Below are 115,343 nucleotides of genomic sequence, written 5' to 3'. Positions count from 1 at the left end.
CCACCGGGCCTCCACGGGTTCCCCCAGGGGCCCCGTCACCCGGCACCGTATCCAGCGGCCGCCCGTGGCGCGAACCAATACCGCCGCGGTGCCCTCGCCCCCGTCAGCCAGCGGCAGCTGGGTGGCCGCCGCCCCGGGCCAGCCGCGGGCCACGCCGCGGGCCATGGCGGCCGCGGCCTCCTCCGCCGTGAGGCTGCCCTTGAAGGAGTCCGGCGCCACCAGCACCCGCGGGGGCACCGGGCCCGCGGCCCCGCCCAACCTTCCGGATTCGGATGCAGTTGCCTGGACCATGATCGATTCGGTTGCCTGCACCATGGTCCACCCTCCCCCGCCCGTGGCTGTCCCGGTCCCGCTGCCTTCCGGTGCCCGCCCCCGGCCGGGTCCCCGCCGCTTCCTGCCGCGCCGCCAAGACCCCCGGCCGCTGGTGCAGGGCCGTCGCGGCAGGGTGGGGCCGCCGCGGGTGGCACGGTCATCCTTGCCGCCTCCGCCCAGCGGCCGCGGGCCCTCCGCCCCCTTCCAGGGCCGTGGCGGGGGACGGGGCCCCGTCACCGCCGGGCTTCTCCGGGCCGTCGCCGTCCCCGGCGCCCCCTGCTCCGGGCTCCCCGCCGCGGTCAGCAGCGGACGCCCCATCCAGCCGGGGAGGAAGACCCTCCGGATCGGGGGACACGAACAAGGTGCGAGCGTACTCGTAGCGGACGAAGCCGGGCCGGGCGCCCTTGGGCTTGCGCACGTGGCGCGCTTCGGTGTAGTCCACGGCCACCCGGCCCGAGCTCCGGGCCCTGCTGTGGTAGGCCGCCACCCGCGCCGCCGCCTCCAGCGCCTCCGGCGACGGCTCCGCCTCGCGGTGGGCCAGCCGCAAAAGCACGTGGGAACCCGGCACCTGCCGGGCATGCAGCCAGATGTCCCAAGGGTTGGCGACCCGGGTGACAAGGGCGTCGTTCTGCCGGTTATTGCGTCCCGCCAGGATGAGCTCACCCCCCGGCCCGCGGTAGCGGAGGAACCCGGCCCCTCCGTCGCCGGCACGCCGGGCCCGGGAGAGCGGGACTCCCGTGGTCGCCGCGGCCGCAGGACCGGCCGGGCCCCGGTCCCGGCCGCGCCCGGGATCCGCACCCCGGGGGCTTGACCCCTTCGCTGCCGGGAGAGGCTGGGCGGCCAGGTTCGCAAAGGCCGGGGCGTAGCCCTGCTCCGCCAGTTCGGCGGCGATGGCCTCCAGGTCGCCGGCGGAGACGGCCTCGGCCAGGGCCTGTTCCACCGACTCCAGGTACGCCACCTCCTCCCGGGCGGCCTCCAGCAGGGCCGCCGCCTGTTCCCGGCCGCGCCGGGCCTTCTGGTACAGGCGGAAGTAGCGCTGGGCGTTCTCCTGAGGGCTCAGGGCCGGGTCCAGGGGAATGGTCACGGTGGCGCCCTGCGGGTCGTAGTAGTTGGGCAGGGTCACCTCCCTGGCGCCCCGGGGCACCTGGCTGGCGAAGGCCGTCAGGAGCTCACCGTAGATACGGTAGGGCTCGGCCTGCTCGGTGCGCTCGAAGTCTTCTTCCCGCGCCTCCAGGCGCCGCCGGGCGCGGCCCAGGGCCTCCCGCAGCAGCTGCTCCAGCTGCTGGCGCAGGCGCTGGCGGGTCAGGGCGTCCAGGCGCTCCCGGTAAAAGGTGTCACACAGGGGCCAGAGGGCGCCTTGCGGCCGTTCCAGCCGGCCCCCGGGCGGCGGGGTGACGGGGAAGGCGGTGAGGGCGATGGCGGCCCCGGCCGGGTCCCGCACCAGCACCGGGTCGAACCGGCCCTGCCGGGCCGCCTCAAGCCACCCCAGCACCACCCTGGCCAGGGTCTCCCCCCGCCCTGCCCCCTCCGGGACAGCGGTCGCCTCCGCGGGAAGGGGCTTGCCGGTGGCCGGGTCCAGCCCCGCCCGGTGGAGGGCCTCCTGCGCGAGTTCCCGGCCCAGCACCGGCACCTGCTCCAGCAGCCTGCGCCATGCGGGCCGGGACCCGCGGGAGCGGCCGGCGGCTGCCTCGGGGCCCGGTGCCGTGACGGCCTCCAGCCAGGTTCGGCCAAGGGAGCCGGCGTCCCCGTCGGGAAGAGGCGTGGGAGCCGGCGGCGGCTGGTACCGGCTCCCCGGCAGCAGGGAGCGCGAGGCGGAGTCGGGCGTGCGCCGCAGGGCATCGAGGATGCGGCCCTCGCCGTCCGTGAGCACCACGTTGGCCCGCCGCTCCAAAAGCTCGACGATCAGGTACCGGCGCCGGGCCGGTTCGTCCGGGCCGGGGGCAACAAAGGCCAGTTGAACCCAGCGGTCGAAGGCCGGCCCCTGGTGGGCCGCCACCAGGCGCAGCGACTCCAGGTGCTTGCGCAGGAGCATGCAAAAGGCCGGCGGCGCCGGCGGGTTGGCCGGCGGCCGGGCCGTCAGGTGCAGCCGTGGCAGGCTGGGATCGGCTCCGATCAGCAGGTGCACCTCCCGCCCGGCGTACAGCCGCAGCACCAGCAGGTGGGGTTCGGGCTGGTAGATCCGTTCCACCCGGGCGGGCAGCAAGCTGCTCAACTCCTGCAGGACGGCGGCCAGGACCAGGCCGTTCAAGGGTGTCCCTCCCGTGATTTCTGCTGTTGGACCCGATACCAGGTGCGGTTCAACCCGATGCCAGGTCGGAGTAGAGCCCCTTTCACCACTATAGCGCGGCGGCCTGCTACACCGGGGCGGTCCGCGGATGGCGCTGGTCGAAAACTCCGCCCGGCCCCGCGAAGGGATTTGCCCAGCGCCGTCGAAGTCATCCATGACTCGACCGACCGGTCGGTCGGCGCCAGGCCCCCGGCCTCCAGCCACCGCCGCGGCCGGTGGCTGGAGGCCGGCCTGGGGCCGGGGCGCTGCTACCGCCGGGCGGCGGCCGGAACGGGCGGCCGGACCACGATGGGAGGGGACGCGATGCCGAAGGTCTTTCGCCGGGTTGCGGTGCTGGGGGCCGGCACCATGGGCTCCCAGATTGCCGCCCACCTGGCCAACCAGGGCATTCCCGTCGACCTGTTCGACCTCAGCCGGGAACTGGTGGAGAAGGCCAGGCAGCGCCTGGCGGAGCTCAAGCCTTCGCCGATCTACACCCGGGACGTGCTGGACCTCATCTCGCCGGCCTCCTTCCAGGACGAGGGGGATCTGGCGCGCCTGCGCGACGCCGAATGGGTCGTCGAGGCAGTGCTTGAGCAACTGCCCGTCAAGCAGCAGCTGTGGCAGCGGGTGGCCCCCTTCCTGCGGCCGGGGGGCATCTACAGCACCAACACCTCGGGCCTGTCCATCCGGGCCATCGCCAGCGCGCTGCCGGAAGAGGCCCGGCGGCGGTTCCTGGGGACCCACTTCTTCAACCCGCCTCGTTACCTGCACCTGCTGGAGCTGATCCCGACCCCCGACACCGACCCGGCCGTGGTCGAAGCCATGCGCGATTTCGCCACGCGGATCCTGGGCAAGGGGGTCGTGCTGGCCAAGGACACGCCCAACTTCATCGCCAACCGCATCGGCTGCTACGGGCTCATGGTGACGGTCCGGGCGATGCAGGAGTTCGGCCTCGGCCCCGACGAGGTGGACGAGATCACCGGCGAGAACATGGGCCGGCCCAAGAGCGCCACCTTCCGCACCCTGGACGTGGTCGGCATCGACGTGATGAAGGACGTGGCGGACAACACCCGCGCCGCCGTGCAGGATCCGGAAGAACAGGCGGCCTTCACCCTGCCCGAGTTCATGCGCCAGCTGGTGGAACGGGGCTGGACGGGCGAGAAGGCCGGCCAGGGCTTCTACAAGCGGGTCAAGCAGCCCGACGGCAGGCGGGAGATCCTGGTGCTCGATCCTGCCACCATGGAATACCGGCCGCGCCGGCGGCTGAACGCGCCGTCCCTGCAGGCGGTGCGGGCCATCGAAGACCCGCTGCAGCGGATCAAGACCCTGCTGGCGGCGGACGACGTGGCGGGGCGCTTCGCCTGGGAGGTCACCCGGCGCAGCCTGGCCTACGCCGCCAACAAGCTGGGCGAGATCGCCGACGACGTGGCCAGCATCGACCGGGCCATCAAATGGGGCTTCGGCTGGAACGCGGGGCCCTTCGAGCTGTGGGACGCCCTGGGCGCGGCGGCGGTCCTGGAGCGCATGGAGCGGGACGGCGAGCGCCTGCCCGGCTGGCTTGTGGAGGCCATCAAGACCGGGCCGGGCCGGTTCTACGTGGAGAAGGACGGTCGCACGCTGGCCTTGGCGGCGGGCGGCGAGTACGTCCCGGTGGAGGCGGACCCGCGCGCCATCGACGTTCCCCTGCTCTTGAAGCGGAACCGGGTGGTCGACCGCAACACCGGGGCGACCCTGGTCGATCTGGGCGACGAGGTCCTGCTTCTGGACTTCCACGGGCCCAAGCAGGCCATCGGCCCCGACTTCATCCAGATGGTGGAGAAGGCGGTGGCCGAGGTGGAGGCCAACTGGCGCGGCCTGGTGATCTCCAGCCACGTCAAGCCCAACTTCTCGGTGGGCGCCAACCTCATGCTGATGCTGCTGGCGGCGCAGATGGGCGAGTGGGATGAGATCGACGCCATGGTGCGCCGGTTCCAGTACGCCAACATGAAGCTCAAGTACGCCGCCCGCCCGGTGGTGGTGGCGCCGTACGGCATCACCGTGGGCGGCGGCTGCGAGGTGGCCCTGCACGGCGCCCAGGTGGTGGCGTCGGCCGAGACCTACATCGGCCTGGTGGAGGTGGGCGCCGGGGTCATCCCGGGCGGCGGCGGCACCAAGGAGATGCTGCTGAGGGCCATCGAGAACGTGCCGGAGGTCTTCTCGGGCAAGTATGCCCAGACGCCCGGGCCGGCCACCACCGACGTGATGGGCCGGGTCAACCTGCAGGTGCTGGTCAACCGGGTCTTCGAGCTGATCGCCACGGCGCGGGTGGCCCTGTCGGCGGCCGAGGCGCGGCAGCTGGGGTTCTTCCGGAACACCGACCGCATCGTGGTGAACCCGGACCACCTGATCCACGAGGCCAAGCAGGCGGTGCTGGCCCTCGACGAGGCGGGCTACCGGCCGCCGGTGCGCCGGCGCATCCCCGTGGTGGGCGACAGCGGGCGGGCCCTGCTGGAGCTGGCGGCCATCAGCATGCACTGGAGCGGCTACGCCAGCGAGCACGATCTCAAGATCGCCCGCAAGCTGGCCCACGTGCTGGCCGGGGGTGACGTGCCGCCGGGCACCGAGGTGGACGAAGAGTACCTGCTGGACCTGGAGCGGGAAGCCTTCCTCAGCCTGGTGGGCGAGCCCAAGACCCAGGCGCGGATGCAGCACCTGCTCAAGACGGGCAAGCCCCTGCGCAACTGACACCACCCTCGGAAGCGAGGTGAGCGGCATGCGTGAAGCGGTGATCGTAGCCGGTGCCCGGACGGCCATCGGCCGCGCCCAGAAGGGCGCCCTGAAGGACATGCGGGCCGACGACCTGGCTGCCCTGGTGATCAAGGCGGCTCTGGAGAGGGCGCCGGGCATCGAGCCGGGCGAGATCGACGACGTCATCCTGGGCTGCGCCTTGCCCGAGGGCGAGCAGGGGCTCAACATCGCGCGCATTGCGGCCATCCGGGCGGGCCTGCCGACCAGCGTGCCGGGCTTCACCGTCAACCGGTTCTGCTCGTCGGGCCTCCAGGCCATCGCCATCGCGGCGGAGCGGGTGATGGTGGGAGGGGCCGACATCGTCATCGCCGGCGGCGTGGAGACCATGAGCCGGGTGCCCATGATGGGGCACAACCCCTCCCTGAACCCGGCGCTGGTGGCGGAGTATCCCCAGGTCTACATGGGCATGGGCCACACGGCGGAGGAGGTGGCCCGGCGCTTCGGCGTCAGCCGGGAGGACCAGGACCGCTGGGCCCTGGAGAGCCACCGCAAGGCTGCGGCCGCCATCGACGCGGGCCGCTTCAAGGAGGAGATCGTGCCCGTCACCGTGCGCCGGGTGCGGGTGGAACAGGGCAAGCGGCTGGAGGAGACCTTCACCTTCGACACGGACGAGTGCGTGCGCCGGGACACCACCCTGGAGCGCCTGGCCCAGCTCAAGCCGGCCTTCCGCCGGGACGGGTCGGTGACGGCGGGCAACTCCTCGCCCACCAACGACGGCGCGGCGGCGGTGATCGTCATGTCGGCCGACGAGGCCCGGCGCCGCGGGCTGCCGGTCAAGGCCATCTTCCGGAGCTTCGCCGTGGGCGGTGTGGATCCCGACATCATGGGCGTGGGTCCCGTGGTGGCCGTTCCCAAGGCCCTCAAGATGGCCGGGGTGCGGCTGCAGGACGTGGATCTCATCGAGCTCAACGAGGCCTTTGCCGCCCAGGTGATCCAGGTGGTGCGCCAGCTGGAGCTGGATCCCGCCCGGGTGAACGTCAACGGCGGCGCCATCGCCCTGGGCCATCCCCTGGGCTGCACGGGGGCGCGGCAGGTGGTCACCCTGATGCACGAGGCGCCCCGGCGCAAGGCCCGCTACGGCGTGGTGACCATGTGCATCGGCGGCGGCATGGGTGCGGCGGGCGTCTTCGAATTCGCCAGCTGACCCGGGGACCCCGGAGACCTTGGAACCGGCAAGAGCCTTGGGAGGGATGAGGAGCATGGCGGATGCGCAGCCCATGCCGGCGGGCGGCGAGGCCCGCGGGCGCAAGCCGCTGGGCGCGGGCTTCCTCGTGGAAGCCACGGCGCCGGGAGACATCTTCACGGCGGAGGACCTGAACGAGGAGCAGAAGATGATCGGCCAGGTGGCCCGGGACTTCGCATGGCAGGAAGTCCGGCCCCTGATCGACGAGCTGGAGCACGGGCACCACGAGCACTCGGTCGCCCTGCTGCGGCGGGCCGGCGAGCTGGGGCTGCTGGCCGTGGAGATCCCGGCCGCCTATGAGGGCCTGGGCCTCGACAAGGCGACGGCCACCCTGGTGGTGGAGAAGCTGGCGCCGGCGGGCTCCTTCGGCGTCACCTTCGGCGCCCACACGGGCATCGGCACGCTGCCCATCGTCTACTTCGGCAACCCGGAGCAGAAGCGCCGCTACCTGCCCAAGCTGGCGACCGGCGAGTGGATCGCCGCCTACGCCCTGACGGAGCCCGACGCGGGTTCCGACGCCCTGGGCGGCAAGACCCGGGCCGTGCTCTCGCCCGACGGCAAGCACTACATCCTGAACGGGCAGAAGCAGTGGATCACCAACTCCGGCTTCGCCGACGTGTTCGTCGTCTACGCCAAGGTCGACGGCGACAAGATGACCGCCTTCATCGTTGAGCGCAGCTTCCCCGGCGTGTCGGTGTCGGAGGAAGTGCGCAAGATGGGCATCAAGGGCTCGTCCACCCGGACCCTGTACCTCAACGACGTGCCCGTGCCGGTGGAGAACGTGCTCCATGAGGTGGGCAAGGGGCATCACATCGCCTTCAACATCCTCAACATCGGCCGCTGGAAGCTGGCCGCGGGCAACCTGGGCGCCTGCAAGGAACTGATCGCCCTGGCCACCCAGTACGCCCAGGGCCGCAAGCAGTTCGGCCAGCCCATCGCCAGCTTCCCCCTGATCCAGCAGAAGCTGGCCGCCATGGCCGCCCGGACCTACGCCCTGGAGGCCATGGTCTACCGCACCGCGGGCGCCTTCGACGCCAGCCTGAGCGAGATCGACCAGGATGCCCCCGATGCGGGCCGGCAGGCCATCACCGCCATCTCGGAGTACGCCGTGGAGGCGTCCATCAACAAGGTCTTCGGGTCGGAGACCCTGGACTTCGTGGTGGACGAGGCCGTGCAGATCCACGGCGGTTACGGCTACATGCAGGAATACGAGGTGGAGCGGGCCTACCGGGATGCGCGCATCAACCGCATCTTCGAGGGGACCAACGAGATCAACCGCCTGCTGATCCCCCGCGAGCTGATGCGGCGGACCATGAAGGGCCAGCTGCCCCTGATGCAGGCCCTGTCCCGGGTGCAGAAGGATCTGGCCGAGATGTCGCCCCTGGGACCGGCCGGCGAGGCGGCCTCAGGCCCCCTGGCGGAAGAACAGGCCCTCGTCGCCAACACCCGGCGCCTGGGCCTGATGGTGGCCGGCCTGGCGGTGCAGAAGTACATGCAGCAGCTGGAGCACGAGCAGGAGCTGCTGGCCGCCATCGCCGACCTCGCCATCGAGCTGTACGCCATGGAGAGCGCCGTGCTGCGGGCCCTCAAGGCCGGCGGCTCCGGCATGCACGCCGACCTGGCGCGGCTGTTCGTGGCCGGCAGCCTGGACCGGGTGGAGATCATCGCCCGCAACGCCCTGGCGGCCATCGAGAGCGGCGACACCCTCCAGGTCCAGCTGGGCATCGTGCGGCGCCTGCTGCGGCGGGAACCCGTGAACCAGGTGGCCCTGGGACGGCAGGTGGCCCGGGCGGTGCTGGAGGCCGGCGGCTACCCCCTGGCGGCCCGCTGAGAGCGGACCGGGCCGGCGGCGTCACCGGGCGCAGGGCGCGGGAGGCCGCACGCGGGCGCAGGCCCACCACCCCGGGGCCGGCCCCACCGGAGCGGCGCGAACGGCCTGCCCGCGGCCCCGGCGGTGCCCCGGTGGCGAGGAGGCCGTAGCGCCAGGACGGCGGTTTTGTGGCGAGCGGGCCGCCGGGGGCCGCCCGAGCCCCGGCGAGGGCGGCCCCCGGCGGCCCGCTCGCCACAAAACCGCCGTCCTGGCGCTACGGCCTCCTCGCCACCGGGGCACCGCCGGGGCCGCGGGCAGGCCGTTCGCGCCGCTCCGGTGGGGCCGGCCCCGGGGTGGTGGGCCTGCGCCCGCGTGCGGCCTCCCGCGCCCTGCGCCCGGTGACGCCGCCGGCCCGGTCCGCTCTCAGCGGGCCGCCAGGGGGTAGCCGCCGGCCTCCAGCACCGCCCGGGCCACCTGCCGTCCCAGGGCCACCTGGTTCACGGGTTCCCGGGGCAGCAGGCCCCGTGGCAGGCGGCCCGGGAGAGCATCTCCGTCAGGGGTCTCCAGACGCCCCCGGGGGCCGGTATCGCTTCTCGGCGCCCCGGTGGAGCGCCCGCCCTCCAGGGGGTTCCTCCCTGGGCGGCCGGCAGCCCGGCCTCGTCCAGATCTTCGCCCCGCGCCCACCCGGCTCCGCCGGGCATCCCGGCCACCGCACCGCCGCCGGGCACCGCCTGCCAGGGCAAGCCGGCGTGACCCGGGCCTGCACCCGGGACCGGATGACCCTCGCCGCCCGGCAGCTCGCCGGCGTGGTGCCCGGCGGTGCCGTCGTGGCGGGCCCCCCCGTCCTCCGCGGCGCGGGCCAGGTACTCGAGGATCTCGCTCAGGACCCCGGCTTCCACCCGGTGACGCAACACGGCGGGCGCGATCTCCAGGACATCGGCCCGCAGCACCTGCCGGCGCCCGGCCCGGGCTGCGTAAAGGGCGGCCCCGTGACGCCAGGCTTCCAGCGCCCGCAGGCTTTCCAGCCGGAACTGGACGTAGATCTCCGCCAAAAGCTCCAGCAGGGACTCGGGAAACTCCGGCCGCCGGGCGGCTGCTTCCCGCCAGCGCCGGTCCCAGGGGTCGTCCATCGCCCCGGCGCCGGCAGGCTCCCGCTCCCCTCGCTCCCCTGCCGCCAGGGACCGGGCTGCCGGGGGCGCCTCCTGCACGGCCGCGGCCGCCGCCTCCCCGGCGTCAAACGCCCCCCCGGCCGGACCGCGCCGCACCTCGGTCATGCCGGTTCCCAGAGCGTTCCATCGTCCCTCGCGTTCCGCGCCGGTGAGCCCGGTACCCAGCGGAGCAGCAGGATCGGGTGGGGGCGCGATCCCGGCGGCCCCGGAGGCCCCGTCCGGCTCCCGGCGCGGGCCGGTCCCCGCACCGGACGGCGCCGCGGGCCGCTCTCCCTCCAGCCGGGCGGTGGATTCCGCCTCCTGCCCCCTGGTACCCGGCCCGCCGTCCGCCTGCACCGCGGCCTCCTGCGCCCCGCCCGCGGCGGCCCCTTCGGGGAGCGCGGGGGCACCACGCCCCTCCTGCCCGGGCAGCACGGCGGGCCGCGCCTCGCGCCCCGGGAGCCCAGCCGGCCGGTTCGCCCCGGTACCCGCCCAGCCGGCCCGGGCCGCTTCGGCCAGCGCCCGGGTGCGGGCCTCGCCCAGGAGCAGGATGCGCTTGACCAGCCACGGCTCTCCCGGCCGCCGCACGTCCAGCACCAGGTCGAAGCGGTCGGACAGCTGGCGGCGGATCTCCTCCAGGGGACCCGGTTCCTCGTCGGGGTTCGACGCAGCCCAGACCGCCACCCGCACGGGGATCTCCACGGGCGGCAGCCCCGTCTCCTCGATCTGCAGGCGGCCGGGCTTGGTACCCATCACGTCCAGCAGGCAGTCGGCCAGTTCGGGCGCCACGTCGGCCAGGCGGTTGATCTCGTCCACCAGCACGATGCCCCGGTGGGCCTGGGCCAGGGTGCCGGGCAAAAGGGCCGCCTCGGGGCGGGCGGGGTCGGTGAGCCGTCCCAGGTCCAGGCTGCCCGTCACCGTCCCCACCTTGGCGGAGGGCGAGATCTCCCGGAAGGGCATGGGGATCCACTCGGTGCCGTGGGCGGCGATCCGGTCCGGGGTCCAGTGGGCGTGAAGCGGGCAGTGGGGGGCCTGAGGATCGCAGTTGTAAGGACAGCCGCGGATGCGCTCGATGCGCGGCAGGATCCGCCGGGCCGCGCGCAGGATGGTGGTCTTGCCCGTCCCCCGCACGCCCTCGGCGTGCAGGTGGAGGGGTTCGCCCCACAGCTGGGCGATGATGGACATCTCCACCGCTTCGAAGAGCTGGCGATTGCCCTCGTGCCGGATGAGGGACGCGTAATCCTGCATGCAGCCACACCCCCGCCCGCCGTGATCGGCATCCCCGAACGGCGGCTCGCCGGGACCTTCGTGCCCGGACGAACCCGCCCGGTCCGCCCGCCTCGCCGCCGGGCCACCGGGCGCCGAACACCCGCCCGGAGCCGGACGTGCGGCCTGCCTCCCCGCCCGGCCACCGGGCGTTGACCGCTCACCCAGGGCCGGCCGGACCGCCCGCCCGCCGGCCCGTCCCAGGGAGGCCCCGCCGTCCGGGTCCCCTTGGGCGGCAACGGCTGCGGGTTGCCCCGGTACGCAGCCTGCGGGGCCACCAGGCCGGAACGGCGGATGCCGGCGGCGCAGGTTAGTCTGGCCGCGCCCTCAAGAAAAAAACCACCGGACCGGAAGGCCCGGTGGTGGCCACGTTTTTCCGTTGTCCGGACGCCGCCCCGCGGCCCGGCGGCCGGTGGGCCCGGGTGCCGGGCCGCCCGGCCGGCAGGCCCCTAGCCGTAGGCCGCCAGGGGCCCGGAACGGCACTGGCAGCCCCGGCCGGTCCGGCCGGTCCCTACCCCGCCGCCCGCGCCTGGGCCTGCCGCCGGGCCGCGCGCTGGCGCAGGACGTACCAGAGGGGACTCGCCACGAAGATGGACGAGTAGGTGCCGAACAGGATGCCGAAGAACATGGCGCCCGCGAAGGCCCGGATCGTCTCGCCGCCGAAGGCGAAGACGGCGGCCAGGGCCATCAGGGTGGTGGTGCCGGTCAAGAGCGACCGGCGCAGCACCTGCCGGATCGACCGGTCGACCAGCTCCTCCAGGGGCTCCTTCCGCCGCAGCCGCAGGTTCTCGCGGATCCGGTCGAAGACCACCACGGTGTCGTTGATCGAGTAGCCGAACACCGTCAGGACGGCGGCGATGAAGGAGGAGTCGACCTGCCACTGCAGGAGGGCAAAGAGGCCGACCACCATGAACACGTCGTGCAGCATGGCCAGGATGGCTGCCACCGCGAACCAGAACTCGAAGCGCACCGTCATGTAGACGATCATCCCGACGGTGGCCAGCCCCAGGGCCAGCAGGCCCTTTTCCTTGATCTCGCGCCCGATCACCGGGCTGATGCTGTCGAACTGCTCTAGCTGGACCGGTGCCACCTGCGTGCCCAGGGCCTCCAGCACCTTCTGCTGGGTGGCCTGGTCCACGTGGGGGGTGCGGACCAGGGCGACCTTGCCGCCCTCCGCCAGCTGGACGATGGCGTCGTCCAGGCCCTGTTCCTCCAGCACCGACCGCACCGGGCCCGCTTCTACCGGCCGCTCGAAGCGCAGGGTCCAGGCCGCGCCGCCGGTGAACTCCACGTTGTAGTTCAGCCCGCGCACCGCCCAGGCGATCATGCCGGCGGCCAGCAAGAGCAGGCTCAGGGCAAAGGCCACGCCCCGGGTGCGCACGAAGGAGAAGCCCTTCACCGCGCCTCACCCCTCACGCCGAACAGCCGGGCGGGCTGCCGGAAGAGCTCCGAGTCCACCAGGTTCCGCAGGAAGAACCGCGTCAGGGTGATGGCGGTGAACATGCTGGCCACCACGCCGACGGCCAGGGTGACGGCAAAGCCGCGCACCGGTCCGGTTCCCAGGCCGTAGAGGACGGCGGCGGCGATCAGGGTGGTCAGGTTGGAGTCCAGGATGGCCGAGAAGGCGTTGCGGAAACCGGCTTCCAGGGCCGCCCGGATGGTCTTGCCGGCCCTGAGCTCGTCCTTGATGCGCTCGTAGATCAGCACGTTGGCGTCCACGGCCATGCCCAGCGACATGACGAACCCGGCGATGCCGGGCAGGGTCAGGGTGGCGTTGAGCCCGTAGAGGGCGCCGGCGGTGATCAGCATGTAGACGGCCAGCGCCACCACCGCCCAGAAGCCGGGGATCCGGTAGATCACCAGTATGAAGGCTGCCACCGCAGCCGCGCCGACGATCATCGCCTCGACGCTGCGCTGGAGGGAATCGCTGCCCAGGGTGGCCGACACGGTGCGGTTCTCCACCACCTGCAGGTCGACGGGCAGGGCGCCGTAGCGCAGGGCCACGGCCAGGCGCTGGGCCTCCTCGAAGGTGGGGATGCCGGTGATCTCCGCCCGGCCGTTGGTGATCACGGCCTCCACCGTGGGCGAGGAGATCACCTGCTCGTCCAGCACGATGAAGATGGGTTGGCGGTAGAACTTGCGGGTCGCCTCGGCGAACTTCTCCGTGCCCTCGGCGTTGAACTGCAGTTGCACCACGGGGCGGCCGGCCTGGTCGGCCGCCACCTGGATGCCCCCGGCCACCAGCTGGTCGCCGGTCACCACCACGCTGCCGTCGGGACCGAGGAATTCCAGGCGCGCCGTGCGCCCGATGGTCTCGATGGCCTTTTGGGGATCGTCCACGCCGGCCAGCTCCACCACGATGCGGTCCTCGCCCTGGCGCTGGATCACCGGTTCGGCCACCCCCAGGGCGTCCACCCGGTTGCGGATGATCTCCACCGCGTCGTCGATCTTCTCGCGGGTCACGGGGTTGCCGGGCTTGTCCACGCCCTGCAGCACCACCCGCACCCCGCCGGCCAGATCCAGGCCGCGGTTGATGCGGTTCTGCAGCTTGAACTCCAGCAGCGTCCACGCGGCGATACCGCCCAGGACCGCCAGGCTGGCGACCAGGGCCAGTACCGCCCGCCACCTGCGGCGCGCTCGCATGCGGCCGCCCCCTCCCTGCAACGACTTGGACCCGAAGCCGCCCCAAGGCGGCCCCGGCTCGCAGCCATACCCGCCGGCACAAAAAAGCGGCCCCGGCCGGGGTCTCCGGTGGCCGCGTCCCCCATGCGCCCCGCCCCGTCTCGCCGGGGCCCGGGTCCGGCTGGACGCCACCCCCGGGCCGCCTGCGGCCGGACCGGTCCGCCTTCGGGCCGGGCCTGGGTTCGGGCCGGGGCCCCAGGCGGGGCGCCCGCCCCGGGAACCCGGCGCGCCCAGGGTGGGACCCTCGCGGCGCTCCACGGGCGGCCGCTGCGGAAGGCGGCGGCCGGTGCCGGCGGCCGTCCCCCGCGAGCTGCCGCACGGCGGCCGGCGCCACCGCGGCCGGCGACGGCCGGCGGAAAAACCAGGGGCCGCAAAATCCGAAGCCGATTATAACACCGCACCCCGGCCCCTTGAAGCCGTGGTTTCCCAGGGGGTCCCCAGGGAACCTTGTGACCAGCGGAGGCCTCCCGGGGTCCACGCCCCCGGCAGGCCCTCGCCCCGCCGGCCGGCGCCCTCCTTCCAGGCGGCGCGCGCCGGCCCGGAGCCCGGCGCCGTCCCGGCGGAGAAGCTGCCACCAGGAGGATGGAACCATGAAGTCACCCGATCGGCCTGAAAGCCCCGCGCAGCAGGGCCCGGCCGGCGAGGCCCCCATCCCGAAGCCCGGCGCCCTGCGCCGGGAGCCCCACTTCCAGCAACCGGCCGTCCTGGCAAGCTTCCGCGACCCGGATGGCGCCCAGCGCGCGGCCGAGGCGCTGAAGGCCGCCGGCTACCGGCACGTGCAGATCGACCGGCTGCAGCCGGTCCGGGAAGAACGGGGAAACCAGTGGGACCAGCCCGTACCGGACACCCTGACGGGCGCCATGGACCGGGACCGGCGGGCCCTGGCCGCCATGTCCCCTACGGTCAGCGGCTGGTCGGACGATGAGCTGGTGGGGGACATGCCCTACCTGCTCACCGTACCCCTGGAGCCCGGACAAAGCCGGGACCAGGCGGCCGCCATCGTGCGGCAGCACGGCGGCCGGGTCTAGAGCAGGGCGCCTTGGGCCGGGCGCAGCCCGTCAAGCCCCGCTGGCCGCACGGGCCGGCACCGGCGCGGGCGGCTGCCGCAGGGCGGGGTGCACGAAGGAGAGGACCGCCGGTACCAGGAAGAGCACCGAGATCCCCCACATGGCGCCCGGCAGGGAGCCCAGGGCCTGCTCCAGCCAGCCCGCCAGCAGCGGGCTGGCCGTCATGCCCACGTAGATCAGGGCGTTGCGCGTGGCCTCGACCCGCCCCAGGTAGGCCGGGTCGGTGGCCTCCTGCACCCAGGCCACCTGGGGGGCCAGGAAGGCGGCGTTGCTCACGCCCATCAGGACGTAGGCCACCATGGCGACCTCGAAATCCCGGGTCCCCGCCAGGATCACCAGGGCCAGCCAGGCCCCCAGGTAGCCCGTGCCGATGATGACGCGGCGCGGCCAGACCTTGCCGCGCCGGGCCACCACGGCATTCCCGGCGATCATGCCGGCACCCATGGCGGCCAGCAGCACCCCCCAGCGCTCGGGAGGCACCTGGAGCAGGGCCGGCACGGCTTTCTGCATCAGGGCGTTGGCACCGTTGGCGCCCCAGGCGAAGCTGCCCATCAGCAGCAGCAGGGCCCACACCGTCCGGTTCTGGCGGTGGTAGCGCAGTCCCGCCACCACGTCCTGCCAGACGCCGGCCGCCCCCCGGGCCGGAGCCCGCCCGGCTCGGGCCCTCTCATCCAGGGCCAGGCCGGCCAGCTGCCACGCCGAGATGAGGTACGACAGGCTGTCCAGCCAGAAGGCCGGCGCCATGTACAGCACGGGATGAAGGGCGCGCCCCGCCGCAATCAGGGCCGTGGCGCCCACCGGCGCCAGGATGTCCACGAAGGAGCGGGTCGCCGAATGGTAGGCGTTGGCCTCCAAGAGCGCGTCGCGGCTGACCACCGCGGGCAACGTGCTGCGCCAGGCCGGGAAGAAGAAGGTGCTGGCCGTGCCCAGGGCCAGGGCGGCCAGATACACCTGCCACAGCTGGTCTGCAAAGGGCACCAGGAGCACCACGGCGGCGCGCACCAGGTCGCTGGCCACCATGACCCGCCGGCGCGGCCAGCGGTCGGCCAGGGCGCCCGCCAGCAAGCCGAAGACCGCCTGGGGCAAGTGCTGCATCATCAGCACGATGCCGATGGCCATGGGCTGGTGCGGAAAGCGGTCCAGCACCAGCGTGGCCAGGGCCACGGCGCTGAACCGGTCGCCCGCCCAGGACACGGCCATGGCCAGCCAGTAGCGGCGGTAGGCGTGGAACCGCTGGAGCATCTCAAAGAAACCGTACGACTTCACGCCATCTGGCGAATCCCCCGCTCGACCCAACGGACCGTCCTCCCCAATGTCTCTTGGTGCTGACCGCCATGGGATTCGGTGTCGGCAGTGACACTTCCTACCTGTTCAGGCCCCGATTTGGGGAGGGATCCCGCTGGCCTCCCGTCCCTGGCGGCACCCGCGCCGGGACCGGGCCGCCTCCGTCCTCGTCGGCGGGCCCGACCAGCAGCTGGCGGCGGTCGCCGTCCCTCCGGGTCCAGCGCCGCCGGTCGAAGTACTCCAGCAGCGGCAATGCCCACTTGCGGGTCACGCCCAGGGCATCCCGCGCCTCCGCCACGGTGAACGGGCCCACCCGCTGCTGCAGATCCGCCAGGCGGTTCCGGGCATCGGCAAGGGCCGCGGGCGTGAGCCAGAGTCCGGGCGCCACGCGCACCAGCCGGCCGCGGTGCTCCAGCAGGGCCAGCAGGGCCGCCACCTCTTGCTCCGGAAGCCCCGCGGCGGCCGCCGCGGCCTCCGGCCGGTCAGGCGGCGCCAGGTGCGCCTCGCGGTACACGGCCTCCAGGCGCTCCAGCCGGGCTTCTACGCCGGGGTCGCCACCGGGTCGCCAGCCGGGCCGGTGGAACCGGTCCTCGTCGAGGGCCAGGCGGCCCTCCGCCAGCCAGTGTTCCAGCAGCGCCTGGCCGGCAGCGGGATCGCCTCCGGCCTGCAGGGCGTGGAGCAGGGCATCCCGCCGCATGCCCCGGTCCAGGGGATGCTCCTGGTGATAGGCATGCAGCACCTCCGCCAGCCGGCCCGCCAGGCGGTCCAGGGCGGCCGGGTCGATCCAGACCCCCTGCCCCAGGGAGCGCGCCTCGCCGGCCCGCCGGGCGGCCTGCAGCCAGGCTTCCACCCGGGGTACCGGCTGGCCGGTTTCGCGGGCCAGGCCCGCCACCGTCACGGGGCGCCCGGCCCAGGCCAGCCGGGCGGCCAGGGCGCGGGCCGGTTCGTCCGCAAGAAAGGCGTCGAGCCAGCGGGCCGGGCGCTGGCGCCGGGTCCATGGCCGGCCGGTGTCGGCCACGATGCCGCCGCCCGCGGTGTGCGGGGGAGAGTAGGTGCGCAGGAGGAAGCGGTCGCCCGGGGCCACCACCAGGGGCGCCTCCAGCCGGATCGCCACCCAGCCTTCCTCGCCCGGCGCCCAGGGACGGGCGGGCTCCAGCAGGCGCACGCGGCCCAGGACCTCGGCTGCACCGGCGTGGACCCGTACCCGTTCCTGGTGGCGCAGGGGCCAGGGTGCCCGGGGCAGCCACCGGGCGCGCCCCGCCAGCCATGTGGTGGCGGCCAGCGTACCGGGTTGCAGGACCACCTGGCCGCGCTGCAGGTGGTGGTGGTCGACCCCGGCCAGGTTGACGGCCACCCGCTGCCCGGCGACCGCTCGTTCCACCGCCCGGCCGTGCACCTGCAGCTGGCGGATGCGCGCCTCCCGGCCGCCCGGTTCGATGACCACCCGCTGGCCGGCCTCCAAGGTGCCGGAGACCAGCGTGCCCGTGACCACCGTCCCGAAGCCGGTGACGGTGAAGACCCTGTCGATGGGAAGGCGCGGCAAGCCGCCGGCATCCCTAACGGGAACGCGGGCCGCCGCCTCCTCCAGCGCCGCCAGGAGCCGGTCCAGACCGGTGCCGGCCGGCGGTGCGACCCGCACCAGCGGCGCCCCCTCCAGGAACGTCCCCCGCAGGGCCGCCCGGATGTCCTCCTCCACCAGGTCGAGCCAGGCAGGGTCGTCCACGGTGTCAACCTTCGTCATGGCGATGAGCCCGTGGCGCACGCCCAGGAGTTCGAGGATGTCCAGGTGCTCGACGGTCTGGGGCATGACCCCCTCGTCGGCGGCCACCACCAGCAGCACCAGGTCCATGCCGTGCACGCCGGCCACCATGTTGTGGATGAAGCGCTCATGGCCGGGCACGTCGACGATGGCCGCAGGCCGGCCGCCGGGCAACCGGAAGGGCGCGAAGCCCAGATCGATGGAAATGCCGCGCCGCTTCTCCTCCTGGAGGCGGTCGGTGTCCACCCCGGTGAGGGCGCGGACCAGGGTGGTCTTGCCGTGGTCCACGTGGCCGGCCGTGCCGATGACGAAGGGCAACAGCCCGCCGGACGGCCCGGCGTGGGGTTCAGCGGTCGGGATCATGAATGCCATCCTTCCTCGCCAGGGCTGGTGTTTCGCGCACCGGTCTTCGTTGACACGGTGCGGCGCCGCCTCTATAATGCCAGTTGCGGTTGCACGCCGCCTTGTGTTTTTTGGAACCGCGGGCCGTAGCGCAGCTTGGTTAGCGCGCCACGTTCGGGACGTGGAGGTCGCCGGTTCAAATCCGGCCGGCCCGACCGCTCGACACGGCCGGACACGAGGCCAGGAGGCCGGACCCCGTCGGGGTCCGGCCTCCTGGCCTTCAGGCGCCCGGCCTGGTGGACCCGCCCGGTCCCCCCGGCCGTTCCCCTGCGGCCGCCTTGCGCCAGCGCCCACAAAAGAACGCCCGGAACGGGCCGCCCAGCGCCACCGTGCAGCCCACCGTCTATCCCTGGAGCCCGCTGCCCGGAAGGGCGGCACCGCCCGCTCCCACCTGCTCGCTCTCGCCGCCGCCCGCGGCGGCCGGTCCGGTGCCGGTCCGGGCCGCAGGCAAGCCTTCCGGTGCGGCAGGTCCTTCCGCGGAGCCTCCTCCGGCGCCCGCCCCCGCCGTCTCGGCATCCGCCGGCGCGCCGGATCCTGCCTGGCGGTCCCCCTGGGTGCCTTCCTCGGGGGAGAGGGCCGCGGCCTCCGGCGGAGCCCCGGCCGCAGCCGCGCCTGCAGGGGCATCCGCCGGGCCGGGCGCCTTCACCCGGGCCGGCGCCTCCGGTTCCGACGGGCGCGCGCTCAGCTCCCGGCGCGCCGCCTCCAGGGTGGGCACCAGGTTTTCGTACGTGCAGCGGCGGATGGCCTCGTCCAGCGGCAGCCACTGGGCGTCCCGCAGTTCCTCCCGCTGCACCCGGATGCCGTGGTTCAGCGCCCTCACGAGAAAGTAGTGGACCGTCTTGTCCACGTCCTCATCGCCGTCGCGGAAGCGATAGCGCACCGGCGGCAGGCGCGTCTCCAGGGCCCCGACGATTCCCGTTTCCTCCCGGATCTCCCGCAAGGCGGCCGCTTCCGGTGTCTCGCCCGCTTCGATGCCGCCCTTGGGCAAGGCCCAGTGACCGTAAGCGTCGAGGATCATGAGGACCTCTACGGCCGGCTCGGGCCGGCGGTCCCTTTCACCGGACGAACCCGGTCCGGGCGCATCCGGCCCCGGCGCTCCGCCGGCGCCTGCGGGGGCACCGGCACGCCGGTACACCACGCCGCCGGCGGCCTGCCGTTCGATCATCGCCCATCCCTCCCACCGGGCGGCTGGCCCGCCAAAGGATGGATATGCCTCATGCTATAATGGTAAACGAACCCGCCGGCTGGCAACCGCCGAGGTGAGCCCCGTGGAGGTTGGCAAGCGGATCCGGGATCTGCGCCGGCAACGCGGGATCAGCCTGCGCGACCTGGCACGCCGCTCCGGGGTGTCCAAGGCCTACCTGTCCCAGCTGGAGAACGACCCTGCCCGCAAGCCTTCCGTCGACGTGGTGCTGCGCATCGCCGCGGCCCTTGAGGTGGATCTGGCGGAACTGGTAGGACCCGCCACCGTTGGCGATGGCGCCGGTGAGCAGGCGCCCGGGGCTGGTGGACCCCCTCCGGGCGAAGCCGGCCCCCCGCCGCCATGGGAAGGGGCGGCCCGGGCAGAAGTGGCGGCGGCCGGGGATCGCACCCTGGCGCCGCTTTCCCCGGCTCCGGGTTCGTCCGGTGCTCCGCCCGCGACCGGATCCCGTGCGCCGCGGCCAGCCTCCGGGTTCGCGCCCGGCCCCCCGCAGGCCGGCCACAGGGTCCCGGAGCGAACGCCGACCCCGGAGGGAACTCCGAGGGCCCTGGATCAGCTTCCCTGGGCGCTGCGGGTCTTCTGGCAGGAACACCCCGAGGTGCCCGAGGAAGAAATCCGGTCCCTGGCCACCATCACCTGGAAAGGCAGGCGCCCCTTCACGCCCACGGACTACTGGGTCCTTCACCAGGTCCTGACGGGAATGACACGGGGACTCTAGGTGCGGCGGCCGCCGGCTCCCCCGCCGGAGGCCGCCCCAGCCCGTACCAGAGCCAGTCCAGGTCCCCGGCACAGCCCGCCTGCCAGAGCCCGACCGCTGCCGCCACGACCGCACGGGCCGTCGCCGTGGCGGCCACCGCGGGCTGGTCGGCGGTGACGCCCCCTTGGCCCGGCCCGTCCGACCGCAGGCCTCCGGCCTCCCGCAACGGACCAGCCGGGAGTCCGCCACCGGCCCGGGCAGGCGGTCCAGGCCTGCCGGGCTCTCCGATCCCGGATCCGCACGGGCCGGCTCCGGGCCCGGGCACCCCGCCTTCCTGCAGCAGCCGCGCCTCGCCGCGCCGGGCGCCCTCTTCCAGCAAGCGGGCCAGGGCCTGGACTAAAAGGGCCGTCACCGGCCAGCCGGCCGGCAGGCCCCCGGCGGCGGCCGCCTGCCGGCCCGCCGCGCGGCCCGCGGCCCGGGTTTCGACGGCCGCTTCCGCTTCGCAGGCCAGCCAGGGCAGGGCTTCCACCAGCACCTGCCGGAAGGCTGCCCAGCGCTCCCCGGCGGGAAGGCCCGGGGTCAGGTGGACCCGTGCCAGCTGGCGCCCCAGGCGGGCGGCCTGTTCCTCCAGAACGGCCCGCAGCAGGGAAGGCTTGTCCGGAAAGTGGGCGTACACCGTGCCCACGGCCACCCCGGCGGCCGCCGCCACCTGGCGCAGGCCCGTGGCGTGATAGCCCTGCTCCAGGAAGAGGCCGGCCGCCGCCCGCCGGATGCGGCCGGCGGCACCGGCCCCCGAAGAAGCGTCCCGATGCACCCGGGAGGAAATCCCCCGGACCCGGGCGCCGCCCTCTGCAGCCGCGCTCATGCCAGGGCTTCCACCGCCTGGCCCGCTTCCGCCAGGAGGGCCCGGGCGATGACCATGCGCTGGACCTCGGAGGTTCCCTCGTAGATCTGGGTGATCTTGGCGTCCCGCATCAGGCGCTCGACCTCGAAGTCCTGCAGATAGCCGTAGCCGCCGTGGATCTGGACCGCCTCGGTGGTCACCTTCATGGCCACCTCCGAGGCGAAGAGCTTCGCCATGGCGATCTCCTTGCTGGCCCGCCGGCCCGTGTGGACGCTCTGGTCGTAGAGCACGGCTGCCCGGTAGACCAGCAGCCGGGCCGCCTCCACCTGGGTCGCCATGTCGGCCAGCTTGAACTGGATGCCCTGGAAGCTGCCGATGGGACGTCCGAACTGGCGCCGCTGGCCGGCGTAGGCCACCGCCCGGTCCAGGGCCGCCTGGGCGATGCCCACCGCCTGGGCACCGATGCCCACCCGGCCGTTGTCCAGGGTGGCCAGGGCGATCTTGTACCCCTGCCCCTCGCGGCCGATCAGGTTCTCGGCGGGCACCCGGACCTGCTCCAGGATCACGTCGGTGGTGGCCGAGGCGCGGATGCCCATCTTCTTGAAAGGCTTGCCGAAGGAGAGGCCGGGCGTGCCCTTCTCCACCAGGAAGGCACTGATGCCCCGGGAGCCGGCCGCCGGGTCGGTGACGGCAAAGACCACGTACAGGTCGGCCACGCCGCCGTTGGAGATGAAGGTCTTGCGCCCGTTCAGCACGTAGTGCTCCCCGTCCCGGACCGCCGTGGTCTTGAGGGCGGCGGCGTCCGACCCCGCGTCGGGCTCCGTCAGGCAGAAGGCCCCCAGCCGTTCGGCCCGGGCCAGGACGGGCAGCCAGCGGGCCTTCATCGCCTCGCCGGCCCAGCGGTTGATCAGCTCGCCCACCAGGCTGTTGTGGACGTCCATCACCACGGCCGTCGCCGCACAGGCCCGCGCCACCTCCTCCAGGCAGATGGCGTGGGCCAGGGTGTCCATGCCCCCGCCCCCATAGGCCTCGGGGATCATCATGCCGAGATAGCCATGCTCCGCCAGCCGGCGCACGTTTTCCCACGGAAACTCGCCGGACTCGTCGTAGGCGGCGGCCCGGGGCGCCAGCTCCCGCTGGGCGAACTCCCGCACCGCCGCGCGGATCTCCTCATAGGTCGGATCCAGCAGAAAAGGAGGGCTCCCCATCTCCCTGCCTCCTCAGGTGCCGTGGAACCGAAGGGCGTCGGGTGTCGCTCCCGGAGGTGCCGGCCCCGGGCGGGCCGGTTCCTGGCGAAGGAATGCCAGCAGCCGTTCCGCGGCCTCCCCCGGGCTCAGCTGCCGCCCGGCCACGGCGCGGGCCAGCTCGTCCCAGCGGCCGCCGGCCTTGAGGCGCTCCCACAGCCGGGCCAGCACCTGCTGCCGCAGCGCTTCTTCCGCCTGCCAGCGATGGCGCAAAGCGCCCGCTGCCGTGCTTTCCAGGTGCTCCCGGTGCCGCCTTAGGGTCCGCACCAGCTCGTCCACACCCGTCCCGGCGGTCGCCGCCGCCTCCAGCACCGGCGGTTTCCACCCGGGATCCCGGGGCGCTCCCAGGTCCAGCATCTGGCGCAACTCCTGCACCGTGCGGGACGCGCCGGGCTGGTCCGCCTTGTTGACCACCAGGATGTCGCCCGCCTCCAGGATGCCGGCCTTGGCGGCCTGGACGTCGTCTCCCAGGCCGGGGGCCAGCACCACCACCACTGTGTGGGCATAGCGCATGATCTCCACTTCCGACTGGCCGGCTCCCACCGTCTCCACCAGCACCGTGTCCATGCCGGCGGCATCCAGCAGGTGGATGACGTCTCCCGTGGCCCGGGAGAGACCCCCCACCTGGCCCCGGGAGGCCAGGCTGCGGAAGAACACGCCGTCATCCACGGGCCCGTGGCTGAAGCGGATGCGGTCGCCCAGCAGGGCGCCGCCGGTGAAAGGGCTGGAGGGGTCAACCGCCACCAGCCCCACCCGCTGGCCGGTGTCCCGCAGGTGCCGCGCCAGGGCGGCGGCCAGGGTGCTCTTCCCCACCCCCGGCGCGCCCGTCAGCCCCACCACATGGGCCCGGCCCGTGTGGGGATAGATCCGCCGCAGCAGCTCGTCGGCGCCAGGGTGGCGGTTCTCGACCCAGGTGATGGCCCGGGCCAGGGCGCGCCGGTCCCCTGCCAGCACCCCCTCGGCCAGCTGGTCGGGCCGGGCGGCCCGGGTCACCGGGCCTCCCCCCGCCGGCGGGCCACGGCCTCCCGGGTGAAGGCCACGATCTCCTCGGTGCTGGAGCCCGGGCCGAAGACCCGCTCCACGCCGGCCTCCAGCAGCCGGGGCACGTCCTCGGCGGGGATCACCCCGCCCACCAGCACGATCACATCATCCCGCCCCACGTCCCGCAGGGCCTGGCAGACCCGGGGGATCAGGGTGTTGTGGGCGCCGGAGAGGATGCTCAGCGCCACCACATCCACGTCTTCCTCCAGCGCCGCCCGGGCGATCTGCGCCGGCGACTGGTGGAGGCCGGTGTAGATGACCTCCATCCCCGCGTCCCGGTACGCCCGGGCGATCACCTTGGCACCCCGGTCGTGGCGGTCCATGCCGGGCTTGGCCACCAGCACGCGGATGGGGCCGTGGGCGCCCGGCGCCTCGTTCACCGTCACCGGTGTGGTTTCCATGGCCTCTCCCGCCTCGCTCACGCTCAAAAGATCGCCCGGTCGCGATACTCACCGAAGACCTCTCGCAAGGTGTCGCACATCTCGCCCAGGGTGGCGTAGGCCCGGGCGCACTCCAGCAGGCGCGGCATCAGGTTCTCGCCGCTGCGCGCCGCCGCCTTGAGATCGCGCAGGGCCTGGCTGACCCGCCGGTTGTCCCGGGTGCGGCGGATGTCCCGCAGCCGCTGGACCTGCCGCTGCTGGACCTCGTCGGGCACCCGCAGGATCTCGGGCTGCTCTTCTTCCTCCAGGACGTACTTGTTGACCCCCACCACGGTGATCTCCCCGGACTCCACCTGCTGCTGGTAGCGGTAGGAGGCGTCCGCGATCTCCTTCTGGAAGAACCCGGCCTCGATGGCGGGGATCACGCCGCCCAGCTCGTCGATGCGGCGGAAGTAGTCCCGGGCCCGCCGCTCCATCTCGTCGGTCAGCCACTCCACGAAGTACGAGCCGCCCAGGGGATCGACGGTGCTGGTCACGCCGCTCTCCTCGGCGATGATCTGCTGGGTCCGCAGGGCGATGCGCACCGCCTTCTCCGTCGGCAGGGCCAGGGCCTCGTCGAAGGAGTTGGTGTGGAGCGACTGGGCGCCCCCCAGCACCGCGGCCAGTGCCTGCAGGGTAACCCGGACGATGTTGATCTCGGGCTGCTGGGCTGTCAGCGTGCACCCCGCCGTCTGGCAGTGGAACCGCATCTTCCAGGAGCGGGGGTCCTTGGCCCCGAAGCGCTCCCGCATCTCGACGGCCCAGATGCGCCGCGCCGCCCGCAGCTTGGCGATCTCCTCGAAGAAGTCGTTGTGCACGTTGAAGAAGAAGGAGAGCCGGGGCGCGAAGCGGTCCACGTCCAGCCCCGCCTCGATGCCCGCCCGCACGTACTCGAAGCCGTTGGCCAGGGTGAAGGCCAGCTCCTGCACCGCCGTCGACCCGGCCTCGCGGATGTGGTAGCCCGAGATGCTGACCGTGTTCCACTGGGGAACGTGGTCGGCGCAGAAGGCGAAGATGTCGGTGATGATGCGCATGGAGGGGCGCGGCGGGAAGATGTAGGTGTTCTGGGCGATGTATTCCTTGAGGATGTCGTTCTGGATGGTCCCCCGCAGCCGGTCGAAGGGCACCCCCTGCTTCTCGGCCGCCGCCAGGTACATGGCGAAGATCATCGCCGCCGGCCCGTTGATGGTCATCGACGTGGACACCTGGTCCAGGGGGATGCCGTCGAACAGCACCTCCATGTCCGCCAGGGTGTCCACGGCCACCCCCAGCTTGCCCACCTCGCCCTCGGACATGGGGTGGTCGGAGTCATACCCCAGCAGGGTGGGGAAGTCGAAGGCCACGCTCAGCCCCGTCTGGCCTTCCCTGAGCAGGTACTTGAACCGCCGGTTCGTCTGCTCGGCGGTGCCGAAGCCGGCAAACTGGCGCATGGTCCACAGCCGGCCGCGGTACATGGTGTCGTGGATGCCGCGGGTGGACGGCCACTGGCCCGGCACGCCCAGCCGCCGGGCGGCCGCCGCGCCGGGCACATCCTCGGGCCCGTAGCAGCGCTTGACCTCGATTCCCGACAGAGTCTCAAAACGCGGCCGCCGCTCCCGCCCCGGGGCCGCGGCCTCCGCCGGGGCGCCCGCTGCCGGTTCCTTCGCCATCCCGGTTCACCCCTCTCCCAGCCTCCGGGCTCCGGGACCGGGTGGATCCCCGATCCCGTCGCCTCTGCCGCCGCAACCCGGGCCGGACCGGGACGGTCCGCGCCCGGACCCCGCGCCGTGCAGGCCGGCCAGGCGGTGGCCGCCCGCACCGCCCCGCAGCCTTCCCGGCCATTTGCGGCCCAGGTCGTGCCGCCCCGCCCCCGCATGGTCCCCTTCGCTGCGGCCGGCGGGGCCAGCCGCCATCACCCTCCGCCAGAAGCTAAGCCAGCCAGCGGGCCACCTCGGGCGCATGATACGTGATGATGGCATCCGCTCCCGCCCGGCGCATGGCCGTCAAAGTCTCCAGCACCACGGCCCGCTCGTCGACCCAGCCCTGGGCCGCCGCCGCCTTGATCAGGCTGTACTCGCCACTGACATTGTACGCCACCACCGGGACCGGGAACTGCTGGCACACGGCGCGGATCACGTCCAGGTAGGCCAGGGCGGGCTTCACCATCACCAGGTCGGCCCCCTCCTCCAGGTCCAGGGCCACCTCCCGCAGGGCCTCCCGGACGTTGGCCGGGTCCATCTGGTGGGTCCGCCGGTCACCGAAGGCCGGTGCCGAGTGGGCCGCCTCGCGAAAAGGCCCGTAGAAGGCGGACGCATATTTGACGGCGTACGAAAGGATGGCCGTGTCCTGGAAGCCGTTCTCGTCCAGCACCCTGCGCACGGCCCCCACGCGACCGTCCATCATGTCCGACGGGGCGACCCAGTCGGCGCCCGCCCGGGCGTGGGACAGGGCGACCTGGGCCAGCTGCTCCAGGGTGGCGTCGTTGTCGATGCGGCCGTCGGGGGTCAGGATGCCGCAGTGGCCGTGGCTGGTGTACGCGCAGAGGCACACATCGGTGATGACCAGCAGGTCCGGCAAGGCCTCCTTGAGGGCGGCAACGGCCTGCTGCACTGCGCCGTCCGGGTCGGCGGCCTCGCTGCCGCGGTCATCCTTCTGCCGGGGGAGTCCGAACAGCAGCACCGCCCGGATCCCCAAATCATAGACCTCCCGGGCCCGCTCCACCGCCCGGTCCACGGAACGGTGCTCGACCCCCGGCATGGAAAGCACGGGTTCCACCACGTCCCTGCCGGGAACCACAAACATGGGGTAGATCAGCCGGTCGGCGGTGAGGTCCGTCTCGCGCACCAGGCTGCGGACCACGGGGGTGGCGCGCAGCCGACGCGGCCGGTGTACGGGGAACGCCATGGAAGTCACCTCGGATCCGCGTCCGGCCCCAGCCGGGCCGGTTCGTGTCCCGTCCCCGCCACAGCGGCCAGGGCCGGGCATCCCGCCGGGAGCCGGGATCTGGCCGGCCGGGACTCCGCCCCTTGGGCGTTTTAAGCCTTTCCGCCAGCCGTTTTCAGTTCGAGGAGCGCTGCCACGAGTCCTGCCGCCGTGTAGCGGCGCGGCACGCCGTCCACCGGCAGCCCCAGGGCGGCCGCCCGTTGGGCCGTGCGGGGGCCGATGCACACCACCCGGGGCCGGCCCGCCCCATCCCCTTGGCCATCACCGCGGAAGAACCGGCCCGGCCCCCCGGGGCCCGCTGCCCCGGCCAGCGCCTCGGCGGCGGAGGGGCTGGCCAGGGTCACCACGTCCACCTGCCGGTTCGCCAGCAGCTCCACCAGCACCGCCGCCTGATCATGCCGCAGCACCGTCCGGTAGACCACCGGAGCCCGCAGGTCGCCGCCGGCCGCCTCCACCGGCCGGGCGGCCGCCAGGGCGGCCCGGTCGCCCCGGGGCCAGACCACCCGCTGCCGCGGGGTGATGCGGCGGGCCAGTTCGTCCCACAACCGGGCGCCGGTGAACTCCGCCGGCATCAGATCGGGCCGGAGCCCCAAAGTCTCCCGCACGAAGCGGCGGGTTGCCTCCCCCACCACCGCCACCCGGGCACCCGCCAGGGCACGGGCATCCCGGCCCAGGGCGTCCAGCCGGCGGGCCAGAGCGGCGGCGCCGTTGCCGCTGGTCAGGACCCACCAGCTGCCTGAGGCAGACTCCAGCTCCCGGTCGAGCTCCCTCTCGCCGGCGGCGGGCTCCACGCCGATCAGGGGGATTTCCACCACCGTGGCCCCCAGCTGCCGCAAGAGCTCGGCCAGGCCCACGGCCTGTTCGGGAGCGCGGGTGACCGCCACCCGCCATCCGGCCAGCGGCGGGGCCGCCCAGCCGGCCACCGCGGCTGGCGCCCCGGTGCCGGAAGGCACCTCCCCGCTCCCCGCGCCGGCGACCGCGCCCGCCGCCCCGGATCCGGCGGGCCCGGGCAACGGCGGAGCCGCGGCGGCCGCCGCCCCACCCGGCCCACCCGGTGCCGGGGCCTCCCCGGGGGCAGGTCCGCCGCCGGGCGCGGCCAGCCGACCGGGCCAGGGCACGGGAATGAGGCCCACTCCCGCGGCAACCAGGGCTTCCATCTCCCCGCCCGGGAGACCGCCCCGAACCAGCCGGACCACCCGCAGCCCGGCGCGTGCCCACCGGGCCAGGCGCTGGGGAAGATGCTGGGGCGGCAGCCGGCCCGCCGCCTGCAGGTGTAAAGGAAGGGGCACGGAGGCGGAAACGGCCGCCGCCGGCGATGGCACCACCCACAGGGCGGCCGTGGGGGACCGCCACGCCTCGACCACCGCCTCCAGGCCGGGATCGGCCACCACCACCTCCGCCGCCTGCAGGATCCGGCTGGCCCGTACCGTCACCAGCCCGGGATCGCCCGGTCCCCCATCCACGATGTAGATCCAGCCCGGGGGCGCCCACAGGTCGGGGGCGCCGTCGTCCCCACCCCCTGCCATGGCGGAGGGCAGGACCGCCTCCTTTCCCTGCACCGGGCCCTGGTCCGGCGCAGGGGCCTGCACCCGCGGCCAGGCCGCCTCCGGGGGCACCCCGGCCCCGGCCGGCTCCCGGGACCCGGCGGGGCCGGCCGGATCCTTCCTGCGGTGCCCCTCATCCCCCGTCACCGTCACCGCCACCCGCTCCCCTTTCCCGGGGGGCCGGCCCCCCGGGGCCGCCCGCTCCGGCCGCCGGCCGCGACGCGGCCTCCACCATGACCCCCGCCTGGGCCAGGACGCCGGCAGCCCCCTTGGCCAGCAGCTGTTCCGCCAGGCGGCGCCCCGTGCCCTCCGGATCGGAAAGGGACCCTTCGCCGCGACCGGAGAGCCAGGGGCTTCCCGCGGGACCCGCCACCATGCCGTCGATGACGATCCGGCCGCCCTGCACCCGTGCCCAGGCCCCCAGGGGCACCCGGCACGTGCCTCCCAGTTCGGCCAGGAAGGCCCGTTCCGCCCGCACCGCCCGGCTGACCTCGGGCCGGTCGAGCACCTGGACCCGGCGGCGCACCGCCTCATCCCCGGCCCGGATCTCCACGGCCAGGGCCCCCTGGCCGGGGGCCGGCAGCAGTTCCAGGGGCGGCACCAGCGCGGAGATGCGCCCGGCGAAGCCCAGGCGGCGGAGACCGGCGGCGGCCAGCAGCAGGGCATCCCAGTGGCCTTCGTCCAGGCGGCGCAGGCGGGTATCCAGGTTGCCGCGGGCCGGCTCGACCGCCAGGTCCGGGCGGCGGGCCCGCAGCCAGGCTTGGCGGCGCAGGCTGCTGGTGCCCACGCGAGCGCCCGGCGGCAGGGCCGCCAGCAGGTCACGGGCCTCGCTGCCCGGCGGCTCCTCTCCGCCGGGACCCCTCACCGAGAGGCGGCCCGTCGCCGGCCGGGGGATCACCAGGGCGTCGGCCGGGTCTTCCCGCTGGGGAAAGGCCGCCAGCTCCAGGCCCTCGGGCAGCCGGGTGGGGACGTCCTTGGCGCTGTGCACGGCCAGGTCGATACGCCCCTCCAGCAGCGCCTCCTCCAGTTCCTTGACGAAAGCGCCGGGGCTGCTGAGGGCGTACAGGGGCCGCGACCGGTTGCGGTCGCCCAGCGTCGTCACGGGCACCAGCTCGACCCGGAGGCCGGGATGGTGGGTTTCCAGTTGCCGGGCCACCCATTGAGCCTGGATGCGTGCCAGGGCGCTGGCCCGGGTGCCGATGCGCAGGACCGCTGCTGTCAACCTCGTCCCTCCCCTCGCGGCTCCGGGCCGCCGGGCCGGGTCAGAACACGTGGCGTGCCGACCAGTGCGGCCCCACCACCAGGTAGTTCACCAGGATGACGGCAAAGCCCAGCAGGGACAGGTAAGCCAGCCGCCGGCCGCGCCAGCCGGCCCATGCCCGCAGGGCCAGGCAGGCGGCGTAGAACAGCCAGACGCCGGCGCTGGCAAGGACCTTCCCGTCACGGGCCCAGGGCCCCTCCCAGAGGCGGCCGGCCTGCAGGGTGCCGCTGGCCAGGGCCAGGGTGAGCAGGGCGAAGCCGCTGCCCACCAGCCACCAGCAGGCCCGGTCCATCTCCTCCAGGGCGGGCAGGTGGCGGTAGAGCCGGCTGAAGGCCTTGACCCGCAGCTGCCGCTCCTGGAGCAGGTACATGGCCGCCAGGGCCGAGGCCAGGCCGAAGGCTCCGTAGCTCAGAAGGGCGATGGTGGCGTGGAGCCAGACCCATGGACCGGCGCCAAGCAGCGGCGACCCGGCGGCGCCGGGTGCTGGCGCTGCCTGCACCTGCCCCGGAGCGGGCCCAGGCCCCGGTACCCCGGCGCCGGCTGCGGCACCGGCCGGCAGGCCGTCGGCGAGGCCGCCGCCGGGGAGCAGCGGGGCGCCCGCCGCCATCAGCACCAGCAACACCACCACGGGGGGCAGCATGAAGGCCCCCAGGGGTCGCAAGGGCAGCAGCGCCTCCAGCACGATGCCGTTGAGGATCCATGCCCAGCTCAGGAAGAACACCGATCCCTGGGGACTGGTGAAGGGGATGTGGCCGGTCGCCAGCGCCCCGCCCAGCAGCGCGGTGTGGGCGGACCAGGTCGCCCAGACAAGCCACCGGGCCGGGCCGTCCCGGGCAAAACCGGCCAGGACCCAGGCGTGCCAGGCCGCGGCCGCCAGGTAGCCCAAGGTGATGCCCACGTACCCCCACGCGAGCCAGCCCTGCACCCGGCCTCACCTGCCGCTCATGCCCGGCCGCTGCCGCTTTCCCCGGCCCGGCGGAGGGGCAGGGCCAGCACCGGGTCACCGGGCGCCGAACCGGCCGGGCCCGCGGCACCGGTGCCCCCTTCCGGTGCGGGCTCCGCGCCGTCTGCGGCGGCGGCCTGTCCCCGCCCGGCCCGGCGGCCCGCCGTGCCCTCCGGCCCGCCGGCAGCCGGCTCCGCCCCGGCCTGCCGCGCCGGCCGGCGTTCAGCGCGGCCGGGTTCGTCCAGGGCGAAGAGCTCGGTGAAAGCTTCGTCCAGGTAGACGGGGCCGCGCCCTCCGGCCACCGCCTCCTTCAGGCGCACCATGGGATCGTTCAGCAGCTTGTTGACGATCAGCCGGGTCAGGCCGTCGATGACCTGCCGGTCCCGCTCCGACAGGTGGGGAAGCTTGCGCAGGGCGCGGGCCAGCTCTTCCTGCCGCATGGCCTCGGCCTTGGCCCGCAAGGAGCGGATCAGAGGCACCACGTCCAGGCTGTGCAGCCACCCCTCAAAGCCCCGGACCTCTTCGTCGATCATGGCCTCGACCCGCGCCGCCTCCTCGCGCCGCAGCCGGAGGTTGGCTTCCACCACCGCCTGCAGGTCGTCGATGTCGTACAGGAACACCCCGTCCAACCGGCCCGCCGCCGGTTCGATGTCGCGGGGCACGGCGATATCCACAAGCAAGAGGGGCCGGCCCCGCCGGCGGCGCATGGCCTCCCGCACCATGGCGGCGGTGATCAGGGGCCGCCCGGCGCCGGTGGAACTGATCACCACGTCGCAGCGGTCCAGGGCCGCCGGTAGGTCGCCCAGGGACACCGCCTCACCGCCGTAAGCGGCGGCCAGTTGCCGGCCCCGCTCCAGGGTCCGGTTGGCCACCACCAGCCGGCAGCCACCCTCCTCGGCCAGGCTGCGGGCAGCCAGTTCCGCCGTCTCGCCGGCGCCCACCAGCAGCACCCGCCGCCCGTCCAGCTGGCCGAAGACCTTGCGGGCCAGTTCCACCGCCACGTAGCTGACGGACACCGCGTGCTGGCTGATGGCCGTCTCCGTCCGGGCCCGCTTCCCGACCGCCAGGGCCTGCTGGAAGAGACCGTGCAGCACCTTGCCACAGGTTCCCGCGGCGGCAGCCCCGTGGTAGGCTTCCCGTACCTGACCCAGGATCTGGCTCTCGCCCAGGACCATGGAGTCCAGGCCCGCCGCCACGCGGAACAGGTGTCGCGCCGCCGCGGCATCTTCCCGGGCATAGAGATAGGTCTCCAACCGGTCCGGGTCCATGCCGGCCCAGCGCGCCAGCACGTCCCGCACCTGGCGCCGGCCCTGGCCGTGGTGGGAGGCCGCCGCGTACACCTCCACCCGGTTGCAGGTGGAGAGCAGCACCACCTCGTCGACGGCCGGGCAGGCTGCCAGCTCCGCCAGGGCCGCCGGCAGGTCCTCCCCCGCCACCGCCAGGCGCTCCCGCACCGCGACCGGCGCCGTGCGGTGGTTCATGCCCAGCACCATCACGCCCATCAGGGTCGCCGCCCCTCATGCAAGCAGACGATGCCCGCCGACATGCGCCAGAAGCGGACGCCTTCCAGGCCGGCCGCCGCCATGAGGCGGGCCAGTTCCTCCGCCCCGGGAAACCCCTGCACCGACAGGGGCAGCCAGGCGTAGGGATCGGGACCCGGCCCCCGCCAGCGGCGGGCGGCCCACCGCCCCATGGCGGGGACCACCCGCTCGAAGTACCAGCGGAAGGGCACCCGGACCCAGGGCCAGGGACTGTGGGACAGCTCCAGGATCAGCACCCGGCCGCCGGGGCGGGTGACCCTGGCCATCTCGGCCAGGGCCCGGTCGAGGCCGGCCACGTTGCGCAAGGCGAAGCCCATGGTCACCAGGTCGAACTCGCCCGCCGCAAAGGGCATGTCCAGGGCGTCCCCCTGCACCAGCTCGACCCGGCCGGAGAGGCCCAGCGCCTCGAGCCGGTGCCGGGCAACGGCCAGCATGCCCGGGGAGAAATCCAGGCCGGTGACCCGGCCGGCAGGTCCCACCCGCCGGGCCAGCATGGCCGTGATCTCGCCGGTGCCGCAGGCCACGTCCAGGACCCGCGCCCCGTCCAGGGGCAGCTCCTCCAGCCGCCGGCGCAGCCGCCACTGCCAGTAGCGCCACTGCCCCAGGGTCATCAGCAGGTTCATCCGGTCGTAGCCGGGCGCAATGGTGTCGAAGAGCTCCCGGATGTACGTGGCCTTGTCGGCGCCCCGGCCCGGGGCCGGGCTCTGAGCCCCCATGCACGTCCCTTCCTCTTATCGCAGCGCCTCTTATCGCAGCGCCTCCCGGCGCCTCTTATCGCAGCGCCTCCCGCACCAGGTCGGCCACCTGCCAGGGCAGGGCGGCCACCCAGGCTCCCGCCGCCTCCAGGGCCTCGACCTTGCTCTGGTACGTGCCGCGGCCGCGCTCGATGATGGCCCCCGCGTGGCCCATGCGCTTGCCGGGCGGGGCATGCTTGCCCGCCAGGTAGGCCACCACGGGCTTGCTCATCCCCTTGATGTACTCCGCCGCTTCCTCTTCCGCGGTACCGCCGATCTCCCCCACCAGGACCACGGCCTCGGTCTCCCGGTCCTGCTCGAACATCTTGAGCACGTCGATGAAGGAGAGGCCCACCACCCGGTCGCCGCCCATGCCCACCACGGTGGACTGGCCGAAGCCGGCCTGGCTCAGCGACGCGGCGATCTCATAGGAAAGGGTACCACTGCGGGCCACGATGCCCACCCGGCCGGGGGTGTAGATCTGATTGGGCATGATCCCGATCTTGCTCTTCCCCGGCGAGATCACCCCGAAGGTGTTGGGGCCGATGATGGTCGCGCCCTTCAGCCGGGCCCGGGCCATGATCTCCATGGCATCGTGCAGGGGGACGTGCTCGGTGATGACCACCACCAGCTTGATCCCCGCCTCCAGGGCCTCCAGCACGGCGTCCTTGGTGAAGGGAGCGGGGACGAAGATGACGGAGGCCGTGGCCCCGTGCTTCTCCACCGCCGCTTCCACGGTGTCGTAGACGGGGACGCCCTTGACCTCCTGGCCCTCCTTGCCCGGCGAGACGCCCGCCACCACGCGGGTGCCGTACTCGATCATCTGGCCGGTGTGGAAACTGCCCTGGTGGCCCGTGATGCCCTGGACCACCACCCGGGTACGCTCATCGATCAGGATGGCCATTCACCGCTCCCCTCCCTGCCGGGCCAGCTCGACCGCCTTGCGGGCGGCCTCGCCCATGTCCCGGAAGGCCTCGATGCCGTGCTCGCGCAGGATCGCCACGCCCTTGTCCTCGTTGGTGCCCACCAGGCGCACCACCAGGGGCACGGGGATGCCCTGCTGCTGCTTGACGGTGACGATGGCGTTGGCCACGTCGTCGCAGCGGGTGATGCCGCCGAAGATGTTGACGAAGATGGCCTTGGGGTTGGTCGAAACCAGCACCGCCATGGCCTTCGCCATGGGCTCGACGGCCGCTCCGCCGCCCGCGTCCAGGAAGTTCATGGCCCGGCCGCCGTACTCGGCCAGCACGTCGATGGTGGCCATGGTGATCCCTGCGCCGTTGGCCATCACGGCGATGTCGCCGTCCAGCTCCACGTAGGACAGCCCGATCTCCCGCACCCGCTGCTCCAGTTCGGTGGCCTCGCTGACCTCGGGCAGGTCCTCATGGCGGAAGCGGCTGTCGTCGTCGATGTTCAGGCGCCCGTCGGCGGCAATCAGGCGGTCGCCGGAGATCACCAGGGGGTTGATCTCCACCAGCTCGGCGTCGTAGTCCCGGAAGATGCGGTAGAGGCGGGTGAGCAGGTCCGCGAACTGGCGGGCGACGGCACCCTCCAGGCCCAGCCGCCGGGCGATCCCCCGGGCGAAGTACGGGTAGAGGCCCAGGGTGATGTCCACCGGGCGCTTGACGATGTCCTTCTCGGGGACCTCCTCGATGTTCACGCCGCCGTGGACCGAGGCGATGACCAGCGGCAGCTTGCGGCCGGTGTCGACGGCGATGCCCAGGTACAGCTCCCGGTCGATGCGCAGCTTCTCCTCCACCAGCACCCGCTCGACCCGGTAGCCCCGCACCTCCTGCCCCAGCAGGTCCGCCGCCACCTGCCGGGCCTGGTCGGGCGTGTCGGCGAAGCGGATGCCGCCAGCCTTGCCCCGGCCCCCGGCCAGGACCTGGGACTTCACCGCCACCGGCCCGCCGACCTCGGCGGCCACCCGGGCGGCCTCCTCGGGCGTCGCCGCCACCCGGCCCCGGGGCGTGGGAATGCCCCGCTCCCGGAAGACCTCCTTGGCCATGTACTCGAAGAACTTCAACCGATCTCACCTCGCAGGGAGGTTGTTGGACGAACCGGCCGCCAGGCGCGCCCGGACGGCTTCCACCCGGGCGGCCGTCTCCCGGCCCACCTCGCCGGGATCCCGGGGGATCCGGGCCACCCCCGTGGCCACCGCGGCCTCCGCCACCGCGGCCGCCACTGCCGGTGCCACCCGCGGGTCCCCGGCTTCCGGGATGATGTAGCCCGCCGACAGGCGGTCCGGCTCCACCAGGGCGGCGATGGCCCGGGCCGCCGCCAGCTTCATCGCCTCGTTGATCTCCCGGGCCCGGACGTCCAGGGCACCCCGGAACACCCCGGGGAACGCCAGCACGTTGTTGATCTGGTTGGGGAAGTCCGAGCGGCCCGTGCAGACCACCTGCGCCCCCGCCGCCGCCGCCTCGTCCGGGAAGATCTCCGGCGTGGGGTTCGCCATGGCCATGACGATCGCCCCCGGCGCCATGCTGCGCACCATCTCCGGAGTGACGGCCCCCGCCCGGGAGAGGCCGATGAACACGTCGGCCCCAGCCAGCACGCTGGCCAGGTCGCCCCGCAGGCCTGCGGGGTTGCTGCGCTCGGCCACCCGCTGCTTGTACGGGTTCATCCCGTAGGGCCGGCCGGGATAGAGGGCCCCCCGGCTGTCACACAGCACCAGGTCCCGGGCGCCCATGTCCAGCAAAAGCTGGCTGGTGGCGATCCCCGCCGCCCCGGCCCCGTTCACCACGATGCGGACCCGGTCCAGTTGCTTCCCCACCACCCGCAGGGCGTTCAAGAGCGCGGCGGCGGTGACGATGGCCGTGCCGTGCTGGTCGTCGTGGAAGACGGGAATGTCCAGCTCCGCCCGCAGCCGGGCCTCGACCTCGAAGCAGCGGGGGGCTGCGATGTCTTCCAGGTTGATCCCGCCGAAGCTGGGAGCCAGGGCCGCCACCAGTTCCACCAGGCGGCCCACCTCCCGCGCCTGGACGCAGAGGGGCACCGCGTCCACCGCGGCGTAGAGCTTGAACAGGATCGCCTTGCCCTCCATCACGGGCAAGGCGGCCGCGGGGCCGATGTCCCCCAGCCCCAGCACGGCCGATCCGTCGGACACCACCGCCACCAGGTTGCCCCGTGCCGTCAGCTCGAAGGCCTCGTCGGGGTTGGCGGCGATGAGGCGGCAAGGCTCCGCCACCCCGGGCGTGTAGGCCAGGCTGAGATCCCGGCCATCCCGCAGGGGCACCTTGCTGGCGATCTCGATCTTCCCCCGGGCCTGGCGGTGCAGCGCCACCGCCTGGGCCCGCAGTCGCTCGTCATGATCGTGGGCAACCGGTCCGGCCAATGCCGTGCATCCCCTCTTGGCCGCCTGGCCCGTCCCGCCCGCCCGGCCACCGGGCTGCCCGGTCGCCGGCCCGCCCCGCTGCCGGGCCGCCGGGCCGGCGGGCTACAGTTCCAGCCTGGACAGGGTCTCCCGCACGTCCGCCGCCGAGCGGGCGAAGGCCTGGCGTTCTTCCTCGGTCAACTCGATCTCCAGGATCCTCTCGATGCCGCCGCCCCCCAGCACCACGGGCACGCCCATGAAGATCCCCGACTCGCCGTATTCTCCCTCGAGATAGGCCGAAACCGGCAGGACGCGCTTGCGGTCGCGAAGGATGGCCTCCACCATCTCGGCCATGGCGGCACCGGGGGCGAAGAAGGCCGAACCCGTCTTCAGCAGGCGCACGATCTCGGCACCGCCGTCCCGCGTCCGCTGCACCAGCTCGTCGATCTTCTCCTTGGGGAGCAGCTGGGTCACGGGGATGCCGCCCACGTGGGTATAGCGCGGCAGGGGCACCATGGAGTCGCCGTGGCCGCCCAGCACCAGGGCGTGGACGTCTTCGAAGGAGACGTTGAGCTCCCGGGCGATGAAGGTGCGGAAGCGGGCGGAATCCAGGATGCCCGACTGGCCCATCACCCGGTGCTTGGGGAAGCCGCTGACCTTGTAGGCCACGTAGCACATGACGTCCAGCGGGTTCGTCAGCACGATCAAGTAGGCGTCGGGCGAGTACCGGGCCACCTGGGCGGTGATGTCGCGGACGATGCCCGTGTTGATGTTCACCAGGTCGTCCCGGCTCATGCCCGGCTTGCGCGCAGCCCCGGCGGTGATCACCACCACGTCGGAGCCCGCCGTGTCGGCATAGTCGTTGGACCCGGTGAGGATGGTGTCAAAGGCTTCCACGGGGGCCGCCTGCATCAGGTCGAGGGCCTTCCCCTGCGGCATGCCCTCGACCACGTCCACCAGGACGATATCGGCCACCTGCTTGATGGCCAGCCAGTGGGCCAGAGCGGCGCCCGTGTTCCCGGCGCCGACGATGCTGACCTTGGGTCGCTTCAACCTAGCCTCCCCCTCTGCGACGGAACTGCGGGTGGAACCGGCCGGACCCGCCGCGGCTCAGCGGCCCCCGGCGCGGGCCGCCGGCCGGGCAGCGGGCCGTTGCATCCGCCGGGCGCTAGGCGCCGGCACCCGTACCGGGTGCCCGCGGGGCCGGTCGTGAACCCGGGGCCTGCAGGCGGCCCAGCTCCCGCTCCAGCTCGCCCAGCCGGCGCACCAGGCGCCAGACATAGGCGAAGAGCAGGCCGAACGCCACCGTGTAGGCCCAAAACAAATAAACCAGAAGTTGTTGATCCAGTTCCGGGGTGATGGGCGGCACCTTACCCCTCCTCCGTCCCGGCCCGGGCTTGCCGCACGCCATCGGCCAGGCGGGCAAGCCGCAGCCTCTGGTTGAGCAGCAGGAAGAACAGCAGGGTGAAGGCTGCCACCGCCGCCTGCAGGGCCAGGCGCATGGCCGGGTCCAGGTTCATGTCGCCGCCGCCCCGCAGGACGGGATGGATGGAGGTCCACCACACCGACGACATGTAGACGATGGGCACGTTGAGGAACCCGGCGATGCCCAGGACCGCCGAATACCGGCCCCGGGCGGCCGGATCGTCCACCGCCGCCCGGATGAGCAGGTAACCGGCGTAGAGGAACCAGAGGATCAGCGTGGTGGTGAGCTTGGGATCCCAGGTCCACCAGACGCCCCAGACGGCGCGCGCCCAGAGGGAGCCCATGATCAGGGTGATGGTGGTGAAGAGGACCCCCAGCTCGGCAGCCGACTCTGCCAGCCGGTCCCAGCGCCGCTGCGGGCCCCGCAGGTACGCGATGGAGGCCGCGAAGACGATGGCGAAGGCCAGGAAGCCGACCCAGGCCGCCGCCACGTGGAAATAGAAGATGCGCTGGACGTTGCCCATCACCCGTTCGGGCGGTGCGTAGCGAAACGCCATGTAGAGGGCCCCGACCAGCGCGCCGTAGGTTGTCACCGTCCAAGCTGCCGCCAGGCGTGACATGGCTCGCCTCCTAGCGGGCTACCACATAGTCGAACAGCAGGGCGCCGGCGACCAGGAACATGGTATCATACACCGCCAGCACCCGAAACCAAAGGGCCGCCTGTTCGGGGGCCCCGGACAGGGCGGCGCCGGCGACCTGCACCGACGCCAGCAGCACCGGTGCCGTCAGGGGGAACAACAGCACGGGCAGAAGCGCCTCCCGCCCCCGCACGGCGGCCGTCAAGGCGCCCAGCAGGGTGCCTACCGCCGCCAGCCCCGCCGTCCCCAGCCCCAGGACCAGGAGGAAGCCGTCCCAGCGCACCGGTCCCTGGAACCCCAGCCAGGCCATGACCACCGGTCCCAGCACGAGCTCCAGGGCCAGCAGTTGAACGCCCTGGGACACCACCCGGGCCAGGTAGAGGGCGCTGCGGTCGGCCGGTGCCAGCAGCAGGCCGTCCAGGGTGCCCCGGTCCGCGTCCCGGGCAAACCCCCGGCCGAAGAGAAGGACGGCGGCGAAGTAGAATGCCACCCAGACCAGACCCCCCATGAGGGGCGACAGGTCATGGCGGCCGGGATCCAGGGCGAAGGCCAAAGCCAGCCCCACCAGCAGGACGAAGGTGGCCAGGTTGGCCAGGCCCTCCCGCCGGCGCCATTCCTGGCGGAGATCAAGCTCCACCAGGGTCCTCAGGACGGTCCCCACCGGCGTCGGGGCCGGCTCGGGCGGCTGCGCCGCGCCCGCTGCCATCGGAGCCGGGGCCCCCGGCGGCAGCGGGCGCGGATCCGGCGCCGGCAGCCCCGCCGGCACGGACCGCGGTGGGCCCGCCTCGGGCCCGCCGCCGGAGCCGGAGCTGCTCGCCGCGGGTGCCCCCCCGGGAACCCGGCGCGCCGGCCGGCGAAACCAGGCCGCCGGCGGGGCCGCCAGCGGCCCGCCCCGGCGCATGGGCTGCCCACGCCAGCCAGGCCTCCAGGTCCGCCGTCCCGACGCCTGCCGCCGGGACGTCGTGACCGGACCCCCCCGCCAGCAGGAGCAGCCGGCCGGCCAGGCGCAGCGCCCGGTCCGGCTCGTGCAGGACGACCACGGCCGTCCCGCCGGCCGCCGCATGCTCCTCTACCAGGTTTTCCAGCAACCGGGCAGCACCGGCGTCCAGGCCGGTGAAGGGCTCGTCCCACAGCCACAGAAGCGGCCGGTGCATCATGGCCCGGGCCACTTCCAGCCGCTGGGCCAGCCCACGGGAGAGGTGCGCCGCCGGCCGGGCGGCGACGGCGTCCAGGTTAAGCCGGTCCAGGAGCTCCCGGGCCCGCTCCTCGGCCTCCTGGCGGGACAATCCGTAAAGGCGGCCGAAGAAGATCAGGTTCTCCCAGGCCGACAGCTCGGGAAAGGCCAGCGGACGATGCCCCACGTAGCCCACCCGGCGCCGCCAGGCGGGCTCCGCCGGCCGGGCGGGGGCACCGGCCACCCGCACCGTGCCCGCACTGGGCCAGAGCAGGCCGGCCACCACCTGCAGCAGGGTGGTCTTGCCGGCACCGTTGGGCCCCATGACGGCGCCCACTTCGCCCGGGCCGAGCCTCCAGTGAAGGGACCGGAAGACCACCTGGTCACCGTGGGCCCGTTCCAGGCCCGCCAGCTCCAGCACCGGTGCGCCGCGTCCGGGCCGGGAGCCGGGCGCCAGGTCACCGGCCGGTATGACCGGCCGGGGCGCCCCCTGCGTCACCGGACCGGCGCCTCCCCTCGAGGGGCTTCCGCCGCGACCGCCTCGCCGGCTCCCGGAAGGCGGGGGCCACCGGCCGTCCACGCCCGCCGGGTGGCCGCCACCGCCGCCTCCACCAGGCGCCGGCGCTCCTCCCGGTAGAGGGCCTCCGGCACCTCACCGGCGGCATGGGCCCGGTCCAGGTCGACGATGGCCTCGATCAAGAGCCGGCGGCGCAGCCACCAGCGGCGCGGGCCCCGCCGCCAGCGGGCGGCGCCCGCCAGCGCCAGGGCCACCACCGCTCCGGCGGCCATCGCGGCGGCGACCCCCGCCCCGCCGCCGGTACCGGCCCCGCCTGCAACGGTGGCCCCCCGGGCCCGCAAGTCACCCTGGCCCGGGAGGAGGTCGCTCCCCGGCGCGCTCCCCGGGCTGCCCGTTCCCGGTGCCGTCCCGCCACCCTCACCGGTCCCGGACTGGGGCGAGCCGCCCGCCTGCCCCGCGGCAACTCCCGGCGGCATGAGAAGGATCGTGTAGGTGCCCGCCTCCAACGGACCTGCCCGCCACACCGCCAGGTCGTTGCCCGGCATGCCCAGGTCCGTTCCCGGCACGGTGCCGGCGGGCTGCAGCCCGTTGCCGGCTGCCTCCAGCGTTCCGGCCACCGTCATCACCAGCAGCTGGTCCACGGCCGCGGGCAGGTCCACCACCAGCCGCCCCCGGCTGGCCCGGGTATCGGCAATGAAGGCATACGCGTAGTCGCGGCTTTCGCCCGGCGGGGGCGGCGACGCGTCCTCCAGCGTCTCCCCCGTCCAGCGGAGGCCTTCGGGCAGCGGCCGGGAAGGCTGGGCCAGCCGGAGCGACGGCAAGGTCAGGGCCCCGTCGGCACCGGCGCCCGGTCCCTCCTGGCCGGGCCAGCGGGCCAGCACCAGCACGGCCATGCCTTGGCCGGCGGGCTCGGGGTGGACCACCAGGGCGACCCGCTCCCAGGTCCCCGGCGTCACCGCTTCAGCCCCTGCCTCTTGCCCCCGGGGGGTGCCGGCCCCGGGACCAGCCGGCACCTGGCCGTCGCGCGGTGGGGCCCCTTCCGCCGCCGCGGCGGGGCGGGTTCCTCCTCCGGCCAGGGCCAAGGCAATCCCCAGCACGAAGACCACCACCAGCACGGTGGCGGTCCAGGCCTGCGTGCGGCGATCCCATGGCTTTCTTCCCGCCACCCCGGCGGAGGGGCGCTCCAGGCACCCCGGGCTGGGGTGCCGGCTGCCCCGGGCGGCGGCCGTCTCCTTACCAGATCTTCGCATTCCGCCGTTCCAGCCCCTAGCGTTCACGCCCTTGCCCGGGCCGTCCGGCCGGGACCGGTCCCGCCATGCGGACGGTCCCGGGCGCCTGATCACCGGGCCGCCTGGGTCCCCGCCGCCTCGTACTTGGACGGGCATTTCACCATCACCCGGTCGGCCACCAGGGTCGCGCCCTGCAGGCGCCCCTCCACCACCACGTCCACGCCGTCCTGAAGCAGGTCGGGCTTCACGCCCTTGTAGACCACGGGCAGGGTCCGGCCCGAATCCCCGGTCATGGCAAACCGGAGGGTCACCTGCTGCACGGCCCAGTCCACCGTTCCCGGTTCCACCTTGCCCTGGACCCGGACGAACCGGTCGCCCAGACCGGCAGCCTGGTCCAGGGCCTGGTCCACGGAGAGATAGTAGGTCTTGGCGCTCTGAAAACCCATCAAGGAGAGGTAGGCGATACCCGCCACCACCACCAGCACGGCCGCAGCCACCTTCACACGGATGGACAACGCCGTCACCGCCCTTGCAGGTCTAGGCACGGTCACCCGATTATAGGCGCAGCCGGGATGCCCGTACAACCGGGCGCGGGCCCGAGGCCCGCGCCTGCACCCTCGCCGGGGCGCAGCCGGCACCGGCCGGCCGCCGGCCGGTGTGCCCCGGGTGGCGGCCCGTCCTCCTACTCCTCCAGGTGCAGGGCATGCACCTCCACCTGCCGGCGGGTGCGGTAGACGTGGCTCAGGGCCAGAGCCTGGCCGTAGATGCGGTAGTAGACCCGCACCCGGACCGCACCGTCGACGGTGTAGGTCCCCGGACGCCGCCAGCGCACCGAGAACGCGGGGGCCGGGTCGTAGTCCACCTGCACCCGCTCCGTGAAAGGCGGATTCTGGATGTCCGCCTGCAGGCGAAACACGGCGGGCCGGCCGGTCACCCAGTCCTGGGGCCCCTCCAGGCGGAGGGTCACCCGGGGTGCCTGGGGTGCGGCGGCATTGAAAAGCCGCCACAAGGCCATTTCCTGGGCCGCCGCCAGCACGGCGTCGTCCACCATCCCCGGCACCGCCGCTCCTACGGCCCGCGCCACCGCCTCCGCCGCAGGGATCACCACCCGCCACCGGTGACGGATCAGCGCCCGGCCCGTGACGTCGTAGGAGACGGCCTCCACCTGATACGTACCCGCCCTGGGAAACCGGTGGGGCTGGCGGACGATGGCATGGGCGGGCAGGGGATCCACCCAGGACGAACCGTCGCCGAAGGACCAGCGCCACAGGACATGGCCCCGCTCCAGGGGCTTCCAGTGGGTGGTCTGGAAGGTGGGCAGGGTGACCTCGAAGGCGGGCATGCCGGCCGGCAGGTCCAGCACTCCCTGGCCGGGGAGCGGCGGGATCGCCGGGGACCGGTGGACGCGCCGCTCCCCGCGCCCGCCCGCCTCCGGGCCCCGCCGGGGAGCCCGCGGGAAGGGTGGGGCCGGGGGCGACCACCGCGGCCGTTCCACCGCCTCCGGGTCCAGGCCGGGACCGGCCAGCCAGGGATCGGCCGCGCCGCCGGCCGGTCCCGGATCCGGCCCGGTGCCCCCGGGCCCGGCCCATTCCGGCGCCGGCGGAAGAACCCGGCCCGCGGGGCTTCCCGGTCCCGCGGCGCCTTCGTCTTGCCAGCTGACCCTCCACGCCAGGGCGGGGGACGCCGCCCCTGCGTCGGGGTCGCCGGGCTCCGCGGGACCGCCCGGACCGGCAGCGCCGGGGCCGGACCCGGCGCCGAAACGCACCTGGGTGTAACCTGCGTCCCCGGGCACCCAGAAGACCCAAGCGTCCCCTTCCCGCTGCCCCTCCAGGAACAGCCACCGGCCGGAGGCGTCCCGGCCCGCCGCCCAGGCCACCTCCAGGCTCCCGCCGCCGGCGGCCCGCAGCTCCAGGCGCCAGTAGCCGCGCAGCAGGGGCAAGCCAGCCACCGCCCCCGCCGCCGCCGGGCCGCCTCCCGGCGCGGCCTGCAGGACCGGTGCCGCCAGCCCCGCGCCACGTGGAGGCCCACCGTCCCAGACCACCGGCGCGGCCTGGGCCACCCCCGCCACCACGAGGGCGACGGCCGCCGCCCCGGCAAGCCGGAGGGCCGCACCGTACCGCCTCCCCATCATGCCTTCCCCCTCACCGGTTCCGCCCCGGGCCCGCCGGGCCGGAGAGGCCACGCCCCGGACCGGCCGCCCGCTGGCATCGGGCCCGGCCGCGCGCCGGTCCCGCCGCTGGACGGGCCGCTCCCGGCCCGGCCTTGCCCGCGGCGGGCGGCCCCCGCCGCCACCGCCACCCCTCCCGCCCTGGTGGGTCCGGCCGGCGGGCATCCCCATCAACCATATTATGCCTCTGTCATCCATAATTTAGCAAGGCATATTACACCTGTTACGTTCAAAGCCCACCTGTGGAGCGGGGATCGGCGTACGGGATCGGTGGTCGCCGTGGCGGCGGTCCCCGGCCGCGGGCGCCCGTCGCCGCAGCGGGAGACGGGAGCGGGCGGGCCTTCACGTTAAAGAGGCCGGACCCGTCCTTTCCTGGTCTGATCTGGGGAAAGGCCGGCAGCGCAAGGCCCTCCGCTGAACAGGCCGGCCACCTCTGGGCATGCGGAAACAAGAAGGCCCCCGCGCCGCGGGCCGCGGGGGCGTAGGATCCGGGAGCGCTGCCTGGCCGCCGGCTCCGGCCGGGCGGCGAGGCCGCCCGCCGCGACCGGGGCATGCCAGGCACCCGCCCGGCAGAGGACTTGGACCTTGGCAGCGCAGCAGGGCTATTCCTCCAGGTGGCGGGCGATGAAGCCGGCCGCCGTCTCCGCCAGCTTCAGCTCCAGCGTCCCCGTGTCCCGCCCCTGTTCCCGGGAGGCGATGATCACCGCGCCCACGGGGTCGCCCCCGACTACGATGGGGGCGATCACCTCGCTGGCAAAGGGGCACGGCTTGTCCTCGTCGGCCCCGATGAGCGGCCCGGGGTGGCGGTGCCGGTCGGATGTGAAGTGCAGCACCTGGCGCTGTTCCATGGCCTGGTAGACCACGGAGCCGATGGGCTTGCCGGCGAACTCCCGCGGTGCGGCGCCGGCCACGGTCACCACCTGGTCCCGGTCCGTCACCATGGCGACCAGGCCCGAGGCGGCGGCCAGGGACTGGGCGATGCCGCTGACCATCTCCTCCAGGTCGGCGATGGCCGAGTACTTCTTGAGGATGACCTCGCCGCCCTTGTCAACAAAGATCTCCAGGGGATCACCGTCGCGGATGTTCATGCTCCGGCGGATCTCGATGGGAATCACGATCCGTCCCAGGTCGTCGATGCGCCGAACCACCCCAGTGGCCTTCATGGCGTCACCTCTTCTGCCGTGGTGTGGAAGAACCGGCCCGGCGCCCAGGCCGCGGTGCTTCCGTGGCAGCCCCATGGGCCAGGGCCAGCGGCCTGGGGCCCGCGCCACCTGGCGGCAACCGCCACGGAGCCCGGCACCGGAACGCCGGCCCGGTGCCACCGGGGCCGGCAACGAGGCGTGACCGGCCCGCCAGCATGCGGCCTTCGGGCCATGGGCACTGGTGGGGTTAGTATGCAGTCACGTCCTGGCCGCTTATTCGACAGGCCAGCCAGAGATGGGAGAAGCTGTCAGAAGGACAAAAACAGGGGAGGCGGCTTGACCGCCTCCCCCGGCGGGGTCACAAGCGCCTCGGCACCCGATCCGGATAGGGAACTTGTGACCCGCGCAGGCATACCTTGTCCCGCCGGGCGGCGCCCCACACAGCCACATCCTGCCATGGCCGGCGGTGGCCGGGATGCGGGCTGCCCGGCGGCTTCTACCGCCCCGGCGGCCCGAACCCGCCGTCGAGATAGGCCCGCACCAGGGCCTCGACCACCCGCACGCGGTCCAGCTTCTGAATCAGCACCCGCGCGCCGCGGTGGGCGGTGATGTACGCCGGCTCGCCGGTCACCAGGAAGTGGGCCAGCTGCCGCGCGGGGTCGTATCCCCGCTCCCCGAGGGCAGCCAGCACCTGGGCCAGCACCTGCCGCTCCTCCTCTTCCAGGGCGGTGCCGCCTCCCGGGGAAAGGAGGGGCAGGCGCCGGGTTCCCTCGCTGCCCACGGCGGGGATCCAGGCCGTCCCGGGCCCAGGGACAGGCGGCACCGCCGGCTCGCGGGCCGCCGCCTGCTCGTCCCCGGCAGCGGCCGGGCCACCGCCGCGCGGGTCACGGCCCCCGCCGGGGCCGGCGCAACCCGCCGGCCCCGGCGACGGCGCCGGGTGCCGGTTCACCGGTTCGTCCCCGGTGTCCCGCTTGTGTTCCATGACGGTACGCCTCCCGCCGGTGGCCGCGCCCGTGCCCGGCGCTAGAGCAGCATCTCGCCGGACTTGGGAAAGTAACCCGAGCCGATCAACGCCTCCATGATGCGGTGGACCTCCGCGAACATCGGCTCCACGTCGGGCTCCTCGCTGCAGTCCACCTGCCAGACGTACACGGCGTACGCCTCGTGCACTGCCACCCGGCCGTCGGGAAGCACCGAGATGACGAACTTCACCTCGGGGATGTTGTCGTGCTCGATGTGTTCGAACAGGATCTGCTTGATGGAGTTGGCCAGCGGCGGCACCTGCTCGGCCGACGGCACGTCGAACACGTAGCGGATCTCCACGTCGACGGTGAGGTCCGGCTGCCCCTCCTTGTGGGTGCAGTCGTCCTCTTCTGCATGATACAGGCCGCAACTGCCCCCGTAGACCGTCTCCGCCGTCAGCACCGAGTCCCAGGTGAAGCTGATCTCCGCCCGGACCCGGTGGGGCGGCTCGTCCCCTTCCGGGACGCACACGAACAGGCAGTGGCGGTCCATGGTCTGGGTCTCCACGTGGTGCTCGACGCGCCGGATCTCCAGGCCGGCGGCTTCCGCCGCGTCGAAGAGCACGTCGCACAGGTCTTCGTAACGCAACATCAGGCGGTGCCCCTTCCGGAGTGAACCACTCCCTAAGGCGTGGAGCGCCGGGACCTTTCGCCCCGGGCTCCGTCAGAGGAAAAGTATAATACTTTTGCCGGAAGGGGGGGCCGGTTTTGCCGCCCTTCCGCCGAGGAGGGTTGCTATGGCCACCCAGCCTGCGCCGGGGACGAGCCCCGGCGTCTACCTGGACAACGCCGCCACCACCCGGGCACGCCCCGAGGTGGTCGAGGCCATGGTCGACGCCCTGCAGAACCGCTTCGGCAACCCCGCCTCCCTGCACACGGCGGGGCTGGAGGCCGAGCGGCTGGTCAAGGAGGCCCGGGCGGTGCTGGCCCGTGCCCTGGACGTTCCGGCCGACGACCTCTACTTCACCTCCGGCGGCACCGAGGCCAACAACTGGGCTCTGCGGGGGATGCTGGCCGCCTACCCGCGGCGGGGGCGCCACCTGGTGACCACCGCCATCGAGCACTCGTCCATCCTGACCACGGCGCGCCGCCTGGAGGAGGAAGGCTACCGGCTCACCGTGGTGCCCGCCGACGGCCGGGGCCGGGTCGACCCCGAGCGGGTGGCCGCGGCCGTCGCGCCCGACACCGTGCTGGTCAGCGTCATGCTGGTCAACAACGAGATCGGGTCGATCCAGCCCATCGCCGACATCGTCCAGGCGGTGCGCCGGCGGCGCCCGGAGGTGCTGGTCCACGTGGACGCCGTGCAGGCCTTCGGCAAGATGCCGGTGCGCCCCCGGGCCTGGGGCGTGGACCTGCTGACGGTGAGCGCCCACAAGATCCACGGGCCCAAGGGCACCGGCGCCCTGTACGTACGCCGCGGCGTGCGCATCCAGCCCCTGCTGACGGGCGGCGAGCAGGAGGGCGGCCTGCGGCCCGGTACCCACAACGTGCCGGGCATCGCCGGCTTCGGCGTGGCGGCCCGGCTGATCCTGGCCGAGCAGCCCGAGCTGGGCCGCCGGCTGCAGGCGCTCAAGGAGCGGCTGGTGGAGCGGGTCCAGGCGGAGATCCCTGAGGTGTATGTCAACGGGCCCGACCCGGCGGAGGGTGCGCCCCACATCGTCAACCTCTCGGTGGTGGGGGCCCGGGGCGAGGTCCTGGTCCACGCCCTGGCCCAGCGGGGCGTGTACGTGTCCACCGGGTCGGCCTGTACCTCGCGGCGCACGGCCCCCAGCCACGTTCTGCAGGCCCTGGGGCTTCCGCCGGCCCGGCTGGATTCGGCTCTGCGGGTGAGCCTGGGCCGGGAGACCACCGAGGGCGACGTGGAGCGCTTCGTCGCGGCCCTGCGGGAGGCGGCCGCCGAGGTGCGGGCGGTGGCGTCGGTGCGCGCCCGCCACTAACCCGCCGCGAACCCGCCACTAACCGGCCGATTCGTCCCGGCCGGTCCGGAGGAGGCACACCTTGGATTCCGTCCTGCTTGTCCGCTATGGCGAGATCGGTCTAAAGGGGAAGAACCGGCCCCAGTTCGAGCAGGCCCTGGTCCGCCGGATCCGGCGGGCCCTGGCCGCCTGGCCCGGGGTCGCCGTCTACCGCACGCCGGGCAGGGTCTGGGTGGAGCCGCCGCCCGGCACCGATCCGGAACCCCTGCTGGAGAGCCTGCAACGGGTCTTCGGCATCGTGGCCGTGGCGCCGGCCGAGCGGGTGGACCTCCACCTGGAGGCCATCGCCGCGGCGGCCGCCCGGGCCCTGGAGGCCGCCCTGGCCGCCAGGGGCGGGGCCGGCGGGGTAGGCACCGGAGGCGCGCCGACCTTCAAGGTGGAAGCCCGGCGCTCCAACAAGCGGTTCCCCCTGACGTCGCTGGATCTGAACCGCGAGCTGGGCAGCCGGCTGCTGGCGGCCCGTCCTGAGCTCAAGGTCGACGTCCAGCGCCCCCAGATCACGGTTCACGTGGAGGTGCGCCACGACGGCGCTTATGTCTACGCCCGGTCCGTGCCGGGACCCGGCGGGCTGCCCGTCGGGGTGACGGGCCGGGCCTGCGCGCTGCTGTCGGGCGGGATCGACAGCCCCGTGGCCGTGTGGATGGCCATGAAGCGGGGCCTTGTTCCCATCTGCGTCCACTTCCACAGCCCGCCCTTCACCAGCGAGCGGGCCCGGGAAAAGGTGGTCGACCTCACCCGGGTGCTGGCGCGCTGGGGCGGACCGCTGCCCCTCTGGGTGGTGCACTTCACCGAGGTCCAGCGGGCGATCCAGCTGGAGTGCCCGCCGGAGCTCACCATCACCCTGATGCGGCGGATGATGTTCCGCCTGGCCGAGCGCATCGCGGCCCGGGAGCGGGCCCTGGCCCTGGTCACGGGCGAGAGCCTGGGACAGGTGGCCAGCCAGACCCTGGAAAGCATCCGCACCATCTCGGCGGTGGCGACCCTGCCCGTGCTGCGGCCGCTCATCGGCATGGACAAGGCGGAGATCGTCGAGCGGGCCAGGGCCATCGGCACCTACGACACCTCCGTGCTGCCGTACGAAGACTGCTGCACCCTCTTCGTTCCGGCCCACCCCGCCACCCGGCCGCGGCCCGAGCAGGCGGAGCAGGCCGAGGCGGTGCGGGACTGGGAACCGCTGCTGGCAGAGGCCCTGGAGCGCAGCGAGCGCCTGGTGGTCGAACCGGCCCAGGGGCCGTGAAGGCTCCGCCCGTAAAGAGGGGCGGGCCGGGGTCCACCCAGCGGTCCCCGGCCCGCCCCTTCCTTCTCCGGCCTGTACCCGCCGTCAGCCCGTACCGTTGGCGCTGGCCTGTCCCCCCGGGGCTCTCCCCTGGCGGCCCGCGTCGGGCTGGGCGCGGTGACGCCCCCGCCGGTTTCCCCGCCGGCGGCCGCGCCGCCGCCGGCGCCCCTCCCCCCGCTGGGGATGGGCCACGCCGTTGGCCCCGGCCGCCTCCATGCCCATGGCCGGGGTGCCGGCCGGCCGCCCACCCGCCGGCTGGCCCGCCGCCAGGCTGCTGGCGGCGGGCCGCACCGTGCCGTTGGTCCCGTGGGGTGCACCGGTGGCCGCCACCTCCCCGGCGGCGGGCCGCGCCGGTCCCGGCCGGAAGCCGCCCGGCCCTTCCACCGTCAGGCGCAACCCCTCTTCCAGGACACCGCCCAGGCCCAGGCGGTTGCCGTGGCGGTCGGTCACCACCAGCTTCCCCGCCACCGTGTCCTGGTAGACGGTCTCAGAATAACGGAGCAGTGCATGGCGCACGCTGGCGCCCGGATAGACGTCCACCGGATGGTTGTTGACAAATACCCGCACGGCCGACTTCACCACCTTCCCGCGGGCCTCGCGGCCCGTGCCGTGCCCTGTCGAAATTAACCTGAACCGGTTCCCCGCCGGTATATCCACCGGCGGGCCCCTTTTTGCCAGCCCCGTGCCCGTGCCGCGGGCCCCGCATGGCCACCCCGGGTCGCGTCCCGGGGTCGGGGCGGCATCCGGCCCGCCGCCGGCGGGAGCGCCGGCGCGGCGGCTGCGGGTCCGCCGGCCCAACGAGGAGCCTGTAACCCAATTGGTTCGTCAAGAAGGCCGCCGCGTCCTGCGCGTTAGGGCCGGAGCCCGGCCGGGGCGCGGCCCTCCTCGGGGCGGTCGTCGTGCCGGCGCCGGGGGACCCTGCCGGAGGACCCTGACCCCCGCCCTGAACCTGCTCCCTCAGACCGGCTTCCGCGCGGGCCGAGCCCCTTCCGCCAGGGCCCTGGCCGCCGCCTGGCGGACGGCCGCATCCGGGTCTTGCGCCCGGGCCCGTTCCAGGGCCTCCCGGGCGGCATCGCCCCCGATCCGGGCCAGGGCCCAGGCGGCCAGGGCGCGCAGGTCGGGCCGCGGATCCCCCAGGAGCACGCGGGCCAGAGCCGGAACCGCCGGCCGGGCCGCAGGACCCCGGTTGCCCAGGGCGACGATGGCGTTGCGCTGCCAGGCCTTGCGGCCCCGCCATGCCCCCGTCAGGGGCCGGTATCTCGCCTGAAACGCGGCGCGGCCCATGGCCAGAAGGTCCGGCAGAAGGGGAGCCGCCGGGTCCTCGGGGTCACCGGGCCGTGGCCGCAGGGCAGGATGGCCCGGCACGGCCCGGCGATTGAACGGGCACACCGCCTGGCATGCATCGCAACCGTACAGGCTCTGGCCGAGGGCAGCCCGTTCCTCCTCGTCCAGCATGCCCGGCTTCTGGCTCAAGAAGGAGATGCAGCGCCGGGGATCCAGCTGCCGCGGCGCAAGGAAGGCGCCCGTGGGGCAAGCCCGCAGGCAGAGGTCGCAGCCGGCGCAGGCATCGGCCAGGGGCTGGTCGGGGGGAAGTTCCACGTCGGTGACCAGCTCGCCCAGGAAGACCCAGGACCCGGCCCCGGGCACGATCAGGCACGCGTTCTTGCCAATCCAGCCGATCCCCGCCTGCCGGGCCCAGGCCCGGTCCACCAGCGGCCCGGTGTCCACCTGCACGGCCCACCGGCAGCCACCCGGCACCGTGGCTTCCAGCCAGCGGCCCAGCGCTTGGAGCCGCCGGGTCATGACGTGCTGGTACGAGCGGGTCCGGCCCGCCGCCGCCACATAGCCCCGCAGGGAGGGCGGCTCGCGGCGCCCACCCCGGTCGCCTGTGCCCTCCCGGGGTCCTTGCCCCTCCGCCGCCCGGCGCCGGGTGCGGGGAGGGTCGTAGGCCATGGCCACGGCCACCACCGAGCGGGCACCCGGCAACAGGCTGGAAGGGTCCGCTCGCCGGGCCGGGTCCGGATCTTCCCAGGGGGTGGCCATCCCCTGCGCCTGGCGCCGCCGCAGGAGCCACTCCAGATCCACCTGGGGGGCGGCGGCCGCCACGCCGGCCGCCACGAAACCCAGCCGGCGCGCCTCGGCCAGGAGGGCTCGCTTGAGGCCGGCCGGATCGGGACAAGCCATGGGCATCCCTCCCCTCGGGGCCCGGTCCCGGCGCGCCAGGGAGAACGCGCAAAAAGGCGGCCACCCGGCTGCCCGGGTCGCCGCCCGACCCCGTCTTTCCTTCATTGTACCGTCTACCGACCGGGGTGCCGACTCACCAGCTTGGACCGGTGGTGGGCGGGCCTCCCGCCCCTGCCAGCTGTTGTTCGGCCAGGGCGATCATCCGCCGGACCATCTGGCCGCCCAAGCGGCCGCCCAGGCGCCCGCCGATGGCGCCGCAATCCCGGGTCGTCATCTCCCCCCAGCCCACCTGGCGGATCCGGTCGGCCAGGCCGAGTTCCTCGGCCACCTCCCACTTCTGCCGGTCCAGGGCCGCGTCGTAGGCGTGGGGCGAGGCCGCGCCGGGCGGCAACAGGCCGATTTCCTGGGCGACTTCCATCTTCAAGCGGTCCAGCCCCGGCTGCGCGCCGGGAACCAGCAGGTCGCCGGCGCCGCGTCGTCTGGCCATGCAGGCACCACCTCGGGTTCGGTGTTCGGCCGCGAAAGACGGGCCATTTGTAGTGTGAGAAGGCCCGCCGGGCCGATACCCCCGATGCCTGGCGCCGGTGGGGCAGGCTGCCGTCCGGCAGGCGGCCGGCCCGCCGGGCGCCTGCCCGCTGACGCTTCAGTCAGCTCCCGGATCCCGCGCGCGAAAGGCGTACCACAGCGGGTCGAACGCCGCCACCCGGCGCCGCCAGCGACGCCGCGCCAGCATGGCTCGCCGCCGGCGAAGGACCGTCCAGGCCGCGGCCAGCAAGGCCAAGCCCCAGGCGTAGGGCCACGGCTGCCGCGCCTTGACCGCCCGGGCCGCCGCTTCCCAGGCCGTGAGCGGCTCGACCGCCGCGCCGCTGAGCAAGGGGATCCGGTCGACGACCTGGTCGCCCACGCGCACCACCAGGGTGCCGACCCGCGCGCCCTCGCCCACCGGCGCCTGCAAGGCCTGCTCCAGCTCCACCTGGCGCCGGACCGGCGGCGCCGGCTCGTCCCGAGGAACCAGCCACCGGACGCCGTAGGCGGCGACGGCCGCCACGCTGTCCTGCCGGCCGCCCCGTACCGGCACCTGCCCCACCCGCTCGCCGGCCTGCACCAGCGGCAGGGGCTCAAAGCGGGCAAAACCCCAGTCCATCAGGGCCGCCATGTCCCGGTACATCCCCGTGGGATGCGCCCCCAGCAGGACCCCGACCAGCTCGACGCCGCCGCGCTGCGCCGACGCCACCAGGGCTCCACGGGCGGCGCTGGTGTAGCCGTTCTTCACACCCGTGGCGCCGTCGTAGCGCCAGAGGAACCGGTTGTGGTTGTAAAGCACCCGCTCCGAGTTCTTTTCGGGCCAGGGCATCCGGTACTCCCTGGTTCCCACGACGCGCCGGAAGGTGGGATTGGCCAGGGCTACCCGGGCCAGGGTGGCCAGGTCCCGCGCCGAGGTGTAGTGGTCCCGGCTGGCGAGCCCGTGGGGATCGGCGAAGCGGGTGTGTTCCAGGCCCAGTTCCCGGGCGCGCTGGTTCATCCACTGGACGAAGGTCTCCACGGACCCGGCCAGGCCTTCGGCGATGGCCACCGCCGCGTCGTTGCCCGACTGGAGCATGAGCCCGTAGAGAAGCTCTTCCAGGGTCCGCTGCTCGCCTAGGGCCAGGTAGAGGCTGGACCCCTCGACGCCGAAGGCCCGCTGGCTGGTGGTGATGACCTGCTGCAGGTCCCCTCGCTCGATGGCCAGCAGGGCCGTCATGATCTTGGTCGTGCTGGCCATAGGCATGGTGGCGTCGGCGTTGCGCGCGTAGAGCACCTGCCCGGTGGCCGCGTCCACCAGGATGGCCGCCCGGGCGTCTTGGGATGGCGGCTGCTGGGGTGCGGACCCTTCCGCCCGGACCCGGGCCGCCGGGACCCCGGGGACCGCGCCCGCCAGGACCGCCAGCCCCAGGGCGACGGCAAGCAGCACGAACCCGCCGCGCCGCACCGCTTGTTGCCACGGCGCGCATCCCCCCGCCTGCCGGCGCCCTCCATGACCGCCCCTCCCCCACCGGCCTGCGGAGGGCCGCCGGTTGGTTGCAGCCGGCAACCTGCATGGCACCTCCTTGCTGCCGTACGCCGAAGACCGGTCTCCAGCCTTCGGGCGCCTGGTCCGGCGCCAGGCCACCAGCGGGCCTGGGCCGCAGCCCATCCGCTGCCCGGGCCGCGGCAAGTCCAGCGGCCCTGCCTTCCAGTCCGGCGGCGTCGCCGGCCCCTTGACGCGCCCGGCCGCCGCCCTGGCAGGGGACGCCCGGGCCACCGGCCCGCCGCCCGCCCGGACCCCACAGGGGCCCGGGCGACACGGTATATCCTTCAGGCTTTTGGCTAAGGACCGGGGCGGTTCCTCCCGCCGGCTCAAGACCCAGGGATGGTGAATCGTTCCACCGCCCCTGGCTTCGCAGGACCCCGCCCGGGTGTGGACGGCCCCTGGGGCCGGAGGCGGCGGGGCCCTGGGCTCGACGGAGGGGTGCGCGCCCGTCCGGTACGGGTGTCAGCCACGCCGGGCGGCGGCTGACGGAATGGAAGCGGGCGTCGCACCACCGGCAGGAGCGGGGTGGGGAGTCCGCATAGACTAAGGGATAACCAGGGCCACCTCGGTGGCGGCGCCCCGCGGGCCGGCCACCCCGCCAGGGCCGCCCGCTGGAGCCGCCGGCGGTGGCCGGGAACAGCGGGAGGTTGGCCTGATGGGCGCGCAGGGACAGCTGGCCATCTCCGTGGAGACCCACCCCTCGGAGTTCCAGCGGGTGCTGGAGCGGGAGCGGTTGGTCTATACCGTGTTCCGGTCGCGCCAGCGGTGGGTCTTTTTGACCGAATACGTGCCCCAGCCGGCGGCCCAGGCCGCGTCCCACTTCGTGCACCAGGTCCTCTTGCCGGAGATGCTGCTGGAGCACCTGGATTCCCGCTACGCGGCAGTCGACCCCGATGACCGGCTGCAGGTCTGGAAGCAGAGCCTCCCCCTGCTGGCCCAGCCGCCCCTGGCCCGCGGAACGGCGGCTCTGCTGCTGCCCGAACTGCTCCAGCACGGTCGCCTGAGCATTCTGGGCTGGCTACGCTTTCGCGGCGAGCGGTTCTTGCGCAGCCTGGTGGGCGAGCTGGCCCGGACAGGCTTGCAGCAGCTCTGGTTGGAGCGGGCCCTGGAGCAGTTCCTCGGCACCCTGCGCCCGGTAGAGGAGGGGCCCGAGGAGCTCTGGGTGGAAGGGCAGGGACGGGACCTGGTCATCCGGGAGCCCGGCGGGCCGCCCCTCTACCGCGAGTTTCTGGAGGGGCACCTGGACCCGCGGGTACCGCTGGAGCGGGAGGACCTGGCCGCCGGCCTGCTCAAGGCGCTAGGCCCCCGCCGCATCCGGCTCAGGGGGACCCGGCCCGAGCTGGCGGCCCGGCTGCGGGAGGCAGGCCTGGCCGTGGAACCCGGCGACGGTCCGGAGGAGGGCGCCTGAGGGCGCGGCCGGGCGGGAACCTCCGCTCGAGGCTCCCCATGCCCCTGGGGTTCGCCATGGCGCCGGGACCCCAGGCGTCGCCGGGCCCGCAGGTGCACCGGGGCGCAGTGGAGGGAAGCGGCCGGAAAGGGCGCGGGACGAAGCAACCGGCGGCGGGATACCCGCCGCCGGACCATGTGTACCCCGGTGCCGGTACCCAGGCCGCTTGGGTGTCGCGACCTAGGCCGCTTGATCCCGCCGGTTCCAAATCCAGGCCGCTCCTGCCAGGTATACCAGCCACTCGACCGGCCAGGAACCGGCGTCCACCTGTTCCCAGGCCACCTGCGCCGCCGCGGCCGCGGCCACCACGGCCACCAGGCGCAGGAGCTGGTGCCACCGCCGCCAGGTCCAGCGGCTCCGCCAGGACACCGGCCCGCCCCGCCGCGCTTGCCGCCAGCCCAGCGGCCAGCGCCCGCTTCGCGGGCCCGGCCGCGCAGCCCGCGGCCGCGCCGCGGGCGCCACCCCCCAGCCGTAGCGGGGATCCTTCCCCCCCGGCAACACCCGGAACCGGCGCCGCTGCTCCCGCTCGCACTCCGGGCAGTAGCGGGCCCCCCGGCGGTCGGCCTCGAAGGTGCGCCGGCAACGATAGCACTGGGCGAGATGCCTGGGGCCCATGCCGCTCCCCCCTGCCGCGGCCGCCCGGCCGCGGAGCCCGGCGGCCGGTGAGCCGTTCAACCTTCCGTCAACCTCAGTTTAACCGCCGCAGCCGCCGGATCCTGCCACTCGGTGTCGAACCCGGCGCGGGGCACGGCCGCCGAGGGCTGCACGGCCACGGACCGGCCGGCCTCCAGGTCCGGCAACGGCAGGCGGTCGCCCCGCCAGATGGCGATCAGGTCCGCCAGGACGGCGCTGGCGGTGGCATCGCCGCCGGCCCCGGGCCCGGCAAACCGCACCGTGCCCACCGGATCCGCCTCGATCAGGATCATATTCTCCACCCCGGCCGCCTGGAGCAGGGGGTCGTGGGGCGGCAACATCTGCGGCTCGACGGCCAGCCGGGGGGCCGGCCCCGTCCACTCGGCGGTGGCCACCAGGCGCCAGCGGGCAGCGCCGCCGCCCTGGCGGGCCGCCTCGCCCCCGCCCCCTCCCTCCTGCAGGGCACGGCGAAAGGCGGGGTCGTCCAGCCCGCGACGGGCCACGGCGGTCCAGGCCACGGGCTCGCCCGTCACCAGGGTCGCCAGGATGGCCAGCTTGCGGGCCGCGTCGCGCCCCGACAAGTCGTCGCTGGGATCGGCTTCCGCATAGCCGGCGGCCTGGGCGGCACGAACCGCGTCCTCCAGGGTGGCGCCCTGCTCCACCTGGGTGAGGACGAAATTGCAGGTGCCATTCAGGACCGCCCGCAGGCGGCGCACCCGGTTGGCCGCCAGGCACCTCAGCAGCGGGCGAATGATGGGCACCCCGCCGGCCACCGCCCCTTCGAAGGCCAGCTCCACCCCGTGCCGGCGGGCCACCGCCGACAGGGTCGCCAGGGATTCGGCCAGAAGGGCCTTGTTGGCGGTGATCACGTGGCGGCCGGCTTCCAGGGCCCGCAGGACGTACTGGCGGGCCGGTTCGACACCGCCGATGAGCTCGATCACCACGTCGACCTCAGGATCGCCCAGCAGCTGGTCGGCATCGGTGGTGAGCAGGCTGCGGTCGACGGCCGCCGGCCGCGGCTTGCCGGGGTGGCGTACCAGGATCCCCTTCAGCCGCGGCACGCCACCCAGCCGCGCCACCAGCCAGGGTGGCGGGTTGAGCAACCGGCGCGCCACCGCACTACCCACGGTGCCCAGACCCAGCAGCGCCACCACGGGACCCTTCACGGGCGCCCCTCCCCCACCGCCGCCACCGCCCCGGCCTGCGCGGGCGCGGCGGTAGCACCGGGTTCTTCCAGCCAGTCCATCACCCGGCGGGCCACCCCCGCGGGGTCCACGAGGAAGCTGTCGTGGCCCCAGGGAGCCTTCCAGACCTGCCATGTGACATTCTTGCCCGCCCGGCGCAGGGCCTGGACCAGCCGCCGCTGCTCGTCCACGGGGTAGAGCAGGTCCGAGGTGATGCTGAGCACATACATGCGGCCCTGGACCCGGGCCGCGGCGCCCTCCAGCCCGCCCCGGCCCCGGCCTACGTCGTGGAGATCCATGGCCCGGGTCAGGGTCACGTACGTGGCGGGATCGAACCGGCGCACCAGCTTTTCCCCCTGGTAGTGCAGGTAGCTTTCGATCTGGAACCGGAAGGCCTCGGCCGGGCCCGCCGGCGCGGTGGCGTACGAGCCCAGCCGCTGGGCGACCGGGTCGGCGCCCGCCGGGACCTCTTCCCGGCCAAAGCGCGCCTCCCACTCCTCGCGACCCCGGTAGGTGGTCATGGCCAGCATCCGGGCCAGGGCCAGCCCGCGGCGGGGCGGGCGGGCGGCGGGATAGTCGCCGCCCTGCCAGGCGGGGTCTGCGAAGATCGCCTGGCGCTGCACCTCGTTCCAGGCGATGGCATGGGGCGAGGCGGCCGGCGGCGCCGCCAGGACGGCCGCCGCTCCCACCCGCTCGGGGTAGGTGACGGCCCACTCCAGCGCCTGCATGCCGCCCAGGGAACCGCCCACCACCAGGGCGAGCCGCCCGATGCCCAGCGCATCCAGGAGCCGGCGCTGGGCATGGACCATGTCCCGCACGGTGATCACGGGAAACCGCCCGCCCCAGGGCCCGTGGCCGGCCTCCTCAGGACTGGCCGGGCCTGTGGACCCGTAACAGCCTCCCAGCACGTTGCTGCAAATGACAAACCAGCGGCGGGTGTCGATGGGCCGGCCCGGGCCCACCGCCGCCTCCCACCAGCCCGGGCGGTCGCCGGGATGGTGGGAGGCCACGTGGGCGTCGCCCGTCAGGGCGTGGCAGATCAGGATGGCGTTCTGGCGCTGGGGGTCCCAGCGACCCCAGGTCTCGTAGGCCAGTTCGGCCCGGGGCAGGTGGCCGCCCTGCTCCAGGGGCAAGGGCCCCACCTCGACAAGGCCGCGACAGGGGATCACCGCGTCCCCCTCCCTCCCGCGCCCGCTCCCCGAAGGGGTCCCGGATAAGAAACTACCCCTCCCGAGAGGGAAGGGCCGAAAAGATTTCCGGCGCCCTCTCATCTCTCAGGATCCGCACGGATCCTGCAGGAGTTGGCACCTTACCGGCCGTCCAGGCACGGCCGGCGGTTGCCGGGCTTCATCGGGCCAGTCCCTCCGCCACTCTGGATAAGAGAGCAGACGCGCTCTGTGATTGTTGAAAGTGATGCTATCATGCCGGCCCCTGCAGGTCAACGATCCCGGCCGCGACCCGGCCGGCCTTGCGCGCCGGCGCCCCTCACCATCGGGCATCGGCCGGGGAAGGCCCGATGGAGCGCGCCGGCCGCAGCCAGGCCGGTACATAGCTCCAGGCCGCCCGGAGCTGGCGCCGGTGCTGCGCCGCCCGGGGGTCATGCCGTTCCACCAGGGCCCAGAAGGCGGGACCGTGGTTGAGGTGGACGGTATGACAGAGTTCGTGGATCAGCACGTGTTCCACCAGTTCTGGCGGCAGGAAGAGCAGCTTCAGGCTGAGGCGCACGTGGCGCCCGGCGGAACAGCTGCCCCAGCGGGTCTTGGGGCAGCCGATGGACGAACCCGCCAGGCGAAAGCCCCGCTCCCGCGCCAGCCGTTCCAGCCAGGGCAGCAGGGTCGCCCGGGCCCGGGCGGCCAGCCACCCCCTGAGGGGAGGCCCCCAGGCGGCAGGACCCTGCTCCCCGGCCCGGGCCGGCAGGCGGACCTGCCCGGCCAGGGATGCGCCCGGGGGCGGCGGTTCCCCTGGATCGCCGGTGACCCCGCCGGCGAAGAGGGCCTGCTGCGGGGTCCGGCCGGCGGCGGGCTTGCCCCCTCCGCCGGCGGCGCCGCCCAGGGTGGGCCGGCCCGCCGGCGTCACGGCCCACACCTCCCCCAGAGCCCGCAGCCACAGCCAGGCCGGGGGAGCCAGGCCGGCGGCATCCTGGCGGAGCAAGGGATCGCCCGCCCCGCCGCCGGCGGCCCGGGCCTGCTGTTCCAGGCGCTGCCGGGCCCGCTGGATCCAGGCCGCATGCTGGGCCACCACCTGGGGCACCCGCTGCAGCCGGTACCCCGGCGGAACCACCACCACCAGGCCGTCGGCCGGCGAAAGCACCAGCCGCACCCGGCGCGCCCTGGAGCTGACCCGGACGGTGTAGGGGGGCAGGCCCTGCGATCCGGCCCCGCCCTGCCCCATGCCCCCCGGTGGCCGCAGCCCCCGATCCCCGTCCCTGGACCCCTCGCCCATGCGTCGCCCTCCTTCTCCTCGCGGGCGATGGCCGGCGGCAGGCTCCGTCGGGCTCCGTTGCCGCCCGGCCGCGCCGCGTGCCCGGGCGGGCAGGCGGACCCGCCCCCGGACGCCCTGGAAGTCCGCATCGCGGTCGCTCTGTCCTGGTTCGCCCGGCCGTTGCCCGCCCCCTTGTGGACAACCGCTGCCCGGCCCCGGCGGCCGCTGCGCATGGAGAGTCACCGGGCCGGCATACATTGGTTCCGTAAGGGCGCCCGGCCGCCGCCCCCCAACCGGCCGGGAAACGGCCCCTTGCGGGGAGGTGCCATCGTGTCCGACGGGGCTGCACCGGGGCCCGCCGCCCGCTCGGTGATCGCCCTGCTTGTGTCCGCCGCCCTGCTGGCCGGCGCCCTGGGCCTGCACCTGCGGTCGACCCGCCCCGGCGTGGCCGGCGTCACCGCACCGGGGCGGCCCGTGGCCGACCGGGTGATCCGGCTGTCCGAGTACGCCTACCAGCCGGCGGTCATCGAGGTCCGGCAGGGGACCCGGGTGCGCCTGACGCTGATCAACACGGGGCGGGAGGAACACGAGCTGGAGATCGACGGCTATGGCATCGAGGTGGCCGGCCTGCGGCCGGGAACCAGCGTCCGGCTGATCTTCAATGCCGATCTTCCAGGCCGTTTCGAGCTGGCCTGCCACATGCCCGGCCACTACGAGAAGGGGATGCGCGGCATCCTGGTGGTCCACCCGGCCGACGCCCAGCGCTGAGGCGCCGCGACACCCTGCTCCGGGCCCGGCGTGGTATGGTGTTGCCGGGAGGAAACGCCATGCCCGCAAAGGATGCCGTGAGAGGGGACGGGCCCCGGCCGCGCAGCCGGGTGCTGGCGGCCCTGCTGGCCGCCGGCGGGCAGCCGGTCTCGGGCGCGACCCTGGCGGAGGGCCTGGGCATCACCCGCGCCGCCCTCTGGAAGCACATCGAAGCTTTGCGCCGGGACGGCTGGCCTGTGGAAGGCCGCCCCCACCAGGGCTACACCCTGGATTCCGGGGCCGCCGGGCGGCTGGCAGCCCGCCGGTTCGTCCCCGAGCTGCTGGAGGCCCGCCGCGCGGGCGCGCGCCTGGGCCACACCGTCCACTGGCTCGCCGAGGTGGGGTCGACCAACGACGTGGCCCGCCGGCTGGCGGAGGCGGGCGCACCCGAGGGCACCGTGGTGGTGGCGGATCGCCAGGCGGCCGGGCGGGGGCGCCTGCGCCGGGCCTGGTGGAGCCCGCCCGGCGGCCTCTGGATGTCCCTGATCCTGCGCCCCGCCCTGCCCCCCGAGCACCTGCCCCTTTTGACGCTGGCCGCCGCGGCGGCAGTGGCCGAAGCGGCGGAGGGCCTGGCCGGCCGGCCGGTCCAGGTGAAGTGGCCCAACGACGTGCTGATCGACGACCGGAAGGTGGCCGGCATCCTGCTGGAGACGGTCAGCCACCCCCACGGTGCGGAGTACGTGGTGGCAGGCATCGGGGTCAACCTGGACGTGGAGGGCGAGCCGGTGCCCGCCGAGCTGGCCGGTCGCCTGACCTGGCTGGCCCGGGAGGCCGGCCGCCGGGTGACGCGGAACGAGCTGGCGGAGGCGATCCTCCAGCGGCTGGAGGAACGTTACGCCCAGCTGCACCAGGAAGGTCCCGGCCCGGTGCTGGCCGCTTGGCGCAGCCGTGCCGCCTGGCTGGGGGAGCCGGTGCGGGTGGCCCTGCCCACCGGTGAGGTGGCCGGCATCGCCCTGGACGTGGCACCCGACGGTTCCCTGGTGGTCGAACAGGCCGGCGGCCGGCGCCAGCGCATCCTGGCCGGCGACGTGCAGCGCCTGCGGCCCGCCGGGGCTCCTCCCGGGGCCGGGTCCCGGTGAGCGGCCCGGTGAACGTCGCCCTGCCCTGGCCTTCCCCCCTGGTGCCCGTGATCATCCTGCGGCGCCTCAACCGCTTTGCGGTGGAGGCGGTTCCGGCCAGCCCCGGCACCTCCGGCCCGGCGGGCGGCCGCGCCGGAACGGACCAGCCCCGGGGCAGGCCCTGCGGGCCGGGCCATGCCGCCGGCAGGACCGTTGCCGCAGCGGTTGGCGGGGCCGGCGACGGGGCCGCAGGCAAGGTCCTGCGGCTGCACCTGCCCAACTCCGGCCGCATGGCCGAGCTGCTGGTCCCCGGCACCCCCGGCCTGGCATGGATTCCCGCCGCGGCGCCGCAGCCGGAGCAGCAGGCGGGCGGCACCCCCGCCGCCTCCCGCCGGCAGGCCCGTGCCCCCCTGGGCCCGCCGCAGCCTCTGCCTGGCCCGGCCGCGGCCGCAGTACGGCAGCCCCCGCCCCCTTCCGGAACCGCGGGACGGGCGGGATCCGCTGCGGAGGGCGGCCGGCGGACGGCGGGCGATCTGCTGCTGGTGTCCTTTAACGGGCGGTGGGTGTCCGTCGACGCCCGGATGCCCAACCGGCTCTTCGCCGCCGCCCTCGACCGCCGCGCCCTGCTGCCCTTCGCCGCCTACCGCCGCTGGCAGACCGAGGTTCCCTGGGGCGCCGGCCGACTGGACTTTCGCCTGGAGGGGGCCGGAGAGCCCCTCCGGCCCTGCCTGGTGGAGACCAAGTCGTGCAACCTGGTGGAGGACGGCACGGCCCTTTTCCCCGACGCCCCCACCGCCCGCGGCGCCCGCCACCTGGAGGAGCTGGCCCAGGCGGTGCGCCAGGGCTGGCGGGCCGCCGTGGTCTGGTTCGTCCAGCGGGACGACGCTGCCCGCCTGGCACCCCACCGCCGGGCGGACCCCCACTTTGCCGCCGCCCTGGCCCGGGCCCGGGCGGCCGGGGTCGAGGCGTACGCTTACCGCTGCCGGGTGAGCCCCGCCGGGATCAGCCTTCTGGGCCCCATTCCGGTGGTGCCGGAATAGGGGGCGAGGCGGCGCAGGGGCCGGCTGGCCCGCGCAACCGGCGCTCGGCGTCCCGGCCGGCGCCCCTGGCGGGCGGGCACGGTGGCCGGCGGGCACGGCGGGCGGCACGTCAGGACCCGGCGTCGCCGCCTGCCTCGCCGGGCCCGACGATCCGGTCGGAGCGGCGTTCTTCCTTCAGGTAGGTGCCCTGGCGGTCCCAGAGGTCTTCCAGCTCCCGCAGGGCGGCCCGCACCTTCTCGGGCTGGGCCAGGGCGACGGCGGTGATGAGGGCGTTGATGACGCTGAGCGGCGCTACCAGCGAGTCGGCGAAGGAAGGGGACTCGGAGCGGGCGGGAAGCACGATGGCGGCGTCTTCCACCAGCGGCGAGACCACGCTGTCGGTGATGAGGACGGTGCGCGCTCCCCGCCGGGCGGCCAGGCGAAAGGCCTCGGCGGTGGCCCGGGCGTAGCGGGGAAAGGTGACGGCCACCACCACGTCGGCCGGACCGGCCGCCATCAGCTCCTCCAGGGCGGTCCCCGCGTGGGTCAGGGTGCGGGCATTACGCAGCATCAGCTGGAGGTAGTAGCCCAGGTAGTGGGCCAGCGCGGCAGCGCTGCGGTGGCCCACCACGTAGATGGCCCGGGCCCGCTGCAGGGCGCTGACGGCCTCGGCAAAGCGGTCCCGCGGCAGCGAGGCCAGGGTGGCGCGGATGTTGTCCATGTCGGTGCGGAGAACGGTGTCCAGGATGGTCTCCGCCCGCTCGCCGCGCTCCTCCGCCAGCACCAGGCGGTCGGCGGCGGACAGGCGGGCCCGAAGCTGGTCCTGCAGGTCCCGCTGCAGCTCGGGGTAGCCGCTGTAGCCCAGGGCGATGGCGAACCGCACCACCGTCGATTCGCTGACCCCTACCGCCGCCCCCAGGCGGGCGGCGGTCATGAAAGCCGCCCGGGGCTCGTTCTGCAGGATGAACTCGGCCAGCTGGCGCTGGGCCCGGCTTAACCGCCCCGCCCGCTTGCGCAGGCGCTCCGCGAAGCTTGCCATGACCGCCTCCCTGCGCGGCAAGGGCCGGCCGCGGCGGGCCGGCCCCACCCGACTTCCGCACGTTCTCCTTCCACGTTACACCGGCGTGGCGGGCTCGCGAAAGACGTCGACGGCCGCTTCCGCCGGCTCCGGCTGGGGCACGTGGTGGTAGTCGGTGGCGGGCACCCAGCCCCGGGCGATCAGCGCCTCGGCCAGGCGGTCGATGGCCACCATGTAGGCCGCCAGGCGCATGGGGACGGACTCTTCCACATGACAGCGGTAGACCGCCTTGAAGGCGCCGACCATGAGGCGCTCCAGCTGCCGCACCACCTGTTCTTCCGACCAGTAGTACTGCATCAGGTTCTGGACCCACTCGAAGTAGGAGACCGTGACGCCGCCGGCGTTGGCCAGGATGTCCGGCAGCACGAAGATGCCCCGCCGGTAGAGGATCTCGTCGGCCTCGGGAGTGGTGGGGCCGTTGGCCCCTTCGGCGATGATGCGCGCCTGGATGTGGGGCGCGTTCTCCTCGGTGATCACGTTCTCCAGGGCGGCGGGGACCAGCACGTCCACCGGCAGCCGGAACAGGGCCTCATTGTCGATGGGCTGGCCGCCGGGGAAGTCGCGCACCGTCCCGTTCTGGCGGCCGTAGGCAAAGAGCGCCTCGACGTCGAGCCCCGCCGGGTTGTAGACGCCGCCGTAGGCGTCCACCACCGCCACCACCCGGGTACCCGCGCGGTGCAGGTAGCGGGCCACCCAGCTGCCGACCTTGCCGAAGCCCTGGATGGCCGCGGTCATCTGCTGCATGTCCATGCCCAGGACCCGGGCGGCCTCCCGGATGGTAACCACCACGCCCCGCCCCGTCGCCTCGCCCCGGCCGCGGGAACCGCCCAAGACCAGCGGCTTGCCCGTGATCACCGCGGGGTTGGGGTGGCCGGTGATCCGGGAGAACTCGTCCAGCATCCAGCCCATCACCTGGTCCGACGTGTTGACGTCGGGTGCCGGGATGTCCCGGTCGGGACCGATGAACCCGGCCAGCGCGCGGATGTAGCCGCGGCTAAGTTCCTCCAGCTCCCGCCGGGAAAGCTCCCGCGGATCGCAGATCACGCCGCCCTTGGCCCCGCCGTAGGGGAGCCCCAGCAGGGCGCACTTGAAGGTCATCCAGATGGCCAGGGCCTTGACCTCGTCCAGGTCGACCCGGGGGTGGAAGCGGATGCCTCCCTTGGTGGGTCCCAGCACGTCGCAGTGCTGGGCACGATAGCCCTTGAAAAGCTTGAGCCGGCCGTTGTCCATCCGGACGGGAATGGACACCTCGATGACACGGGCCGGCTCTTTCAGCAACTCATATACGTCGGGCCCCAGCCCCAGCCGCTCGACCACGGCGGCCAGCTGCTTCTGGGCAGCCCTCAGAGGCGAGTGCTGTGCCTCCGGCATGGTGCGCTGTTCCCCCTCGCGGGCTCGTGCTGGCCACTCCGACCCGCTGCATACCGGTCAATGCGCGGTGAAGCGCGCGGAGCAAGTCTTCCGTCAGCATTATACGCCGCTGCAGGATCACCGTCATCGATCGCCAGCAGCCCGGAAGGGGCGTCCCGGGCCGTAGACCGCGCCTGTCACGGGCCTGGCGTCACTGCAGGGCGGCGGCGCCGCCGCCCTCGCTCCCCCGCCCCGGCACGGCGGCTTGTTCCAGCAGCCGGCTCAAGCTCTCCCATTCCGCCATGCGCGCCTCAAGCTCCCAGGCCAGGCTTTCCGCCCGGCGCGCCGCGGACGCCACCGCCGCGCCACCCCGGGCCAGGAAGGCCGGGTCCGAAAGCTTTTGCACCAGGCCGGCTTGCTCCTGCTCCAGCTGGGCAATCGCCTCTTCCAGCGACCGGACCTGCTGGGCCAGCCGGCGCAGCCGGTCGCGGGAGAGGTTGGCGGCCGGCGCGGGCCGGGACGGCCCGCCCCCGGCGGCTCCGCCGTGCGCTTGTCCTGCGGCGCCGGCGGCCGGCCCCCGGGGCGGCGGCTGGATCACGGTGGTACCGGCCTCCGGCCCGGCGGGTTCCGCCCGCTGGCTCAGGCGGGCCGCCAGCCAGCGGCTGAGAGGCCCCGGCGCCTGCTCGACCCGGCCGTCTTCCACCCACCAGATGGTCTCTACCAGCGGCTCCAGAAAGGCGCGATCGTGGCTTGTCACCACCAGCGTCCCGGGGTAGCGGGCCAGGGCCTCCTCCAGGACCTCGCGGGTCTCCAGGTCCAGGTGGTTGGTCGGCTCGTCCAGGATCAGCACGTTGGCCCGCAGGGCGGCCAGCCGGGCCAGGATGAGGCGGCTGCGCTCGCCGCCGCTCAAGGAACCGACCGGCTGGTGGACGGCCTCCCCGCGGAAGAGGAAGCGCGCCAGGGCGTGACGGGCCTCGGCCACGGTCATGCCCGTGGCCGCCACGTACTCCTCCAGGACCGTGCGCCGGGGGTCGGTCAGGCCCAGCAGCTGGTCGAGGTAGCCCACCCGGACGCCCTCGCCGCGTACCACCTGGCCCGACACGGGTTCCAGGTCGCCCGCCAGCAGCCGCAACAGGGTCGACTTCCCGGCCCCGTTGGGACCCAGCACCCCGATGCGCTGTCTCCGCCGCACCACGGCATGGAGATCGCGGAAGAGCCACGGGCCTTCCCCGTAGCGGTGGCCCGCCCCCTCCAGGCGGAACACCACCTCGTGGGAAGGGCTGCCCGCGTCCAGGCGGATGCGGGGCAGCGGCGGCGGTGGCGGGGGCGGTGGGGGCGCCTGCCGCTCCAGGCGGTCCAGCTTCCTTTCCCGGTCCTTCGCCTGGGTGGCCCGGTTGCCGGCCCGGTAGCGGGCCACGAAGTCCTCCAGGCGGCGGCGCTCCTCCTGGTAGGCGCGGTAGGCGGCAGCCGCCTGCTGGCGGCGCAGGCTGCGCTCCCGGCGGTAGGCGTCGTAGTTGCCGTCGTACAGCCCGAGCCGCCCGTCCACCAGCTCGGCGATGCGGTTGCAGGCCCGGGCCAGCAGGCCCCGGTCGTGGGACACCAGCACCACGGCCCCGGGGTACGTGGCCAGGTGGTCCTCCAGCCAGGCAGCCGCCGCCACGTCCAGGTGGTTGGTCGGCTCGTCCAGGAGCAGCAGGGGCGGGCGGGCCACCAGGACCCGGGCCAGGCCCAGGCGCACCCGCTGGCCGCCGCTGAGGGACGCCGGCGGGCGCTCGAACTCGTCCGGGTGGAAGCCGAGCCCCAGCAGGACCTGGCGCGCCCGGGCCTCCATGGCATAGCCGTCCTGCTGCTGGAACCGCTCCTGGAGCCGCCCGTACCGGTCCAGCAGCCCCTGGAGGGGTTCGCCCTGCGGGCCCGGCGCCGCCGCGGACGGCCGGGATGCGGTCCGGGCGATGCGATCTTCCAGTTCCGCCAGCTGGCGACGCAGGACCAGCAACTCGCCGAAGCCGTCCAGGACCGCTTCCAGCACGGTGCCCCCCTGGATCGCCGCAGGATCCTGGGGCAGGTAGCCCACGGCCAGGCCCTGGGCCCGGTGGACCCGGCCGCCGTCCGGCTCCAGCACCCCGGCCAGGATGCGCAGCAGCGTGGACTTGCCGGCGCCGTTGGGACCCACCAGTCCCAGGCGGTCGCCCGCCCGCACCCGCAAATCGACGCCCCGGAGGATCTCCCGCCCGCCCAGGCTGCGGGTCACGCCCTGGACGTCCAGCAGCACGGCCCCCGGATCCCACCCGCCCGCCACGGTCCTCACCTCCTCCCTTCTTGTACAGGCTGGCCGGCGGCCTGTCGAGGTCGGGGCAGGTTCTGCCATCGCCAGGAAATCCTGCCGCCGCCGGCGAACCCCGGTGGCGGAGACCACGTCCGAGGGGGATGCGCCATGGGGACCTTTCGCATCGAGGTGCCCGAGCGGTACAACTTCGCCCGCGACACCGTCGACCGCTGGGCGGAAGATCCCGAACGGCTGGCGATGCTGTGGGTAGACGACGAGGGCGGCGGCCATCCCTATACCTTCCGCCATTTCGCCGAGCGCTCCCGCCGGGTGGCGGGCCTTCTGCGCTCGCTGGGGATCGGCCCGGGCGACCGGGTGCTGGTGGTGCTGGGCCGGGAGGTCGCCTGGTGGGAGGTCATGCTGGGACTGATCCGGCTGGGTGCGATTCCCGCCCCGGGGACCACCCTGCTCACCGCCCGGGATCTGGCCTACCGGATCCAGCGCACGGAGGCGGCGGCCATCGTGGCCGATCCCGAGGTGGCGGAGCGGGTCGACACCGTCGCCAGCCAGTGCCCTTCCTTGCGGGTTCGCATCGTCACCGGCGGCCCGCGGCCCGGCTGGATCCCCTACGAGGAGGCCGTGGCCGCCGCCGGCCCCGACGAGGGGGAGGACACCGCCGCCAGCGACCCCATGCTGATCTACTTCACGTCGGGCACCACCGGCTATCCCAAGATGGTCCTGCACGAGCACAGCTATCCCCTGGGCCACCGGGTGACGGGCGAGCTCTGGTGCGGCCTGCGTCCCGGCGACCTGCACTGGAACGTCTCCGATACGGGCTGGGCCAAGGCCGCCTGGTCCAGCTTCTGCGGGCCGTGGGTGGCCGGGGCGCAGGTGCTGGTCGACCACAAGCCGGGCAAGTTCGATCCGCAGCGGACCCTGCGGCTCATCGAGCGCCACCGGCCGCAAAGCCTCTGCGCGCCGCCCACGGTGTACCGCCTGCTGGTGCTGGAACCCCTGGACCGCTATGACCTCTCCAGCCTGCGCTCCTGCGTCTCGGCGGGCGAGCCCCTGAACCCCGAGGTGATCCACATCTGGGAGAAGGCCACGGGCGTCACCATCCGGGACGGCTACGGCCAGACGGAGACGGTGTGCGTGGTGGCCAATTGGCCCGGTCTGCCGGTCAAGCCGGGCTCCATGGGCAAGCCCTCGCCCCATGCCGAGGTGGCCATCATCGACCAGGAGGGACGGGTGCTGCCGCCGGGGCAGGAGGGTGACATCGCCATCCGGGTCGAGCCCCACCGCCCGGTGGGGATCTTCCGCGAGTACTGGAAGGACCCCGAGGGCACGGCCGCCCGCCGCGTCGGTCCGTGGTACATCACCGGGGACCGCGGCATTATGGACGAGGACGGCTACTTCTGGTTCATCGGCCGGGCCGACGACGTGATCATCAGCGCCGGCTACCGCATCGGCCCCTTCGAGGTGGAAAGCGCCCTGGTGGAGCACCCTGCCGTGGCCGAGGCCGCCGTGGTGGCAAGCCCCGACCCCGTCCGCGGCAGCGTCGTCAAGGCCTTCGTGGTGCTGGCGCCGGGCTACGAGCCCAGCCCCGCCCTGGCCGCCGAGCTGCAGGAGCACGTGAAGAACACCACCGCACCCTACAAGTACCCGCGGGAGATCGAGTTCGTGCCCGACCTGCCCAAGACCATCTCCGGGAAGATCCGGCGGGTGGAGCTGCGGGAACGGGAAATGCAACGCAAGGCGGCCCAGGCGCCCGGCGCCGGCAGCGGCACGGGCGGGGCGCCGGGCCCGGCAGGCCCGGCGGGCGGACCGGGGGCCGCGGGCGGGGCGGCCCGAGGCTAGCCCCGCAGGACGCCGGCGCTCCAGAGCGGCCCGCCACCACCGGGTCCTGATGACGGACCGGCCGCAGGCGCAACCGGCGGGCGGCACGCCGTGCCCAGGCTGGCCAGGCCACCGGCGGGGCCGGGGCGGTGGCGCCTACACCGCCAGCGGCCCCGCCTGGCCGCGAAAGGCCTGCTTGTAACGGCCGAAGTCCCACTGGCGGAAGAACCGGGCCGCCGCCTCCCGGCCCGCCTGGTAGAGGCGGCGTCGCATGGCCAGGTCCAGGTCGAAGTCGGTGGTCCGCACCCCCAGGGTGGGCACGGCCACGGTGCGGGCCGCAGTGTGGGCGTTGGCCAGCTCCTCCCGCGCCTCCAGGGCCGTGCTGACCAGGGCGATCAGGTAGCCCACGGGCCCGTCGAAGGGGACGGCCTGGTCCACCGGGTCGGCCAGCCGGAAGCCGAAGGTGGGCCAGGGCGGCACACCTTCCACGTCGAAGAGCCAGACCGGGAAGTTGGCCACAAGGCCGCCGTCCACCACCAGGCTGGTCTCCGGGCCGTCCGGGCCCGGGTAGACCAGCGGGACGGGCTCGTAGAAGTACGGCAGTGCTGCGCTCATGCGCACCGCCCGGGCCACGGAGAACCCGGCGGGGTCCAGGCCGTAGTCCGGCAGGTCGCGGGGCAGCACTAGCAGGCGCCGCCGGGTGACATCGGCCGCCACCACCTGCAGCCGGTAGCGGAAGCGCGGATCGTCGCCGGCCAGGGCGGCGGGCAGCTCCAGATCGCCGAAGGTGCGGACGCCCTTGCGGGCCAGCAGCTCTTCCAGCCACGCCTCCAGGGCCCGGCCCTCGTAGAGCCCGTTCTCAAGCAGCAGGCTCAGCAGGGTGCCCGCCAGGGGCACCCGGTCCAGGGCATCCCGATCCCGGAACCGGCTGAAGTCGGTGGACTCCATCAGCTGGCGCATCTCGGCCGGCGTGTAGCCGGCCGCTCGCAGGGCGGCCACGATGGCGCCCCCCGAGGTGCCGCCCAGGTTGACCCAGCGGTAGCCCCGTTCTTCCGCCACTTCCAGGGCACCGACGAGGGCGATGACCCGGACGCCGCCCCCCGACAGCACCGCATCGGCGTTCATGACCTGCCTCCCTCCCCCTTGGCGGATCCCCTGGCCGGACTCGCCGGTCCCGGTCCCTGATCGGAGCCCCTGCGGGATCCTTTGCCGGACGCCCGCCCCGCGGCGGATCCGGCGCCGGCCAACCGCGCCGCCGCCGTGCCAGGATATGCAGGGCAGCGCCCCGCCGGTCCCCTGCCCGCTGCCGCCCCTGCCCGCCGGCCCCGCCGCCCCTGCCCCGTGACCCTGCCACCGCCCGGGTGAAGAGGCAGCAGGCCGGAGAAGCTACGGTCAGGAGGTGGGACCGTGGGCAGGGGCCGGTCGTTGGTGAACCGGCAGCACCCGGGTGGTGGCGTCGAAACCGGCCGGCGGGTGGGGCTGCGCGGTCACGGGGCGGAAGCCGCGCCCCGCACCAGGGGCATGACGGAAATCCGCTATGACGGCCCGGCCGGCTGGTGGGCCGTGGCCAACCTGGTCGAGCCCTCCCGGCCGGTGGGCGGGAAACGGCGGGACGTGCCTGCCACCCAAATCGACCCCACGTCCCGGCGGGCGCTCAAACTTTTGCGGCGCCACACCCGGCGGACCCTGGCCGCCATCGACACCCTGCTGGACCACGTCCGCGAGGTCCCGGGCGGCTACCGCCGCCTGAGCGGCCCCGCCCGGCGGGACCTGGAGCGGGCGCGGCGCCAGCTTGCCTATCACATCGGTCCCAGCGACGACATCGTTTACAGGCCCTTCCACTTCGGGCTGCTGCGGGGACTGGTGGTCTACGCCGAGGGCGTGGTGGACCCCCAGTTCGTTAGCCAGGCGGTGCTCGAGCCCCTGCAGCGCCTGGCCGCCGCCCGCTGGGCAGCGGTGGTGGCCCGGGCCGCCCAGCCCGGCGGCGCCGCCGGGAACCCCAGCGTAGCGCCCGCCGCCCCGGCCGGCGCAGAAGACTCCGGCCCCCCCGTCCGGGACATCGGCCTGGCGCGAGGGGATGGGCCTTCAAGCCGCCGCGGCGGACCGGGGCGGAGCCAGGGGCCGGGACGGGAGGGCGGGCCGGCATCCCGCCGTGGGCCGGCCCGGGATGGGCAGAAGAAGGGCCAAGCGGCCGGTCAGCGCCAACCTGCGCTGCCGCCCGAGCTAGCCGGCCGGCTTACCCGCGAGCTTCAGCAGGCGATCACCATTGCCACCCAGGTCCGGCGCACCCGGTCCTACCGCCAGGCGGCTCAGGCCGTGGTCGAGGGCAAGGCCGTCCTGGTGGTGGCGGGGGTGCCCGACATGCTGACCTTCGGCGCCGAGGGCTGGCCCAAGCGCCAGCCTGACGAGCCCGAATCGGAGCGCACCATCCGCGGGCCGCGGGAGGGGCTGGTGGAGACCCTTTCGGACAACCTGGCCCTGATCCGGCGGTTCATCCGGGACCCGTCCCTGCGGGTGCGGAAGATCAAGCTGGGCAAGGTCACCCGCACCCCGGTGGCCATGGTCTACATCGAGAACCTGGCGCCCCAGGCCACCGTGGACGAGGTGTGGGAGCGGCTGCAGAGCATCGACGCCGACGCCATCATCGAAAGCGGCACGGTGGAGGAGTACCTGACGGGCCGGAAGGGGTCCATCTTCCCGTTGGTGCACGCCACCGAACGCACCGACAAGGTGGCGGCCGCCCTGCTGGAGGGACGGGTGGTGGTCCTGGTGGACCGCAGCCCCTTTGCCCTCTTCGTGCCCACGTCCCTTGCCGAGCTCTACCAGAGCCCGGACGACTATTACGTCAACTTCTGGCAGGGCACCGCCGTGCGGCTCCTGCGCATCGTGGGCCTGTTCATCTCCCTGGCCCTGCCCGGGCTTTACATCACCCTGGTAGGGTTCCACCCCGAGCTGATCCCCACCAAGCTGGCCCTGGCCAGCGCCGGCATCCGCCAGGGCACGCCCATGCCGGCGGCCGTCGAACTGGTGGCCATGGAGCTGCTCTTCGAGCTCTTCCGGGAGGGCGGCCTGCGCCTGCCGGCCGCCGTCGGCCAGACGGTGGGCATCGCCGGCGGCGTGGTGCTGGGGACGGCCGCCGCCCAGGCCGGGTTCGTCTCGGGCATCGTGATCGTGGTGACGGCGGGGACCGCCATCGCCTCCTTTGCGATCCCCAACTACTTCCTTGGCCTGACCTGGCGCATTCTGAAGTTCGCCCTGATCGCCCTGAGCGCCACCTTCGGCCTGACGGGCCTGGTGGCCGGCATGCTGCTGGTGGCGGCCCACCTGGCCGCGGCGGAGTCCGCCGGCGCCCCCTACATGACGCCCTTCGGGCCCATGCGGCCCAAGCGGCTGCTGCGCATGGCGGTGCGGCCGCCCCACTGGGAAAAGGGTGCAGCGGCCCGGCCCTGAGGCGACGCGTTGGCGGCAGGCCGGGTCCTAGACGCCTGCGCAGGGAGGCGCGGTGGAAGCCATGGCCCAGAGGGAGGGGAATTCAGTGGTCGCCGGCCCCCGGGCGCCAAGGGTCGCCGGCACCGGGCCGGCCGCCCGCAGGAAGGTCGCCACAGCCTCCGCCGCGCCGGAGGCGACCCGCAGCACCGGCCGCGCGGGGGCCTGGCTCTCAGGCCGTGGCCTGGTGGCCCTGTTCTTCTTCACCCTGTTCCAGTTCCAGTTACTGGACGGCCCCATGTGGCTGGCGCGGGCGGCCGGCCGGTTCGGCTGGCTGGTGGAGCTGCTGGGCGCCCTGATGGGCCTGCCCCTGGTCCTCCTGATGGTCGACCTGGCCTCCCGCTTCCCCGGCCAGACCGTCTACCAGTACGCCCGCCGCCTGCTGGGACGGCCGGTGGCCTTTGTCACCAACGGTTTGATCCTGCTCTACGGCGTCATTTTCCTCGGCTACTTCTTACGCCAGTTCGTCATTGTGGTCCAAACCTACCTGCTACCGCGCACCCCCATCTGGGCGATCACGGCGCTGGTAACGAGTGGCATCGTCTTGGTGGTGAGCCTGGGACCCATGGCCCTGAACCGGCTTGCGCAGATGCTCTTCCTCCCCGTGGTGGCAGCCTCCGGGATCATGCTGGCCATCGCCATGCGCAACGTCGACCTGCTACTGCTTGCGCCCGTCTGGCCCATCCCCACCGCGGTGCTGGCCGCCGTGCCCACTACCGCTTTCTCACCTTTCATCCCGATCAAGCACCTGCCGGTCCAACTGGCCATGGTGCGGCGGCCCCAAGACCACCGGCGCTCCCTCGTACTGACCTACGTGGCCGTGGCCCTGTTTAAAGTCATCGCCACGGCGGCTACACTGGCCATCTTCAGCCACCGCGGGGTCGCCCTGATGGCCTGGCCGGGCCTGGAGGCCCTCCGGGTGGTCCAGGTGCCCCTGGCCCTGCTGGAGGAGCTGGGCCTGCCAGGCCTGGTGGTGTACCAGGTGGTGCTGTTTGTCTCCAGCGCGGTCTTTTTTGTTAGCGATTATGTCGGCCTGCCGGTCTGGCTCGGCCTCGGCCCGCGGGTCATGCCCTGGCTTTTGCCGGTGCTGGCGGCGGCCGCGGCGGCCGTGTGCCTGGCCCCGCAGGACGAAGCACAGCTGGATCTGTTGCGACGGGTGGTGATGTACGGGGGCCTTTACAGCGCCGTCTTCTACCCTGGGGTGCTCTGGCTGGTGGCCCGGTGGCGGCGGGTGGGGGCGGAGGCGGCCCCATGAAGGGAGCCAAGGCCCGGCTGCTGGCCCTTTTGCTGCTGGTGGCCGTGACGCTGACGGGCTGCTGGGACCTGGAGGAGATCGACCGGCGCACCGTGGTGCTGGGTCTGGCCTTTGACACCGACCGGGGCGGCGGCTTCCGCATGGTGGCCTCGGTGCCCGACCCGCGTGCCCTGGTACCTTCAGGCGGAACGGCCATCGGGCCCCAGGTGAAGGAACCGGCCTTCGTGGTGCTTCAGACCCGGGGCCGGACGGCGTCGGAGAACCTGGCCGCTCTGCGGGATGTGACCAGCCGGGATCTCTTTCTCGGTCAGATCCTGGTGATCGGGGTCTCCGAGCGCCTGGCGCGCCGGGGCGTCCTGTCCCTTCTGGAATTTCTCATGAACAACACGGACATTCCCCGGGCCGCCTGGTTCGTGGTGGCGCGGGGCGACCCGGCCCGGGTGCTGGCGGTCAAGCCGCCCCAACAGACCTTTCCCGAGTTCTATTTGGACGATGTCTTCCGCGCCCGGGGTAAGCCTACGGGGGCTCTGGCCATCCCCTACTGGCGGGTGTGGGTCGACACCCTGCTGCCCGGGCGGGATGCCCTGGTGCCCGTGGTGGCACCGGGACCCCAGGGGCAGATGCGGGTGGCCCAGGTGGCGGCTTTCCGCGATAGCCGAATGGTCGGCCTCCTGAGCGAGAAGGAGACCCACCTCCTGGCGTTGATCCGGGATGCGCGGAACACCTTCTGGGAGGTTGACCTGCCGGACGGGCGGCGGATCGCTCTGCGGCCCCTGGGTGCGAACACCCGCATCCTGCCCCTCTCACCGGGCCCCGGCGGCAGGCCCCGATTTCGCTTCGAGGCCTCGCTCAACATGGCGCTGGTCGAGGTCTACGGCGCCACGGGCAGCCCCCCTGAGCTCCTGCAACAGGCGGCCAGCCACGATCTCACCCTGGCCCTCACCCGGTTGGTCCGGCGGCTGCAGCAAATGGGCAGCGATCCCCTGGGCTTCGGCGAGCGCTGGCGCATTGCCCAGCCCCGGCTGTTTCAGGTCCGCGACTGGCACCAGCAGTGGCCGCAGGCGCAAGTCGACGTGCGGGTACGGGTCAACATCGGCCGCGGCGGCGCCTTCCACTGAATAATCTTTCCGTGCCGCCATGACGCCCCGTTCCCCTGGGCGGCCCTTTTCCTTGAAAGCGGGATGTGGTATGTGGTGTGCGGAAATGGTTCGACACACGAAGCATCATGAACCAAGACGTAGGAGCATGACCCAAGCGCACCCAAGGAGTTCGGGGAGGGGCCCGGGGTGAAGGATGAGCGGACCGGCACCGACGACCGGAGATGCTTGGGTTCGGAGCGGGTTCGTCCCGCTAGCAGCCTAGTCGGTCCCGACGAACCGGCGCCGTTGACGCGCCGCCAAGTGCGCGCCACGCTGTGGCGCGTCAACCTGCTGGCCGCCCTGACCTTTGCCGTCGTCACCATGTCCCGGCCGCTGTTCTCCGTCTTCGCCGTGCAGGAGCTGGGGGCCGGGGCCACCTGGCTGGGCGTCATCGCGGGCGCCTACGCTCTGGTGCCCCTCTTCCTCTCGCTCCCCGCGGGCGGGCTGGTGAGCCGCTGGGGCGAGCGGCCCCTGATGATGGCCGGTTCCGCCGGCCTGGCCGCCGGCCTGTGGATGGCCGCCGCCAGCCCGTCGCTGCCCTGGATGGTGGCCGCCTCCCTGGTGGCGGGCATGGCCCAGATGCTGATGGTGATCTGCACCCAGACCCTGGTGACCAGCCTAGGGGAGCCCCGGGAGCGGGAACAGCACCTGGCCTGGTTCACCACCGCCACCTCCGCCGGCCAGCTGGTGGGGCCGCTGGGCGGTGGTCTCCTGGCGGACCACGCCGGTTTCCGCGCCACCTTTGCCGTGGCCGGCCTCCTGTGCCTTTCCGGCCTTTTCCTGGCGCGCCGGGTCCACGTGCCGCCCACGCCGGGGGCGGCGCCGGACTGGCGGGCCCAGGCCGGCCGGGCGCGGGAGCTGCTGGCCCTGCCGGAGATGCGACTGGCCATCCTGGCCGCCTTCTCCCTGATCTTCTCCCTGGGCGTCAACCAGTCGTTCTACTCGGTGTACGTCACCCGGGTGCTGGGATTCAGCACCGCGACCCTGGGCATGCTGCTGGCCGTACGGGCCGTGATGGCCCTGGCCGTGCGGGCGTACATGGGGCCGCTGGTGACCCTGGCGGGCGGGCGCTTCCGGGTCCTGTTCCTGGCCATGACCGCGGGCGCCGTCGCCCTCGGCGTAACGCCGCTGCTGCGGGACGTGGCCTCCCTGACCCTGGCCGCCGCCCTGCTGGGCCTGGCCACGGGCCTGACCATGCCCCTCAGCATGCTGGCGGCGGCCAACTCGGTACCCGCCGCCGAGCGGGGCCTGGCCATGGGGGTGCGGCTGACGGGCAACCGGCTGGCGGAGCTGACCAGTCCCCTTCTGTTCGGCCCCCTGGCCGAATGGGTGGGGCTTGGACCCGCCTTCCACGGTGCCGGGCTCCTGCTGCTGGCAGCCGCCCTGCTTTCCCTGCGCTGGCGCCACGGGCTGGACGACGCCGACCGGCTGGCGGGAGAGGGCCGGCCCCCGCGGGCCGCCGGGGCCGGCCGCTTCGGCACCCCGGCGTTCCCGATGTGGCGCCGGCGGTCGAGCGCTCCCGTGCGCCAGCCGGGTGCCCACCGGGCCGGCGACTGAGGAGCCGGGCCCGTGGGAGGAGAGCCGGCCGGCAAAACCGAATTGCCTGGACGGGCGTCACCCTGCAGGTGACCCCACCCGGGCTTCCGGTGCCGGGTGCGAGGCGGCGGGCCCCCCTGCCGGTGGCCATCCTGGTGCGGCAACCCGCACCCCCCGGCCGCGGCCGCCCCGCGGTGCCGCGGCGGCCGGGCACCGGCCGGGGCCGCGGCGGCCGGCTGCGACGGCGGCCCGGCGACTCTCACCAGGCACCGCCATCCCGCCCCGGGCGCCGCCCGTGCCAGGGCTCAGCCGGTTCGTCCCCGGGGCAGGTCCATCTTCATGGCAGGAAGGGGATGTGGCATGACCCAGCCGAATCCCGCCGGTCTGGAAGATGTGGTGGCGGGCACTTCGGAGATCTGCTTCATCGACGGCAAGGAGGGGCGGCTCCTCTACCGCGGCTACGACGTCCGCGACCTGGCCGAGCACGCCTCCTTCGAAGAGGTGGTCTACCTCCTCTGGCACGGCCGGCTGCCCAACCGGGCCCAGCTGGACGCCTTTGTCCAGCAGCTGCGGTCGGTCCAGGCGCTGCCCGGCCAGGTGCTCGACCTGATCCAGCGCATCCCGCCGGCCACCCATCCCATGGCCGCCCTGCGCACGGCCGTCTCCTACCTGGGGACCCTGGACCCCGATCAGGAAGACCAGTCCCAGGAGGCGAACCTGCGCCGGGCCACGCGGCTGGTGGCCCAGTTCCCCACCCTGGTGGCGGCCATCGAGCGGGTACGGCAGGGCAAAGAACCGGTGGCGCCGCGGCGCGACCTGCCCCTGGCGGCCAACTTCCTGTACATGCTGCGGGGGGAGGAACCCAGCCCGCTGCACGCCGAGGTCATGAACGTGGCCCTGGTGCTCCACGCCGACCACGAGCTCAACGCCTCCACCTTCGCCGCCCGGGTGGTGGCCGCCACCCTGTCGGACATGTACTCGGCCATCACCGCCGCCGTCGGCGCCCTGAAGGGCCCGCTCCACGGCGGCGCCAACGAGCAGGTGATGCGCACCCTGCTGGCCATCGGTTCCCCCGACAAGGCGGAAGCTTGGGTCAAGGAGGCGCTGGCGGCCAAGAAGCGGATCATGGGCTTCGGCCACCGGGTGTACAAGACCGAAGACCCGCGGGCCACCATCCTGCGCCGGCTCTCCCGCAAGGTGGCCGAGGCGGCCGGCGACACCCGCTGGTTCGAGATCTCCCAGGCCGTGGAGAAGGTGGTGGCGGCGGAGAAGGGGCTCTACCCCAACGTCGACTTCTACAGCGCCTCCACCTACTACGTGATGGGCATCCCCTTCGAGCTGTACACGCCCATCTTCGCCGTCAGCCGCATCTCGGGCTGGACCGCCCACGTGCTGGAGCAGTTCGCCAACAACCGGCTGATCCGGCCCCGGGCCGAGTACACCGGGCCCACCCGCCGGGAGTGGGTGCCCCTGGACCAGCGCTAGCGCGGGCCCTCCCCGACCCCGGCGCGCGGGGGGCAGCGCAGTACGGCAAACAGCAAGGGCGGGCGGTGCCGGGAGGATTCGGCAACCGCCCGCCCTTTTCTTGCCTCAGGCCCCCTGCGCCGCAGCCGGTTCGGCCGCCGGGGACGAACCGGCCCCCGGGCCGCCCGGTCCCCCGGGCAGCAAGGCCACCTGGGGCACCCCCAGCTGGGGGTGGGGCACCACCAGCACGGAGCAGCCGTAGACCCGGCTCAGGATCTCGGGGCGCATGACCCGGGCCGGCTCGCCCGCCGCTGCCACCCGGCCGTCCTTCACCAGCACCAGGCGCTGGCAGTACAGGGCCGCCAGGTTCAGGTCATGCAGCACGGCCACCAGGGTAAGTCCCAGGTGCCGGCGCAGGCGATCCAGAAGATCCATGATCTCCACCTGGTGCCGCAGGTCCAGGTGGCTGGTGGGCTCGTCCAGCAGCAGGACCACCGGTTCCTGGGCCAGGGCCCGGGCCAGCAACGCCTTCTGCCGCTGGCCGGCGCTCAGGGTGGCCAGGGGGCGGCCCGCCAGGGCCTCGAGGCCCACCCACGCCAGAGCCCGGGTCACCGCCTCCCGGTCCCGCGCGCTTTCCCATGCCCAGAGGCCCTGCAGGTGGGGGGTCCGTCCCAGGGCCACGTACTCTTCCACCGTCAGCGACAGGGTCGAGCCGGCCTCCACCCCGGCCACCGCCAGGCGCCGCGCCCGCCGGTCCGGGCGCCAGGCGCCGAGGACCGTGCCGTCCAGCAGCACCTGCCCCGCCCAGGGTTTGAGGTACCCCGACAGGGTGCGCAGCAGCGTGGTCTTGCCCGAACCGTTGGGTCCGGCCACCCCCAGCCACTCGCCCCGCCGCACCTCCAGGGTCAGGCCGTCCAGCACGGGATCGGCGGCGTAGCCGACCCGGACCCCCCGCACCTCCAGGGCGAACCCCACGGCCCTGCACCTCCGTCCGGCGTCAATGGTCGCGGCCGGCCGCATGCCGGCGCAACAGCCAGAGAAACCACGGCGCACCCGCCAGGGCCGTCACCACCCCCACCGGCAGCTCGGCCGGCGCCACCGCGACCCGGGCCACCGTGTCGCAAAGGATCAGGACCGTGGCCCCGGCCAGAACCGCGCCCGGCAGCAGGCGCCTGTGGTCGGCGCCAACCAGCATCCGCACGCCATGGGGGACGATGAGCCCGACAAACCCGATGACACCGCTGACGCTGACGGCGGTGGCGGCCAGCAGGGCTCCGGCCGCCACCAGCCGGCGCTTCACGGCCTCCACGTCGATGCCCAGGTGGTGGGCCGGTTCCTCCCCCAGCCAGAGGGCGTTGAGGGCGCGCACCTGGGCCGTCAGGACGCCCAGCCCCGCCGCCATGGCCACGGCCAGCACCAGCACGTCCTGCCAGCCCGCGCCGGACAGGCTGCCCAGCAACCAGAAGACCAGGGGACGCAGGCGCTCGCCGCTGAGGAAGACCAGCAAGGAGACCAGGGCCCCCAGCAGGGAGGCCACCGCCACCCCCGCCAGCAGCAGGGTGCCCACCGCCAGGCGGCCCCCTACCCGGGCCAGCCGGCTCACCACCAGCACCGCCGCCACCGCGCCGGCGAAGGCCAAGGCCGGCACCAGGCCAAAGCCGGCGGCCCGGGACGCCGCCGCCGCCAGGCTCGCAAGCCCCCCGCCGCCCGCCGGCCAGGAGCCCACCGGACCGCCCCCTGATCCGCTGCCTGCGGCCAGCGCCAGGGCCAGGTGGGCTACCGCCGCCCCCAGCGCACCGCCGCTGGATACCCCCAGCACGTAGGGGTCCGCCATGGGGTTGCGGAAGAGGGTCTGGAAGGCGCTGCCCGCCGCCGCCAGCGAAGCGCCCACCATCCCCGCCAGGACCACCCGCGGCAAGCGGATCTGCAGCACGATGCGGTCTGCGGCCGTGCCGGCACCGGCTCCACCGTCGGGCCCGCCGGCCACCGCGCCGGCCAGCACCCCCAGCACCTGCCCGGGCGGAACATGGACGGCCCCCAGCCCGGTGGCCACCACCAGCGACACGACCAGGGCCAGCCCGAGGAGCCCCAGCACGGCGGCCCCCCGCCGGGCAGGCGAGGCCGGGGCCCCGGGGCTGGAGCTCGCGGCGGCAGGCGAAACCGGGCGCCGGTCGTCTTCCCTGCGGGGACCCGCCGTCCCAGGGTCCGGCGGCATCCCGCCCCTGCCCCGCCGCCGGGCTGCACCCGAGCCTGTCGCTTCCCCGGCCCGGCGCCGGTGGCGAGCGGCACCGGGGGACCCCCCGCCGGGGTCAAGGCGGGCAGGCCCGGCCCGGCCGGCGGCCTGGTCCGCTACCGGTGGGGCCGCAGCCGGTCCACCGGTCGCTGCCTCGCCGGCGCGCCCGCTGGCGGCCGGCCCGCCGGCAGCCGGTTCGTCCGCAGCCGGCCGGCCGGGCCGCGGGGTCTCCCAGGACGCTCCCGTCCCTCCCACAGGGTCTCCCCTCACTGGAACCGGTCGGGGTAGAACCAGCGGGCCAGCTGCTCCAGCCCCTCCACCAGGCGCGGCCCCGGCCGGCTGATCAGGTTGTCGTCGATCAGGTAGATCCGACCCTCCTTCACCGCGGTGATGCCCTCCCAGCCCGGGCGGCTGCCCTCCTTGAGCTGGTCGTAGGAGGACTTCAGCGTGGCGGGCACCACGATCACCTGGGGATCCTGCCGGACCACCTCTTCCAGGCTGATCTGCGGCCAGGCCTGGCCCGTGCCCTCGGCCACATTGACCCCGCCGGCCGCCACGATGACGTCGTGGATGAACCCGCCCGGCCCGACGGTCATGAGCGGATCGTTCCACACCTCGTAGAAGACCCGCACCCGTTCGGCCTGGGGGATCGCCGCCACCTCCTGGCGCACGGCGTCGATGCGGGCCTTCATGTCGGCCACCACCTGCCGGGCGCCCGCCTGGGCATCCACCAGCTCGCCGATGCGCTGGATGCGGTCCAGCACGTCGTCCAGGGTGGCGGGCTGGATCACGGCCACGGGAATCCCCAGCTCCTCCAGCTTCTTGACCTGCTCCTCGGTGCCCCCGATGGTCAGCGCCAGGTCAGGCTCCAGGGCGACGATCTGCTCGTAGTTGGTGTCCGTCAGGCCGCCCAGCTTGGGCAGGTCCTTGACCTCGGCGGGGTAGTCGCTGAAGGAGTCGACGCCCACCACCCGGTCCCCGGCGCCGATGGCGAAGAGGATCTCGGTGTTGCTGGGCGCCAGGGAGATGATGCGCTCGGGCCGGGCCTCCAGGGTGACCTGCCGCCCGGCGTCGTCGGTGAAGGTGTAAGGATAGGTCGTGGCAGCGGCCGCCTCGTGGCCCGCCCCTGCGCCGGACGAGCCGGCCTGGGTGCCGGCCTGCCCCTGCTCCGTCCCGGCGGGCGCCTGGCCGGCGCCGCCGCAACCGGCGGCCAGCAGGGCGAGGATCAGCAGGGTGGCCAGCAGGGCCAGGCTGCGGCGACCGGCTCCCCGGGGCCGGGTTCGACCCCAAATCCTATGCAGGAAGATGCGACTCATGGCCCGATCTCCTCTCCCGGAATGGGTTGCGGCATCCATAAAAAGGAAACCCCGGCCTTGGCGTCAGCAGGCCGGGGCTCAGGTTCCCCTCCACGGGTGCACCCGGTACGTACCTCCTTTCCGCCGAAGGCGTACGTACACGGTCCAGGCAGGTCTCCTGGCTCCCGGATCATGGCCGCCGCCCGGCCTTCCCGCACCCCCACCCGCTGGGCGGGGGATCCGCAGTGGCACGCGAGGGGCTGCGACTACCCGGTCACAGTGGCGGGACCGCGCCGGATTCGCACCGGACTTCCCTATTCTCCCCCGTCTCCGGGGGCACCTGGACCGTCACGCAGATTCGGTTGTCCGCAACCATTCTAGCAGGGCCTGGCAGGGGGAACAACGGAAGCCGGCACCGAGGCCGCCGCGCCGGGGGCGGCCTCGGCTCCCGGACGGCCCGCCTCCGGCGCCCGGCACCGGGGGCACCCGCCGCCGCCGTCGGGCGGGTGCCCGGGGACGCCCGTGCCGCCCCTGCCGGGCCTGCCCGGGAAGGCCCACACCCAGTTCCCAGTGCCGGTGTCACCCGGGCCGGGGGCACCATGCCGGCGGCTCCGGCCCACGGCCCCCTGCCACCCCGCCTCAGGTCCGGGCCCTCAGGTACTGGCGCGGCCAGGGCACCTCCACGCCCAGTTCCCTGGCGGCCCGCAGCGGCCAGTAGGGTTCCCGCAACAGTTGCCGGGCCAGCAGGACCACGTCGGCCTGGCCCGTGCGGATGATGTGGTCGGCCTGGGCAGGCTCGGTGATCAGCCCCACGGCCCCCGTGGCCACGCCCGCCCGCCGCCGCACCTCGGCGGCAAAGGCCGTCTGGTAGCCGGGGCCCTGGGGGATGGGCTCGGGCGGCACCACCACCCCGCCCGAGCTGCAGTCCACCAGGTCGACGCCGCGCTCCCGCAGCGCCCGGGCCACGGCCACGGTGTCCTCCAGGGTGATGCCGCCGGGGGCCCAGTCCACCGCCGAGAGCCGCACCCACAAGGGCCGGTCGGCCGGCCACGCGGACCGCACGGCCTCCACCACCTCCAGCAGCAGGCGCATGCGCCCGGCCAGATCGCCGCCGTAGCCGTCGGTGCGCCGGTTGCTGAGGGGCGAGAGGAACTGGTTGAGCAGGTACCCGTGGGCGGCGTGGATCTCGATCAGGTCGAACCCGGCCCGCTGGGCCCTGCGGGCGGCCGCCACGAAGGCGTCGACGATGCGCGGAACGTCCGCGGCGGCCAGCTCCTGGGGCACCGGCCAGCCCTCGGCGAAGGGGATGGCCGAGGGCGCCACCGCCGGTTCCGGTCCCACGCCCTGGTTGGGCGACCAGGCCTTGCGCCCGGCGTGGCCCAGCTGGATGCCCACCGGCACGCCGTGGGCATGGCAGAACTCGACGATCCGCGCCAGGGGTGCCACGTGGTCGTCCCGGTAAAGTCCGAGGTCGGCGTCGCTGATCCGCCCGCGGCTCTCCACCGCGGTGGCCTCCACCACGATGAGGCCGACCCCGCCCACGGCCCGGGAGCCGTAGTGCACGAAGTGCCAGTCGTTGGCCAGGGCATCGGGGCCGGCGCTGTACTGGCACATGGGCGACATGACGATGCGGTTCTTCAGGGTGAGCCCGCGGAAGGTGATGGGGTCGAACAAACCGGGCATGGCATTCACCTCGACGGCGCCATTATCCACCTGCCGGCCCCAGGCCTCAAGCCGGTGTCGCGGGGCTCCCGGGCCCTCCCCGTGGCGCGGGCAGGGATTCCTGCCGGCGGAAGGAAAACTAGGGTGTCGGAAGCGAGGTGGCGTCGTTGTCCGAACCAGGGGGTGCCTGGGGGACGACAGGCACTGCGCCGTACCGGCCCGCCGGGGCGCGGGGTGCGGGGATCGACCGGCCCGTCCTGCCGCCCGACCTCTATCGCCGCCGGCAGGAGGCCCTGCGTGCCGCCGCCGCCCAGGAGGGCCTGGACGCGGTGCTGGCCGTGGGGCGGGCGTTCTACGAGCGGGGCGCCCCGGTCGCCTTCCTGTGCGGCCACCTGGCGCCCGCGCCCACGGCGGCTTCCGCGCCGGGCTACGAGGGTTGGGGCCAGTCGCTGCTTCTGGTACCCTGCCGGGGGCCGGTGGTCCTGATCGCCGACGCGGCCCGCCCGGAGACGGTGGTGGCCGACCAGATCGAACTGACCGCCGCCCACCCGGCCGCCCTGGCCGGCTGGATCCGGCGCCTGGGGCTCGCCACGGGCCGGATCGGTGTGGCAGGATCGGATCTCTGGTCCTGGGCCGCCTTCCGGGCCGCAAGCCTGGCGGTCCCCGGAGCGGAGTGGGTGCCCGCCGACCCGCTGGTCAACCGGCCCCGCCGCCTGAAGGAACCGGAGGAGCAGGCCCTCCTGGCCCGTGCGGCCGAGGCCGCCGACGTGGGCCTGGCCGCTGCCCTGGAGGTTCTCCGGCCCGGACTCAGCGAGCAGCAGCTGGGCGCCGCCGGCACCGCCGCCGCCCTGGCGGCGGGGGCCGACTTCGTCCGCTACTTCCGCGTGCACACCGGCGCCTGGTCGCTGTTGAGCTTCCGCTGGCCCCAGGCCACGGACCGGCGGGTCCGGGCAGGCGAACCCGTCGCCCTGGACATCATCGGCGCCCGCGGCGGCTACCAGTTCGACGTGCTCCGGACTGCCCTGGTGGAGCCGGTTCCTCCGGAACTCGCGCGGCTGGCTGCGGCGGCGGAAGACTGCCTGGAAGCCGTTTTGGCCCGCTGCCGCCCGGGGGTGACCGTGGCCGAGCTGCTGGCTGCCGCGTCGGAGGCGGCGGCCCGCCACGGGCTCGGAGACGCCCTGGCACCGCTGCTGGGGCACGGCATCGGGCTGGAGACCGTGGAGGAACCGCTCCTGCTGCCCGGGGTCGACGACCGGCTGGAGGCCGGCATGGTGCTGTGCGTGGAGCCGGCCTTGCGGGTGCCCGGCCTGGGGGGTTACAGCATCGAAGAGATGATCGTGGTGGAAGAAGGGGGCCCGCGGATCCTGACGCGCACCCCGCGCCGGCCCGTGATCGGCGCAACCCCCTCGTAAGCTGGACAAGTAGAAAGGGTGACGGTTGTGGCGGCGACCATTCCTGCCCAGCTCCTGGAGGGCAAGCGCGCCCTGGTCTTCGGGGTGGCCAACAAGAACAGCATCGCCTGGGCCATCGCCCGGGTCCTGGACGCGGCCGGCGCCCAGCTGGCCATCGCCTACCAGAACGAGCGGCTGGGGGAGCGGGTCCAGAAGCTGGTCCCTGAGCTGCGCCGGGAACCGCTGCTGGTGGAGTGCGACGTCAGCTACGACGAGCAGATCGAGCGGGCCTTCGCCACCATCGCCGGCCGCTGGGACCGCCTGGACGTCCTGGTCCACAGCCTGGCCTACGCACCCAAGGAGGCCCTGGAGAATCCTTTCGTCGAAACGAGCCGGGACGACTTTCGCATCGCCCTGGATGTCAGCGCCTATTCCCTGGTGGCCCTGGCCCGGGCCGCCCGGCCGCTGATGACCGCCGGCGGGTCGATCCTGACCATGACCTACTACGGCGCGCAGAAGGCCGTGCCCAACTACAACGTGATGGGGGTGGCCAAGGCCGCCCTGGAGGCCTGCGTCCGCTACCTGGCGGCCGACCTGGGCCCCCAGGGCATCCGGGTCAACGCCATCTCCGCGGGACCCATCAACACCCTGGCCGCCCGGGGCGTCCGCAACCTGACGGACTTCATCAAGACCCATGCCGAGCGCTCGGCGCTCAAGCGCAATATCAGCCAGGAAGACGTCGCCCATGCGGCCCTGTTCCTGGCCAGCGACCTCTCGTCCAGCATCACGGGCGAGGTGCTCTTCGTCGACGCGGGTTACAACATGATGGGCGTGTAACCGGGGGGTACGGCAGCAGGGCCACCGGGGGATGCCTTGCAGCAAGGCACCCCCGGCGGCCCTCGGGCCCGCGCGGTACCTTCCAGCCCCAGACCTCTCGGCCGCGCACCGGCCGCCCGCACGCCTCCGGCACGGCGAAGCTGCAGCCCCGGCGCCGCCGGCCGTTACGGCGCTACCGCCAGCCCCCGCCGCGGCACGAGGGCCCCGCTTCCGGTAGGTTCTTGCCGCGGCGCTACGGCCCCCGTTTCGCCAGCCCCGGCGCCGCGGGCCTACTGCCCCGCTTCCGCCAGCCCCGCACCGGTCACCGCCCCGTCCCGCCCGGCGTCCCGCCGGAAGACCCGGCCCAGCCGCCGCAGGGCATCGTCCAGCAGGCTGTAGGCCACGGGGACCAGCACCAGGGTCACCAGCGTGGACATCAACAGGCCGTAGATCACCACCACCGCCAGGGGCCGTAACAGCTCGGACGACGGGCCCGGCAGGTAGGCGAAGGGCACCAGGCCCAGGTTGGTGGTCAGCATGGTCATCAGGATGGGGCGCAGGCGCACCGGGCCCGCCTGCAGCAACGCCTGGTCCCGGGGCATGCCGCGCCGCCGCAGCACGTTGGTGTAGTCCACCAGCACGATGGCGTTGTTCATCACCACGCCCACCAGCATCAGGAAGCCCAGCAGGGCGGTGACCCCGATGGGCAGGCGGTGCAGGGCCATGCCCGCCACCGCCCCCACCACGGTGGGAGGGAGGCTGAACAGGATCACCAGCGGGTGGAAGAAGGATTCGAACTGGGCCGCCATGATCAGATAGACCAGCAGCACGGCCAGCACGATGGACAGGCCCAGGGAGCGGAAGGTCTCGTTCATCCGCTCGGCCTCCCCGGCCACCGTCCAGGTCATGCCGCCGGGCCAGTCCATGGACGCCAGCTCCCGCTGCAGGGCGGCGGAGACTTCGCCCAGAGGCCGGCTGCCGTCCAGGTGGACCGCCACGATCACCTGCCGGCGGCCGTCCTGGCGGGTGATGGCCAGGGGGGCCCGTTCCACCGTCACCTGGGCCACGTCGCCCAGCCGCACCACGCCACCCAGGGCGGACCGCAGGGGGAGGTCGTCCAGGGCGCCGTACCGCCGCTGCCAGTCCTGGGGCAACAGCAGGCGCACGTCCCACTGGTCGGTGCCGGTCCGCACCCGGGCCACCGTCACGCCCCCCAGGGCCGCCCGGAGGGCCACCTCGACTTCCTGGACCGTCAGGCCGGCCCGCGCCAGGGCCTCCCGGTCGGGACGGACCACCACCTCCGGCCGGGTCTGGCGCAGGCTGTTGTCCGCCGCCGCCACGCCGGGCAGGCGGCGGGCCCGGTCCACCACCTGGTCGGCCATGGCGGCCAGCAGGTCAGGGTCGTCGCCCGCCACCTGCACCTCCAGCTGCTGCAGCCCCCCTGCCATGACCGACGACGCTACCGTGGCTTGGATTTCAGCCCCCGGAATGGCCTCCAGCTCGGGCTGCAGGGCCTGCAGCACCTGGAAGACCGAGCGGTCCCGCTGCTGGACCGGGACCAGCACCGCGGTGACGGCGGCCTCGTTGGCAGCGGCGGCGCCGGTGGTGAAGGCCCCCCCTGCGGCACCCACGGTGGTGACCACCCGGTCGGCTTCGGGCAGGGCCATCAGGAGCTCTTCCACCCGCCGCGCCACCGACGCCGTCTCTTCCAGCCGCGTGCCGGGCGGCGTGCGCACCGTCACCTGGATCTGCCCGCTGTCCGAGGGCGGCAGGAACTCGGACCCGAGCCAGGGCGCCGCCGCCAGGCTGGCCACGAAGCTCGCCAGGCCCGCCGCCATCACCAGCCCCCGCCGGCGCAGGCTGCCGGCCAGCAGCCGCCGGTAGCCCTGCTCCAGCCGCTCGATGGCCCGGTGGAACCCGGCCAGCAGCCCCGACGGCTGGTAGTGGCTCCCCAGCACCCGGGCCGCCAGCATGGGCACGAAGGTGACCGCGCCGAACAGGGCCGCCACGTGGGAGAAGATCACCGCCAGCGCCAGCGGCGTGAACAGCTCCGCCGCCAGCCCGCCGGTGAGCATCATCGGGAAGAACACGGCCCCCTGGGCGATGGCCGACGCCGTCACCGCCGCCGCGACCTCCGCCGTCCCCTCCTCGGCCCCCTGCAGGGGGGGCGTGCCCCGCATCCTGTAGCGGTGGATGCTCTCGATCACCACGATGGCGAAGTCGACCAGCGAGCCGATGCCGATCAAAAGGCCGCCCAGGGAGACGATGTTAAGGGTCTGGCCGGCGGCGGCCAGCATGGCGAAGGAGCCGACCACGGAGACGGGCAGCATCAGGCCCACCACCAGCGTGGTGCGCCAGTTGCCCAGGAACAGGTAGAGGACGGCCACCGCGATCAGGCCGCCCAGGACGCCGTGTTCGGCCACCGTCCGCACGGATTCCTGGATGAAGTCGCCCTGGTCCAGGATGGTGCGCAGCTCCACCCCCGGCGGCAACTGGGGTGCCAGCCGCTGCAGCGCCTGCTCCACGCCCCGGGAGACGGCCAGGGTGTTCCCGTCGGTGGCCTTCAGCACCTGGAGCTGCACCACGGGCTTGCCGTCCAGGTAAGCCAGCTGCGCCGGGTCCGCCAGTGCCTCCTCCACGGTGGCGATGTCGGCGATGCGCACCGCCGCCCCGGCGGGCGTGGTCACCACGGCCTCGGCCACGTCCCGGGCGCTGGTGTACTGGGCGTCGAGCCGCACCGAGAGGGCGGCGCTGCCGCGGTCGACGGAACCCGCCGTGGCCAGGGTCGCCCCGCCCCCCAGGGCCCGCGCCACCAGGGCGGGGCTCAGGCCGTACGCCTCAAGGCGCGCGGGATCGAGGATGACCCGCACCTCCCTGTGGCGCAGGCCCACCACGCCGACGGAGGCGACGCCGTCCACCTGCTCCAGCGCCGGCGCCACCCGGTCTTCCGCCAGGGCCTGGAGCTGCCCGGCCGGCAGGTCTCCCGTGACGCCCACGGTCACCACGGGCTCCGCCGACGGATCCAGGGTCAGCACCCGCGGGCTGCCGGCATCGTCCGGCAGAAGGCCCCGCACCGCGTCGATGCGCTTCTGGACTTCCAGCACCGTGAAGTCCAGGTCGGTGCCCCAGTTCAGCTCGAGGATGACCAGGGCCGAGCCGGGCTGGGCGATGGAGCGGACCCCCTTGACCCCGTTGATGGTGCTGACCGCCTGCTCGAGGGGCTCGACCACCCGGGCCTCCAGCTCGGCGGGCGAGGCGCCGGGGTAGGAGGTGGCCACCACCACCACGGGCAGCTCCAGCTGGGGCAGGAGGTCGACGGGCATGGCGGGCAGCAGGAAGGCGCCCAGCAGCACCAGGGCGATCACCAGCACCGTGACGAAGACCGGACGGTGGACGGAAAAGCGCGCGACGCTCACCGCGGACCGCCCTCTTCCACGATCCGGACCCGCTCGCCGCCGGCCAGGCCCGCCGCGCCCCGGGTGATCACCCGGTCCCCCGGCCGCAGCCCCTCCAGGACCAGGGCCTGCCGGGAGGTGACGGCGCCGTATCGCACTTCCCGGCGGGCGGCGCGATCGCCCTCGACCACGAAGACCACGCCCTGGCCCGGCTCGTCCCCCTCCTGAAGGGCGTCCACGGGGATCACCACGCCCCGCGCCCCACCTTGAGGCGTGAACCGCAGGGTGGCCGGCTGCCCCGAAACGGGCCATTCACGCCCGTCCTGGCCCAGGAGCTCCACGGTCACGGTGTAGGTTCCGGTGCGCGGGTCGGCCACCAGGGTCTTCTCGATCACCCGGCCCTGCCAGGCGGTCGACCCGGCCGTCACCTCCACGGTGCCGCCCACCTCCACGGCGCCGTACAAACCGGCCGGCACCTGCGCCTCGACCTGCGCGGGTCCCGGGTCCACCAGCACCACCAGGGGATCCACCCCCTGGGGCGACGCCAGGGCACCCACCTGGGCATGGATCGCCGCCACCACCCCGGCCACCGGGGCGGTCACCCGGGTCAGATCGAGCTGGTGGCGCGCCAGGGCCAGGGCCGCCTCGGCCTGCTCCACCTGGGCCCGGGCGGCCGCCGCCGGATCCCCTTGCCGCGCCAGGTCCCGGGCACGCCGGGCCGCATCGAGGCGCACCTGGGCCGCCTGCAGGTTGAACTCCGCCTGGCGCACCGCAGCCTGGGCCTCCGTAAGGGTAGCGGCCAGCGACTCGCAGCCCCCTTCCCCACCGGCTCCGGGTCCGCCCGTCCCGGTGCCGCCGGCCTGCGGGGCGCCGCCGGCCCAACCGGAGCTGCCGGTGCCGGCCAGCCCGCCGCCGGCCGCCGTGGCCGCCGGGCCGCTGCCGGCCGCACACCCCAGGGCCTGCCACTGGGCCTGCAAGGTTGCCAGCCTCTGCCGGGCACCGTCCAGCTGGACCCGGGCCCCTTCCCTTGCCAGCTCCGCCTGGCGCAGCTCGGCGTCGGCCTGCAGGATCTGGGCCTCCCGGGCCTGGGCGGCCTGCCGGGCGGCGGCCCGGGCGGCCGCCAGGGCCGCCTCCGCCTGATCGACCTGAGCCCGAGCCACGGTGGGATCGAGTTCGACCAGCAACTGCCCGGCCTTGACCCGGTCGCCCACCCTCACGTGGACGGCGGTGATGGCACCGGCCGCCTGGGGCCGCACGGCGACCTCGGAACGGGCCCGGACCCGGCCGGCCAGTTCCACCGGCTCTGCGACCGTGCCCTCAACCGCCGTGACCACCTCCACCGGCACCACGGTCTCCAGGCTGGCGCCGCTGCGCGCCGTCTCCTTGCCCCCTTCCCCGCCGCCGCAGGCCGCCAGGAGCAGGGTCCCAGCCACCAGCAGGGCGGTCAAGCGGGGCCACCCCGGCCCTCTCCGCTTCGGGGGGCGCCGCCCCCGGCGGGACATCCCCGTCCCGGGATGCCGCAACCAAGACGGCGGCCCGCCCGCTTCCCGGGTGCCGCGGCCGGGCGGCAGGGCGGCAGCCGCTGGCCGGCACCACGGGCGGACGACGCCGTGAAGGCCCGCAGGCGGTTCAGGGCGGTGCCCGGCGCGGGCGCGGTGTTCGGGATGCGCTTGAGGTTGAGGTCCGGTCTGGGATCCAGGTTGCGGCCCCGCCTCCGGCCCAGGCTGGGGCGCGGGGTGAAACTGGGGAAGCGCGTGGATCACGGCCCTCCGCTCTCCTTTCCCTTGGCCTGCGTACCTTCCGGGCCTTCAGAGGACGGCGGCGGACCCTGGCGGTTCGGGTCCGGCGGTGGGGGTGGCGGAACCGGACCCGGGCCGGCAGCGGGCAATGATCCGCCCGCCCGGCCGGCCGGCTCCTCCCTGAGGCCGGCTCCCGCCAGGTAGGTGTCGACGGCGGCCAGCAGGTGGGGCAGCAGTCCCGGCGGCGCCCCGCTGTGGTACCAGGCGGCCAGGCGGGCCAGGGCGATGCCCTCGATGTCCAGGGCCAGTTCTTCCGGCGGGCGGGAGTCTTGAAGCTCGCCCCGCGCCTGGCCGCGGGCACAGAGGTCGGTGACCAGGCGGTGGAGCAAGCGCGATGCCGGCTCGTTTGCCCCTCGGCGCAGGTTCTCGATGCACCAAAGCCAGATCACGTCCGGGTGGACCTGTTGCGTCCACTCCACCAGCCGGGACAGCAGGTGGTGCAGGGCGGCGCGCAGCGGCATCGCGCCCGCGGCCTCCAGCTCGCGGCGCAGCGCTTCCAGGCGGGGCGGCAGAGCCGCCAGGGCCAGGTCTTCCTTGGTGGCGAAGTAGTTGTAGAACGTGCCCTTGGCGACGCCGGCGGCGCTGGCGATCTGGTCCACCGTGGTGGCAGCGAAGCCCTTGCGCGCCAGAAGGCGCATCCCTTCTCGGATGAGGGCCTGGCGCACCGCCTCCCGCTGGGCCTGGCGCAGGTTCACCTCCCGGCCACCTCCGGCGGCTGTGATGACCATGGTCATAGTGTGACCGCGGTCACAACCATCGTGCCCAGCGTAGGCAGGGCAGGCACCCGTTGTCAAGGGCAGGCGGGCCGGGAGGCCAGCATGGCCAAGCTGCAGGGAAGGCCAGCGAGATGCCACGACGCGCGAGGCGGGTCCGGCCGGCAGGGTAGTGGGCCGCCGCACCGGGGGACCGGCGGGCCGGAGGGCCTGCGGCCAGGCGGGCCGGCGGGCCCCAGCACTCGAGGCGGGGGCGCGGGTGCGGGGCCGGGGCCTCCGGTTGGAGCTACCACCGCGCCCTCCAGGTCTTGCGGGTGGGCGCAGGACCCCGCGCCGCAGCCCGGTGCCCCTGGTCCTAGCGGTCCACTTCGCACAGGACGATGTCGATGCTGCCGATGATGGCCGTCATGTCGGCCACCAGATGGCCGCGGGCCAGGAGGGGGAGCAGCTGCAGGTGCACGAAGCAGGGTGAGCGCCAGTGGGCGCGATACGGCATGACGTCGCCCCCCGCCACCAGGTAGAGACCGATGACGCCCCGGGGCGATTCGATCTCGTGGTAGATCTCCCCCGTGGGGCGGAGAGCCCGGGGCAGCTTGGCCATCACCGGCCCCCCGGGCAGCCGGCGCAGGGCCTCCCGGGCCAGGCGCACGCTCTCCAGGATCTCCTGGATCCGGACCTGGTTGCGCGCCCACACGTCACCGCCTTCGGCCACCACGGGGCGAAAGCCCAGCTCCCGGTAGGGCACGCCCTGGTCCGAGGCCCGCAGGTCCCGCGGCACGCCGCAGCCCCGCAGCACAGGACCGCTGGCCTGCCAGGCCACCGCCTGCCGGGGCGCCAGGACGCCGATGCCCCGGGTGCGCCGGACGTACATCTCGTTGTCGAAGAGGAGCTGGACGTACTCCGGCCAGGCCTCCCTCTCCATGTGGTCGAGCCAGGCCAGGGCCCGCTCGACCCAACCGTCGGGGGCATCGTTGCGGAGCCCGCCGATGCGCATGAACTGGGGGAAGAGCCGGCCGCCCGAAAGCTCCTGGACCAGCATGTAGTACATCTCCCGGTCCCGCCAGGCGAACAAAAAGGGCGTCACCGCGCCCAGGTCCAGGCCCATGGTGCCCGCCCAGAGCACATGGCTGGCGATCCGCTCCATCTCGCACAGGGCCAGGCGCAGCCAGCGGGCCCGCTCGGGCACCTCCACGCCCAGCAGCCGCTCGATGGCCTCGCAGATCAGCCGCTCGTTGTGGAAGGGGGCGATGTAGTCGTTGCGGTCCGCAAAGGGGACGTTCATGGCGTAGGTGCGGTACTCGGCCTGCTTCTCCCAGTTGCGGTGCATGAAGCCGATGTCCGGTTCGGCATGGACGATGGTCTCACCCTCCAGGGTCAGCACCACCCGCAGCACACCGTGGGTGCTGGGGTGCTGGGGCCCCATGCTGAGGACCATGTGCTGGCCCTCGTCGTCCAGGTAGCGCAGCTCCACGCTGGCGTCGCCCCGCGGATCGGGCAGCGACGCCGTGTAGGCCGGGTCCCGCTCCAGCAGCGGGCTGCCCGCCCGGCCCGGCACCTTGTCCGCCATGGCGCCCCCGCCTCCTTTGCCGGGCCCCGGCCCGCCGCCCGCCTGGCAGCGCGGGCGGGCCGGCAGGTCCCACTGGGCCGGCTGGTTCCACCCCCCTAACCTGTCCTGACCTGCCACCCCTTATCCGCACCCGACCGGCCCGGGCGGATCCCGGCTCGCCTCCGGCCGCGCCGGCCGCCGCTCGGCCGCCGGCTGCGCTACACTGTTGTCCATGGACGAGCGGCACGGCGTGCCTTCCAACCAGCGTTCAGCGCGAGGCTCGCCCCAGGGCATCCAGGGCGCCGGGAACGTCCCGGCCGGGGGACCCCGGGAGGCGGGCGGCGTGGACGCGATCCCCCTGGGTCCCGTGGTGGAGGCCTCCTTCTACCGCCGGCCTGCGGCCGAGCTGGCACCGGCCCTTCTCGGCCTTGAGCTGGTGCACGAAACGCCGGAAGGCCTGGCCAGCGGCATCATCGTGGAGACCGAGGCCTACCAGGGACCGGAAGACCGGGGCGCCCACTCCTTCGGCGGCCGCCGCACGGCCCGCACGGAGGTGATGTTCGGCCCTGCCGGCCATGCCTACGTGTTTTCCATTTACGGCATGCACCACTGCTTCAACGTGGTGGCCGCCGAGCCCGGCAAGCCGCAGGCCGTCCTGGTGCGCGCCCTGGAACCCCGGCGCGGCCTGGCCCTCATGGCCCGCCGCCGCTGCGCCGGCGGGGACCGGCTCGCGCGGCCCGGCGTCCTCACGGGCGGACCCGGCCGGCTCTGCCAGGCATTGGGCATCACCCGCGGGCAGTACGGCCTGCCCCTCTTCGATCCGGCCTCCCCCCTGCGGATACACTACCCTCGCCCGCCCTTCACGGTGGCGGCCGTGGCGCGCGGGCCAAGGATCAACATCGACTACGCGGGCGAGTGGAAGGACGTGCCCTGGCGGTTCTGGGTGGCCGGCAACCCCCACGTGTCCCGCCCGTAGCCGGGTTCAAGGGGTCGGGCCCGGGGCCGGGGACATGGGGGGCCACCCTTCCGCCCGTCCCCGGCGGAGACGGGCCCGCGGGGGCGGGGCCGGCCTTTTCCTTCCGCCCCCACTTCTGTGATGGATCACCGCTCGGGGCTGTCATGGGGCGCCAGCCGTCGTATTCCCCGCCACACGCCCCAGAATGTTCTGGCGTGCGCGAACGGCATGGTGGCAGGAGTTTGGTTCGGCGCGGGGAACACGTCCATGGTTTGCGGCTTCGACATCCTTCGCGGAGCCGCGCGTCAGCATCAAAGCCTTCGACGGGGGGTTTTCTATGCGCGGGCGAGCCCGAGGCCGGACGCTAGGTCTGGCCCTCATGGTGGCGGGATCCCTCATCCTCTCCGCGTGCGGCGGGGGTGGAGGCGGCTCCCAGGACCAGGGTGGCAACGGCGGCGGCGGCGGCCAGGAAACCAAGGTGCGCGTCGGCCTGGTGTACGACGTGGGCGGCCGGGGCGACCAGTCGTTCAACGACATGGCCTACGCCGGCCTGGAAAAGGCGATCCAGGAGTTCGGCGACAAGGTCGAGGCCCAGGACGCCGAACCCGACGCCGGCGGCCAGAACCGGGAAGACCTGCTGCGGACTTTTGCAGACCAGGGCTATGACCTGGTGATCGGCGTCGGCTTCCTCTTCACCGATGCCATCACCGCCGTGGCGAAGGAATATCCGGAGGTCAAGTTCGCCATCGTCGACTCCTGCCCCGAGGAGCCCCTGGACAACGTGGCCTGCCTGACCTTCAAGGAACATGAAGGCTCCTTCCTGGTCGGCGCGGCCGCGGCCCTCAAGACCCAGACCGGCACCATCGGCTTCGTGGGCGGCATGAAGACGCCTCTGATCGAGCGGTTCGAGGCCGGCTACCGGGCCGGTGCCAAGTACATCAACCCGGACATCAAGGTCCTGTCCGACTACGCCGGCACCACCGGCGAAGCGTTCAACAATCCCACCAAGGGCCGCGAGCTGGCCCTGGCCCAGATCCAGCAGGGCGCCGACGTGATCTACCACGCGGCCGGCGGCACCGGCAAGGGCGTGTTCGAGGCCGTCAAGCAGCAGGGCAAGCTGGCCATCGGCGTCGACGCCGACCAGTCGCTGACGGCGCCGGACTACGCCGACGTGATCCTGACCTCCATGGTGAAGCGGGTCGACGTGGCCGTCTACGACGTCATCCGCTCCGTGGTGGAAGACAACTTCAAGGCCGGCCTCCACGCCTACGGCCTGAAGGAAGACGGCGTCGGCTACGCCGTCAACGACAAGAACCGCTCCCTGATCGAGGACATCACCGCCCAGCTGGACGAGCTCAAGGAGAAGATCATCAGCGGCGAGATTCAGGTGCCCGAGACGCCGGGCGACGTGTGAGCCGCGCGGCCGCTGCAGGCGTGCCGGGCACAGCGCGCTGCGGCCGGGGCAGGGAACCTCTGGCCGGATTCCACCGCAGGGGACGGCACGGGGCCGTCCCCTGCCCGTGCCCGGCGGCAGCGGCGCAGGGAGGTGCCGGTCGTGCCCGACGCGGAGTGGATGCTGGAGGTCCGCCACATCACCAAGCGCTTTCCGGGCCTGGTGGCCAACGACGACATCAGCTTTGCCGTCCGCCGCGGTGAGATCCACGCCATCGTAGGCGAAAACGGCGCCGGCAAGTCGACCCTGATGAAGATCCTGGCCGGGCTGTACGAGCCCGATGCCGGGGAGGTGCGCCTAGAGGGGCGGCCGGTACGCCTGCGCGGCCCGCGCCACGCGGCCCAGCTGGGCATCGGCATGGTCCACCAGCACTTCATGCTGGTGCCGCGCTTCACCGTGACGGAGAACGTGGTGCTCGGCAGCGAGCCGGGATCCGCGGCCCGGCTGGACCTGGCGGCCGCCCGGGCCCGGGTGGCCGAGCTCGCCCGCCGCTACCATCTGGACGTGGACCCCGATGCCCGGGTAGCCGGGCTTTCCGTGGGCCAGCAGCAGCGGGTGGAGATCCTCAAGGTGCTCTACCGGGGCGCCCAGCTGCTCATCCTTGACGAGCCCACGGCGGTGCTGGTGCCCCAGGAGGTGGAGGAGCTCTTCCGCCACCTCAGGGAGCTGCGCCAGCAGGGGAAGACGGTGCTCTTCATCAGCCACAAGCTGGACGAGGTGCTGGCCATCGCCGACCGCATCACGGTGCTGCGCCGCGGCCGGGTGATCGGGACGGTGGAGGCCCGGGAAGCCACCAAGCCCCATCTGGCCGAGATGATGGTGGGGCGCCCGGTGCTCTTCCACCTGGACCGGCCCGCGCCGCCGCCGCAGCAAGAACCGGCACCCCTCCTCTCCCTGCAGGACGTGACCTGCGTCGAGGGGTCGCGCACCGTGCTTGAGGACATCCGCATCACGGTGTACCCCGGCGAGATCTACGCCATCGCCGGGGTGGAGGGCAACGGCCAGGCGGAGCTGGTCCAGGTGGTCACCGGACTGCGCCCGGTGACCCGCGGGCGGGTCGAGATCTTCGGCCGGGACGCCTCGGGGTGGAGCGTGGCCCGGCGCCGGGCCGAGGGCGTGGCGGTGATTCCCGAAGACCGCCACCGCCAGGCGCTGGTCTTGCCCATGACCCTGTGGGAGAACGCCATGCTGGGCAGCCACCGCGACCGCACCTGGCGCCGCGGCTGGTTCTACCACCCCCGCTCCATCCGGGAGCGGGTCGCCCGGTACGTGGCCCGCTACGACGTGCGCACCCCTTCCCTCGACGTGCCCGCCGCCGCCCTCTCGGGGGGCAACCAGCAGAAGCTGATCCTGGCCCGGGAGCTGGAACGGCAGCCCCGGCTGATCGTGGCGGCCCAGCCCACCCGCGGCCTGGACGTGGGTGCCATCGAGTTCGTCTGGGGGCAGTTGCTGGCCGCCCGGGCCCGCGGGCTGGGGATCCTCTTGATCTCGGCGGACCTGGAGGAGATCCTGGCCCTCGCCGATCGGGTGGGCGTGCTGGTGCGGGGCCGGCTGGCGGGCGAGCTCTCCCGGGAAGAGGCCACGGCCGAGCGGCTGGGCCGGTTGATGCTGGCGGGGGGTGAGACGGCATGAAGGTAGCCCGCACGCTGCTCTACGCCGCAGTCCCCGTGGTGGCCCTGGTGCTGGCGGGGCTCATCGGGGCCGTGGTGGTGCTGCTGACGGGCGGCCATCCCCTGGAAGTCCTCCAGGTGATGCTGACCTACAACCTCTCCAGCGCCGACAGCATCGCCGGCGTCCTGTCGCGCATGACCCCCCTGATCCTGTCGGGCCTGGCCGTCGCCCTGAGCTTCCGCGCCGGCCTGTTCAACATCGGGGTGGAAGGCCAGTACCTCATCGCCGCCTTCACCGCCTCCCTGGCCGGCATCTACCTGGCGGGCCTGCCGGCGGTGCTGCACCTGCCCCTGACCGTCCTGGCGGGCGTGGCCGGCGGGGCCCTGTGGGCCTGGCTGCCTGCGGAGCTCAAGGTGCGGCGCGGGGTGCACGAGGTCATCAGCACCATCATGCTGAACTTCATCGCCACGTCGCTGCTGCTCTGGCTGATCGGGGACGTCTTCCGCGACCCCAGCCAGGCGGGCACCACGCGTGTCCGCATGCCCGAGATCGCCGCCACGGCCCGCATCCCGCGCATCCACGGGCTGGCCGAGGCGCTGGGCATCCACCTGCGCCCGTCGGTGGCTCTGGACTGGTTCTTCCCCGTGGCCCTGGCCATGGCCCTGGTGGTCTACCTGCTGCTCTGGCGGACCCCCCTGGGCTTCGAATTGCGGTCCGTGGGACTCAACCCCGAGGCCGCCCGGGCGGCCGGGATCCCCGTGCCCGCCGTGCAGCGCCGGGCCCTCCTGCTCAGCGGCGCGCTGGCCGGCCTGGTCGGCATGTCGGACCTGCTGGGCTACTTCGGTTACCTGGACATCGATTTCCCGCGCGGTTACGGCTTCACGGGGATCGCCGTCGCCCTTTTGGGCGCGAACCACCCTGCGGGCATCGTGCTGGCGTCGTTCCTCTTCGCGTTCCTGCAGCGGGGCGGCCTGGGCGTGCAGGCCCTGGCCGACGTGCCGCGCGAGGTCATCACGGTGATGGAAGGCGTCATCATCCTGACCATGCTGATCACCTCGGCCGTGGCGGGCCGCTGGCTGCGCCGCTGGGAGCGGGCTCGCATCCTGGCCGGCCAGGAACGGGGCGCCACCGGCGCGGGAGGAACGGGCTCCCTGGCCGCCGGCCCGCAGGCGGGGCGGCCCGGCGAAGCCCGGCCGCGTTCCGGCGGGGAGGCCCAGGCGGCCGCCGCCACGGGAGAGGAGGGACACCATGCCGGCGCCTGACGCGTCGTCCCCGGCCCTGCTGGTGGCTCTGGTGGCCCTCATCGCCGCCACCCTGCGCCTGGCCCTGCCCGTGCTGATCACCAGCGTGGGCGCCACCTTCACCGAGCTGGGCGGCGTGGTGAACATCGGCCTCGAGGGCATGATGCTGTTCGGAGCCTTCTGCTCCGCCTGGGTGGGCATCACCGCCGGGCCGCTGGCCGGCATCGTGGCGGGCGCCCTGGCGGGCGCCGCCCTGGCCGTGGTGCACGCCGTGGCCGCCGTCCGCTTCCGCATCGACCACATCGTCAGCGGCGTGGCGATCAACCTGCTGGCCGCGGGCCTGGTGCGCATCGGCAGCTACCGGGCCTTCGGCACGGCCACCACGTCCCCCCGGGTCGAAGGGCTGCCGGCGCTGCCCGTACCCTACCTGGGGGACATCTCGCCGCTGGTCCCGGCGGGCCTGCTGTTGATCCTGCTGGTGTGGTACGTCCAGCAACGGACCCCCTTCGGCCTGCGCCTGAGGGCGTGCGGCGAGAACCCCCTGGCGGCCGACACCCTGGGGGTCAACGTGGAGGCCATGCGCATCACCGGCGTGGTGCTGAGCGGCCTGTTCGCCGGGCTGGCCGGATCCTATCTGGTGGTCGAGCTCAACCACGTGTACGTGGAGGGGATGACCCAGGGCCGGGGTTTCGTCGCCCTGGCCGCCATGATCTTCGGTAACTGGTCCCCGGTGGGCGCCGCCCTGGCCTCCCTTTTGTTCGGCGCCGCCGAGGCGCTCTCTATCCAGGCCAACGTGGCCATTCCCTACCAGTTCCTCGAGATGGTGCCCTACGTGGTGACCCTGCTGGTGCTGGCCGGGGTGATGCGGCGGTCGACCCCGCCGGCGGCGGTGGGAACCCACTACAGCCGCGGCGAGGAGTAGGCCGGCCGCCGGCCCGGGCGGGCCGGCTCCCGTGCGATGCCTGCGGGGGCGCCGTCAAGGCGGGGCCCGCGGGCCGGCAGGATGCGCCACCGCCCTCGAAACCGGGGCACAACCGAGAACGATGCGCGCGAAGGGGACCGCCGCCGGCGGCCCCCTTCGCGCGAGACAGGGGGAGTACCCTGGGGGGTGGACCATCGCAGCCGATGGGCCCGGCCGGGACGACCGGCCCCGGCCGCTTACCGATAACCTTCGCAGGACCGCCGGGCAATGAGGGGGTCGCCGCCCCGAAAGGGTCCGGTTCCTGTGCTATACTCATAGCTTGCCGGAATTTTCGGGAGCCGGGAGAACGGGAAAGGATGGAGCCCCCTTGGGCAAGCGCATGACCTTCCTCCTTCGCCTCATCCGCCCCCACTGGCACCGCTATGCCCTGGGTGTGGGTGCCCTGCTGGCCACCGACGTCCTGCAGCTGGTGATTCCCCGGCTGGTGGGCGGCTTCACCGACGCCCTGGACCGCGGCGCCCTGGACATGGCGGGCGTCCTGCGCTACGCCGGGCTCATCGTCGGCCTGGCCATCGGCGTGGGAATCTTTCGCTATTTCTGGCGGATCTACGTGTTCGGGACCTCGTGGCGGATCGAGCGCGAGCTGCGGGAGCGCCTGTTCGGCCACCTGCTGGGCCTCTCCGCCAACTACTTCAATCATCACAAGACGGGCGACCTCATGGCCCACGCCACCAACGACCTGCAGGCGGTGCGCATGGCCGTGGGCCCCGGCGTGCTGATGCTCGCCGACTCGCTCATGATGAGCACCGGCACCCTGGCGGTGATGCTGCTGACCATCGACTGGCGGCTGACCCTGCTGGGCCTGGCCCCCCTGCCCCTGCTGGCCCTGTCTTCCTGGGGGCTGGGCCGGGCGATCCATGCCCGGTTCCGCCGCGTCCAGGACATCTTCAGCGACCTCACCGACCGGGTGCAGGAGAACCTCTCGGGCATCCGCGTGGTGAAAGCCTTCTCCCGCACCCAGGCGGAAGAACAGGCCTTCGAGCGGGTCAACCGGCGCTACCTGGAGGCCAACCTGCACCTCCACCGGGTGGATGCCGCCTTCGACCCCCTGATCGACTTCCTGGCCGGCCTGGGCTTCGTCATCGTGGTGGGTTACGGCGGGTCGCTGGTGCTGGACGGGATCATCAGCCTGGGCGACTTCGTCGCCTTCATCAGCTACCTGGGCATGCTGGTGTGGCCCATGCTGGCGGTGGGCTGGGTGGTCAACCTGCTGGAGCGCGGCGCCGCCTCCATGGAGCGGATCGATGCCATCCTGGCCGAGCGGCCCGAGATCACCGACGCTCCCCGGCCGGCCCCCGTGGAGCGCCTGGCCGGCCGCATCGAGATCCGCGGCCTCACCTTCCGCTACCGCCCCGAGCTGCCCCCGGCCCTGCAGGACCTGACGGTGACGGTCGAGCCCGGCCGCACCCTGGCTCTGATCGGGCGCACGGGCTCCGGCAAGACCACCCTGGCCAACCTGCTGGTCCGGGTCTACGACCCGCCCGCCGGCACGGTGTTCATCGACGGCGTCGACGTGCGCCAGATCCCGCTGGAGGTGCTGCGCCGGGACATCGGTTACGTGCCCCAGGATCACTTCCTTTTCTCGAAGACCATCGCGGAGAACATCGCCTTCGCCCCCGGCCAGTGGTCCCGGGAGGCCGTGGTGGCGGCGGCCCGCGACGCCCAGGTGGAAGAGGACATCCGCGGTTTTCCCCGGGGCTTCGACACGCCGGTGGGCGAGCGCGGGGTCACCCTCTCCGGCGGCCAGCGCCAGCGGATCAGCATCGCCCGGGCGCTGCTCAAGGACCCGCCGATCCTGATCCTGGACGACTGCCTCTCCGCCGTGGACAGCCAGACGGAGAGCCGCATCCTGCAGCGGCTGCGGGAGATCATGGCCCGCCGCACCACCATCCTGATCTCCCACCGGGTCTCGACGGTCCAGCACGCCGACGAGATCCTGGTGCTGGACGGCGGGCGGGTCATCGAACGGGGCACCCATCAGGAGCTGCTGGCCCGCCGCGGCGAGTACTACCGGCTCTACCGCCGCCAGCGGCTGGAGGAACAGATCGCCGCGGAGTGACGGCACCCGCCCCGGCGGCCTGCCGGCGCCTGGACCTGCGGCCGGTGCCGGGGCCAAAGCCGCGGGCAGGAGCCCGCCGCGGAGGGCATGGCAGCGAGAGAGGAGCCTTTGCGGCATCATGGAGGACTACCGGGAAGACGAGCATCTCGGCAAGATCTACGACGGTCGCCTGATGCGGCGCCTGCTGGGTTATGCGCGGCCGCACCTGGGGTGGATCCTGGTCAGCATCGGCCTGCTCCTTCTGGTGACGGCCGCCGACCTGGCGGGTCCGTTGCTCATCCGTACGGCCATCGACCACCACCTGCGGGCGGCCGACCGGCCGCGCATCGCCCTGGCCCCCGCGGCCCTGGAGCAGCTGCCCGAGGGCCTGCAGCGCGAGGCCGTGGCCTTCGAGGGCCGGTTCTTCCTGCGGGAAGACCGCCTGCCGGACGGCTTCCTGGGCCCCGCCCAGCGCGCCGCCGGCCGATACCAGGTCCTGGAGGCCCAGGGCGGCCAGCACTACCTGGTCCAGGTCGGGGACGAACCGGTCACCGCACCGCCCGCCCGCCTCCAGGTAGCGGAGGCCGGCGGCCAGACGGTGATCCTCGCCCCCGCGGGGGCGGGAGACGGTCCAGGCGCGGCGCCCCGGGCCCTGCCGGCGCGGCTGCTCAGCCGGACGGAGCTGCACCAGTTCCGCCAGCCCGAACGGGCCGCCGTGGCCCGCATCGCCGGGCTCTACCTGGCGCTGGCGGCCACGGCCTTCCTGCTGGCCTACACCCAGGGCTACCTGCTGCACCGGACGGCCCAGCGGATCGTGGCCGAGATCCGCCGCCAGGTCTTCGGCCACCTGCAGCGGATGCACCTGGGCTACTTCGACCGCAACCCCGTGGGGCGGCTCGTCACCCGGGTCACCAACGACGTGGAGACCCTCAACGAGATGTACACCAGCGTGGTGGTCAACCTCTTCCGCGACCTGTTCGTGCTCTTGGGCATCGCCGGCATCATGCTGGCCTACAACGCCCGCCTGGCCCTGACCGCCTTTGCCGTGCTGCCCCTGGTGGTGGTGGCGGCGGCCGTGTTCCGCACCCAGGCGCGGGCGGCCTACCGCCAGGTGCGGGTGCGGCTGGCCCGGATCAACGCCTTCCTGTCCGAGAACATCTCGGGGATGCGGATCATCCAGGTCTTCCGCCGGGAGCGGGAGCAGTTCGCCGAGTTCGACCAGATCAACCGGTCCTACTTCCAGGCCACCATGCGCCAGGTCACCATCTTCGCCGTGTTCCGCCCGGTGATCGACTTCCTGTCGTCCCTGGCCCTGGCCCTGGTGGTGGCCTACGGCGGCGCCCAGGTGCTGGGCCGGCAGCTGGAGCTGGGCGTCCTGGTGGCCTTCATCCAGTACGTGCAGCGGTTCTTCCGGCCCATCACCGAGCTGGCCGAGAAGTTCAACATCCTCCAGTCCGCCATGGCCTCGGCGGAGCGCATCTTCGGGGTCCTGGACACGCCGCCGGCGGTGGTCGACCCCGCCCGTCCCCGGGTGCCGGCCCGGGTGCGGGGAGCCGTGGAGTTCGATCACGTCTGGTTCGCCTACCGGGACGAGGAGTGGGTGCTGCAGGACGTGTCCTTCCGGGTCGAACCCGGCGAGACGGTGGCCTTCGTCGGCCACACGGGCGCCGGCAAGACGTCGATCCTCAGCCTGATGGCCCGCTTCTACGACGTCCAGCGGGGCGCCGTGCGGGTGGACGGCATCGATGTGCGGGAATGGCCCCAGGAGGAGCTGCGCCGCCACATCGCCGTGGTCCAGCAGGACGTGTTCCTGTTCACCGGCACCATCCGCGACAACATCCGCCTCTGGAACCCGGCCATCTCCGACGCCGCCGTGGAGCGGGCCGCCCGGCTCACCCGGGCCGACGAGTTCATCCGGCGCCTGCCGCGGGGCTACGACGAGCCCGTGACGGAGCGGGGTTCGACCCTGTCGGCGGGCCAGCGCCAGCTGCTGGCCTTCGCCCGCGCCCTGGCGTACGATCCCACCATCCTGGTGCTGGACGAGGCCACGGCCAACATCGACACGGAGACGGAGCAGCTGATCCAGGAGGCGCTGCGGCAGCTGACCCGGGGCCGGACCACGCTGATCGTCGCCCACCGGCTCTCCACCATCCAGCACGCGGACCGCATCATCGTGCTGCACCGGGGACGCATCCGGGAGGTGGGCACCCACCGGGAGCTGCTGGCCCGGGGTGGCCTCTACCACCGCCTCTGGCTGCTGCAGCACGGCGAGCAGGAAGAACTGGCCGCCGGGGCCGAAGGGCGGGCCCGGCGCGACGCCTGACGGCAAGGAGGGTTGCCCGTGGATCACCCTGTGGAGTACCGGCAGGACGACCTGCCCGCCCACCTTGGAGGCATGCCCCCCGCCCAGCCACCGCTGCGGGTGGCGGTGATCGGCGATTCGGGCGCCATCCCGGCGGACCTCCACCGGGCGGCGGTGGAGGCGGGGGCCGCCCTGGCCCGCCTGGGGGCGGTGGTGCTGAGCGGAGGGCGCGACGGGGTGATGGCCGCCGTGTCCCGGGGCGCCTGGGAAGCCGGGGGCCTGACGGTGGGCATCCTGCCGGGTGACGACCCCCGGGAGGGGAACGCCTGGCTGGCCGTTCCCCTGACCACGGGGCTCGGCATGGAGTGGCGGAGCCTGGTGCTGGTCCACAGCGCCGACGCCGTCCTCATGATGGGCGGCGGCAACGGCACCCTGGGCGAGCTGTCCGCTTCCTATCTTAACGGGCGTCCCGTGGTGGTCCTGGCCGGGACCGGCGGCTGGTCCGACCGGATCCGGACGGTGCTCACCGACGGCCGGTTCCTCGACCACCGCCGCACCATCCCGCTGGAGTTCGCCGCCACGCCGGAAGAGGCGGCCCGGCGCGCCGTGCAGCTGGCACGCCGGTTCCGCCAGCGGTACTTCCCCGGACCGGCCCGGTGGCGCGGCCTGGGCGAGGCCGGCGGCGGAGCGGGCGACGTGGTGGCGCCGGCCTGAGCACCCCGCCGGAGCATCCGGGCGGGGCCGCCTGCAGCGCCCGCGCCACCGCCCCCCTCGCCCCTTATCCCCTGCGCCGCGGCTCCGCCCCCGGCCCGCGTCCAGGACGGCCCGGCTGCTCCGGCCCGCGGGCGGGCCCTGGCCGCGCCCCCCTCGGCGGCAGCGGGGCGCCAAGGTTCCCCCACGGCGCGGGAGGGCTCCGGCCGGGACCCGGCTCCGGCTCCCTCACCGCCGGCGGAACTCGAAGGTACGCCGCATGGGGTTGTAGACAGGCCGCATGTGGGCGTAAAGTCCGGGCAGGGGCTGGGGTTCCGACATGGGCAGGACGGCACCGGCCAAAAGCAGCCGGCCCAGTTCTTCCATCCCGACCTGCCGCAGCTCGGGTCCCCCTTCCCAGAGGAAGTAGCGCCGTTCCCGGTCCTGCACGATGGTGACGTCGTTGCGGTGGAGGAACCGGTACACGGCGTAGTAGCGAGCGCGGAAAAAGGCGTCTTCCTCCGGCTCGGGCGGCAGGTACATGGCGCACCCCCAGGCGAAGAGTTTGTGCAGGATGGATTCGACCATGGCGGTGGATTCCGACCCCTCCAGGTTGTGACCCTGCGCCCAGGCGCTCGGGTTTCCGCAGGAAGGTTCGATTCCGGCAAGGCAGGTCCTGCCGCGGCCGGCCGCCTGGCGCCGGCCGCCTCCGGGCCAAGGGCCCGGGTGGCCCGGGTGGCCGGCCGCGGGGATCGCCGGGTGGGAGGGACCCTTTCATGGGCAAGAACGGCAGCCAGGCATCCCGTCCCGCGGCAGAAGGCGACTTGCGGTATACGGTGGTTTCCACCCCCGTGGGCCTTGCCCGGGTGGTCTGGTCCCCGCGGGGCTTGCGGGCCCTGGAGCTGGAGGAACCCGGCCGCCCGGCCCGCGGCGGCGGCCGTACCGGCGGGCCCGTCCAGGAACCCTCCCCGGCCGGGCAACCGGCGCCCGGACCGGCCGGTGGCAGGCCCTGCGGGGCGGCCAGGCCCGTTCCGCGCACCGATTCGGCGCGAGGCCGGTGGGCGGCCGGTGCCCGGCGGGACGACAGCCGCCGTCCCTACTGGCAAGCCTTGCTGGATGCGTGGTTTGCCGGCAAGCCCGTCCCGGTGACCCTCGATCTGGAGGGCGCGGGACTTTCTACCTTCACCCGGAAGGTCCTGGAGGAGGTGCACCGAATTCCCCGGGGGCAGGTCCGTACCTACGGCGAGATCGCCCGGGCCGTGGGGCGCCCCGGCGCCGCGCGGGCCGTGGGCAACGCCGTGGCCGCCAACCCCATCGCCCTGCTCGTCCCGTGTCACCGGGTGGTGGGCGCTGGGGGCCGGCTGGGGCAGTACTCGGGCGGAGGGCCTGCCGTGAAGGAACGCCTTCTGCGCCTGGAGGGTGCCTGGCCCCCGGAAGGCACCCCGGGGGCAGGGCGCCCGCCCCGGGGAGAGGCCGGTCACCTGGCGGGACGGGGAGAGGGGCCCCGTGAGGGGACGGGCGCCGGAGGGGCGAGCCTCCTGCAGGCCCCCGTCCCCGCCGGCGGGAGGAGCGCCGGGTGAGGGCACCGGGCATCCCCACCTGGGTGTCCCCGGCCTCGGCATGTCCCACCCCCGGGCTGCATCCCCGGACCGTCCCCGCCCAGGGGATCCCGGGCCTGGGCATCCACGCCCTGGCGGTACCGGCCTTCTGGGCCGGCAGCGCCTTGCCGGATCTGTTGCGGCTCCTGGCCGTGTTCGTCCTGGCGGTGGTGGCGTGGGGCTATCTGGTTGAGCCCCGCTGGCTCAGGGTCCGCGCCTACCGCCTCTCCCTGGGCGCCGACGCCCGCGGCGGGCGGCCGGTACCCCTTCCGATCCCCCGGCCCCCAAAGCGGCCGGTAGGGTCCCGCAGCACACGGGCCGCTGGCCCGGCGGCCAAGGGCGCCCCTCCATCCCCTGCCGCCCGGGAGGGCGTCACCGCATCGCCCGCCACCCTGCGGGCCGCGGCAGCGCGGCCGTCCCGGCTGCGCCTCGCCCACCTGACGGACCTCCATGCACCGGTGTACCGGGTGTCCGAGGCGGCGCTCCTCCGCTGGATCGAGGCGTGGCAACCCGATGCCGTGGTCTTCACCGGCGACCTGGCCGAGGGCAAGGGGCTCCCTGCCCGGCGGGGGGTCGAGCTCCTGCGGCGGCTGGCGCGGCGGTGGCCCGTGTACCTGGTCCCCGGCAACCACGACCACCTGTACGGGTGGAGCCGCCTGCGCCGTGAGCTGGAGGGGACGGGCGTCCACCTCCTGGTCAACCAGGGAGCCCGCCTGGAACAGGGGCCGGTCGGGATCTATCTGGCGGGGGTGGACGACCCCCATACCGGCCGGGACGACCTGGGGGCCGCTCTGGCCGGGGCGCCGCCGGGATGGCCCGTGGTCCTGCTGGCCCACGCGCCGGCCGGGGGCATCCGCCGGGCCGCCGCCGGCCTCGGCGCCGGGCTGGTCCTGGCGGGCCACACCCACGGCGGCCAGGTTCGCCTGCCGTTGCTGGGCGCCCTGTGGATTCCCGGGCAGGGCTGGTTCCCCACCTACGACCGGGGCTGGTTCCAGGTTGGCGGCACCTGGTGGTTCATCGCCGCGGGCCTGGGCACCCCCCGTCCCTGGATCCGGCTGCTCTGCCGGCCCGAGCTGGTGCTGCTGGAACTGGTGCTGGGCGAAGAGGGGCGGTGAGGAGCCGGCGATGGGCCCCGCTCCGCCCCACCGCCGGCCCCCCGGCGCGCCAGGCGCAGCCCGGCACCGCCCGGCCGGCCCGCCGGGCCGCTAGCCGGCGTGCCATGCCGCATCGAAGAAGGCCCGTTCCAGCTCCATGGCCGTGCGGTAGAGGGGGGCCACCCCCGCCGGGCCGCCCGCCTCACCGTGCCACCGGTTGAGAACTCCCTCCAGCTGCGCGGCCAGCGCCGCAAAATCCGGGCTGCCGTAGGTTTCCACCCATTCCCGGTACGGGTTGCCGGGTGCGACCCGGTCCAGGAGGGACCGGCCGAGGAAGGCATAGAGCCGCATGCAGGGGGTCATGGCCGCCGCGATGGCCCCCACGCCCCGGGACCAGGCCACGTCCAGCAGGAAACCGGTGTAGGCCCTGGTGGCGAGGGAGGGTTCGGGATGGAGGCCGGCTCCCCAGCGGGCGGCGTAGCCGTGGTGCAGCCGCAGCTCCTGCAGCACGCCCTCCAGCAAGCGGTGAAAGGTCGCCATGGTCTCCCGGTCCGGCGCCTTGGCGATGGCCAGGGCATAGGCGCGGGCAAAGGACTCCAGGTAGGTCGCGTCCTGGCCCACGTACCAGATGAATTTGCTGCGGGGCAGGTCGCCCCGGGCGATGCCCTGGACGAAGGGATGGTCCAGGCAGGCGGCCGCCAGGTCCTGGTTCTGGCGCCAGAGCTCGGCCGCCAGGCCTGCGGGCTCGCCGGCACCCTGCTCCACGCCGGCGCGCTCTTGCTGGCGGCCTGATGGCGGGCCCGACGGCGGCCGGTCCGGCCCCCCTCCGGGCCCCTGCCCTTTCCCTTCCTGCCCGCTGCGCCCGTTCATCAAAGCCCATCCCCCCTGTGACAAGCTCCCGTCCCTACGGCAAGCTCCCTTGCAGCCCGCGGGCGGCCATCAAGGCCGCCACACCGGCTCCCAGCAGCAGGACGGCGTACCCCGCTTCCCGCCACCCTGCCGGCAGGGTGCGATAGTACGTGCGGTGGCGGCTGCCGTCGAAGCCCCGGGCCTGGAGGGCCACGGCCACCACCTCGGCCGTGCGGATGGCGTGGACCAGCAGGGCCAGGCTATACCGATAGAGGGCCCGCAGGCGCCCGGCGGGACCCCGCTCCAGCAGGCCCCGTACCCGGAAGGCCTGGCGCACCCGGCCGAGCTCTTCCTGAAACAGCGGCACGAAGCGCAGGGCCGCCAGGAGGCCGTAAGCCCAGCGGGGGCTCAACCGCCACTGCTGGACCAGGCCCAGCACCAGGTCGCTGAGGCCGGTGGTACGGGCGTAGAGCACGCCCAGGGCACCCAGGGTGAGCAGGCGCAGGCCCACCACCAGCCCGTGTTCCAGCCCCTCGGCCGTGAACCGGTACCAGAGCACCTGCCCCACCACGTGCTCGCCTCGACCGAAGGCGCCCAGGGTCCAGATGCGGGTGGCGGCCACCAGGACGAAGGGCGCCATGGACACCAGCCAGCGCCGGAGTCCCAGCCCGCCCAGGATCCAGCCCAGCAGCAAGGGCACCGCCAGCAGCAGGGCCAGCGCCGCCGGCTCGCCCGTCGCCAGCACCAGGGCGGCAGCAGCCAGGTGGGCCGCCAGCTTCCACGCCGGATGAACCCGGGCCAGCCAGGACCGCCCACCCGCCCCGGGCAGCCCGCCCGGGGTCCCTGCGCCGGCCTCCCCCGGCCCGGGTTCCGGCGACCCCGCCGGCCCGGGTTCCGGTGACCGCGCCGGTGGCATCCGCCGGCCCCGGTGGGGCGGATCCGGCCGATCCGCCCGGGACGGGCCGGAGCCCGCCACGCGCGGCCCGTAACAGGCCGGAACCCGCCCCGGGGGCGCCACCGCGCCGCCGGGAACCGTCCCCGGGCCCGCCAGGCCCCTCAGCCCGGCGGCGGCGGCCGCCGCAGGATCGCCCGCCAGGCCTGCCGGCGGGCCGTCATAGACGAGCCGGCCCTGGCCGAAGACCAGCACCCGGGTCGCCACGGCCAGCGCCAGCTCCAGGTCGTGGGTGGCCATGACCAGGGTGGTTCCCTGCCGGTACAGTTCCACGAGTTCCCCTACGAGGGCGGCCGCCGTGCGGGCGTCCTGGCCGAAGGTGGGTTCGTCCAGGAAAAGCAGCGGCCGCGGCACCACCAGCATGCTGGCCACGCTGAGGCGCCGCTTCTGGCCCTGGGAGAGGGTGTAGGGATGAACGGCCTCCAGCCCCTCCAGCCCGAAGCGCTGGACCAGGGCCTTCACCCGGGCTGCCAGCTCCGCCTCCGGCACGCCTGCGAGCCGCCCGGCCAGGGCGATCTCGTCGTGCACGGTGTCCGTGACGAACTGGTGCTCGGGGTTCTGGAACACGAAGCCGATCCGGGACGTCTCGCCGCGCCGCCCGTTGAGGGCCGGCCCGTGGACGACCCGGCCGGCGGCGGGCGGGTGCAGGCCCGCGGCCACCTGCAGGAAGGTCGACTTGCCGCTGCCGTTGGCGCCCAGTACGGCCACCCACTCCCCCGGCCGGAGGGTCAGGCTGACCCCCGACCAGACGGTGCGCGAGCCGTGGGCTGCAGTGACGCCCTCCATCCGCACCAGGGGCAGGGCGGTGCGGTCCGGGCACGCGGCGGGCCCCTTCCCCGCCCCGGGGAAGCCGGCCGCCGCCCCCGCGGAGCCTTGGCCAGAGCCTGGGGAGGCTGCGCCGTCCAGACCGGAAGGCACCGCCGCCTGCGGTGCGGCGGTGGGGGCGTCCAGGGACTGCTCGCCCGCGCCGGTCCGCTGCGTTCCCGCCGGCGCCGGGCTCGACGCCCGGCCGGAGGCGGCACCGGGCAGGGCGGCGGGCGGCTCGGCAGGCGGGGCGGACCGGCGGAACGCCTCCACCAGGGGTGCCCAGAAGGGGCCCCAGGAGCGGGGCCGCCAGATGCCGAAGGCGTCCAGGGCGGCCCGCTGCTCGGCCAGGACCCGGTCCGGAGGGCCGTCGGCCAGGAGGGTGCCCGAGGGGCCGAGCAGTACCACGCGGTCGACCCAGTCCACCACCCCGTCCAGGTTGTGCTCGACCACCAGGACGGTGACCTGCCGCCCCAGGCCGTAGAGGTTTTCCAGCACCAGGGCCCGCCCTGCCGGATCCAGCTGGGCCGTGGGCTCATCCAGGATGAGCATGTCCGGCTCCACCGCCAGCACCGCCGCCAGGGCCAGGCGCTGCTTCTGCCCGCCCGAGAGGGCGTGGATCGGATGCCCGAAGGGAACGTCGAGGCCCGTGGCCGCCAGCGCCCGGGCCACCCGGGCCGGCATGGCCGCCGGTGGCACGCACCGGTTCTCGAGGCCGAACGCCACCTCTTCGTCCACGGTGAACAGGCAGAACTGGGCCTCGGGGTCCTGGAAGAGCACGCCGGCCTGCCGCGCCGGTTCCAGGACCCCCTTCACCTCGGCCTCCACCACGGTCGGGATCAATCCGGCCAGGGCCAGCGCCAGGGTGCTCTTGCCGGAGCCGCTGGGGCCCAGCAGCAGCACCCGTTGCCCGGCGGGTATGGACAGGCTCACGCCCCGCACGGCCGGGTCGCGCCGGTCCGGGTAGCGGATGGTCAGATCGCGGCAGGCTGCCGCCGCCCGCGACGGCGCCGGCAGCCCCTGGCCCGGGGACACCGGGTTCGGGGTCGAGCCGCCGGCCGCCCCAGGGGTGGCCGCCGGGGGGTTGGCCGCCGGGCCCGCCGGGGCGCCCGGCCGCACCGCATGCCGCCCCATCTCAGCCCGCCAGCCCTGCGCCCCGGTCCCGCCGGTTCCTCACCACGGCAAAGCCGTTGAGGGCCCCGGTGCGGGCCAGGCCGTCGACCAGCACCTTGGTGAAGACACCGGCCACCACGGCGCCGCTGAGCAGCCGCACGGCCACGGCGCCCGCCAGCACGCCGGGCTGCATGCCGGTGAAGTACCCCGTGACGGCGTCCAGCGGGATGCTGGCGACGGCGGCCAGGGCGCCGGACAGCGCCAGCACCGGCAGGTCGAACCGCCGGTAGCGGAGCAGGGCGAAGGCCGCCTCGGCCCCCAGCCCCTGCAGCCCACCGTACAGCAGCACCCAGAGCACGTCCGGGCTGCCCAGGACCAGCTCGCCCGCGGCCGCCGCCAGCTCCGCCACGAAGGCCACCCCTGGCTTCTGGATGATGTAGGCGGCCAGGGTGCTGGCGACGAACCAGATACCGTAGGTGGTTTCGGCCAGGACGGGATGGACGGCCTGGGCCACCGACCACAGGGTCCAGGCGTTGATGAACACCACGGAACAGGCGGCCGCGATGAACGTGAGGATCACGATCTCGCGGAACTGCAGGTGACGGGACGAACCGGCCATGGCGAGCCCCCCTTGCGGTTCCGGGACGGAACCGGGGGCTCGCGGGGCCGGCGAGGCGCACCCCCCGGCCGGGACGGCAGGGAGAACCTGCCCGTTCCGGTCCGGCGGGAGGCAGAGGAAAGAAAACCCACCCCCGGCTGGAGGTGGGTCGCGTGAAGCCGCCCCAGGCGGTCATGCGGTACCTTCCTCACGCCGGTATGACCCGGATCGAGTCCGAAGGGTAGCGCGGTGCCGCGTCCCGGCTCCCGGCGCTTCTCAGCCCGTGAGGGCACCCCCGGTACCGACTTCCCGATGATCTTGTTCACCCTGATCATGGGCCCGGGCACGGCGGGCGTCAACGGCGGCCAGGCTCCGGGCCGGGCCGGGAAGTGGGGGCGGGCGGTCTAAGCGCGGCCCCGGCCCTCCGGGCCCGTGTGCCTTGGCCCGTGTCCTCGCGGCCGTGGCCCTCCCGGGCGGTGCCGGCGGTGCGTGCCACCCGCCGCCGGGGACGCCGCCCGGGCCCTGCCCCGGCCACCGGGCTCTCGCGGCCCGGCCGCCGCCGGCCGCCCGCGCCCTCAGACGGCCGTGATCCCCCCGTCGATGGCCAGGACCTGGCCCGTGATGTAGGACCCGGCCTCGGACGCGAACAGAAGCACCGCGCCCTGCAGGTCCCGCTCGCCGCCCAGCCGCCGCAAGGGAACGGACTGCTCGATCAGGGGCCGGTACTGGGCCAGGATGCCCCGGGTCATCTTGGTCGGGAAGAACCCGGGCGCGATGCAGTTCACCGTGATGCCGTATTCCGCCAGCTTGGCCGCCAGGTCGCGGGTGAAGTTGATCACCCCGGCCTTGGAGGTGTTGTAGGGCAGGGTCTGCATCACCCGCGGGTCGCTGCCCCGCAGGCCTGCCACCGAGGCGACGTTGATGATCCGGCCTCCCCGCCCCCGGTCCACCATCACCCGGGCCGCCTCGCGGCTCATGTAGAAGGTGCCGTGCAGGTTCGTCCGGATCACCTTGTCCCAGGCTTCCAGGGGGATCTCGAACAGGGGGGCGCCCCAGGTGGCCCCCGCGTTGTTGACCAGGATGTCCAGGCCGCCCAGGGCTTCGACCACCTGGTTGACGGTGGCCACCACCTGGTCGTAGTCGGTCACGTCGCAGCGCAGGGCCAGGCACCGGATCCCCTGGGAGCGCAGCTGTTCCTCCGCTTCGCGCAGGCCCTCCTCCTTGCGGGCCGTGATCGCCACGGCCGCCCCGGCCTCCCCCAGACCCTGGGCGATCTGAAGGCCCAGACCGCGGCTGCCTCCGGTGACCAGGGCCACTTTCCCGTCCAGCCGGAAACGATCGAGAACGCCCACGTGACGGCCGCCTCCTTCCACCCGGCCGGGCGGCCGGAGACGGGCCGCCACCCGGCCGGCGCCGGGCATGCAGGTATTTCCTTCTCGGCAGCGAAGCCAACTCCTACCGCCAGGCGGCCCGCCCGCCGGAAGGCGGCGGTTCGGGCGGGTCCTGCTGCGCGAAGCGCCACCGGGGTGATGCTCGTGTACGATTTCCGGCCGACCCCCGAGCAGGAAGTCGTCCTGGAACGCACCCGCGCCATCATGGACGAGCACGTCTACGCGGCCGAGGCCGAGTTCTTCCGGACCGGCACGCTGCCCGAAGAGCGCATGAAGGCCATCCAGCAGGCGGTGAAGGAAGCGGGGCTCTGGGCCCCCCACATGCCCAGGGAGGCCGGCGGCCTGGGCATGGGCATGGTGACCCTGGCGCTGATGAACGAGATCCTGGGGCGGAGCCCCCTGGCGCCGCGGGCCTTCGGAACCAGCGCCCCGGACACCGGCAACCAGGAGATCCTCTGGATGTTCGGCACGCCCGAGCAGAAGGAACGGTTCCTCCGGCCCAACCTGGCCGGCGAGATCTACAGCTGTTTCGCCATGACCGAGCCCGAGGTGTCGGGTTCCGATCCCACCACCATCCGGACCCGGGCGGTGCGCGACGGCGACCACTGGGTGATCAACGGCCACAAGTGGTTCATCACCAACGCCTCCCGGTCGGCCTTTGCCATCGTCATGGCCGTCACCGACCCCGGCGCGCCGCCCCACCAGCGGGCCACCATGATCATCGTGCCGACGGACACGCCGGGCTTCCGCATCGTCCGCCAGATCCCCGTGATGGACGACGGGGGTGGCCTGGGCACCCATGACGAGATCGTCCTCGAGGACTGCCGCGTACCCGTGGCGAACACCCTGGGGCCCGTGGGCGAGGGCTTCCGCATCGCCCAGGCCCGCCTGGGCCCCGGGCGGATCACCCATGCCATGCGCTGGATCGGCGTGATGAACCGCAGCTTCGAGCTGATGGTGCGGCGGGCCCTGACCCGGGAGACCCGCGGCCAGAAGCTGGCGGAGTTCCAGACCATCCAGAACTTCGTGGCCGACTCCTACGCCGAGATCCAGGCGGCACGCCTCTTGACCCTGTATGCGGCCTGGCGCGTGGATCAGGGGCTCGATGCCCGCAAGGAGATCTCGCTGATCAAGTTCTTCGGGGCCCAGGTACTCCACCGCGTGGTGGACCGCGCCCTGCAGGTGCACGGAGCCCTGGGCTACTCCCGGGACACGCCCCTGGAGCTGTTCTACCGCGAGGCGCGGGCGGCCCGCATCTACGACGGCCCCGATGAGGTCCACCGGGTGGTGGTGGCCCGGCGGATCTTCAAGGAATTGGGAGGCCAGCCATGAGCCAGCCGGAAAGCCGGCGCCTGGCCGGTCCGGGTGGGGATGGGTTCCCGCCCGGCACCATTCCCGTGCGGCCGGGAGAGGAACTGGACCTGGATGCGGTGACGGCGTTCCTGGAGCGGGAGGTGCCCGCGTTTCCGGGACCTCCTGTGGAAGCGAGGCAGTTCCCCGCCGGGGCGTCCAATCTGACCTACTGGTTGCGGGCCGGGGATTGGCAGGCCGTGCTGCGCCGGCCGCCCTTCGGCCCCCTGCCGCCCCGGGCCCACGACATGGTGCGGGAGGCCACCATCCTGCGCCACCTGCACCCCGTCTTCCCCCTGGCGCCGCGGCCGCTGGCCGTCTGTCCCGACCCCTCCGTGCTGGGGGCGCCTTTTTACGTGATGGAATACCGGCCCGGCGTGGTGGTCGACGACCGGTTCCCCGGCGGCCGGACCCCGCCTCCCGAAACCTGCCGGCGCATCGCCCAGCGGGTGGTGGACACCCTGGCCGATCTCCACGCCGTGGACTACCGCCAGGCGGGGCTGGCAGGGTTGGGACGGCCGGAGGGGTTCGTCCGCCGGCAACTGGAGGGCTGGGCCGGCCGCTGGCGGCGGGTGGAGACGGAACCCATCCCCGCCCTGGAGCGCCTGCTGCCCTGGCTGGAGGAACGGGTTCCCGAGCCGGTGGGCACCTCCCTGATCCACAACGACTTCAAGTTGAACAACATGATCCTCGACCCGTCCCTGGACCGGGTGGTGGCGGTGCTGGACTGGGAGATGGCCACGGTGGGGGATCCCCTTTTCGACCTGGGGGTCAGCCTGAGCTACTGGGTCCACCCCGACGATCCCGAGGTCCTGCGCAACGGCCTGCCTGCGGTGACCACCTGTCCGGGCTTTCTGCGGCGGGGCGAGTTCGTCCACCGGTACGCCCTGCGCACCGGCCGCGACGTGAGCGGCATCGGCTGGTATCTGGTCTTCGCCTACTTCAAGCTGGCCGTCATCCTTCAGCAGATCTACTACCGGTGGAGGGCAGGGCAGACCCGGGACCCCCGCTTCGCCGGCTTCGGGTCCATGGCCCGCGGCCTCATCGAGCTGGCGGCGGAGGCGGCCGGCCGCGGGGCGGGCGCGGGGTTGCTTTGAGTCGAGTCCCGGCCCCTCCGTCCAGGCTGTCCCGGGGGCGCTCTCGGCAAGGGCCGGAAATGAGACTGTTGACCGGGGGGAGAAGGCATGGCAACGGCAGCAACCACGGAGGGCCGCCCGCTCACCGCGGCGGAGCTCTTCTTGCCCAACCTGCGCGGGTGGCGTCAGGTGCTCCTGCAGTGTACCGCGGCCATGGACGACCGGCAGCTCCACTGGGTGCCGCCGGGCGGGGTCAACTCCGCCGCCTGGTGCGTCCGCCATCTGGCCCAGTCCGAGGACTGGTTCGTCAACGCGGTGATCCTTCAGAAGAACATGCAGCCCCGGCGGTCGCGGGAGCTGGCCACCCGGGAGGCCCTCTTCGGCTATCTGCAGGCGGTGTGGGCCCACACCGACGCCCGGATGGCCGAGTGGGACCTGGACTACCTGCTGCAGCCGCGCACCATGCCGCCGGGCTTCCGGGGCACCCCGCCGGAACACCTGACCGTGCTGTGGGTCGTCAACCAGATGATCCAGCATTTCGCCTACCACGCCGGCCAGGTGCGCATGCTGGCCCGGCTCATGGGCGTGGAGCCGGGCGGCCTGGGGTGAGGGTGAGGGGCCGGCCGGGTCACCCCGGCGCGGTCCTGACGGGCCCGGGGCGGTCCTGGCGGGGAGCGCCCGCTACGACAGCGGGGGTGGCGGCCCGGCGCCGGGCAGCCGGCCCTCCCGGCCACCGGGGTCCGGGCCCGGCCTCTGGTCGCCGGTGGCGGGCCCCGGGACGATCACCCGCTGGCTGTGCAGCAGCCTCCACCAGTGGCGGTACAGTTCTTCCGCCCGCGAGCCGTCCATGGGGCGGAAGCGGATGCGGTCGCCCGGCCGCGCCTGGGCCAGCAGCGGCAGGTCCGGGGTGACCACCACTCCCAGCTTGGGGTAGCCCCCCACGGTGGCCCTGCCCGCCAGCAGCACGATGGGCTGCCCGCTGGGCGGTACCTGGATGGCACCCAGGGGCTGGCCTTCGGAGAGGACCTCCCCGGGAGGCCGGGGCACGGGGGGTCCCTCCAGCCGGATGCCCATGCGGTCCGACGCGGCGGTGACCGTATACTCGCTTTCCCAGAACACCTTCCAGGCCTCCGGCGGGAAGAACCCGGCCTGGGGGCCGGGCACCACCCGGGCCACAAAGGCGTCGGGGACGAAGGTCCACCGCACCCGCCGGCCGGCCAGGGTTTCCAGAGGCACCGCCGGCCGGCCCAGAGGAAGGCGGTCGCCCGCCTTAAGGGGCAGGCCGGGCCGTCCGGGCAGCCCGCCCAAGCGCCCCAGGGGATCCGACGAGCGGCTGCCGGCCACCGGTTCCACCGCAATGCCGCCCGCCACGCACAGCATGGCCCGGCACCCCCGGGTACCGCCACGGAAGGCCAGCACGTTACCGCGTTCCACCAGGACCACCTGGCCGGTGGGCAGCGGCCGGCCGTCGAGGGTGGGGCCCAGGTCGGCCCCGGTGAGGGCGATGGCCGCCGGCGCGTGGAACCGGATGGACGGGCCCAGCAGGGTGATTTCGAGAGCCGCCGCGCCGGGCTCGTTGCCCACCAGGCGATTGCCCAGGATCAGGGCGGCCACGTCGGCGGCCCCCTGCACCGGTACGCCCAGGTGCTGCAGGCCGGGCCGTCCCAGGTCCTGGATGGTGGTGTACAGGCCGGGGTTCAGGATCTCCATCATGCGCCGTCGTCCCGTTCCTCGTGCGGGACCTCCCGCGGAACCCACTGGGGCCGGTAGGTGCCGAGGGCCACGGCCCGCTCGATGCGGCGGTATTCTTCGGCGTCCACGGGCACGAACCGGACGAAGTGGCCCGGCCTGAGCAGGGCCGGGGGCGAGGCGGCCGGGTCAAACAGCCGCACCGGCGTGCGGCCGATCAGGTTCCACCCGCCCGGGCTCTCCACGGGGTAG

The 115,343-nt window shown here is 73.9% G+C and carries 92 protein-coding genes, 1 tRNA gene and 3 riboswitches (2 of these 96 only partly in view); of the genes, 33 read left to right on the top strand and 60 right to left on the bottom strand.

The window, feature by feature from the left end; genetic code table 11:
* Together THESUDRAFT_RS06255 and THESUDRAFT_RS06250 are read right to left on the bottom strand one after the other, a co-directional pair.
* A protein-coding gene (locus THESUDRAFT_RS06255; RefSeq protein WP_006903909.1) for a glycerate kinase crosses the window boundary here: on the bottom strand, positions 1-315 show its 5' end (the start). It extends 936 nt beyond the left edge of the window; only the first 315 of its 1,251 coding nucleotides appear in the window; its start codon is at positions 313-315; its stop codon lies off the left edge, out of view.
* A 154-nt stretch (positions 316-469) separates the two neighbouring features.
* Entirely contained in the window at positions 470-2,560 is a 2,091-nt protein-coding gene (locus THESUDRAFT_RS06250) for an Rqc2 family fibronectin-binding protein (RefSeq protein WP_006903908.1), read from the bottom strand.
* Between the two features lie 342 nt (positions 2,561-2,902).
* Between THESUDRAFT_RS06250 and THESUDRAFT_RS06245 the strand changes: the two genes are divergently transcribed.
* The 3 genes from THESUDRAFT_RS06245 to THESUDRAFT_RS06235 are packed head-to-tail and all read left to right on the top strand — an operon-like array spanning position 2,903 to position 8,382.
* Entirely contained in the window at positions 2,903-5,305 is a 2,403-nt protein-coding gene (locus THESUDRAFT_RS06245; protein WP_006903907.1) for a 3-hydroxyacyl-CoA dehydrogenase/enoyl-CoA hydratase family protein, read from the top strand.
* Between the two features lie 28 nt (positions 5,306-5,333).
* Entirely contained in the window at positions 5,334-6,512 is a 1,179-nt protein-coding gene (locus THESUDRAFT_RS06240) for a thiolase family protein (RefSeq protein WP_006903906.1), read from the top strand.
* Positions 6,513-6,567: 55 nt separating this feature from the next.
* Complete coding sequence (locus THESUDRAFT_RS06235; RefSeq protein ID WP_006903905.1) at positions 6,568-8,382, top strand: acyl-CoA dehydrogenase family protein; 1,815 nt, start codon at positions 6,568-6,570, stop codon at positions 8,380-8,382.
* A 476-nt stretch (positions 8,383-8,858) separates the two neighbouring features.
* Here THESUDRAFT_RS06235 and THESUDRAFT_RS13710 read toward each other — a convergent pair whose 3' ends face one another.
* The 3 genes from THESUDRAFT_RS13710 to secD form a co-directional block, all read right to left on the bottom strand.
* A complete protein-coding gene (locus tag THESUDRAFT_RS13710; protein WP_006903904.1) occupies positions 8,859-10,757 on the bottom strand; it encodes a hypothetical protein in 1,899 nt (632 codons plus the stop codon).
* Between the two features lie 529 nt (positions 10,758-11,286).
* Positions 11,287-12,174: a protein translocase subunit SecF gene (secF, locus tag THESUDRAFT_RS06225; RefSeq protein ID WP_006903903.1), complete on the bottom strand. Its 888-nt coding sequence runs from the start codon at positions 12,172-12,174 to the stop codon at positions 11,287-11,289.
* Positions 12,171-13,418 (bottom strand): protein translocase subunit SecD, encoded by a 1,248-nt coding sequence (gene secD, locus THESUDRAFT_RS06220; RefSeq protein WP_006903902.1) that lies wholly within the window; start codon positions 13,416-13,418, stop codon positions 12,171-12,173. The genes secF and secD overlap by 4 nt, the downstream gene beginning before the upstream one ends.
* A 629-nt stretch (positions 13,419-14,047) precedes the next feature.
* On the opposite strand from secD, the gene THESUDRAFT_RS06215 reads away from it, so the two are divergent.
* Positions 14,048-14,485, top strand: a complete 438-nt coding sequence (locus THESUDRAFT_RS06215; RefSeq protein WP_006903901.1) for a hypothetical protein — start codon at positions 14,048-14,050, stop codon at positions 14,483-14,485.
* Positions 14,486-14,515: 30 nt separating this feature from the next.
* Here the strand turns inward: THESUDRAFT_RS06215 and THESUDRAFT_RS06210 are convergent, their stop codons facing one another.
* The gene (locus tag THESUDRAFT_RS06210) at positions 14,516-15,790 is read right to left on the bottom strand and encodes an MFS transporter (RefSeq protein ID WP_242823263.1); all 1,275 of its coding nucleotides are present in this window, start codon (positions 15,788-15,790) and stop codon (positions 14,516-14,518) included.
* A 97-nt stretch (positions 15,791-15,887) separates the two neighbouring features.
* On the bottom strand, positions 15,888-17,930 hold the full coding sequence (selB, locus tag THESUDRAFT_RS06205) for a selenocysteine-specific translation elongation factor (RefSeq protein ID WP_006903898.1): 2,043 nt from the start codon (positions 17,928-17,930) through the stop codon (positions 15,888-15,890).
* Between the two features lie 119 nt (positions 17,931-18,049).
* On the opposite strand from selB, the gene THESUDRAFT_RS06200 reads away from it, so the two are divergent.
* Positions 18,050-18,124, top strand: a tRNA-Pro gene (locus THESUDRAFT_RS06200).
* A gap of 188 nt (positions 18,125-18,312) precedes the next feature.
* On the opposite strand, the gene THESUDRAFT_RS14970 is transcribed toward THESUDRAFT_RS06200, so the two are convergent.
* On the bottom strand, positions 18,313-19,134 hold the full coding sequence (locus THESUDRAFT_RS14970) for an NUDIX hydrolase (RefSeq protein ID WP_006903897.1): 822 nt from the start codon (positions 19,132-19,134) through the stop codon (positions 18,313-18,315).
* A gap of 103 nt (positions 19,135-19,237) precedes the next feature.
* On the opposite strand from THESUDRAFT_RS14970, the gene THESUDRAFT_RS12250 reads away from it, so the two are divergent.
* Positions 19,238-19,888 (top strand): helix-turn-helix domain-containing protein, encoded by a 651-nt coding sequence (locus THESUDRAFT_RS12250; RefSeq protein ID WP_006903896.1) that lies wholly within the window; start codon positions 19,238-19,240, stop codon positions 19,886-19,888.
* On the opposite strand, the gene THESUDRAFT_RS12245 is transcribed toward THESUDRAFT_RS12250, so the two are convergent.
* The 25 genes from THESUDRAFT_RS12245 to THESUDRAFT_RS06065 form a co-directional block, all read right to left on the bottom strand.
* On the bottom strand, positions 19,827-20,732 hold the full coding sequence (locus THESUDRAFT_RS12245) for a TetR/AcrR family transcriptional regulator (protein ID WP_006903895.1): 906 nt from the start codon (positions 20,730-20,732) through the stop codon (positions 19,827-19,829). The two genes, THESUDRAFT_RS12250 and THESUDRAFT_RS12245, sit on opposite strands and share 62 nt — an antisense overlap.
* Positions 20,729-21,919 carry an acyl-CoA dehydrogenase gene (locus THESUDRAFT_RS06180; RefSeq protein WP_006903893.1) on the bottom strand — a complete coding sequence of 397 codons (1,191 nt, stop codon included), beginning with the start codon at positions 21,917-21,919 and terminating at the stop codon, positions 20,729-20,731. Before THESUDRAFT_RS06180 ends, THESUDRAFT_RS12245 begins: the two co-directional genes overlap by 4 nt.
* Positions 21,920-21,931: 12 nt before the next feature.
* Entirely contained in the window at positions 21,932-22,948 is a 1,017-nt protein-coding gene (gene meaB / locus THESUDRAFT_RS06175) for a methylmalonyl Co-A mutase-associated GTPase MeaB (protein ID WP_006903892.1), read from the bottom strand.
* The gene (locus tag THESUDRAFT_RS06170; RefSeq protein WP_006903891.1) at positions 22,945-23,397 is read right to left on the bottom strand and encodes a cobalamin B12-binding domain-containing protein; all 453 of its coding nucleotides are present in this window, start codon (positions 23,395-23,397) and stop codon (positions 22,945-22,947) included. The genes meaB and THESUDRAFT_RS06170 overlap by 4 nt, the downstream gene beginning before the upstream one ends.
* A 23-nt stretch (positions 23,398-23,420) precedes the next feature.
* Positions 23,421-25,064 carry an acyl-CoA mutase large subunit family protein gene (locus THESUDRAFT_RS06165; protein WP_006903890.1) on the bottom strand — a complete coding sequence of 548 codons (1,644 nt, stop codon included), beginning with the start codon at positions 25,062-25,064 and terminating at the stop codon, positions 23,421-23,423.
* A gap of 259 nt (positions 25,065-25,323) precedes the next feature.
* On the bottom strand, positions 25,324-26,298 hold the full coding sequence (hemB, locus tag THESUDRAFT_RS06160; RefSeq protein WP_006903889.1) for a porphobilinogen synthase: 975 nt from the start codon (positions 26,296-26,298) through the stop codon (positions 25,324-25,326).
* 131 nt (positions 26,299-26,429) lie between these two features.
* Positions 26,430-28,034, bottom strand: a complete 1,605-nt coding sequence (locus THESUDRAFT_RS14965; protein WP_006903888.1) for a uroporphyrinogen-III synthase — start codon at positions 28,032-28,034, stop codon at positions 26,430-26,432.
* Positions 28,015-29,103: a hydroxymethylbilane synthase gene (gene hemC, locus THESUDRAFT_RS06150; protein WP_006903887.1), complete on the bottom strand. Its 1,089-nt coding sequence runs from the start codon at positions 29,101-29,103 to the stop codon at positions 28,015-28,017. The genes THESUDRAFT_RS14965 and hemC overlap by 20 nt, the downstream gene beginning before the upstream one ends.
* A gap of 40 nt (positions 29,104-29,143) precedes the next feature.
* Complete coding sequence (locus THESUDRAFT_RS06145) at positions 29,144-30,067, bottom strand: cytochrome C assembly family protein (RefSeq protein WP_006903886.1); 924 nt, start codon at positions 30,065-30,067, stop codon at positions 29,144-29,146.
* A gap of 17 nt (positions 30,068-30,084) precedes the next feature.
* Complete coding sequence (gene hemA / locus THESUDRAFT_RS06140; RefSeq protein WP_006903885.1) at positions 30,085-31,587, bottom strand: glutamyl-tRNA reductase; 1,503 nt, start codon at positions 31,585-31,587, stop codon at positions 30,085-30,087.
* Positions 31,587-32,342 (bottom strand): class I SAM-dependent methyltransferase, encoded by a 756-nt coding sequence (locus THESUDRAFT_RS06135; RefSeq protein WP_006903884.1) that lies wholly within the window; start codon positions 32,340-32,342, stop codon positions 31,587-31,589. The genes hemA and THESUDRAFT_RS06135 overlap by 1 nt, the downstream gene beginning before the upstream one ends.
* A 55-nt stretch (positions 32,343-32,397) precedes the next feature.
* Positions 32,398-33,264, bottom strand: a complete 867-nt coding sequence (gene sucD / locus THESUDRAFT_RS06130; protein WP_006903883.1) for a succinate--CoA ligase subunit alpha — start codon at positions 33,262-33,264, stop codon at positions 32,398-32,400.
* Positions 33,265-34,386, bottom strand: a complete 1,122-nt coding sequence (sucC, locus tag THESUDRAFT_RS06125) for an ADP-forming succinate--CoA ligase subunit beta (protein WP_006903882.1) — start codon at positions 34,384-34,386, stop codon at positions 33,265-33,267. It lies immediately after the preceding gene.
* A gap of 6 nt (positions 34,387-34,392) precedes the next feature.
* Positions 34,393-35,697, bottom strand: a complete 1,305-nt coding sequence (locus THESUDRAFT_RS06120; protein WP_006903881.1) for an NAD(P)-dependent malic enzyme — start codon at positions 35,695-35,697, stop codon at positions 34,393-34,395.
* Between the two features lie 102 nt (positions 35,698-35,799).
* Positions 35,800-36,729: a malate dehydrogenase gene (mdh, locus tag THESUDRAFT_RS06115; protein WP_006903880.1), complete on the bottom strand. Its 930-nt coding sequence runs from the start codon at positions 36,727-36,729 to the stop codon at positions 35,800-35,802.
* Between the two features lie 115 nt (positions 36,730-36,844).
* The gene (locus tag THESUDRAFT_RS06110; protein ID WP_006903879.1) at positions 36,845-37,045 is read right to left on the bottom strand and encodes a CcmD family protein; all 201 of its coding nucleotides are present in this window, start codon (positions 37,043-37,045) and stop codon (positions 36,845-36,847) included.
* Between the two features lies 1 nt (position 37,046).
* Entirely contained in the window at positions 37,047-37,721 is a 675-nt protein-coding gene (locus THESUDRAFT_RS06105; protein ID WP_006903878.1) for a cytochrome c biogenesis protein, read from the bottom strand.
* A gap of 10 nt (positions 37,722-37,731) precedes the next feature.
* Positions 37,732-38,376, bottom strand: coding sequence for a heme exporter protein CcmB (locus THESUDRAFT_RS13705; protein WP_006903877.1), 645 nt, complete (start codon positions 38,374-38,376; stop codon positions 37,732-37,734).
* A complete protein-coding gene (gene ccmA / locus THESUDRAFT_RS12240) occupies positions 38,366-39,412 on the bottom strand; it encodes a heme ABC exporter ATP-binding protein CcmA (RefSeq protein WP_006903876.1) in 1,047 nt (348 codons plus the stop codon). The genes THESUDRAFT_RS13705 and ccmA overlap by 11 nt, the downstream gene beginning before the upstream one ends.
* Positions 39,409-40,680: a hypothetical protein gene (locus tag THESUDRAFT_RS06090; RefSeq protein WP_156821736.1), complete on the bottom strand. Its 1,272-nt coding sequence runs from the start codon at positions 40,678-40,680 to the stop codon at positions 39,409-39,411. The genes ccmA and THESUDRAFT_RS06090 overlap by 4 nt, the downstream gene beginning before the upstream one ends.
* A gap of 89 nt (positions 40,681-40,769) precedes the next feature.
* On the bottom strand, positions 40,770-41,183 hold the full coding sequence (locus tag THESUDRAFT_RS06085) for a cytochrome c maturation protein CcmE (protein ID WP_242823262.1): 414 nt from the start codon (positions 41,181-41,183) through the stop codon (positions 40,770-40,772).
* A gap of 158 nt (positions 41,184-41,341) precedes the next feature.
* On the bottom strand, positions 41,342-42,790 hold the full coding sequence (locus THESUDRAFT_RS06080) for a PKD domain-containing protein (RefSeq protein ID WP_006903873.1): 1,449 nt from the start codon (positions 42,788-42,790) through the stop codon (positions 41,342-41,344).
* 638 nt (positions 42,791-43,428) lie between these two features.
* Positions 43,429-43,989 carry a stage V sporulation T C-terminal domain-containing protein gene (locus THESUDRAFT_RS06075; RefSeq protein WP_006903872.1) on the bottom strand — a complete coding sequence of 187 codons (561 nt, stop codon included), beginning with the start codon at positions 43,987-43,989 and terminating at the stop codon, positions 43,429-43,431.
* Between the two features lie 475 nt (positions 43,990-44,464).
* Complete coding sequence (locus THESUDRAFT_RS14380) at positions 44,465-44,950, bottom strand: IreB family regulatory phosphoprotein (RefSeq protein WP_006903871.1); 486 nt, start codon at positions 44,948-44,950, stop codon at positions 44,465-44,467.
* A gap of 41 nt (positions 44,951-44,991) precedes the next feature.
* Entirely contained in the window at positions 44,992-45,582 is a 591-nt protein-coding gene (locus THESUDRAFT_RS06065; RefSeq protein WP_006903870.1) for a hypothetical protein, read from the bottom strand.
* 145 nt (positions 45,583-45,727) lie between these two features.
* On the opposite strand from THESUDRAFT_RS06065, the gene THESUDRAFT_RS06060 reads away from it, so the two are divergent.
* Positions 45,728-46,927, top strand: a complete 1,200-nt coding sequence (locus tag THESUDRAFT_RS06060) for a cysteine desulfurase family protein (RefSeq protein ID WP_006903869.1) — start codon at positions 45,728-45,730, stop codon at positions 46,925-46,927.
* 61 nt (positions 46,928-46,988) lie between these two features.
* Entirely contained in the window at positions 46,989-48,203 is a 1,215-nt protein-coding gene (gene thiI / locus THESUDRAFT_RS06055) for a tRNA uracil 4-sulfurtransferase ThiI (protein WP_006903868.1), read from the top strand.
* A gap of 84 nt (positions 48,204-48,287) precedes the next feature.
* Here thiI and THESUDRAFT_RS06050 read toward each other — a convergent pair whose 3' ends face one another.
* The 4 genes from THESUDRAFT_RS06050 to THESUDRAFT_RS06035 form a co-directional block, all read right to left on the bottom strand.
* The gene (locus tag THESUDRAFT_RS06050; RefSeq protein WP_242823261.1) at positions 48,288-48,824 is read right to left on the bottom strand and encodes a hypothetical protein; all 537 of its coding nucleotides are present in this window, start codon (positions 48,822-48,824) and stop codon (positions 48,288-48,290) included.
* A 375-nt stretch (positions 48,825-49,199) separates the two neighbouring features.
* On the bottom strand, positions 49,200-50,426 hold the full coding sequence (gene queG, locus THESUDRAFT_RS06045) for a tRNA epoxyqueuosine(34) reductase QueG (protein WP_006903866.1): 1,227 nt from the start codon (positions 50,424-50,426) through the stop codon (positions 49,200-49,202).
* Between the two features lie 133 nt (positions 50,427-50,559).
* Positions 50,560-50,913 (bottom strand): alpha/beta-type small acid-soluble spore protein, encoded by a 354-nt coding sequence (locus tag THESUDRAFT_RS06040; protein ID WP_006903865.1) that lies wholly within the window; start codon positions 50,911-50,913, stop codon positions 50,560-50,562.
* A 156-nt stretch (positions 50,914-51,069) separates the two neighbouring features.
* The gene (locus THESUDRAFT_RS06035; RefSeq protein ID WP_242823260.1) at positions 51,070-52,377 is read right to left on the bottom strand and encodes a D-alanyl-D-alanine carboxypeptidase family protein; all 1,308 of its coding nucleotides are present in this window, start codon (positions 52,375-52,377) and stop codon (positions 51,070-51,072) included.
* 754 nt (positions 52,378-53,131) lie between these two features.
* Here THESUDRAFT_RS06035 and THESUDRAFT_RS06030 point away from each other — a divergent pair.
* A complete protein-coding gene (locus THESUDRAFT_RS06030; RefSeq protein ID WP_006903863.1) occupies positions 53,132-53,884 on the top strand; it encodes a hypothetical protein in 753 nt (250 codons plus the stop codon).
* Positions 53,885-54,103: 219 nt separating this feature from the next.
* On the opposite strand, the gene THESUDRAFT_RS06025 is transcribed toward THESUDRAFT_RS06030, so the two are convergent.
* The 4 genes from THESUDRAFT_RS06025 to THESUDRAFT_RS06010 form a co-directional block, all read right to left on the bottom strand.
* Positions 54,104-54,538, bottom strand: coding sequence for a hypothetical protein (locus THESUDRAFT_RS06025; RefSeq protein WP_006903862.1), 435 nt, complete (start codon positions 54,536-54,538; stop codon positions 54,104-54,106).
* Between the two features lie 56 nt (positions 54,539-54,594).
* Entirely contained in the window at positions 54,595-55,722 is a 1,128-nt protein-coding gene (locus THESUDRAFT_RS06020) for a homoserine dehydrogenase (protein ID WP_006903861.1), read from the bottom strand.
* Positions 55,719-56,909 (bottom strand): homoserine O-acetyltransferase MetX, encoded by a 1,191-nt coding sequence (gene metX, locus THESUDRAFT_RS06015; protein ID WP_006903860.1) that lies wholly within the window; start codon positions 56,907-56,909, stop codon positions 55,719-55,721. The genes THESUDRAFT_RS06020 and metX overlap by 4 nt, the downstream gene beginning before the upstream one ends.
* A gap of 95 nt (positions 56,910-57,004) precedes the next feature.
* A riboswitch (SAM riboswitch) is annotated at positions 57,005-57,123 on the bottom strand.
* Positions 57,124-57,225: 102 nt separating this feature from the next.
* The gene (locus THESUDRAFT_RS06010) at positions 57,226-58,182 is read right to left on the bottom strand and encodes a YgjP family zinc-dependent metalloprotease (protein ID WP_006903859.1); all 957 of its coding nucleotides are present in this window, start codon (positions 58,180-58,182) and stop codon (positions 57,226-57,228) included.
* A 309-nt stretch (positions 58,183-58,491) separates the two neighbouring features.
* Between THESUDRAFT_RS06010 and THESUDRAFT_RS06005 the strand changes: the two genes are divergently transcribed.
* Genes THESUDRAFT_RS06005 through sfsA form a run of 3 tightly spaced genes read left to right on the top strand, consistent with a single transcriptional unit; the run spans position 58,492 to position 61,066 of the window.
* Entirely contained in the window at positions 58,492-58,929 is a 438-nt protein-coding gene (locus THESUDRAFT_RS06005) for a cupredoxin domain-containing protein (RefSeq protein ID WP_006903858.1), read from the top strand.
* A gap of 59 nt (positions 58,930-58,988) precedes the next feature.
* On the top strand, positions 58,989-60,047 hold the full coding sequence (locus tag THESUDRAFT_RS06000; protein WP_006903857.1) for a biotin--[acetyl-CoA-carboxylase] ligase: 1,059 nt from the start codon (positions 58,989-58,991) through the stop codon (positions 60,045-60,047).
* Between the two features lie 8 nt (positions 60,048-60,055).
* Positions 60,056-61,066 (top strand): DNA/RNA nuclease SfsA, encoded by a 1,011-nt coding sequence (gene sfsA / locus THESUDRAFT_RS14375; protein WP_242823259.1) that lies wholly within the window; start codon positions 60,056-60,058, stop codon positions 61,064-61,066.
* 109 nt (positions 61,067-61,175) lie between these two features.
* Here sfsA and THESUDRAFT_RS05990 read toward each other — a convergent pair whose 3' ends face one another.
* The 3 genes from THESUDRAFT_RS05990 to THESUDRAFT_RS05980 all read right to left on the bottom strand — a co-directional run bounded on the left by THESUDRAFT_RS05990 (position 61,176) and on the right by THESUDRAFT_RS05980 (position 65,772).
* The gene (locus THESUDRAFT_RS05990) at positions 61,176-62,084 is read right to left on the bottom strand and encodes a MurR/RpiR family transcriptional regulator (RefSeq protein ID WP_006903855.1); all 909 of its coding nucleotides are present in this window, start codon (positions 62,082-62,084) and stop codon (positions 61,176-61,178) included.
* A 75-nt stretch (positions 62,085-62,159) separates the two neighbouring features.
* Positions 62,160-63,494 (bottom strand): Glu/Leu/Phe/Val family dehydrogenase, encoded by a 1,335-nt coding sequence (locus THESUDRAFT_RS05985; RefSeq protein WP_006903854.1) that lies wholly within the window; start codon positions 63,492-63,494, stop codon positions 62,160-62,162.
* Positions 63,495-63,684: 190 nt separating this feature from the next.
* Positions 63,685-65,772: an ABC-F family ATP-binding cassette domain-containing protein gene (locus THESUDRAFT_RS05980; RefSeq protein ID WP_006903853.1), complete on the bottom strand. Its 2,088-nt coding sequence runs from the start codon at positions 65,770-65,772 to the stop codon at positions 63,685-63,687.
* 135 nt (positions 65,773-65,907) lie between these two features.
* Between THESUDRAFT_RS05980 and THESUDRAFT_RS05975 the strand changes: the two genes are divergently transcribed.
* The gene (locus THESUDRAFT_RS05975; RefSeq protein ID WP_006903852.1) at positions 65,908-67,596 is read left to right on the top strand and encodes an acetate--CoA ligase; all 1,689 of its coding nucleotides are present in this window, start codon (positions 65,908-65,910) and stop codon (positions 67,594-67,596) included.
* Between the two features lie 135 nt (positions 67,597-67,731).
* On the opposite strand, the gene THESUDRAFT_RS05970 is transcribed toward THESUDRAFT_RS05975, so the two are convergent.
* Positions 67,732-68,700, bottom strand: coding sequence for a patatin-like phospholipase family protein (locus tag THESUDRAFT_RS05970; protein ID WP_006903851.1), 969 nt, complete (start codon positions 68,698-68,700; stop codon positions 67,732-67,734).
* A 282-nt stretch (positions 68,701-68,982) separates the two neighbouring features.
* On the opposite strand from THESUDRAFT_RS05970, the gene THESUDRAFT_RS05965 reads away from it, so the two are divergent.
* From THESUDRAFT_RS05965 to THESUDRAFT_RS05945, 5 genes are all read left to right on the top strand, one after another.
* Positions 68,983-71,025 (top strand): spore germination protein, encoded by a 2,043-nt coding sequence (locus THESUDRAFT_RS05965; RefSeq protein WP_006903850.1) that lies wholly within the window; start codon positions 68,983-68,985, stop codon positions 71,023-71,025.
* A gap of 223 nt (positions 71,026-71,248) precedes the next feature.
* Positions 71,249-72,316: a GerAB/ArcD/ProY family transporter gene (locus tag THESUDRAFT_RS05960; protein ID WP_242823258.1), complete on the top strand. Its 1,068-nt coding sequence runs from the start codon at positions 71,249-71,251 to the stop codon at positions 72,314-72,316.
* Positions 72,313-73,434, top strand: coding sequence for a Ger(x)C family spore germination protein (locus tag THESUDRAFT_RS05955; protein WP_006903848.1), 1,122 nt, complete (start codon positions 72,313-72,315; stop codon positions 73,432-73,434). Before THESUDRAFT_RS05960 ends, THESUDRAFT_RS05955 begins: the two co-directional genes overlap by 4 nt.
* 168 nt (positions 73,435-73,602) lie before the next feature.
* Complete coding sequence (locus tag THESUDRAFT_RS05950; RefSeq protein WP_006903847.1) at positions 73,603-75,012, top strand: MFS transporter; 1,410 nt, start codon at positions 73,603-73,605, stop codon at positions 75,010-75,012.
* Positions 75,013-75,351: 339 nt separating this feature from the next.
* Positions 75,352-76,476, top strand: a complete 1,125-nt coding sequence (locus THESUDRAFT_RS05945) for a citrate synthase (protein ID WP_006903846.1) — start codon at positions 75,352-75,354, stop codon at positions 76,474-76,476.
* 105 nt (positions 76,477-76,581) lie between these two features.
* On the opposite strand, the gene THESUDRAFT_RS05940 is transcribed toward THESUDRAFT_RS05945, so the two are convergent.
* The 4 genes from THESUDRAFT_RS05940 to THESUDRAFT_RS05925 all read right to left on the bottom strand — a co-directional run bounded on the left by THESUDRAFT_RS05940 (position 76,582) and on the right by THESUDRAFT_RS05925 (position 81,666).
* Positions 76,582-77,430 carry an ABC transporter ATP-binding protein gene (locus THESUDRAFT_RS05940; RefSeq protein WP_006903845.1) on the bottom strand — a complete coding sequence of 283 codons (849 nt, stop codon included), beginning with the start codon at positions 77,428-77,430 and terminating at the stop codon, positions 76,582-76,584.
* Positions 77,431-77,452: 22 nt separating this feature from the next.
* Positions 77,453-78,550 carry a FecCD family ABC transporter permease gene (locus THESUDRAFT_RS05935; RefSeq protein WP_006903844.1) on the bottom strand — a complete coding sequence of 366 codons (1,098 nt, stop codon included), beginning with the start codon at positions 78,548-78,550 and terminating at the stop codon, positions 77,453-77,455.
* A 404-nt stretch (positions 78,551-78,954) separates the two neighbouring features.
* Positions 78,955-80,004, bottom strand: coding sequence for an ABC transporter substrate-binding protein (locus tag THESUDRAFT_RS05930; RefSeq protein WP_006903843.1), 1,050 nt, complete (start codon positions 80,002-80,004; stop codon positions 78,955-78,957).
* Between the two features lie 130 nt (positions 80,005-80,134).
* Positions 80,135-80,342: riboswitch (cobalamin riboswitch) on the bottom strand.
* A gap of 280 nt (positions 80,343-80,622) precedes the next feature.
* A complete protein-coding gene (locus tag THESUDRAFT_RS05925; protein ID WP_006903842.1) occupies positions 80,623-81,666 on the bottom strand; it encodes an NADH:flavin oxidoreductase/NADH oxidase in 1,044 nt (347 codons plus the stop codon).
* Positions 81,667-81,812: 146 nt separating this feature from the next.
* On the opposite strand from THESUDRAFT_RS05925, the gene THESUDRAFT_RS05920 reads away from it, so the two are divergent.
* Together THESUDRAFT_RS05920 and THESUDRAFT_RS05915 are read left to right on the top strand one after the other, a co-directional pair.
* A complete protein-coding gene (locus THESUDRAFT_RS05920; protein ID WP_006903841.1) occupies positions 81,813-83,057 on the top strand; it encodes a M24 family metallopeptidase in 1,245 nt (414 codons plus the stop codon).
* A gap of 18 nt (positions 83,058-83,075) precedes the next feature.
* Complete coding sequence (locus tag THESUDRAFT_RS05915; protein WP_242823257.1) at positions 83,076-83,873, top strand: enoyl-ACP reductase FabI; 798 nt, start codon at positions 83,076-83,078, stop codon at positions 83,871-83,873.
* A 269-nt stretch (positions 83,874-84,142) separates the two neighbouring features.
* Here the strand turns inward: THESUDRAFT_RS05915 and THESUDRAFT_RS05910 are convergent, their stop codons facing one another.
* The 4 genes from THESUDRAFT_RS05910 to THESUDRAFT_RS05895 all read right to left on the bottom strand — a co-directional run bounded on the left by THESUDRAFT_RS05910 (position 84,143) and on the right by THESUDRAFT_RS05895 (position 91,326).
* Positions 84,143-87,268: an efflux RND transporter permease subunit gene (locus tag THESUDRAFT_RS05910; RefSeq protein ID WP_006903839.1), complete on the bottom strand. Its 3,126-nt coding sequence runs from the start codon at positions 87,266-87,268 to the stop codon at positions 84,143-84,145.
* Positions 87,265-88,695 (bottom strand): efflux RND transporter periplasmic adaptor subunit, encoded by a 1,431-nt coding sequence (locus THESUDRAFT_RS05905; protein ID WP_006903838.1) that lies wholly within the window; start codon positions 88,693-88,695, stop codon positions 87,265-87,267. Before THESUDRAFT_RS05905 ends, THESUDRAFT_RS05910 begins: the two co-directional genes overlap by 4 nt.
* A gap of 311 nt (positions 88,696-89,006) precedes the next feature.
* The gene (locus tag THESUDRAFT_RS05900) at positions 89,007-89,741 is read right to left on the bottom strand and encodes a TetR/AcrR family transcriptional regulator (RefSeq protein WP_006903837.1); all 735 of its coding nucleotides are present in this window, start codon (positions 89,739-89,741) and stop codon (positions 89,007-89,009) included.
* 373 nt (positions 89,742-90,114) lie between these two features.
* Positions 90,115-91,326 (bottom strand): NADH-quinone oxidoreductase subunit D, encoded by a 1,212-nt coding sequence (locus tag THESUDRAFT_RS05895; protein ID WP_006903836.1) that lies wholly within the window; start codon positions 91,324-91,326, stop codon positions 90,115-90,117.
* A 322-nt stretch (positions 91,327-91,648) separates the two neighbouring features.
* Between THESUDRAFT_RS05895 and THESUDRAFT_RS05890 the strand changes: the two genes are divergently transcribed.
* From THESUDRAFT_RS05890 to THESUDRAFT_RS05855, 8 genes are all read left to right on the top strand, one after another.
* Positions 91,649-92,281, top strand: a complete 633-nt coding sequence (locus THESUDRAFT_RS05890) for a DNA-3-methyladenine glycosylase (RefSeq protein ID WP_006903835.1) — start codon at positions 91,649-91,651, stop codon at positions 92,279-92,281.
* 358 nt (positions 92,282-92,639) lie between these two features.
* Positions 92,640-93,674 (top strand): BMP family lipoprotein, encoded by a 1,035-nt coding sequence (locus tag THESUDRAFT_RS05885; protein WP_242823256.1) that lies wholly within the window; start codon positions 92,640-92,642, stop codon positions 93,672-93,674.
* Between the two features lie 141 nt (positions 93,675-93,815).
* On the top strand, positions 93,816-95,345 hold the full coding sequence (locus THESUDRAFT_RS05880) for an ABC transporter ATP-binding protein (protein WP_006903833.1): 1,530 nt from the start codon (positions 93,816-93,818) through the stop codon (positions 95,343-95,345).
* On the top strand, positions 95,342-96,586 hold the full coding sequence (locus THESUDRAFT_RS05875) for an ABC transporter permease (RefSeq protein ID WP_006903832.1): 1,245 nt from the start codon (positions 95,342-95,344) through the stop codon (positions 96,584-96,586). The genes THESUDRAFT_RS05880 and THESUDRAFT_RS05875 overlap by 4 nt, the downstream gene beginning before the upstream one ends.
* Positions 96,573-97,487, top strand: a complete 915-nt coding sequence (locus THESUDRAFT_RS05870) for an ABC transporter permease (RefSeq protein WP_006903831.1) — start codon at positions 96,573-96,575, stop codon at positions 97,485-97,487. The genes THESUDRAFT_RS05875 and THESUDRAFT_RS05870 overlap by 14 nt, the downstream gene beginning before the upstream one ends.
* Before the next feature lie 367 nt (positions 97,488-97,854).
* Positions 97,855-99,606 carry an ABC transporter ATP-binding protein gene (locus tag THESUDRAFT_RS05865; protein WP_006903830.1) on the top strand — a complete coding sequence of 584 codons (1,752 nt, stop codon included), beginning with the start codon at positions 97,855-97,857 and terminating at the stop codon, positions 99,604-99,606.
* 118 nt (positions 99,607-99,724) lie between these two features.
* Positions 99,725-101,908, top strand: coding sequence for an ABC transporter ATP-binding protein (locus THESUDRAFT_RS05860; protein WP_006903829.1), 2,184 nt, complete (start codon positions 99,725-99,727; stop codon positions 101,906-101,908).
* An 18-nt stretch (positions 101,909-101,926) separates the two neighbouring features.
* On the top strand, positions 101,927-102,601 hold the full coding sequence (locus THESUDRAFT_RS05855) for a TIGR00725 family protein (RefSeq protein WP_006903828.1): 675 nt from the start codon (positions 101,927-101,929) through the stop codon (positions 102,599-102,601).
* A 225-nt stretch (positions 102,602-102,826) separates the two neighbouring features.
* Here THESUDRAFT_RS05855 and THESUDRAFT_RS05850 read toward each other — a convergent pair whose 3' ends face one another.
* Entirely contained in the window at positions 102,827-103,165 is a 339-nt protein-coding gene (locus tag THESUDRAFT_RS05850; RefSeq protein ID WP_006903827.1) for a hypothetical protein, read from the bottom strand.
* Positions 103,166-103,353: 188 nt separating this feature from the next.
* On the opposite strand from THESUDRAFT_RS05850, the gene THESUDRAFT_RS12235 reads away from it, so the two are divergent.
* A complete protein-coding gene (locus THESUDRAFT_RS12235; RefSeq protein WP_006903826.1) occupies positions 103,354-104,157 on the top strand; it encodes a methylated-DNA--[protein]-cysteine S-methyltransferase in 804 nt (267 codons plus the stop codon).
* The gene (locus tag THESUDRAFT_RS05840) at positions 104,154-105,290 is read left to right on the top strand and encodes a metallophosphoesterase (RefSeq protein ID WP_006903825.1); all 1,137 of its coding nucleotides are present in this window, start codon (positions 104,154-104,156) and stop codon (positions 105,288-105,290) included. The genes THESUDRAFT_RS12235 and THESUDRAFT_RS05840 overlap by 4 nt, the downstream gene beginning before the upstream one ends.
* A gap of 90 nt (positions 105,291-105,380) precedes the next feature.
* Here THESUDRAFT_RS05840 and THESUDRAFT_RS05835 read toward each other — a convergent pair whose 3' ends face one another.
* From THESUDRAFT_RS05835 to THESUDRAFT_RS05820, 4 genes are all read right to left on the bottom strand, one after another.
* On the bottom strand, positions 105,381-106,034 hold the full coding sequence (locus tag THESUDRAFT_RS05835) for a TenA family protein (RefSeq protein ID WP_207635421.1): 654 nt from the start codon (positions 106,032-106,034) through the stop codon (positions 105,381-105,383).
* Positions 106,035-106,173: 139 nt separating this feature from the next.
* Positions 106,174-109,008, bottom strand: coding sequence for an ATP-binding cassette domain-containing protein (locus tag THESUDRAFT_RS14370; protein WP_006903823.1), 2,835 nt, complete (start codon positions 109,006-109,008; stop codon positions 106,174-106,176).
* 1 nt (position 109,009) lies between these two features.
* Positions 109,010-109,606, bottom strand: a complete 597-nt coding sequence (locus THESUDRAFT_RS05825) for an ECF transporter S component (RefSeq protein WP_006903822.1) — start codon at positions 109,604-109,606, stop codon at positions 109,010-109,012.
* 166 nt (positions 109,607-109,772) lie between these two features.
* Positions 109,773-109,892: riboswitch (TPP riboswitch) on the bottom strand.
* 268 nt (positions 109,893-110,160) lie between these two features.
* Positions 110,161-110,937: an SDR family oxidoreductase gene (locus THESUDRAFT_RS05820; protein ID WP_006903821.1), complete on the bottom strand. Its 777-nt coding sequence runs from the start codon at positions 110,935-110,937 to the stop codon at positions 110,161-110,163.
* A gap of 177 nt (positions 110,938-111,114) precedes the next feature.
* Between THESUDRAFT_RS05820 and THESUDRAFT_RS05815 the strand changes: the two genes are divergently transcribed.
* The 3 genes from THESUDRAFT_RS05815 to THESUDRAFT_RS05805 all read left to right on the top strand — a co-directional run bounded on the left by THESUDRAFT_RS05815 (position 111,115) and on the right by THESUDRAFT_RS05805 (position 114,011).
* On the top strand, positions 111,115-112,308 hold the full coding sequence (locus tag THESUDRAFT_RS05815) for an acyl-CoA dehydrogenase family protein (RefSeq protein ID WP_006903820.1): 1,194 nt from the start codon (positions 111,115-111,117) through the stop codon (positions 112,306-112,308).
* Positions 112,305-113,423: a phosphotransferase family protein gene (locus THESUDRAFT_RS05810; protein ID WP_006903819.1), complete on the top strand. Its 1,119-nt coding sequence runs from the start codon at positions 112,305-112,307 to the stop codon at positions 113,421-113,423. The genes THESUDRAFT_RS05815 and THESUDRAFT_RS05810 overlap by 4 nt, the downstream gene beginning before the upstream one ends.
* Before the next feature lie 87 nt (positions 113,424-113,510).
* Positions 113,511-114,011: a DinB family protein gene (locus tag THESUDRAFT_RS05805; RefSeq protein WP_006903818.1), complete on the top strand. Its 501-nt coding sequence runs from the start codon at positions 113,511-113,513 to the stop codon at positions 114,009-114,011.
* 72 nt (positions 114,012-114,083) lie between these two features.
* On the opposite strand, the gene THESUDRAFT_RS05800 is transcribed toward THESUDRAFT_RS05805, so the two are convergent.
* Positions 114,084-115,115 carry a 5-oxoprolinase subunit C family protein gene (locus THESUDRAFT_RS05800; protein ID WP_006903817.1) on the bottom strand — a complete coding sequence of 344 codons (1,032 nt, stop codon included), beginning with the start codon at positions 115,113-115,115 and terminating at the stop codon, positions 114,084-114,086.
* Positions 115,112-115,343: the end of a 5-oxoprolinase subunit PxpB gene (gene pxpB, locus THESUDRAFT_RS05795; RefSeq protein ID WP_006903816.1), read on the bottom strand. It continues 572 nt past the right edge of the window; 232 of the gene's 804 nt are visible here — the last part of the coding sequence; its start codon lies off the right edge, out of view; its stop codon occupies positions 115,112-115,114. The genes THESUDRAFT_RS05800 and pxpB overlap by 4 nt, the downstream gene beginning before the upstream one ends.

It is taken from the genome of Thermaerobacter subterraneus DSM 13965, from assembly GCF_000183545.2.
GTDB classification, from domain to species: Bacteria; Bacillota; Sulfobacillia; order Thermaerobacterales; family Thermaerobacteraceae; genus Thermaerobacter; species Thermaerobacter subterraneus.
This window is presented reverse-complemented; position numbering and strand designations above follow the sequence as displayed.

Bases quoted from the DNA above. Each gene is read 5' to 3' on its own strand.
- THESUDRAFT_RS06245 (WP_006903907.1), top strand. From the start codon at position 2,903: ATGCCGAAGGTCTTTCGCCGGGTTGCGGTGCTGGGGGCCGGCACCATG.
- THESUDRAFT_RS06240 (WP_006903906.1), top strand. From the start codon at position 5,334: ATGCGTGAAGCGGTGATCGTAGCCGGTGCCCGGACGGCCATCGGCCGC.
- THESUDRAFT_RS06235 (WP_006903905.1), top strand. From the start codon at position 6,568: ATGGCGGATGCGCAGCCCATGCCGGCGGGCGGCGAGGCCCGCGGGCGC.
- THESUDRAFT_RS13710 (WP_006903904.1), bottom strand. From the start codon at position 10,757: ATGCAGGATTACGCGTCCCTCATCCGGCACGAGGGCAATCGCCAGCTC.
- secD (WP_006903902.1), bottom strand. From the start codon at position 13,418: ATGCGAGCGCGCCGCAGGTGGCGGGCGGTACTGGCCCTGGTCGCCAGC.
- THESUDRAFT_RS06215 (WP_006903901.1), top strand. From the start codon at position 14,048: ATGAAGTCACCCGATCGGCCTGAAAGCCCCGCGCAGCAGGGCCCGGCC.
- selB (WP_006903898.1), bottom strand. From the start codon at position 17,930: ATGATCCCGACCGCTGAACCCCACGCCGGGCCGTCCGGCGGGCTGTTG.
- THESUDRAFT_RS14970 (WP_006903897.1), bottom strand. From the start codon at position 19,134: ATGATCGAACGGCAGGCCGCCGGCGGCGTGGTGTACCGGCGTGCCGGT.
- THESUDRAFT_RS12245 (WP_006903895.1), bottom strand. From the start codon at position 20,732: ATGAGCGCGGCTGCAGAGGGCGGCGCCCGGGTCCGGGGGATTTCCTCC.
- THESUDRAFT_RS06180 (WP_006903893.1), bottom strand. From the start codon at position 21,919: ATGGGGAGCCCTCCTTTTCTGCTGGATCCGACCTATGAGGAGATCCGC.
- THESUDRAFT_RS06170 (WP_006903891.1), bottom strand. From the start codon at position 23,397: ATGGAAACCACACCGGTGACGGTGAACGAGGCGCCGGGCGCCCACGGC.
- THESUDRAFT_RS06165 (WP_006903890.1), bottom strand. From the start codon at position 25,064: ATGGCGAAGGAACCGGCAGCGGGCGCCCCGGCGGAGGCCGCGGCCCCG.
- hemB (WP_006903889.1), bottom strand. From the start codon at position 26,298: ATGGCGTTCCCCGTACACCGGCCGCGTCGGCTGCGCGCCACCCCCGTG.
- hemA (WP_006903885.1), bottom strand. From the start codon at position 31,587: ATGGGCGTGATGGTGCTGGGCATGAACCACCGCACGGCGCCGGTCGCG.
- THESUDRAFT_RS06135 (WP_006903884.1), bottom strand. From the start codon at position 32,342: ATGGGGGCTCAGAGCCCGGCCCCGGGCCGGGGCGCCGACAAGGCCACG.
- sucD (WP_006903883.1), bottom strand. From the start codon at position 33,264: ATGGCCATCCTGATCGATGAGCGTACCCGGGTGGTGGTCCAGGGCATC.
- THESUDRAFT_RS06105 (WP_006903878.1), bottom strand. From the start codon at position 37,721: ATGTCACGCCTGGCGGCAGCTTGGACGGTGACAACCTACGGCGCGCTG.
- THESUDRAFT_RS06090 (WP_156821736.1), bottom strand. From the start codon at position 40,680: ATGCGAAGATCTGGTAAGGAGACGGCCGCCGCCCGGGGCAGCCGGCAC.
- THESUDRAFT_RS06080 (WP_006903873.1), bottom strand. From the start codon at position 42,790: ATGATGGGGAGGCGGTACGGTGCGGCCCTCCGGCTTGCCGGGGCGGCG.
- THESUDRAFT_RS06075 (WP_006903872.1), bottom strand. From the start codon at position 43,989: ATGAAGGCCACTGGGGTGGTTCGGCGCATCGACGACCTGGGACGGATC.
- THESUDRAFT_RS14380 (WP_006903871.1), bottom strand. From the start codon at position 44,950: ATGGAACACAAGCGGGACACCGGGGACGAACCGGTGAACCGGCACCCG.
- THESUDRAFT_RS06065 (WP_006903870.1), bottom strand. From the start codon at position 45,582: ATGTTGCGTTACGAAGACCTGTGCGACGTGCTCTTCGACGCGGCGGAA.
- THESUDRAFT_RS06060 (WP_006903869.1), top strand. From the start codon at position 45,728: ATGGCCACCCAGCCTGCGCCGGGGACGAGCCCCGGCGTCTACCTGGAC.
- queG (WP_006903866.1), bottom strand. From the start codon at position 50,426: ATGGCTTGTCCCGATCCGGCCGGCCTCAAGCGAGCCCTCCTGGCCGAG.
- THESUDRAFT_RS06040 (WP_006903865.1), bottom strand. From the start codon at position 50,913: ATGGCCAGACGACGCGGCGCCGGCGACCTGCTGGTTCCCGGCGCGCAG.
- THESUDRAFT_RS06030 (WP_006903863.1), top strand. From the start codon at position 53,132: ATGGGCGCGCAGGGACAGCTGGCCATCTCCGTGGAGACCCACCCCTCG.
- THESUDRAFT_RS06025 (WP_006903862.1), bottom strand. From the start codon at position 54,538: ATGGGCCCCAGGCATCTCGCCCAGTGCTATCGTTGCCGGCGCACCTTC.
- THESUDRAFT_RS06010 (WP_006903859.1), bottom strand. From the start codon at position 58,182: ATGGGCGAGGGGTCCAGGGACGGGGATCGGGGGCTGCGGCCACCGGGG.
- THESUDRAFT_RS06000 (WP_006903857.1), top strand. From the start codon at position 58,989: ATGCCCGCAAAGGATGCCGTGAGAGGGGACGGGCCCCGGCCGCGCAGC.
- THESUDRAFT_RS05990 (WP_006903855.1), bottom strand. From the start codon at position 62,084: ATGGCAAGCTTCGCGGAGCGCCTGCGCAAGCGGGCGGGGCGGTTAAGC.
- THESUDRAFT_RS05985 (WP_006903854.1), bottom strand. From the start codon at position 63,494: ATGCCGGAGGCACAGCACTCGCCTCTGAGGGCTGCCCAGAAGCAGCTG.
- THESUDRAFT_RS05975 (WP_006903852.1), top strand. From the start codon at position 65,908: ATGGGGACCTTTCGCATCGAGGTGCCCGAGCGGTACAACTTCGCCCGC.
- THESUDRAFT_RS05970 (WP_006903851.1), bottom strand. From the start codon at position 68,700: ATGAACGCCGATGCGGTGCTGTCGGGGGGCGGCGTCCGGGTCATCGCC.
- THESUDRAFT_RS05955 (WP_006903848.1), top strand. From the start codon at position 72,313: ATGAAGGGAGCCAAGGCCCGGCTGCTGGCCCTTTTGCTGCTGGTGGCC.
- THESUDRAFT_RS05945 (WP_006903846.1), top strand. From the start codon at position 75,352: ATGACCCAGCCGAATCCCGCCGGTCTGGAAGATGTGGTGGCGGGCACT.
- THESUDRAFT_RS05930 (WP_006903843.1), bottom strand. From the start codon at position 80,004: ATGAGTCGCATCTTCCTGCATAGGATTTGGGGTCGAACCCGGCCCCGG.
- THESUDRAFT_RS05925 (WP_006903842.1), bottom strand. From the start codon at position 81,666: ATGCCCGGTTTGTTCGACCCCATCACCTTCCGCGGGCTCACCCTGAAG.
- THESUDRAFT_RS05895 (WP_006903836.1), bottom strand. From the start codon at position 91,326: ATGGCGGACAAGGTGCCGGGCCGGGCGGGCAGCCCGCTGCTGGAGCGG.
- THESUDRAFT_RS05885 (WP_242823256.1), top strand. From the start codon at position 92,640: ATGGTGGCGGGATCCCTCATCCTCTCCGCGTGCGGCGGGGGTGGAGGC.
- THESUDRAFT_RS05875 (WP_006903832.1), top strand. From the start codon at position 95,342: ATGAAGGTAGCCCGCACGCTGCTCTACGCCGCAGTCCCCGTGGTGGCC.
- THESUDRAFT_RS05870 (WP_006903831.1), top strand. From the start codon at position 96,573: ATGCCGGCGCCTGACGCGTCGTCCCCGGCCCTGCTGGTGGCTCTGGTG.
- THESUDRAFT_RS05860 (WP_006903829.1), top strand. From the start codon at position 99,725: ATGGAGGACTACCGGGAAGACGAGCATCTCGGCAAGATCTACGACGGT.
- THESUDRAFT_RS05850 (WP_006903827.1), bottom strand. From the start codon at position 103,165: ATGGTCGAATCCATCCTGCACAAACTCTTCGCCTGGGGGTGCGCCATG.
- THESUDRAFT_RS12235 (WP_006903826.1), top strand. From the start codon at position 103,354: ATGGGCAAGAACGGCAGCCAGGCATCCCGTCCCGCGGCAGAAGGCGAC.
- THESUDRAFT_RS14370 (WP_006903823.1), bottom strand. From the start codon at position 109,008: ATGGGGCGGCATGCGGTGCGGCCGGGCGCCCCGGCGGGCCCGGCGGCC.
- THESUDRAFT_RS05825 (WP_006903822.1), bottom strand. From the start codon at position 109,606: ATGGCCGGTTCGTCCCGTCACCTGCAGTTCCGCGAGATCGTGATCCTC.
- THESUDRAFT_RS05815 (WP_006903820.1), top strand. From the start codon at position 111,115: ATGCTCGTGTACGATTTCCGGCCGACCCCCGAGCAGGAAGTCGTCCTG.
- THESUDRAFT_RS05810 (WP_006903819.1), top strand. From the start codon at position 112,305: ATGAGCCAGCCGGAAAGCCGGCGCCTGGCCGGTCCGGGTGGGGATGGG.
- THESUDRAFT_RS05805 (WP_006903818.1), top strand. From the start codon at position 113,511: ATGGCAACGGCAGCAACCACGGAGGGCCGCCCGCTCACCGCGGCGGAG.
- THESUDRAFT_RS05800 (WP_006903817.1), bottom strand. From the start codon at position 115,115: ATGATGGAGATCCTGAACCCCGGCCTGTACACCACCATCCAGGACCTG.